The 113113-nt window shown below is 63.5% G+C and carries 106 protein-coding genes, 1 tRNA gene and 2 pseudogenes (1 of these 109 cut by a window edge); 53 read left to right on the forward strand and 56 right to left on the reverse strand.

The features are described 5' to 3' along the window. Window positions 1–118 precede the first annotated feature (118 nt). Window positions 119–1108 (reverse strand): AraC family transcriptional regulator, encoded by a 990-nt coding sequence (locus V6766_RS10245; RefSeq protein ID WP_448466086.1) that lies wholly within the window; start codon window positions 1106–1108, stop codon window positions 119–121. An 86-nt stretch (window positions 1109–1194) separates the two neighbouring features. Between V6766_RS10245 and V6766_RS10250 the strand changes: the two genes are divergently transcribed. Continuing rightward, a complete protein-coding gene (locus tag V6766_RS10250) occupies window positions 1195–2388 on the forward strand; it encodes an MFS transporter (RefSeq protein WP_448466088.1) in 1194 nt (397 codons plus the stop codon). A gap of 112 nt (window positions 2389–2500) precedes the next feature. Here the strand turns inward: V6766_RS10250 and V6766_RS10255 are convergent, their stop codons facing one another. The 5 genes from V6766_RS10255 to V6766_RS10275 all read right to left on the reverse strand — a co-directional run bounded on the left by V6766_RS10255 (window position 2501) and on the right by V6766_RS10275 (window position 8504). Beyond that, on the reverse strand, window positions 2501–4024 hold the full coding sequence (locus V6766_RS10255; protein ID WP_448466090.1) for an aldehyde dehydrogenase (NADP(+)): 1524 nt from the start codon (window positions 4022–4024) through the stop codon (window positions 2501–2503). A 22-nt stretch (window positions 4025–4046) separates the two neighbouring features. Further along, window positions 4047–5087 (reverse strand): Ldh family oxidoreductase, encoded by a 1041-nt coding sequence (locus V6766_RS10260; RefSeq protein WP_448466092.1) that lies wholly within the window; start codon window positions 5085–5087, stop codon window positions 4047–4049. A 96-nt stretch (window positions 5088–5183) separates the two neighbouring features. Continuing rightward, window positions 5184–6317: a M24 family metallopeptidase gene (locus tag V6766_RS10265; RefSeq protein ID WP_448466094.1), complete on the reverse strand. Its 1134-nt coding sequence runs from the start codon at window positions 6315–6317 to the stop codon at window positions 5184–5186. Window positions 6318–6484: 167 nt separating this feature from the next. After that, window positions 6485–7900: an NAD(P)/FAD-dependent oxidoreductase gene (locus tag V6766_RS10270; protein ID WP_448466096.1), complete on the reverse strand. Its 1416-nt coding sequence runs from the start codon at window positions 7898–7900 to the stop codon at window positions 6485–6487. After that, window positions 7788–8504 (reverse strand): GntR family transcriptional regulator, encoded by a 717-nt coding sequence (locus tag V6766_RS10275; protein WP_448466098.1) that lies wholly within the window; start codon window positions 8502–8504, stop codon window positions 7788–7790. Before V6766_RS10275 ends, V6766_RS10270 begins: the two co-directional genes overlap by 113 nt. Window positions 8505–8793: 289 nt before the next feature. Between V6766_RS10275 and V6766_RS10280 the strand changes: the two genes are divergently transcribed. Next, window positions 8794–9630 carry an MBL fold metallo-hydrolase gene (locus V6766_RS10280; protein WP_448466100.1) on the forward strand — a complete coding sequence of 279 codons (837 nt, stop codon included), beginning with the start codon at window positions 8794–8796 and terminating at the stop codon, window positions 9628–9630. Between the two features lie 83 nt (window positions 9631–9713). Here the strand turns inward: V6766_RS10280 and V6766_RS10285 are convergent, their stop codons facing one another. Next, entirely contained in the window at window positions 9714–10457 is a 744-nt protein-coding gene (locus V6766_RS10285) for an SDR family NAD(P)-dependent oxidoreductase (protein WP_448466102.1), read from the reverse strand. Between the two features lie 89 nt (window positions 10458–10546). Between V6766_RS10285 and V6766_RS10290 the strand changes: the two genes are divergently transcribed. The 4 genes from V6766_RS10290 (at window position 10547) to V6766_RS10305 (ending at window position 13598) form a co-directional block, all read left to right on the forward strand. Further along, complete coding sequence (locus V6766_RS10290; RefSeq protein ID WP_448466104.1) at window positions 10547–11101, forward strand: TetR/AcrR family transcriptional regulator; 555 nt, start codon at window positions 10547–10549, stop codon at window positions 11099–11101. Window positions 11102–11315: 214 nt separating this feature from the next. After that, window positions 11316–11753 carry a DUF2231 domain-containing protein gene (locus V6766_RS10295; RefSeq protein ID WP_448466106.1) on the forward strand — a complete coding sequence of 146 codons (438 nt, stop codon included), beginning with the start codon at window positions 11316–11318 and terminating at the stop codon, window positions 11751–11753. Further along, entirely contained in the window at window positions 11746–13377 is a 1632-nt protein-coding gene (locus tag V6766_RS10300) for a PQQ-dependent sugar dehydrogenase (RefSeq protein WP_448466108.1), read from the forward strand. Before V6766_RS10295 ends, V6766_RS10300 begins: the two co-directional genes overlap by 8 nt. An 83-nt stretch (window positions 13378–13460) precedes the next feature. After that, window positions 13461–13598, forward strand: a complete 138-nt coding sequence (locus V6766_RS10305) for a hypothetical protein (protein WP_448466110.1) — start codon at window positions 13461–13463, stop codon at window positions 13596–13598. Here the strand turns inward: V6766_RS10305 and V6766_RS10310 are convergent. The 8 genes from V6766_RS10310 to V6766_RS10345 all read right to left on the reverse strand — a co-directional run bounded on the left by V6766_RS10310 (window position 13553) and on the right by V6766_RS10345 (window position 20728). Beyond that, entirely contained in the window at window positions 13553–13771 is a 219-nt protein-coding gene (locus V6766_RS10310; protein ID WP_448466112.1) for a hypothetical protein, read from the reverse strand. The two genes, V6766_RS10305 and V6766_RS10310, sit on opposite strands and share 46 nt — an antisense overlap. 308 nt (window positions 13772–14079) lie before the next feature. Beyond that, the gene (gene ppa / locus V6766_RS10315) at window positions 14080–14616 is read right to left on the reverse strand and encodes an inorganic diphosphatase (protein ID WP_448466114.1); all 537 of its coding nucleotides are present in this window, start codon (window positions 14614–14616) and stop codon (window positions 14080–14082) included. Window positions 14617–14727: 111 nt separating this feature from the next. Continuing rightward, complete coding sequence (locus V6766_RS10320; protein ID WP_448466116.1) at window positions 14728–15234, reverse strand: N-acetyltransferase family protein; 507 nt, start codon at window positions 15232–15234, stop codon at window positions 14728–14730. Window positions 15235–15333: 99 nt separating this feature from the next. After that, window positions 15334–16374 (reverse strand): tetraacyldisaccharide 4'-kinase, encoded by a 1041-nt coding sequence (gene lpxK / locus V6766_RS10325; RefSeq protein WP_448466118.1) that lies wholly within the window; start codon window positions 16372–16374, stop codon window positions 15334–15336. 174 nt (window positions 16375–16548) lie between these two features. Continuing rightward, entirely contained in the window at window positions 16549–17940 is a 1392-nt protein-coding gene (gene waaA, locus V6766_RS10330; RefSeq protein WP_448466120.1) for a lipid IV(A) 3-deoxy-D-manno-octulosonic acid transferase, read from the reverse strand. Window positions 17941–18253: 313 nt separating this feature from the next. Next, window positions 18254–18487: a DUF4170 domain-containing protein gene (locus V6766_RS10335; protein ID WP_018065149.1), complete on the reverse strand. Its 234-nt coding sequence runs from the start codon at window positions 18485–18487 to the stop codon at window positions 18254–18256. A gap of 73 nt (window positions 18488–18560) precedes the next feature. After that, window positions 18561–19373 carry a 3'(2'),5'-bisphosphate nucleotidase CysQ gene (locus V6766_RS10340; RefSeq protein ID WP_448466122.1) on the reverse strand — a complete coding sequence of 271 codons (813 nt, stop codon included), beginning with the start codon at window positions 19371–19373 and terminating at the stop codon, window positions 18561–18563. An 8-nt stretch (window positions 19374–19381) separates the two neighbouring features. Beyond that, a complete protein-coding gene (locus V6766_RS10345) occupies window positions 19382–20728 on the reverse strand; it encodes a TldD/PmbA family protein (RefSeq protein ID WP_448466124.1) in 1347 nt (448 codons plus the stop codon). Between the two features lie 103 nt (window positions 20729–20831). Between V6766_RS10345 and V6766_RS10350 the strand changes: the two genes are divergently transcribed. Beyond that, window positions 20832–22640, forward strand: a complete 1809-nt coding sequence (locus tag V6766_RS10350) for a monovalent cation:proton antiporter-2 (CPA2) family protein (RefSeq protein ID WP_448466126.1) — start codon at window positions 20832–20834, stop codon at window positions 22638–22640. A gap of 11 nt (window positions 22641–22651) precedes the next feature. Here the strand turns inward: V6766_RS10350 and nagA are convergent, their stop codons facing one another. Genes nagA through V6766_RS10365 form a run of 3 tightly spaced genes read right to left on the reverse strand, consistent with a single transcriptional unit; the run spans window position 22652 to window position 25606 of the window. Next, window positions 22652–23806 (reverse strand): N-acetylglucosamine-6-phosphate deacetylase, encoded by a 1155-nt coding sequence (nagA, locus tag V6766_RS10355; protein WP_448466128.1) that lies wholly within the window; start codon window positions 23804–23806, stop codon window positions 22652–22654. Between the two features lie 2 nt (window positions 23807–23808). Next, a complete protein-coding gene (locus tag V6766_RS10360) occupies window positions 23809–24837 on the reverse strand; it encodes an SIS domain-containing protein (protein ID WP_448466130.1) in 1029 nt (342 codons plus the stop codon). A gap of 16 nt (window positions 24838–24853) precedes the next feature. Beyond that, window positions 24854–25606, reverse strand: coding sequence for a GntR family transcriptional regulator (locus V6766_RS10365; protein WP_448466132.1), 753 nt, complete (start codon window positions 25604–25606; stop codon window positions 24854–24856). Window positions 25607–25665: 59 nt separating this feature from the next. Between V6766_RS10365 and V6766_RS10370 the strand changes: the two genes are divergently transcribed. Beyond that, window positions 25666–26646 (forward strand): LysR family transcriptional regulator, encoded by a 981-nt coding sequence (locus V6766_RS10370; protein ID WP_448466134.1) that lies wholly within the window; start codon window positions 25666–25668, stop codon window positions 26644–26646. Between the two features lie 6 nt (window positions 26647–26652). Here the strand turns inward: V6766_RS10370 and V6766_RS10375 are convergent, their stop codons facing one another. After that, window positions 26653–27546, reverse strand: a complete 894-nt coding sequence (locus V6766_RS10375) for a LysR family transcriptional regulator (protein ID WP_448466136.1) — start codon at window positions 27544–27546, stop codon at window positions 26653–26655. A gap of 104 nt (window positions 27547–27650) precedes the next feature. Here V6766_RS10375 and V6766_RS10380 point away from each other — a divergent pair, with 104 nt between their 5' ends. Continuing rightward, window positions 27651–28379 (forward strand): SDR family oxidoreductase, encoded by a 729-nt coding sequence (locus tag V6766_RS10380; protein WP_448466138.1) that lies wholly within the window; start codon window positions 27651–27653, stop codon window positions 28377–28379. Window positions 28380–28393: 14 nt separating this feature from the next. Further along, window positions 28394–28606: a tautomerase family protein gene (locus V6766_RS10385; protein ID WP_448466140.1), complete on the forward strand. Its 213-nt coding sequence runs from the start codon at window positions 28394–28396 to the stop codon at window positions 28604–28606. On the opposite strand, the gene V6766_RS10390 is transcribed toward V6766_RS10385, so the two are convergent. After that, window positions 28597–29505, reverse strand: a complete 909-nt coding sequence (locus V6766_RS10390) for a LysR substrate-binding domain-containing protein (protein ID WP_448466142.1) — start codon at window positions 29503–29505, stop codon at window positions 28597–28599. The genes V6766_RS10385 and V6766_RS10390 overlap by 10 nt on opposite strands. Window positions 29506–29608: 103 nt before the next feature. On the opposite strand from V6766_RS10390, the gene V6766_RS10395 reads away from it, so the two are divergent. From V6766_RS10395 to cydX, 7 genes are all read left to right on the forward strand, one after another. After that, entirely contained in the window at window positions 29609–30235 is a 627-nt protein-coding gene (locus V6766_RS10395) for an NADPH-dependent F420 reductase (RefSeq protein WP_448466144.1), read from the forward strand. A gap of 310 nt (window positions 30236–30545) precedes the next feature. Continuing rightward, window positions 30546–31121 (forward strand): GbsR/MarR family transcriptional regulator, encoded by a 576-nt coding sequence (locus V6766_RS10400; protein ID WP_448466146.1) that lies wholly within the window; start codon window positions 30546–30548, stop codon window positions 31119–31121. Beyond that, window positions 31121–32896, forward strand: a complete 1776-nt coding sequence (gene cydD / locus V6766_RS10405; RefSeq protein WP_448466424.1) for a thiol reductant ABC exporter subunit CydD — start codon at window positions 31121–31123, stop codon at window positions 32894–32896. The genes V6766_RS10400 and cydD overlap by 1 nt, the downstream gene beginning before the upstream one ends. After that, entirely contained in the window at window positions 32893–34605 is a 1713-nt protein-coding gene (gene cydC, locus V6766_RS10410) for a thiol reductant ABC exporter subunit CydC (RefSeq protein ID WP_448466148.1), read from the forward strand. Before cydD ends, cydC begins: the two co-directional genes overlap by 4 nt. An 84-nt stretch (window positions 34606–34689) precedes the next feature. Next, window positions 34690–36282: a cytochrome ubiquinol oxidase subunit I gene (locus V6766_RS10415; RefSeq protein WP_448466150.1), complete on the forward strand. Its 1593-nt coding sequence runs from the start codon at window positions 34690–34692 to the stop codon at window positions 36280–36282. A gap of 6 nt (window positions 36283–36288) precedes the next feature. Beyond that, window positions 36289–37443, forward strand: a complete 1155-nt coding sequence (gene cydB, locus V6766_RS10420) for a cytochrome d ubiquinol oxidase subunit II (protein ID WP_448466152.1) — start codon at window positions 36289–36291, stop codon at window positions 37441–37443. Window positions 37444–37494: 51 nt separating this feature from the next. Further along, a complete protein-coding gene (gene cydX / locus V6766_RS10425; protein ID WP_018065131.1) occupies window positions 37495–37620 on the forward strand; it encodes a cytochrome bd-I oxidase subunit CydX in 126 nt (41 codons plus the stop codon). A 254-nt stretch (window positions 37621–37874) separates the two neighbouring features. Here the strand turns inward: cydX and hisS are convergent, their stop codons facing one another. Then, window positions 37875–39416 carry a histidine--tRNA ligase gene (hisS, locus tag V6766_RS10430; RefSeq protein ID WP_448466154.1) on the reverse strand — a complete coding sequence of 514 codons (1542 nt, stop codon included), beginning with the start codon at window positions 39414–39416 and terminating at the stop codon, window positions 37875–37877. A 128-nt stretch (window positions 39417–39544) separates the two neighbouring features. Here hisS and V6766_RS10435 point away from each other — a divergent pair, with 128 nt between their 5' ends. Further along, window positions 39545–40003 carry a hypothetical protein gene (locus V6766_RS10435; protein WP_448466156.1) on the forward strand — a complete coding sequence of 153 codons (459 nt, stop codon included), beginning with the start codon at window positions 39545–39547 and terminating at the stop codon, window positions 40001–40003. Here the strand turns inward: V6766_RS10435 and V6766_RS10440 are convergent. Continuing rightward, on the reverse strand, window positions 39949–40884 hold the full coding sequence (locus tag V6766_RS10440) for a LysR substrate-binding domain-containing protein (protein ID WP_448466426.1): 936 nt from the start codon (window positions 40882–40884) through the stop codon (window positions 39949–39951). The genes V6766_RS10435 and V6766_RS10440 overlap by 55 nt on opposite strands. A 102-nt stretch (window positions 40885–40986) precedes the next feature. Here V6766_RS10440 and V6766_RS10445 point away from each other — a divergent pair, with 102 nt between their 5' ends. Further along, window positions 40987–42030 carry a YeiH family protein gene (locus tag V6766_RS10445; protein WP_448466158.1) on the forward strand — a complete coding sequence of 348 codons (1044 nt, stop codon included), beginning with the start codon at window positions 40987–40989 and terminating at the stop codon, window positions 42028–42030. Here V6766_RS10445 and V6766_RS10450 read toward each other — a convergent pair whose 3' ends face one another. Then, window positions 42031–42672, reverse strand: coding sequence for a DNA-3-methyladenine glycosylase I (locus V6766_RS10450; protein ID WP_448466160.1), 642 nt, complete (start codon window positions 42670–42672; stop codon window positions 42031–42033). 161 nt (window positions 42673–42833) lie between these two features. Between V6766_RS10450 and V6766_RS10455 the strand changes: the two genes are divergently transcribed. Further along, a complete protein-coding gene (locus V6766_RS10455) occupies window positions 42834–43499 on the forward strand; it encodes an outer membrane protein (protein WP_448466162.1) in 666 nt (221 codons plus the stop codon). 6 nt (window positions 43500–43505) lie between these two features. Here V6766_RS10455 and V6766_RS10460 read toward each other — a convergent pair whose 3' ends face one another. Beyond that, window positions 43506–44738 (reverse strand): hypothetical protein, encoded by a 1233-nt coding sequence (locus V6766_RS10460; protein ID WP_448466164.1) that lies wholly within the window; start codon window positions 44736–44738, stop codon window positions 43506–43508. 88 nt (window positions 44739–44826) lie between these two features. Beyond that, window positions 44827–45717 (reverse strand): LysR substrate-binding domain-containing protein, encoded by an 891-nt coding sequence (locus V6766_RS10465; RefSeq protein ID WP_448466166.1) that lies wholly within the window; start codon window positions 45715–45717, stop codon window positions 44827–44829. Between the two features lie 93 nt (window positions 45718–45810). Here V6766_RS10465 and katA point away from each other — a divergent pair, with 93 nt between their 5' ends. Beyond that, a complete protein-coding gene (gene katA, locus V6766_RS10470; protein WP_448466168.1) occupies window positions 45811–47307 on the forward strand; it encodes a catalase KatA in 1497 nt (498 codons plus the stop codon). 54 nt (window positions 47308–47361) lie between these two features. Here the strand turns inward: katA and V6766_RS10475 are convergent, their stop codons facing one another. After that, window positions 47362–48276 carry an AraC family transcriptional regulator gene (locus V6766_RS10475; protein ID WP_448466170.1) on the reverse strand — a complete coding sequence of 305 codons (915 nt, stop codon included), beginning with the start codon at window positions 48274–48276 and terminating at the stop codon, window positions 47362–47364. Window positions 48277–48443: 167 nt separating this feature from the next. Between V6766_RS10475 and V6766_RS10480 the strand changes: the two genes are divergently transcribed. Further along, window positions 48444–49214, forward strand: coding sequence for an SDR family oxidoreductase (locus tag V6766_RS10480; RefSeq protein WP_448466172.1), 771 nt, complete (start codon window positions 48444–48446; stop codon window positions 49212–49214). 15 nt (window positions 49215–49229) lie between these two features. On the opposite strand, the gene V6766_RS10485 is transcribed toward V6766_RS10480, so the two are convergent. Then, window positions 49230–49589 (reverse strand): ArsR/SmtB family transcription factor, encoded by a 360-nt coding sequence (locus V6766_RS10485; protein WP_448431647.1) that lies wholly within the window; start codon window positions 49587–49589, stop codon window positions 49230–49232. Further along, on the reverse strand, window positions 49586–50593 hold the full coding sequence (locus tag V6766_RS10490; protein WP_448466174.1) for a cation diffusion facilitator family transporter: 1008 nt from the start codon (window positions 50591–50593) through the stop codon (window positions 49586–49588). Before V6766_RS10490 ends, V6766_RS10485 begins: the two co-directional genes overlap by 4 nt. Before the next feature lie 663 nt (window positions 50594–51256). Between V6766_RS10490 and V6766_RS10495 the strand changes: the two genes are divergently transcribed. After that, a complete protein-coding gene (locus V6766_RS10495; RefSeq protein ID WP_448466176.1) occupies window positions 51257–51508 on the forward strand; it encodes a hypothetical protein in 252 nt (83 codons plus the stop codon). 87 nt (window positions 51509–51595) lie between these two features. Here the strand turns inward: V6766_RS10495 and V6766_RS10500 are convergent. Continuing rightward, window positions 51596–51669: transfer RNA gene (locus V6766_RS10500), tRNA-Gln, on the reverse strand. A 405-nt stretch (window positions 51670–52074) separates the two neighbouring features. Between V6766_RS10500 and V6766_RS10505 the strand changes: the two genes are divergently transcribed. Continuing rightward, window positions 52075–53595, forward strand: coding sequence for a Ppx/GppA phosphatase family protein (locus V6766_RS10505; RefSeq protein ID WP_448466178.1), 1521 nt, complete (start codon window positions 52075–52077; stop codon window positions 53593–53595). Then, window positions 53596–54343 (forward strand): annotated as a pseudogene (locus tag V6766_RS10510) (RlmE family RNA methyltransferase); the annotation flags it as partial. Here V6766_RS10510 and V6766_RS10515 read toward each other — a convergent pair. Both V6766_RS10515 and V6766_RS10520 read right to left on the reverse strand, forming a co-directional pair. Further along, a complete protein-coding gene (locus tag V6766_RS10515; RefSeq protein WP_448466428.1) occupies window positions 54332–55627 on the reverse strand; it encodes an alpha/beta fold hydrolase in 1296 nt (431 codons plus the stop codon). The pseudogene V6766_RS10510 and the gene V6766_RS10515 sit on opposite strands and share 12 nt — an antisense overlap. A gap of 131 nt (window positions 55628–55758) precedes the next feature. Continuing rightward, window positions 55759–56148: a DoxX family protein gene (locus tag V6766_RS10520; RefSeq protein WP_448466180.1), complete on the reverse strand. Its 390-nt coding sequence runs from the start codon at window positions 56146–56148 to the stop codon at window positions 55759–55761. Window positions 56149–56386: 238 nt separating this feature from the next. Between V6766_RS10520 and V6766_RS10525 the strand changes: the two genes are divergently transcribed. Both V6766_RS10525 and V6766_RS10530 read left to right on the forward strand, forming a co-directional pair. Then, entirely contained in the window at window positions 56387–58708 is a 2322-nt protein-coding gene (locus V6766_RS10525) for an NADP-dependent malic enzyme (protein ID WP_448466182.1), read from the forward strand. 411 nt (window positions 58709–59119) lie between these two features. Then, complete coding sequence (locus V6766_RS10530) at window positions 59120–59851, forward strand: response regulator transcription factor (protein WP_448466184.1); 732 nt, start codon at window positions 59120–59122, stop codon at window positions 59849–59851. 32 nt (window positions 59852–59883) lie between these two features. On the opposite strand, the gene V6766_RS10535 is transcribed toward V6766_RS10530, so the two are convergent. Continuing rightward, window positions 59884–60465, reverse strand: a complete 582-nt coding sequence (locus V6766_RS10535) for a thymidine kinase (RefSeq protein WP_448466186.1) — start codon at window positions 60463–60465, stop codon at window positions 59884–59886. Window positions 60466–60640: 175 nt separating this feature from the next. On the opposite strand from V6766_RS10535, the gene choV reads away from it, so the two are divergent. The 6 genes and pseudogenes from choV to V6766_RS10565 all read left to right on the forward strand — a co-directional run bounded on the left by choV (window position 60641) and on the right by V6766_RS10565 (window position 66105). Further along, entirely contained in the window at window positions 60641–61705 is a 1065-nt protein-coding gene (choV, locus tag V6766_RS10540) for a choline ABC transporter ATP-binding protein (protein ID WP_448466188.1), read from the forward strand. Then, window positions 61702–62184, forward strand: a pseudogene (locus V6766_RS10545) (HugZ family pyridoxamine 5'-phosphate oxidase); the annotation flags it as partial. The gene choV and the pseudogene V6766_RS10545, both read left to right, overlap by 4 nt. Window positions 62185–62432: 248 nt before the next feature. Continuing rightward, entirely contained in the window at window positions 62433–62753 is a 321-nt protein-coding gene (locus V6766_RS10550; RefSeq protein WP_448466190.1) for an ArsR/SmtB family transcription factor, read from the forward strand. Window positions 62754–62944: 191 nt separating this feature from the next. After that, a complete protein-coding gene (locus V6766_RS10555; protein WP_448466192.1) occupies window positions 62945–64273 on the forward strand; it encodes an aminotransferase class III-fold pyridoxal phosphate-dependent enzyme in 1329 nt (442 codons plus the stop codon). 158 nt (window positions 64274–64431) lie between these two features. Beyond that, the gene (locus tag V6766_RS10560) at window positions 64432–65304 is read left to right on the forward strand and encodes an aldose 1-epimerase family protein (protein WP_448466194.1); all 873 of its coding nucleotides are present in this window, start codon (window positions 64432–64434) and stop codon (window positions 65302–65304) included. 144 nt (window positions 65305–65448) lie between these two features. After that, window positions 65449–66105, forward strand: a complete 657-nt coding sequence (locus V6766_RS10565; RefSeq protein ID WP_448466196.1) for an aquaporin — start codon at window positions 65449–65451, stop codon at window positions 66103–66105. A 62-nt stretch (window positions 66106–66167) separates the two neighbouring features. On the opposite strand, the gene bglA is transcribed toward V6766_RS10565, so the two are convergent. Continuing rightward, window positions 66168–67811: a beta-galactosidase BglA gene (gene bglA, locus V6766_RS10570; RefSeq protein ID WP_448466198.1), complete on the reverse strand. Its 1644-nt coding sequence runs from the start codon at window positions 67809–67811 to the stop codon at window positions 66168–66170. A 187-nt stretch (window positions 67812–67998) separates the two neighbouring features. Between bglA and V6766_RS10575 the strand changes: the two genes are divergently transcribed. Continuing rightward, on the forward strand, window positions 67999–69030 hold the full coding sequence (locus tag V6766_RS10575) for a glycosyltransferase family 4 protein (RefSeq protein ID WP_448466200.1): 1032 nt from the start codon (window positions 67999–68001) through the stop codon (window positions 69028–69030). Window positions 69031–69053: 23 nt separating this feature from the next. On the opposite strand, the gene V6766_RS10580 is transcribed toward V6766_RS10575, so the two are convergent. Next, window positions 69054–70400 carry a GAF domain-containing protein gene (locus tag V6766_RS10580; RefSeq protein ID WP_448466202.1) on the reverse strand — a complete coding sequence of 449 codons (1347 nt, stop codon included), beginning with the start codon at window positions 70398–70400 and terminating at the stop codon, window positions 69054–69056. After that, entirely contained in the window at window positions 70394–70867 is a 474-nt protein-coding gene (locus tag V6766_RS10585) for a hypothetical protein (protein ID WP_448466204.1), read from the reverse strand. Before V6766_RS10585 ends, V6766_RS10580 begins: the two co-directional genes overlap by 7 nt. 198 nt (window positions 70868–71065) lie before the next feature. Between V6766_RS10585 and V6766_RS10590 the strand changes: the two genes are divergently transcribed. Then, on the forward strand, window positions 71066–71773 hold the full coding sequence (locus tag V6766_RS10590) for a hemerythrin domain-containing protein (protein WP_448466206.1): 708 nt from the start codon (window positions 71066–71068) through the stop codon (window positions 71771–71773). A gap of 102 nt (window positions 71774–71875) precedes the next feature. Then, window positions 71876–72478, forward strand: coding sequence for a YceI family protein (locus tag V6766_RS10595; RefSeq protein ID WP_448466208.1), 603 nt, complete (start codon window positions 71876–71878; stop codon window positions 72476–72478). A 16-nt stretch (window positions 72479–72494) separates the two neighbouring features. On the opposite strand, the gene der is transcribed toward V6766_RS10595, so the two are convergent. The 6 genes from der to V6766_RS10625 all read right to left on the reverse strand — a co-directional run bounded on the left by der (window position 72495) and on the right by V6766_RS10625 (window position 78708). Continuing rightward, window positions 72495–73922, reverse strand: coding sequence for a ribosome biogenesis GTPase Der (gene der, locus V6766_RS10600; RefSeq protein ID WP_448466210.1), 1428 nt, complete (start codon window positions 73920–73922; stop codon window positions 72495–72497). 69 nt (window positions 73923–73991) lie between these two features. Continuing rightward, the gene (locus tag V6766_RS10605; RefSeq protein WP_448466212.1) at window positions 73992–74678 is read right to left on the reverse strand and encodes a tetratricopeptide repeat protein; all 687 of its coding nucleotides are present in this window, start codon (window positions 74676–74678) and stop codon (window positions 73992–73994) included. Window positions 74679–74770: 92 nt separating this feature from the next. Continuing rightward, a complete protein-coding gene (locus V6766_RS10610) occupies window positions 74771–75358 on the reverse strand; it encodes an NnrU family protein (protein ID WP_448466214.1) in 588 nt (195 codons plus the stop codon). Between the two features lie 135 nt (window positions 75359–75493). Further along, window positions 75494–76768, reverse strand: coding sequence for a peptide antibiotic transporter SbmA (gene sbmA / locus V6766_RS10615; protein ID WP_448466216.1), 1275 nt, complete (start codon window positions 76766–76768; stop codon window positions 75494–75496). A 118-nt stretch (window positions 76769–76886) separates the two neighbouring features. Next, window positions 76887–77648, reverse strand: coding sequence for a type I methionyl aminopeptidase (gene map / locus V6766_RS10620; RefSeq protein ID WP_448466218.1), 762 nt, complete (start codon window positions 77646–77648; stop codon window positions 76887–76889). A gap of 13 nt (window positions 77649–77661) precedes the next feature. Continuing rightward, window positions 77662–78708, reverse strand: a complete 1047-nt coding sequence (locus V6766_RS10625) for an LLM class flavin-dependent oxidoreductase (RefSeq protein WP_448466220.1) — start codon at window positions 78706–78708, stop codon at window positions 77662–77664. Window positions 78709–78960: 252 nt separating this feature from the next. Between V6766_RS10625 and V6766_RS10630 the strand changes: the two genes are divergently transcribed. The 7 genes from V6766_RS10630 to V6766_RS10660 all read left to right on the forward strand — a co-directional run bounded on the left by V6766_RS10630 (window position 78961) and on the right by V6766_RS10660 (window position 88301). Beyond that, window positions 78961–79737 carry a 3-hydroxybutyrate dehydrogenase gene (locus tag V6766_RS10630; protein WP_448466222.1) on the forward strand — a complete coding sequence of 259 codons (777 nt, stop codon included), beginning with the start codon at window positions 78961–78963 and terminating at the stop codon, window positions 79735–79737. A gap of 30 nt (window positions 79738–79767) precedes the next feature. Then, window positions 79768–81231: a xanthine dehydrogenase small subunit gene (xdhA, locus tag V6766_RS10635; protein ID WP_448466224.1), complete on the forward strand. Its 1464-nt coding sequence runs from the start codon at window positions 79768–79770 to the stop codon at window positions 81229–81231. 3 nt (window positions 81232–81234) lie between these two features. Then, entirely contained in the window at window positions 81235–83580 is a 2346-nt protein-coding gene (gene xdhB, locus V6766_RS10640) for a xanthine dehydrogenase molybdopterin binding subunit (RefSeq protein ID WP_448466226.1), read from the forward strand. Between the two features lie 3 nt (window positions 83581–83583). Beyond that, window positions 83584–84423 (forward strand): xanthine dehydrogenase accessory protein XdhC, encoded by an 840-nt coding sequence (gene xdhC / locus V6766_RS10645; protein WP_448466228.1) that lies wholly within the window; start codon window positions 83584–83586, stop codon window positions 84421–84423. Between the two features lie 97 nt (window positions 84424–84520). Further along, entirely contained in the window at window positions 84521–85759 is a 1239-nt protein-coding gene (locus V6766_RS10650) for a urate hydroxylase PuuD (RefSeq protein ID WP_448466230.1), read from the forward strand. After that, window positions 85756–87054, forward strand: coding sequence for a guanine deaminase (guaD, locus tag V6766_RS10655; RefSeq protein WP_448466232.1), 1299 nt, complete (start codon window positions 85756–85758; stop codon window positions 87052–87054). The genes V6766_RS10650 and guaD overlap by 4 nt, the downstream gene beginning before the upstream one ends. A gap of 98 nt (window positions 87055–87152) precedes the next feature. Further along, complete coding sequence (locus V6766_RS10660; RefSeq protein WP_448466234.1) at window positions 87153–88301, forward strand: alpha-hydroxy acid oxidase; 1149 nt, start codon at window positions 87153–87155, stop codon at window positions 88299–88301. A 244-nt stretch (window positions 88302–88545) separates the two neighbouring features. Here V6766_RS10660 and V6766_RS10665 read toward each other — a convergent pair whose 3' ends face one another. The 7 genes from V6766_RS10665 to V6766_RS10695 all read right to left on the reverse strand — a co-directional run bounded on the left by V6766_RS10665 (window position 88546) and on the right by V6766_RS10695 (window position 93437). After that, window positions 88546–89286: a metallophosphoesterase family protein gene (locus tag V6766_RS10665; RefSeq protein ID WP_448466236.1), complete on the reverse strand. Its 741-nt coding sequence runs from the start codon at window positions 89284–89286 to the stop codon at window positions 88546–88548. Next, entirely contained in the window at window positions 89286–89642 is a 357-nt protein-coding gene (gene uraH / locus V6766_RS10670; protein WP_448466238.1) for a hydroxyisourate hydrolase, read from the reverse strand. The genes V6766_RS10665 and uraH overlap by 1 nt, the downstream gene beginning before the upstream one ends. Beyond that, the gene (locus tag V6766_RS10675; RefSeq protein WP_448466240.1) at window positions 89639–90136 is read right to left on the reverse strand and encodes an ureidoglycolate lyase; all 498 of its coding nucleotides are present in this window, start codon (window positions 90134–90136) and stop codon (window positions 89639–89641) included. Before V6766_RS10675 ends, uraH begins: the two co-directional genes overlap by 4 nt. Next, on the reverse strand, window positions 90133–91164 hold the full coding sequence (gene alc / locus V6766_RS10680; RefSeq protein WP_448466242.1) for an allantoicase: 1032 nt from the start codon (window positions 91162–91164) through the stop codon (window positions 90133–90135). The genes V6766_RS10675 and alc overlap by 4 nt, the downstream gene beginning before the upstream one ends. 3 nt (window positions 91165–91167) lie before the next feature. After that, window positions 91168–91662, reverse strand: a complete 495-nt coding sequence (gene uraD, locus V6766_RS10685) for a 2-oxo-4-hydroxy-4-carboxy-5-ureidoimidazoline decarboxylase (protein WP_448466244.1) — start codon at window positions 91660–91662, stop codon at window positions 91168–91170. After that, window positions 91659–92594 carry an allantoinase PuuE gene (gene puuE / locus V6766_RS10690; RefSeq protein ID WP_448466430.1) on the reverse strand — a complete coding sequence of 312 codons (936 nt, stop codon included), beginning with the start codon at window positions 92592–92594 and terminating at the stop codon, window positions 91659–91661. The genes uraD and puuE overlap by 4 nt, the downstream gene beginning before the upstream one ends. A gap of 126 nt (window positions 92595–92720) precedes the next feature. Beyond that, window positions 92721–93437: a DUF1045 domain-containing protein gene (locus tag V6766_RS10695; RefSeq protein WP_448466246.1), complete on the reverse strand. Its 717-nt coding sequence runs from the start codon at window positions 93435–93437 to the stop codon at window positions 92721–92723. A gap of 448 nt (window positions 93438–93885) precedes the next feature. Between V6766_RS10695 and adhP the strand changes: the two genes are divergently transcribed. After that, on the forward strand, window positions 93886–94911 hold the full coding sequence (gene adhP, locus V6766_RS10700; RefSeq protein WP_448466248.1) for an alcohol dehydrogenase AdhP: 1026 nt from the start codon (window positions 93886–93888) through the stop codon (window positions 94909–94911). Window positions 94912–95010: 99 nt separating this feature from the next. Here adhP and V6766_RS10705 read toward each other — a convergent pair whose 3' ends face one another. After that, window positions 95011–96153 carry an NAD(P)/FAD-dependent oxidoreductase gene (locus V6766_RS10705; RefSeq protein ID WP_448466250.1) on the reverse strand — a complete coding sequence of 381 codons (1143 nt, stop codon included), beginning with the start codon at window positions 96151–96153 and terminating at the stop codon, window positions 95011–95013. Window positions 96154–96229: 76 nt separating this feature from the next. Here V6766_RS10705 and mnmD point away from each other — a divergent pair, with 76 nt between their 5' ends. The 6 genes from mnmD (at window position 96230) to V6766_RS10735 (ending at window position 102725) form a co-directional block, all read left to right on the forward strand. Further along, window positions 96230–96916 carry a tRNA (5-methylaminomethyl-2-thiouridine)(34)-methyltransferase MnmD gene (gene mnmD / locus V6766_RS10710; protein ID WP_448466252.1) on the forward strand — a complete coding sequence of 229 codons (687 nt, stop codon included), beginning with the start codon at window positions 96230–96232 and terminating at the stop codon, window positions 96914–96916. 277 nt (window positions 96917–97193) lie between these two features. Continuing rightward, complete coding sequence (locus tag V6766_RS10715) at window positions 97194–98558, forward strand: DEAD/DEAH box helicase (protein ID WP_448466254.1); 1365 nt, start codon at window positions 97194–97196, stop codon at window positions 98556–98558. A 387-nt stretch (window positions 98559–98945) separates the two neighbouring features. Beyond that, window positions 98946–100367, forward strand: coding sequence for a circularly permuted type 2 ATP-grasp protein (locus V6766_RS10720; protein ID WP_448466256.1), 1422 nt, complete (start codon window positions 98946–98948; stop codon window positions 100365–100367). Between the two features lie 2 nt (window positions 100368–100369). Further along, window positions 100370–101308, forward strand: coding sequence for an alpha-E domain-containing protein (locus tag V6766_RS10725; RefSeq protein WP_448466257.1), 939 nt, complete (start codon window positions 100370–100372; stop codon window positions 101306–101308). A 20-nt stretch (window positions 101309–101328) separates the two neighbouring features. Further along, the gene (locus V6766_RS10730; RefSeq protein ID WP_448466259.1) at window positions 101329–102147 is read left to right on the forward strand and encodes a transglutaminase family protein; all 819 of its coding nucleotides are present in this window, start codon (window positions 101329–101331) and stop codon (window positions 102145–102147) included. Window positions 102148–102320: 173 nt separating this feature from the next. Continuing rightward, complete coding sequence (locus tag V6766_RS10735) at window positions 102321–102725, forward strand: type II toxin-antitoxin system PemK/MazF family toxin (RefSeq protein WP_448466261.1); 405 nt, start codon at window positions 102321–102323, stop codon at window positions 102723–102725. Between the two features lie 238 nt (window positions 102726–102963). On the opposite strand, the gene guaB is transcribed toward V6766_RS10735, so the two are convergent. Then, a complete protein-coding gene (guaB, locus tag V6766_RS10740) occupies window positions 102964–104466 on the reverse strand; it encodes an IMP dehydrogenase (protein ID WP_448430796.1) in 1503 nt (500 codons plus the stop codon). A 182-nt stretch (window positions 104467–104648) separates the two neighbouring features. Then, a complete protein-coding gene (locus tag V6766_RS10745) occupies window positions 104649–105638 on the reverse strand; it encodes an MBL fold metallo-hydrolase (protein WP_448466263.1) in 990 nt (329 codons plus the stop codon). 188 nt (window positions 105639–105826) lie between these two features. On the opposite strand from V6766_RS10745, the gene V6766_RS10750 reads away from it, so the two are divergent. From V6766_RS10750 to glpK, 3 genes are all read left to right on the forward strand, one after another. Continuing rightward, entirely contained in the window at window positions 105827–107236 is a 1410-nt protein-coding gene (locus V6766_RS10750) for an MFS transporter (protein ID WP_448466265.1), read from the forward strand. Between the two features lie 95 nt (window positions 107237–107331). Next, window positions 107332–108834, forward strand: a complete 1503-nt coding sequence (glpD, locus tag V6766_RS10755) for a glycerol-3-phosphate dehydrogenase (RefSeq protein ID WP_448466267.1) — start codon at window positions 107332–107334, stop codon at window positions 108832–108834. A 24-nt stretch (window positions 108835–108858) separates the two neighbouring features. Further along, window positions 108859–110349 carry a glycerol kinase GlpK gene (gene glpK, locus V6766_RS10760; protein WP_448466269.1) on the forward strand — a complete coding sequence of 497 codons (1491 nt, stop codon included), beginning with the start codon at window positions 108859–108861 and terminating at the stop codon, window positions 110347–110349. Between the two features lie 355 nt (window positions 110350–110704). Here glpK and V6766_RS10765 read toward each other — a convergent pair whose 3' ends face one another. The 5 genes from V6766_RS10765 to V6766_RS10785 form a co-directional block, all read right to left on the reverse strand. Next, window positions 110705–111199, reverse strand: a complete 495-nt coding sequence (locus tag V6766_RS10765; RefSeq protein ID WP_448466271.1) for an N-acetyltransferase family protein — start codon at window positions 111197–111199, stop codon at window positions 110705–110707. Window positions 111200–111261: 62 nt separating this feature from the next. After that, window positions 111262–111774 (reverse strand): lysozyme inhibitor LprI family protein, encoded by a 513-nt coding sequence (locus V6766_RS10770; RefSeq protein ID WP_448466273.1) that lies wholly within the window; start codon window positions 111772–111774, stop codon window positions 111262–111264. Window positions 111775–111912: 138 nt separating this feature from the next. Next, window positions 111913–112233 carry a TraR/DksA family transcriptional regulator gene (locus tag V6766_RS10775; protein WP_448466275.1) on the reverse strand — a complete coding sequence of 107 codons (321 nt, stop codon included), beginning with the start codon at window positions 112231–112233 and terminating at the stop codon, window positions 111913–111915. 53 nt (window positions 112234–112286) lie between these two features. After that, window positions 112287–112697 carry a universal stress protein gene (locus V6766_RS10780; protein WP_448430775.1) on the reverse strand — a complete coding sequence of 137 codons (411 nt, stop codon included), beginning with the start codon at window positions 112695–112697 and terminating at the stop codon, window positions 112287–112289. A gap of 72 nt (window positions 112698–112769) precedes the next feature. Then, window positions 112770–113113 carry the 3' portion of a LysR substrate-binding domain-containing protein gene (locus tag V6766_RS10785; RefSeq protein WP_448466277.1) on the reverse strand. Its footprint extends 670 nt past the window's final position, so only the last 344 of its 1014 coding nucleotides appear in the window; its start codon lies off the right edge, out of view; the stop codon is at window positions 112770–112772.

The following is a 113113-nucleotide window of genomic DNA, read 5'->3' on the forward strand; positions in this document are numbered from 1 at the left end:
CTGGAACTACTTCAAATCAACAGCATGCGTTGCAGACTAATCGCCCGACGCTCTAGCGCCAGGCGAAGATCGCTGGAATAGCGCAGCGCCGCGGGCGCGCGACCTGAGGACGAGCAACCTAAATCTGCGCGGACATGCCGGCGGCAATGCGGCTTGGCGGATGGCCTGTGATGCGCTTGAAGGCGCGACTGAACGCGGCCTGCGAGCCGTAGCCGAGACGATGGGCGGCGGTTTCGATCGGCACGCCCTCGCGGCTTATCCAGTCGGCGGCAAGGCGCATGCGCATTTCGGTGAGATAACGCACCGGCGTAACGCCGGTAACATCGAGGAAGCGCTCGGCGAAGACCGATCGCGAAACACCCATCTCGCGCGCGAGTTCGGCCACGGTCCAGTTGCGGCCGGGCTCGCGGTGGAGCGCCAAGAGCACGCGGCCCAGACGCGGATCGCGCAGCGCGGCGATCCAGCCGGTGGCATCGCCGCAGCCGCATTCGACCCATGCCCGGACGATGCAGGCGGCGACCACATCGGCAAGCCGGGCGAGAATGCCGGCATAGCCGGCGCGGCCATCCCTGGCCTCCCGGGCCATCGCCTCCAGCATCGGCAGGATTTCCGGGTAGCGGTCGGTCAGCGTGCCGACGCGCATCACCTCCGGCATCATCGCCACCAGCGGGTGCATGCTGCCGAGGTCGAAATCCATGCAAGCGGAAAACAGCACGACCCGCTCTTCCGGCGGCGTCGCCTCGCAGGTTCTGATCTCCTTGACGCTCGGGCAGATCGGCGAGGACGGCAGGGCCGTCAGGTCGGCGCACGGCGCGTGATTGTCGGGCGATGACGACAGCCGGTGCAATCCGCCATGCGGCAACAAAGCCGCATCACCGGCGCCCATGACATGGACCTCGCCGCCGGGCGCGATGAGCGCGGTCCGTCCGCGCGCGACGAAGATGAATTTCGCGCGAAGGTCGTCCTGAGCGCCGAAGGAATAGGAGAACGGTTCGGCAAGCTCGATGCGGCGATAGTCGATGCCGACAAGCCGCATGCCGAGCAGAAGTTCGCTGACGAGATCGGCATCGAGCGAATTCGGTGATATTCCGGACGGATGATCATGCATATAGGATTTACTGGCATAGAAAGTCCGGGCTGTCCAGCCTAACTTCAGCCCATCCTCCTCCACCTCCCATCGCGAAGGATATCGCAATGAACCCTGTTATGAACGAGAAGGCGGACGGCGCGCCCGCATGGGGCGCCGTAGCGGCGATGACGCTGGGCGTCTTCGGCCTTGTCACCGCCGAATTCCTGCCGGCGAGCCTGCTGACGCCGATTGCCGCCGACCTCGGCATCTCCGAAGGCGCGGCCGGCCAGGCGGTGACGATGACGGCGATGTTCGGCTTTGCCGCGAGCCTGCTGATCTCGGCCGCCGCGCGCGGCACCGACCGGCGCCACATGATGATGATCTTCTCCGTCCTGCTGGTCGTCTCCAACCTGATGGTCGCCTTTGCTGAGGGCGTCTACATGCTTCTGGCGGGCCGGGTCCTGCTGGGGATCGCGCTTGGCGGCTTCTGGGCGATGTCAACCGCCGTTACCATGCGCCTCGTTCCGTCATCTCTGGTGCCGCGGGCGCTCTCCATCCTGATGAGCGGCGTATCCGCCGCGACGGTTTTCGCCGCGCCGGTCGGCAGCTATCTCGGCGAGGTCATCGGGTGGCGCGGCGTTTTCCTGCTGGCATCCCTTCTCGGCGCGATCTCGCTTGTCGCGCAGTGGCGCAGCCTGCCCAGCATGCGGCCTGCCGGCATGGCTCGATTGAGGACGCTTGGCGAAGTGCTGCTGCGCCCGGGAATCGGTATCGGCATGATGGCGGTCCTCCTGGTCTTTGGCGGCCACTTCGTGTTCTTCACCTATCTCAGGGCCTATCTGGAGACCCGCGGCGGGTTCTCGATCGAGGCGATCGCCATCATCCTGCTCGGGTTCGGCATCGCCAATTTCTTCGGCACCGTCCTTGCCGGCCGCATGGCCCAGCTGAGCCTTCGCCTGACCCTGGTGCTCGTGCCGCTTTCGATGGGGACGCTGGCGATGGTCATGGTCGCCTTCGGCGGCAATCCGATGAGCGACACCGTCTCGGTCGTGCTGTGGGGCATGATCTTCGGCGGCGTTCCGGTGGCCTGGTCAAGCTGGATCGCGCGCACCGTGTCGGACGAGGCCGAGAGCGCCGGCGGCCTGTTCGTCGCCGCTATCCAGCTTGCGATCGCGCTTGGAGCCGGCCTCGGCGGCATCGTCTTCGACGCGGCGGGCGGAACCGGGACGGTGTTTGCAAGCGGCGTCCTGCTGCTGCTCTCCGCCACCACGGTGATGTTCGGCGTGCGCATCCGCGCATCGGCAGCCGCCACGACCTGAGCGTCGATATGCCGAGAGTCGAAAAAGCCCGGTTTCGGCCGGGCTTTTTTTTGGCTGTCGATCACCGTTGGCCGTAGCGGCGCGGCCAGGTTTTCGAAGGGTCCGGCATCCGTTACCCGCGCAAGGCGTCGGGCAGCAGGTCCGCCGGCATGTCCTGATAGGAGACCGGGCGCAGGAAGCGGTCGATCGCGAGCGTGCCGACCGAGGTGGAGCGCACGTCCGATGTCGCCGGATAGGGACCGCCATGGACCATGGCAGGCGACACCTCGACGCCGGTGCCAAACCCGTTGACGAGCAGGCGGCCCGCCAGCATTTCCAGCTTCGGCAGCATCTGGGCTGCCGCCGGATGATCGCCTTCGTCGATGTGAAGCGCGACGGTCAGCTGGCCTTCCAGGGCGTCAACAACGGTCTCCAGTTCCGCCAGGTCGCGGCATTTGACGATCAGCCCCGCGCCACCGAAGACTTCGTCATGCAGGCTCTTGTCGTTCAGGAAGGACGCTGCCGTCGTTTCGAAAAGGGCGGCCTGACCGTGGTATTCGTCGCCCTCCTGGCCTTCCGCCAACTGCGTCACGTCGCCGTGGCCGACCAGTTTCGCAACACCGTCGCGATAGGCCTTGCAGATACCGGCGGTCAGCATCGTCTGCGCCGGCACTGCCTTCAGCGCCTCCACGGCGCTCGCCTTGAAGGCATCGAGGCCCTCGCCTTCGATGGCCAAAATCAGCCCCGGATTGGTGCAGAACTGACCGGCGCCGAGCGTCAGCGATGCGGCAAACGCCGCGCCGATCTTGTCGCCGCGCGCCTTCAGGGCTTCGGGAAACAGGAAGACCGGGTTGATCGCGCTCATCTCTGCATAGACCGGGATCGGCATGGCGCGCTTTGCGGCGATATCCACCAGCGCCAGACCGCCCCGGCGCGAACCGGTGAAGCCGACGGCGCGGATCAGCGGATGGGCCACCAGCGCGCCGCCGATTTCATAGCCGGTGTCATGCAGCATCGAGAACGTGCCCGCCGGCATGCCGCAATCGATCACCGCCTGCTGCACGGCGCGGGCGACCAGTTCCGATGTGCCGGGATGGGCCGGATGGGCCTTGACCACGACCGGGCAACCGGCGGCCAGCGCCGAGGCGGTATCGCCGCCGGCAACCGAAAATGCCAGCGGAAAGTTCGACGCGCCGAAAACGGCAACCGGGCCGAGGCCGACCTTGCGCAGCCGGAGATCGGGTTTCGGCGGCGTGCGGGCCGCATCGGCGGGATCGAAACGCAGATCCTGAAACGCGCCTTCGCGCACCACGCCGGCAAACAGACGCAACTGGTTGACCGTGCGCATGCGCTCGCCTTCGAGACGGCCACGCGGCAGGCCGCTTTCGGCCATGGCGCGCTCGATCAGCGGATCGCCGATGGCGAGGATATTTGCGGCCGCCTTTTCCAGAAAGGCGGCTCGGTCTTCCAGCGCCGTCTCGCGATAGGCGAAGAAAGCCTGCCAGGCGAGCCGAACCGCCTCGTCCAGATCGGCCGCGCTCGCGCCGCCGAACGCGCCGGAAAGCGCCTTGCCGGTGGCCGCTTCCACAGCCGTCAGCGTGCCGTTTTCGCCCATGCGGGTCTGGTTGCCGATCAGCAATTCGCCGGTGATCTTCATTGGTGCATCCTCAGTCTGGTTTTCAGTTGGATTTCGGTGTCGAAGCCGCCGCGCGCGCCCGCAGCTCGTCGAGCACATTCCTGCGCACTGGCATAACACCGGCCTTGGCGTTGCGGGCCCGCGCCCGGTAGCGTCGCCCGGAGGGAAGGCGCGCGCCCTGCCCTTCGATCGCGTCAAACAGCGCCTCGCCGCGCTTCAGATTGTCGAGCGCCGCCTGCCCCATGAAGGAGGCCGGATCGAGCGCGATGATCAGTTCGCCGTGAAACGGCGTGACCTTGGCGTCATCGTCGAAAGCCATGGATTCGGCGCTGGTCAGATCGCCGATCAGCGGCCCGGCGAGCAGCTCGATCATCGCCGAAAGCGCCGAGCCCTTGTGGCCGCCGAAGGTGAGCATGGCGCCTTCAGCGGCTTTGTCCGGATCGGTCGTGGGCTTGCCGTCGGCATCGATCGCGGTTCCTTCCGGCAGCAGGGTTTGCGTGCGGCGGTGCAGTTCGATATCGCCCCGGGCGATCGCCGAGGTGGCAAAATCGAACACGAAGGGGTGCTTGCCCGGACGGGGCCAGGCGAAGGCAAACGGGTTGGTGCCGAATACCGGCTTGTTGCCGCCGGCGGGCGCGACCCAGGCATGGCTGACCGTGACGGCGATGGCGACAAGACCTTGATCCGCGATGCTTTCCACCTCCGGCCAGAGTGCGGAGAAATGAAAGCAATTGTTGATCGCAAGCGCCGCCAGCCCGCTGTGCCTCGCCTTTTCGGCGAGAACGGGAAGCCCGGCCTCGAAGGCGGACAGCGAAACACCTCTGCGGGCATCGACGCGGACGATCGCCGGCGCGCGGTCCTCGACAACCGGCGTGGCAGTCGGATCGACCTTGCCGCGCTCGATCAGTTCCAGGCAACTGATCAGCCGGTAAAGCCCGTGCGAATGGCACTCGTCCATCTGCGCGCGCACGACGCAATCGGTGATCGTGCGGGCATGGTCTTCGGAATAGCCGGCCGCCAGCAGCAGGCTCTCCCCCAGCGCCTTTGCCTCACCGATCGCAATCGTTTCGAAGTCGTCACTCATGCCGTCTCCCTTCAGGCGTGGTATCGCAAGCGCGCCATGCGGAAAGCGCGCCGGAAGCAATCTGCCCCATGGATGAAGTTGATGTGAACCCCGCGCTCAAGCGAAGGGCTCGGTCGGGCTCTTGCCGGGCGTGGTGAACCAGATCGGCCCGTTCTCGCCCATATGGATGATGTCCTCCAGCCGGACGCCGAATTTCTCGGGCACGACGATCATCGGCTCGTTGGAAAAGCACATGCCGGGCAGAAGCGGCTTGGCGTTGCCGCGCACGATGAACGGCGCTTCGTGGATATCCATGCCGAGCCCGTGGCCCGCCCTGTGCGGCAGGCCGGGCAGGCGATAATCCGGGCCGAGGCCATGGGCTGCGATCACGCGCCGCGCCGCATGGTCGAGGATTTCGGCCGAAACGCCCGGTTTCGCGGCGTCAAACACGGCCTGCTGCGCCTCGCGTTCGATCATCCAGATCCGCGAAAACTCGGCCGAGGGCTCCGCCTTCACATAGGTGCGCGTCATATCCGACTGGTAGCCGCCGACAATCGTGCCGGTGTCGACCAGTATGATATCGCCCTCGGCATAGGTCTGGTCATAATCGACGCCATGCGGCAGCGATGTCGCCGCGCCGAAGGAGCAGATCGCGAAGGTGCTGCCCGAGCCGCACAGCGCGCGGTGGGTCTCGTCGATGAAGCGCACGACCTCGGAGGCGCGGATGCCCGGCTCGATCAGCGCGTGGACGCGCTTGTGCACCTCGAGCGTCGCATCCATCGCATACTGCATCAGCGCGATTTCGGCGGGCGATTTCACCGCTCGGAGCGAAGAGATCATCGGCCCGCCATCGACCAGCCGCTCCGGCGCGATCTGCCGGGCCAGCGCCGAATAGATGGCGAACGGCAGCGCATCGTCGAGCGCCAACGTTTTGCCCTGGCCGAGCAGCTTCGCCGTCAACGCAGCGGGGTCCTCATGTTCGTCCCAGGCGGCGATATCGCCGTCGAGCCGCTCCAGCGTCTCGATCTTCGAGACCTCAAAGGCGGGCGCGATATAGGTCAGACTGTCGGCGGTGACCAGCGCGCCGACCAGGCGTTCGCTCGGATGCCAGACGAGACCGGTAAAATAGGCAAGACTGGTGGTCGAACCCAGCAGCACGGCATCGGCGCCGGCGCCCTGCATGACCGTGCGCAGACGTTCAATCCGGCCCTTTCGTTCGTCTTTGCTGATCGGTTCGGGGCGGTTGGTCATCGCAGCGGTCTCTCCGTCTTTACTCGATCAAAGACCGAGATTTTTCATACATCAAGTTCGCCTATCATATTTGTCGCCAGTTTGTCGACAGTGCGATAGGCGGGCGTCTGCAATCAAGAAAACCGTACCTGCCGCCGGCAGACGCCGGCCCCGGAACGACCCGAGCCCTACCGGCTGGAAAACCGGTCGAAGCGCAGGTTCTCAAGGTTCACGGATGGCTTTTGCTGGCCGGCCAGTTCGGCAATCAGCCGGCCCGTGGCAGCCGACTGGGTCAATCCCAGATGCCCGTGGCCGAAGGCGTAGAGCACGTTCGGCGCGGCCTTCGAGCGGTCGATCACCGGCAGGCAGTCGGGCATGGAGGGGCGGAACCCCATCCACCGCTCGCCGCCCTCGGTCTCAAGGCCAGGCAGGAACCGCTTGGCAAGCGTGAGAAGCGCCTCGGCGCGTTTGAAATTGGCCGGCAGGTCGAGCCCGCCGAACTCCACCGCTCCGCCGACGCGGATACCCGCCTTCAGCGGGGTGACGACAAAGGAGTGATCGTTGAAATAGAGCTGCCGCTGCAGCGGAAAGGCCGTCGCCGGCAAGGTGGTGTTGTAGCCGCGCTCGGTATCGAGCGGCACCGCCTCGCCCAGGCTTTTCGCAAGCCGCTTCGACCAAGCGCCGCAGGCTACCACGACGGTGCGCGCCTCAAGGGCGCCGCCATCGGCAAGGCGGATCCGCGCACCCGCCTCGGTCGGTTCGATGGCGGCGGCTTCTCCGATCGTGATCGTGGCGCCATCTTCCTTCAGGCTTTCGGCGAGCGCGCGGGTGAAGCCGGCCGGATCGGAAACCTGCAGCCCATCCTCACTGTAGATCGCATGCTCGAACTGCGGCGCGAGACCAGGCTGAAGCGTATCGATCTCGGCGCGGCCGACGCGGTGGAACTCGAAGCCGGCTGCGCGCTTCCGCGCCCAGTCGGGTGCCGCGGCGGCAAAACTCTTCTCGCTGTCGTAGAGGTCGAGCGTGCCGGTATTGACAATGAAGGGGGTCAGGCGCGCGTCCTTGCGCACCGTTTCGTACTCGGCGACTGCCAGCCGCATCATCGCCGCCTGAACCTTGAGCCCGCGCTCGAAACTGGCCCTGGAGCTCGCCCGCCAGAAATGCCAGAGCCAGGGCGCGAGCCTTGCCGCATAGGCCGGGCGGATGGCGAGCGGCCCCAGCGGATCGAGCAGCCATCCGGGCGCCTTCCAGGTGATTCCGGGCGCGGGGATCGGCACGATCTCGGGGAAGGCGAGAATGCCGGCATTGCCCGCGCTGGCTCCCGCCGCGATCGCGCTGCGCTCCAGGATCGTGACCCTTCGCCCGGCCTCCATGAGATAGCGCGCGGCCATGCAGCCGATAATGCCGCCGCCGATCACGACAACGTCTGCTTCAGTCTGGTCTTTCATCTTGTCCTCGCGATGTATGGGGTTACAGCCGTAGGTCGTGGGCTCACCCCAGCGACAGCGCGCGCGCCTGTTCGGCCTCCCGCGCCAGATAGTCCTGGATCTGGCGCACGATCTGCCCGGCATGGGCGACCGCCAGCCGGTCGGCCCTGTCGGCATCGCCGGCTTCGATCGCCGCGATGATATCCTCGTGCTCGTTTACATATTGACGCGGGAGCCGGTCCTCGAAGGTGGAATAGTAGAGCCTGAGGATACGACGGCCCTCATCGAGCAGCCGGGAGAAGAAACCGGTGTAATAGGCATTGCCGGCGAGCTCTGCGATCGCGACGTGAAACTCGCGATTGGCCTCGATCATGGCGAAGGCGTCCTGCGCTTCCACGGCGGCGACGAATTCATCCTGTCGGCTGCGGATGTTCGCTATCATCGCTTTGTCATGCGGCCCACGCGCGGCCGCGCCTCGGGTGCTGATCCGGTACATCAGGGTCAGGGCCTCGAAATAATGCGGCATCTCGGCAAAGTTGATGGCCGAGACAATCGTGTTGCGGTTGGGCAGCGTGGTGACCAGCGCATCGCTTGCAAGCCTGAGCAGCGCTTCGCGCACCGGCGTGCGCGACATGCCGAAGCGTTCCGAAAGCCGGACTTCATCGAGCGGACTACCCGGCGTCAGTTCCATCGCCAGAATTTCCCGGCGCAGCGTCTCGTATACCTTCTGGGTTCCCGACCCGCGCGTTTTCGCCTTCACCGTCGCTTCCGCTGCCGCCATCCTTGCCTCTTTTGTGGTTCTCGGGCTTCCACCTCATCCCGCAGATACTGTATGCTATCCGCTCAGCCGGCTTGATCCGACCAAGCCGGCAACGTCCGGGCTTAGAACATACGTTGCCGCCTGCATCTTGTCGACAATTTGTGTTCAGAAAAATCACCTATCTTGTGGTGTGACCGCGGCATCTTTAGTGCTATTTCCGCAGCACTGGATGAGCCTCATCGTCCCACGGCAAGAAACACGATCAGGCGCAGGCCGGAGCACAGCTTCGGTCGAATTATGGAGGCGGCCAATGAGCGGTACGAGCATGTTTTTCACGGAGCCGGAACCGGTCCGGGCGGCGAGCATCGGGGTCGCCGAAAATGTGCGCCGCATCGTGGCCAACAACCCCAACAAGATGACCTATCACGGCACCAACACCTATCTTCTGGACACATCCGAGGGCGTGTTCGTCATCGATCCGGGCCCGGTCGAAGACAGCGCGCATTTTAATGCCATCCTTGAGGGTCTGGGGACCCGGGGGAAGGGAATCCTGATCACGCATCATCATTCCGACCATTTCGGATCCGCGCCCGCGCTTCGCGAACGGACCGGCCTGCCCGTCTATGTCTCGAGCGCGTTCCCGGACGATGCGTTCGATCCTGACGTGCGCCTGGACGATGGAGACGTCATTGCCGGTGCGACCGTGCTGCATACGCCAGGCCATGCCAGCGACCATCTCTGCTTCGCAACGCCGGATGGCCTCCTGTTTTCGGGGGACCATGTCATGACATGGAACAGCTCGATCGTCAGCCCGCCCGACGGCAATATGCGCGACTATTGCGGCCAGTTGCAACGCCTGCTGGAACGAGACGACAAAACCTATCTGCCGGGCCACGGACCGATGCTTCACGAGCCCAGAGCCTACGTCGAACGGCTGCTCGCAAACCGGATGCGCCGAGAAAAGCAAATCATTGCCCATATCGCGTCAAAGCCCGATACCGTCCGGAATATCGCCGCCGCCGTCTACCGCAAAACCGATCCGCACATCGCCATGGCCGCGGAAAGAAACGTCATCGCCCACCTGGAAAAGCTCCAGTCCGAAAATCGCGCGACCCGCTCCGGAGACTTCTGGAGTCTTTCCTCCTGACATCGGACTGATTGCCGGATTTCCGCCATGTCAAACCTCCGCGTGGCCGGCCAATCCGGGTCCGATGTTCCCCACGGAGGCGTTCAAACCGCCACGAAACCGCCATCCACCATCAGTTCCTCGCCTCCAATGAAGCTGCTTTCGTCCGAGGCCAGAAACAGGACAGCCTTGGCGATCTCTTCAGTCTGCCCGAGCCTGCCGAACGGGATCGCCTGGTTCATCCATTCCTCTATGCCGGCATTCTCTTGAAGGTAGGTCGCCATGGCCGGCGTCAGGACCATGCCCGGCGACACCACGTTGACGCGAATGCCCCGGCTTTTCAGGTCGACCGTCCAGGTCCGCGCAAAGGAACGGATTGCCGCCTTCGTCGCGCTGTAGATCGAGAGGCTGGCGAAGCCCTTGCTGCCTGCGCCCGAGCCGGCCAACACGATGGACGCGCCGGCTGGCATCAACGGCAGAGCCTTCTGCACCGTGAAGACCGTCCCTTTGACGTTGATATTGAAGACGCGGTCGAAATGGTCTTCCCCGATCTCCCCGATCGGCGCGGATTCGGACACGCCGGCATTGGCAAAAACCACATCCACCCGGCCTTGATCCTGCTTTATCCGGGCGTAAAGCCGGTCGACCGCGGCAGGATCGCTCACATCGCCCTGCACGCCGATGGCGCCGCTTGCGATCTCCTGCAGCGCCTCATCCAGCCGCTCCTGCCGACGATCGGTGATATACACATGTGCGCCCTCGGCCGCGAACGCCTTGGCTGTCGCCAAGCCGATGCCGTCCGTTCCGCCGGTGATGACCACGACCTTGTCCTTGAACCGTTCCGTCATGATGAAACTCGCTTTTCCGTTAAGTGGAGGATTGCTCCATTTTTTATATGGAGATATCCTCCACTTAACAAGCCCCAACGAGGTGATTATTGTCGGACCAAATTTCTTTACGCGCGGATGCGCAGCGCAATCGCGAGCGCATTCTGGCGGCGGCCGAGGATGTGTTTCTGGAAAAAGGCGCCACCGTGACGCTTGACGACGTCGCAAAGCGCGCGGGGGTGGGCATCGGAACGCTCTATCGGCGTTTTCCAACACGGGAAGAGCTTCTGGCCGCGACCTACAGCGCGCGCTTTCTGGCGTTCGCCGCCTCCAGCCGCGACGCGGACCACGGCCGCGACCCGCTCGGCGCTCTGCGCCGCTATCTGGAACAGCTTGTCGGCCACACGAATGTCTATCGCGGCCTTGCGGCCATGCTTGGAACGGTTCTGCAGATCGGGACCCCCGGCTGTGTCGCAACCAGCGCGGAAGGGCAACGGCTCCTGGCCAATGCGCAGGCAGCCGATGTCGTCCGGGCCGACGTCAGCTTCCACGACATTGTTTGCGTGGCGACGGCGATCTCGCTCGCAACAGAGCAACAAGCTTCACCGAAAGAGCATATCGCTCATCTTGTCGACGTCTTCCTGAACGGAATGGCTTCACGCTGAAGCGGCCTGACGACGGCACCGTTTCCAGCAGGGATAGCAGAACCTTTTGATCGATGGACGATGCCGGCCAATCGCCTGGCCTGGTGAAAGCCGAAGCCCGCCACGTAGCCGCGGGCTTTTCAACCGCCTGCCGGTCTCGTTCTTGCGCGCCGGCCAGGAACAAAACCGCCTCCCGCCTGTTGTGGCCGCGTTCGAACGCAAGGAGGCTACGCTCATGCATACACGACAGAACGCGGTGGGCAGGTATCCCTACCGCTCCGTATTTGTCCCGTTTCCGCTGGTGGCGTTCAGCTTCGCGCTGATCACGGACATTCTCTATTGGCGGACGTCGGTTCTGATGTGGCAGCACTTCTCCGAATGGCTGTTGCTGGGCGGGCTCGTTTTCGGCGTGCTTGCGGTGCTTGCCGGCATCGGCGACGCGCTGCGCCCCAACGCCCGCCATTACCGGCCCGGCTGGGGAGAAACGGTCGGCTACATCGTCGTTCTCGCGCTCGCGATCCTGAACAGCTTCGTCCATGCCGGCGACGGCTGGAAGGCGGTGGTGCCGGGCGGCCTGATCCTCTCCGCGATCACCTTCATCGCCATTCTCGCCACGCTGTGGCTTTCCGCCGTTCGCCCGTTTTCCTACGAATGGAGGATCCTCCATGACTAAGTTCAGCCTTACACGAAAACGCATCCTAGCCCTAACGGCGGGTTCGGCCCTCATCGCGCTGTCCGCCTGCGGCGATGGCGGCCAGGTCGATCCATCAGAGCAGATCGGCGCGGACCCCGTGCTGCCCGAGCCCGATCACGCGCTGCTGCCAAGCATGAAAGTGGCGGAGGTGATCGGCTGGGAAGATGGCGAGACGCCGGATGTACCGGACAACCTGACGATTTCCGCCTACGCGCAGGATCTCGCCAATCCGCGGACCGTCCACACGCTGCCGAACGGCGACGTTCTGGTCGTCCAGGCGCGCGGACCCGGTGGCGAACCGGTGACGCGGCCCAAGGATTTCATCCGCGGCTGGATCATGTCGATCGCCCATGGGGGCGGTGACGGCGAGACGAAGGAGAGCAACCTGATCACGCTGCTGCGCGATAGCGACCGCGACGGCGTGGTCGATGAACGGCACGATCTCCTGACCGACCTCAACTCGCCCTTCGGCGTCGCCTGGGCCGATGATACGCTTTATGTCGCCGCAACGGATGCAATCCTGACCTACCCTTACGAGCTCGGCCAGAACGAGATCACGGCAGCGCCCGAGGTGCTGACGCCGCTTCCCGGCGGCCCGATCGACCACCACTGGACCAAGGATCTGGCGCTGAGCCCGAATGGCGAGACGCTTTACGCCTCGGTCGGCTCGAACTCCAATATCGTCGAGAACGGCATTGAAGCTGAGAAGGGACGCGCGGCGATCTGGCAGGTCGACCGCGAGACCGGGGCCGCGCGGATTTTCGCCTCCGGCATGCGCAACCCGAACGGCCTGTCGTTCAATCCCGATACCGGCGCGCTCTGGACTGTCGTCAATGAACGCGACGAGCTCGGCCCCAATCTCGTCCCTGACTACATGACCTCCGTCGAGGAAGGCGATTTCTATGGCTGGCCGTGGAGCTACTATGGCGACCATGTCGACGAGCGGGTTCACCCGCGGCGCCCGGACATGGTGGAACAGGCGATCGCCCCGGACTACGCGCTCTCCAGCCACGTGGCGCCGCTGGGCATGGCCTTCTCGCAAGGCTCGGCGCTGCCTGAGGATTACGCATCCGGCGCGTTCGTCGGCGAACACGGCAGCTGGAACCGGACGGTGTTCAACGGCTACAAGGTGGTATACGTGCCGTTCGTCAACGGCAAGCCGGCTGCCGCGGCAGAGGATGTCGTCACCGGCTTCCTGGAGGACGATCAGGCCCATGGCCGGCCGGTTGGCGTCGGCATTGACGGCACCGGCGCCCTGCTGGTGGCGGATGACGCCGGCAACACGGTCTGGCGCGTCGCAGCCGCCGATGGGGCGGTTACCCCGGAACCGCTCGGGACCGACGAGATGCCGTCAGGTTCCATGGCCGCCGGCGCGGCCGAGGAGGCCGGAGAAAGCGAAGGCGCCACCAGTCCGCCGGCAACGGGCGCTGCGACAACGCAAAGCGGCGGCGCAGGTGGCGCGAGCGAAGAGACTCCGTCGCCTTCGCCCGACGAGCAGCTCACAGGCCAGGAACCGGCAGAGGCCAATCAATCGAACGCGCCCCCGCAGATGGATATCGTTCCCGCCACCGAGCCGCCCGGCAGCGTCGAGGACACGCAATAGCAACCGATAGAAGCGGCGGGCGCCAGTCGCCCGCCGCTTTTGTAAGGGCCGCCCGCGAGCGGTTAACCCAAAAGGAGAAGAGCATGAGACGTTGGACGATCGCCGGCGCAGCCATCATCATCGTGGTGATCATCGCTGCCTTCGCTCTGGGCCGGAGCAGCAGCGACAACAATGATCAGTCGGAAAAAGCCCCGCCCCACGCGATGGACCCGAGCAACTGATCGCCGAAAGAAAAGCGCCGGACGAAAGCCTGGCGTTCGAACGCAAGGCCGATCAGGGCGGCGATGCCCGCCAGATCTTTGGAAAAGCTGCAAGATTTGGCAGCCGGGTGAAGATAAACATCGAGACGCTGGCCGGAGACATCGCAACCGATCGTGATTTGTGGCGAGGTCATGATCCCATCCTTGTCCTGCGGGCTCGGCGCGCCAACGCCGGCCCCGGCAACTGTTCGGGGTGGTTGACGAAAGGCGGGCTGCGTTTCCAGCTCGGGCACGGTCGCATAACGACCAAGGATGACACGAAACGCCGTCCGCCAATCCGACTGCCGCTTTCACGGCAGACGTCAACAGACAGGGATGACGCCGATGGGGGTGAGAACCTTTGTCAACGGTCTGAGGCAAGCCCGATAACCCTCGGGCCTGCCTGTTCAATGATTGCCAGGAGACAAGGCGGCGGACGTAGGAGCATCCGCCGGAACTTCGCTCAGCCCTTCTTCGACTTCGCGCGCTCGATCGCCTCGACGATCAGCTTCTTGGCCTCGGCGGCGTCGTGCCAGCCGAAGATCTTGACCCATTTGCCGGGCTCCAGATCCTTGTAGTGCTCGAAGAAGTGCTCGATCTGCTTGAGCTGGATTTCCGGAATATCGGTGAAATTCTCGACCTTGTCGAAGCGGGCGCTGAGCTCGCGCGAGGGCACGGCGATGATCTTTTCGTCCTTGCCGGAATTGTCTTCCATCATCATCACGCCGATCGGGCGGACATTGATGACGCAGCCCGGCATCAGCGGGCGATGATTGCAGATCAGCACGTCGATCGGATCGCCGTCGTCGGAGAGCGTATGCGGCACGAAGCCGTAATTGCCGGGATACATCATCGGCGTGTAGAGGAAGCGGTCAACGACGAGAACGCCGGCGTCCTTGTCCATCTCGTATTTGATCGGCTGGCCGCCGAGCGGAACTTCGACAATAACATTGATATCATCGGGCGGGTTCTTGCCGATCGCAATCGCTTCAATACGCATCTAGGTCTCCAGAAAAGGGGAAGAATTCGCGCCTTTGGATAGCCAAATTGCCTCGACAAAGCAACCGCGCGAGCGCAGTTGCAGCAATCGGGGTAAACGCGCAAAAGCCGCTCAGTCCCAGATATAGGAAACCTTGCCAAGCACCTTGCCGCCATGCTCCTCCTCCGCAAAGGCGAAGGGCTTGCCGCCGAGCGCGGTGAAGAAGATGCCGGCCTGATCCAGCGCCTCGAAGCACCAGCAGATCGTGCCCTTGCAGCCGAGCGAGGCAAGCAGTCGGCGCGCCTCGGCAAACAGCACCCGGCCGAAGCCGAGGCCCTGATATTCCGGCAGAAGGTAGATCTCGTAGATCTCGCCTTCCTGCGGCAGCGCCTTGACGCGGTTGAGGCCGACGCTGGCATAGCCGACCGGCTGGCCCTGCACTTCCAGCACCAGCAGCGTCTCCTCGCTGGCGATCGCGTTCTTCCACCAGGCGATGTTGCGGCTCGAAATCATGTCCTGAAGCGCGCGGTGAGGAAGGATGCCGGCATAGACCTGCTGCCATGCCAGCCAGTGAACCCTTGCGATTTTCTCGGCGTCGGCCGCCTCTGCTGGCCGCACGTCGCTGGATAATATCCTCATCGTCTCCAACCGGCATGTCATTGCGGTTAAGACCCAAGGATATGACAAACTGAGCCGATTGCCCATCAAAAATAATTTACCGGTCGCTGACAGAGCGGCTCACCGCTTTTGTCGCTCCGCTTCAACGCGGCGGCGGAAGGCATCGAGCGTGGCGACGACCATGCCGGCAGGCATGGCCTTGTTCTCGAAAACGGCGGTGATCTCCACCACGCGGCTCTTCTCGCGCAAGGCGGATATCGCCGGCCCGCCGTCGCCCTGAAGCCGGGCCATGTCCTTTGCGGTCGTGACCGGCAGCAGGGCCCCGGCATCGGCGAGCAACGAACGCGCCAGAGCCTCGGAGATCGGCTGGTGATCGGCAAGGGCGACGGTCCGGCGCACCCGCGCGCCAAGCGCTTCCAGCGTTGCGAAGAACTTCTCCGGGTCACCGATGCCGGCATAGGCGAGCACCTCCTCACCGGCAAATTCTCCGCTGTCCGACGTCGGCTGCTGATGCAGCGCCTCGATCGGGCGACGGGCGCTGCGGGCAAACTGGCGCACCTCTTCCTCCGCGCCGCCGGCGCCGTTCAGCAGCACGGCATCCACCTTCGGAAACTGCGCCGCAAGCGGCGCGCGAAGCGGGCCGGCGGGCAGGCAGCGCCCATTGCCGAAGCCGCGCTTGGCATCGACCACGGCCACGGCAAAATCCGGCTTCAACCGCCCGCTCTGCAACCCGTCATCCATGATGATGAAATCGACGCCCGCCTGTTCCAGAAGCGCTGCCGCATCCACCCGGGCGGGCGAGACCGCGACCGGCGCGAGCCGCGACAGCATCAGCGCCTCGTCGCCGACATCGCGGAAGCTGTGGCGTTCCGGATCGACTAGAACCGCGCCTTCAACCTTGCCGCCATAGCCGCGCAGCAGAAAGCCGGGCCGTTTGCCAGCTTCGCGCGCCGCGCGCGCCAGCGCCTCGGCTACCGGGGTCTTGCCCGTACCGCCAACGGTGAAATTGCCGACGCACAGAACCGGCACGCCGGCGCGAGCGCCCGCCGCCAGCCTCATCCGGCGACCGGCGACAGCGGCGTAAATCCAGGAGACGGGCAGAAGAAGCAGGCTCAAAGGATGGCCGCGCTTCCACCAGAAGGCCCGTGTCGTTTTCTTCATATCGGGCACAACTCTCTGTCAGACCCCGAGGCAATGCGCTCAGTCAGGTCGTCGCATTACGGTTCAACCAACAGATAGACCAGACAGACACGCCCGTGAAGTGCCGCTCCGCGTCACGAAGAGCGAGCCGCACGCTGCAAGGCCGCGTCCGCGCCGGTGCGGCCCCGCGAAACCTTACTGCAACGCCTTGCGCAAATTCTGCTCGGGCATCCGCTCCGGAACGATCGGCAGGCGCTTCTTTTCAGGCACGGCCTTGGGACGCGCGGAAAAACGGGCCTCAAGTATGAGAGGCGCAAGATAACGCTCCAGCCCCTTCATGGTGCGGATCAGCGCGCCGCGCATATCGCGCACCCCGGCATAACCGGCGGCGATCATGTGCTCGCGCGCGGCCTCGTCCCGCAAGAGAAGGTCGACGGACTGCAGCAGCGCTTCCGTACTGTCGACGGTGCGCACCGCGCCGCGCTGGCGCAACTGACGATAGGTGTCGCGGAAATTGTCGACATGCTGGCCCGTCAGGATCGCGGTTCCGAGCATGGCGGGCTCCAGCGGGTTCTGCCCGCCGCGCGCCGTCATCGAGCGGCCGACGAAGGCGATATCCGTGAGGCGGAGATAAAGCCCCATATCCCCGATCGTGTCGCCGAGATAGATATCGGTCTCCGCGTCGGGGCTTTCGCCGAGCGAGCGACGCTTGACCGAAAGTCCGTCGGCCGAAAACTGAGCGGCGAGCGCATCGCCGCGATCGGGATGGCGGGGAACGATGACGGTCAGAAGGCCAGGATGGGCTTCCTTGAGCGCGGCATGCACGTCGGCGGCATTCTTTTCCTCGCCATCGAAGGTCGAGATCGCCGCCCAAACGGGACGCGCGCCGATTGCGCTCTTCAGCGCCTGCAGGGCCTCATCATCGGCGGGCGGCGCGCTGCGGTCGACCTTGAGATTGCCGGTGACCGACACATGAAGCGCCCCGAGATCGGCAAACCGCTCGGCATCAAGATCGGTCTGCGCCATGACCAGCGAAAACCGCGAAAACATGGTGCGGGCAAGTTCGCGGCGCTGCATCCAGCGCTCGAACGACCGATCCGAAATCCGGCCATTGACCACAACCTGCGCGATCTTGCGCTTGGCGAGCTCCGCGATCGTGACCGGCCAGACTTCGGTTTCAACATTGATGGCGAGGTCCGGACGCCAATGATCGAGAAAGCGTGTTACCGCTGGCAGCGCATCCAGCGGCACATATTGATGGATAACCGTATCCCCGAAACGCTCCGCTGCCAGGCGCGCGGATGTCACCGTGCCGGTTGTCAGCAGAACCGAGATGCCGAATTCATGGATATTCTGGACGACCGAGGTGACGGCGAGCGTCTCGCCCACGCTCGCTGCGTGTATCCAGACGAGCGGGCCTTCCGGTCTCTGTCGGTCGGAGCGGCCGAGGCGTTCCCCCAGACGCGCCTTGTCCTCCTTGCCGCGGCGGACGCGATGATAGAGGATCGGCCGTAACAGCGGATAGCCGAGAATCCCGCCAAGTCGGTACGTGTTGCGGGCCAACCAAATAGAAATGCCAGATACCATTCCCTTGTCCGTTTACCCCGTTCTCGTGCATCGGATCAGCGGCCGCACCCACCACCATTGCGCGAATCATCCTACTTCAGAAAATAACATTTAGGAACAGGAAGAACCACATCCTAAATATTCTATCAAACGTCTTCAGGCTGACCCGGAACGAAGTTCTTTTTTTCTTCTTATAAAGACTTCATATGCTTTATTTTAAAGCAATTGCTTAATTTCAAACCACAAAGCATTTGCAGGAGCGCCGTCTGGGGAAAACGCTTCGGAGGCTAAAGCAGTCGCCTATACTGCGACCGGAGCCGCGAAAACACAATACTCACGATTCCGGGTCGAGAAGCCGGTGCAGATGGACGATGAAGTAGCGCATATGGGCGTTGTCGACGGTCTGCTGCGCCTTGGACTTCCAGGCTGCATGGGCGCTGGCGTAATTGGGGTAGATACCGACGATATCAAGCGCGTCCAGATCGGTGAACTTGACGCCCTTCAGGCTTTCGAGCTCGCCGCCGAAGACCAGATGCAGGAGTTGCTTGTTTTCAACCGTATCAGCCATTTCATATCTCTCTTTGCTCATAGCCTCCCGCCATAGCGTGTCTCGGGTTTGGCCGTTTTTGTCAAGTGACGGGTCACATGACGGGCGGCGGCGCGAATTCGCGCATCAGCGTGCCGACCAGTGCCGGATTGCCCGCAAAAAGCGTCCCGTGGCGCAGCGTGCGGCGATTATAGGTCAACGGCCGCCCCGCGTCATCCACCAGCGAAGCGCCGGCTGCGGCAAGGATGATATCGGCGGCGGCCAGATCCCAGTCGTGTGAGTTAGGCCTTACAAGTGTGGCATCAAGACGGCCATCGGCCACCGAAGCCAGCCTGTAGGCGAGCGAGGGGATATGCGCGGCCTTGTTGACCCGCGCGCGAAAGGGCGGGCTGAAGCCGTCGAGCATCATCGCCGGCAGGCAGAGCTCCAGGTTTCCGCTCTCGCCCTGCTGCGTTGAGGCCGCAATCGGAAGGCCGTTCTTCAGCGCCGGACCGCCGAGGGCGGCGGTAAACACCTCGTCAAGCGCAGGCGCAACAAGGACGCCGGCCACAGGGCGGCCACCCCGCACCACCGCCACGCTGACCATCCAGTTTTTCTTGCCCTTGAGAAAACCGCGCGTGCCATCGATCGGGTCGACCACGAAGGTGGCATCGGCCTCCAGCCGGGCGAAGTCATCGCCGCTTTCCTCCGACAGCCAGCCGTAATCCGGCCGCGCTTGGCGCAACAGGTCTTCAAGACATTCATTGGCGGCGAAATCCGCGGCGCTGACCGGCGACTGGCCGGAATTCTTCCACCAGACTTCGGGGTCTTGACCAAAATGGGACAGCGCGACCGCACCCGCCTCGCGCGCCGCGTCGGTGATCAGCGCCAGATCGGCGGAAAAATCTGTATCCGGCGCTTCGGCCATCGCGGACCTCACGATCCGGCGAGGGTGACACCCTCGACAAGAATGCTGGGGGTGGCGATCGAGAACCGGCGGTCGATATCGCTTGCCGGCGTCATCGCCATGAACATGTCCTTCAGATTGCCGGCAATCGTCATCTGCGAGACCGGGTAGGCGATCTCGCCATTCTCGATCCAGAAACCGCTCGCTCCGCGCGAATATTCGCCGGTGACCATGTTGACGCCATGGCCGATCAGTTCCGTGACATAGAGCCCGGTTCCGATCTCGGCCATCAGTTCCGCGGGCGACTTCTGACCCGGTTCCAGCACAAGGTTTGTCGGCGCGGCGGACAGCGAATTGCCGGAGCGGGTGCCGCGGCCATTGGTCTCGAAACCGAGTTCCCGGCCGAGGGCGGTCGAAAGGAACCATTGCTGCAGCACGCCGTCCTCGACCATGGCGAGCCGCTCGCTCAAAACGCCTTCGCCATCGAAGGGCTGCGAGCCCGCGCCCCGGCGGATCGACGGATCGTCAACCAGATTGAGACCGGCCTTCAAAACCTGCTTGCCGAGCTTGTCCCGTAGAAAACTGGTCTTACGCGCGACCGAAGACCCCGAAATCGCGCCGGCGAGACTGCCGATCATGCTCGCGGCAAGGCGCGGCTCGAAGATCACGGCGGCGTTGCGCCGCGTCGGCACCTGGCGCGGCGAAAGACGGGCGGCGGCCCGCTCGCCGGCCTTGCGGCCGATCTCTGCCGGCGGATCGAGATCGCCGTCATGGGACCGCGCGTCATAATCGTGATCGCGCTGCATGCCGGCCCCCTCGCCCGCCACGACGGAGACCGACACGGAGGAATAGGATCGGCGATAGCCACCGGAAAAACCATCTGAGGTTACAAGAACGAAACCGACCTCGCCGCGCGACGCGCCTGCGCCGGAGCTTCTGGTGACGCCGTCCACCTCAAGCGCCGCCGCCTCGGCCGCAAGCGCGCGTTCGGCCAGCGCCTCGGGCGAGACCTCGGTCTCGTCGTAAAGATCGAGGTCCGGGGCTTCGCGGGCAAGCCGGGCGCTATCTGCAAGGCTGGCATAGGGGTCTTCGGGCGAGACGGCGGCCATGGCGAGCGCGCGCTCAACGAGGGTATCGATATCGCTGTCGTCATCGGTGGAAACGCTCGCGACCCTCGCCCCGCGGAACACGCGCAGCGAAAAGCCCCGGTTCTCGGACGCCTTGGCGTTTTCGCGCTTTGCCTCGCGCACCGAGATGCCGTGCGAGGCGCCCTGCGAGACGACGACATCGGCCGCATCCGCGCCCTTCTTCTTCGCGACGTCGAGAATCTGCGACGCGGTGTCGATCAATTGATCGGGAACCCTTGATGATGACATGGCATTTGGCCTTTCCTTGCGCCCTCATTTATTGTTCACTTCATTGCGCATCAAGTGCCGTTCCTCCGGCGCTTCCGTTTTCTTGCAGCCCAGGACCCTTTTTATGGCAGCCACCCAGAGCCTCTTTACCGAAACCGTCTGGATGCTGGGCGCCGCGACCATCGCAGCGCCGCTTTTCAAGCGGCTCGGTCTCGGCACGGTTCTCGGCTATCTGGCGGGCGGGATCGTGATCGGTCCGGTGCTGCAGCGAATCAGCAATGGCGAGGAGGTGCTGCACGTCGCCGAGCTCGGGATCGTTTTCCTGTTGTTCATGATCGGGCTGGAGCTGAAGCCGGCCCGGCTCTGGACAATGCGCAAGGATATTTTCGGCCTTGGCCTTGCGCAAGTGCTGGTTACCGGCGCGGTGCTGGTGCCGCTCGCCAAGTTCGGCGGGCTCGGGAACTGGCAGGCGGCGGTGATCGCCGGTTTCGGCCTTGCGCTGTCATCCACCGCCTTTGCCATGCAGATCCTCGACGACAATGGCGACGTCAACACCCGCTACGGCCAGCGCTCGTTCTCGATGCTGCTGTTTCAGGATATCGCGATCGTGCCGCTTCTGGCGCTCGCCAGCATTCTGGGCGGCGGCGTGGAGGAGGCGAGCACCTCCGACATGTTGACGAATGCCGGGCTCGCCGCCCTCGTCGTTGTGCTGATGATCGCCGCCGGGCGCTATGTGCTGACGCCGGTTTTCCAGGTCATCGCCGCCACCGGCGCGCGCGAGGTGATGATCGTGGCGGCACTGTTCGTCGTCATCGGCGCGGCGATGATGATGCAGATCGTCGGACTGTCGATGGCCATGGGCGCGTTCCTCGCCGGCGTGATGCTCGCCGAATCCTCCTACCGTCATGAGCTCGAGGCCGATATCGAGCCGTTTCGCGGCGTGTTTCTCGCGATCTTCTTCATCGCCGTCGGCCTGTCGCTCGAATTGTCCGTGGTCTACGAGAATATCCTTCTGATCCTCATCGCCGTTCCGGTGCTGCTCGTCGTCAAGGCCGCCGTCATCTACGGTCTGTGTCGCCTGACCGGCTCGCCGCATGAGGACGCGATCCGGATCGCGGCGCTCCTGCCGCAGGGCGGCGAGTTCGGCTTCGTGATGTTTTCGACGGCGGCTGCCGCCGGCATCTTCTCCAACGCCACGGCCTCGCTGCTGATCGCGATCGTGACGATCTCGATGGTGGCGACGCCGCTGACCGTCCGTCTCGCCGAGCGACTCTATGCCCGCCACGAGGCTCATGAGGAAATGGAGGAGGATTTCGACGGCGCGGGCGCCGACGTGCTGATGATCGGTTTCTCGCGCTTCGGCCAGATTGCCGCGCAGATCCTGCTCGCCAGCGGCCGCGACGTGACGATCATCGATTTCTCCGCCGATCGAATCCGGCAGGCCTCGGCCTTCGGCTTCCACATCTATTTCGGCGACGGCACCCGCAAGGACGTGCTGATCGCAGCGGGCATCGAAAAAGCCAAGATCGTCGCGGTCTGCACCCAGCGGCGCGAGATCACCGACCGGGTGATCGACGTGGTGCAGGAGAATTTTCCCCGCGCCCATATCTACGCCCGCTCCTATGATCGCGGTCATACCCTGGCGCTCAGACAGCGAGGCGTTGAGTACGAACTGCGCGAGACGCTGGAATCCGGCCTCGTCTTCGGCCGCGAGACGCTGGTGGCGCTTGGCACCAGCGAGGAGGAGGCGATGGCGATCACCGACGATATCCGCAAGCGCGACGCCAAGCGGCTGGAAATTCAGGCGGTCGAGGGCATCATGGCCGGCGCGGATATGCTCCACACCCATCCTGTGAGCCCCGAACCGCTGATGCGCCCCAAGCGCCGCCAGATCGACCCGACGGTGAAGGTGACCGGCAAGGACATGGCGTAGGTCGCCGGCCTTTAGTCGGCACTATAGACGCGCTCGCCGGCGATATAGCTGGCGGAAAGCGCGAGGTCTTCGGAAAGCAGGACCATGTCGGCGTCCGCGCCGGGTTTCAACCGCCCCTTCGCGCGCGCGCCGACGGCCTCGGCCGGATAGAGCGATGCCATTCTGAGCGCCTCTTCCAGTGGCAGGTCCAACATGTCGCGGACATTCTTCACGCAGGACAGCAAATCGGTATCGGCCCCGGCGAGCGTGCCGTCGGCGAGCGTCAGGCGTCCATCCTTGCGGTAGATCGTGCGGCCGTTGAGCTCGAAACTCTGAAGGTCCGTGCCGGTGACCGACATCGCGTCGGATACCAGGAATATTTTCCCAGGCCCGGCCTTTGCCCTGAGCGCGATCCGCATCGCCACCGGGTCAACGTGGTATCCATCGGCGATCAGCCCGCAGGAAAAACCGCCATCGCCGAGCACCGCGCCGACCATACCCGGCTCGCGATGGCCGAGCGGGCTCATCGCGTTGAACAGATGCGTCGCCATCGTGGCACCTGCAAACCGGTATTCCCGCGCCACCGCGCAGGCGGCATCGGTGTGGCCGAGACTGACGATATAGCCGGCCTTGCTGAGGCGGGCGACATGCTGGCGGGTGACGTTTTCGGGCGCGACGGTGAGCAGCCCGACGCCGAAACTACCGGCATTTTCCACCAGAAAGTCGCAATCCTCCGCTTCCATCGGCCGGATCAGCGCCGGATCATGCGTGCCTTTTCTGGCAAGCGAGAGATGCGGGCCTTCCAGATGCAGGCCGAGATAGCCCGGAATGCCCGCCTCCCAGGCGGCCTTTCCGGCCTCGACCGCCGCGCGCACCACGTCGGGCCGGTCGGTGATCAGCGTCGGCAACAGCGCGGTGACGCCGGAGCGAATCTGGGCGGCGCAGATGGTGCGCAGCCCATCGAGATCCGGCGCGTTGTTGAACAGCAGCCCGCCGCCGCCATTGACCTGGAGATCGATGAGGCCCGGCGCCAGGATCTGCCCGTCAGCCGGGATGATCTCGCATTCGTTCGGAATATTCCGCGCCGAGACGATCGCCTCGATGCCGGCCGAGGAAAACACCAGCGCCCGGCCTTCCAGCAGGCTTTCGCCGTCGAATATCCGCGCGCCGCTTATCGCCTTCTTCATGATTATTCGGTCTCCGTCACCTTGTTGAGCGCCGCCGGCGCATCCGGGTTGAAGCCGCGGGCGCGCGACAGTTTCTCGATGACGCTGTAATAGGGCACGATCAACGCCAGCGCATCGGTCAGCGGATGGCCGGTCGCGACATGCGGCAGCAACGCCGTGCCCTCGCCGCGTTCCGACGACAGGAACACCGATGCGCCTTTCTTGGCCATGCCGGAGGCGATCTTGACGACGCTGTCCTCCGCCTTGTCGCGGGCGGCAAACGCGATCACCGGGAAGCGCGGCTCCACCAGCGAGACCGGGCCATGCATCACCTCCGCCGAGGAATAGGCCTCGGCATGGAGTTCCGAGGTCTCCTTGCATTTCAGCGAGGCCTCGCTCGCGATCGCAAAGCTCGGGCCGCGTCCCAGCACGTAAAGCGACTGGGCATCCTTCAACGGCTCGATCAGCGCCGACCAGTCGCAGGCGAGCGCCTTTGCAAGATCGTCGGGCAGTTTGGCAAGCGCCGCCTTGAGCGCTGCATCGCCGGACCATTCGGCAAGCACGCCAAGGCCGGCGACGATCGAATTGACGTAGGACTTGGTCGCCGCTACCGCCTTTTCCGGGCCGGCCGCGATATCGATCGGCTGGTCCGCCATTTCCGCCAGCGGCGAGGCGATAGTGTTGACGAGCGCAAGCGAAAGCGCGCCGCCATCGCGCGCGGCCCTTGCGAGCGCCACGATATCCGGGCTCTTGCCGGACTGCGACACCGAAATCGCGGCAGCTTTGTTCATCCGAAGCTTCGCGCCATAGATCGAGGCGAGCGAGGGACCGAGGGAGGCGACCGGAATGCCGACCGTCAGTTCGATCGCATATTTCAGAAACAGCGATGCGTGATCGGACGAGCCGCGCGCGATGGTGACCACCACCGCGGGGTCCTTCTCGGCAAGCGCCCGACCGGCGGCCGCAAGCGCAGCGCTCTGGCCGTCGAGCAGCCGGGCGGCGGCTTCGGGGATTTCGTCGATCTCGCGGCGCATATTGGTGATGTCGGTCATAGTGTCATCTTCCGTTTCATGGGTCGCCGGCATAGGTGAGTTCGGCGACAAGGTCATAAATATCGCTTCGATAATAGGTTCGTGTCAGTTCCACCGGCCGGCCGCTGGCATCGTAGACAGTGCGGCGGATCGCGAGCGCCGGGGCGCCGGGGGTTACCGTCAGAAGTGCGGCCTGTTCGGCGGTCAGGTTGCAGGCGGTGATCCGTTCGGTGGCTTTCGCCATGGTAACGCCGCGTTCTGCAAGCGCGGCATAGAGCGAGGTCTCCACGAGGTCGGGCCGTTCGAGAATATCGGCGGGCAGCGTCGAATGCTCGATCGCCATCGGCAGGTCGTCGCCATAACGGATGCGGCTGAGGCGGGCGACGGCGGCGTTTCGGGGAAGCTTCAGCGCCTCCGTCTCCTCCGCGCTGGCCGCATGAAGCCCGCGCTCCAGCCAGTGCGAGCGCGGCGTGAGACCGCGCGCCTGCATATCCTCGGTAAACGAGGTCAGCCGCTGCAGCGGCTGCTCGATCCGTGTCGGCGGGCGCAGCACGAAAGTGCCGGCCCCGTGGCGGCGCTGCAGAAACCCCTCGCTGGTGAGTTCCGCTATCGCGCGGCGCACGGTAACCCTGCTGACGCCGACGAGCCGGGCGAGGTCGCGCTCGGGCGGCAGCGCCTCGCCATGGGCAAGCTTGCCGCTGTCGATAGCCTTGGCCAGTTCGGCTTTCAGCCGCCGGTAGATCGGCCCGTCACCCGAAATGTCGAAATCCTGGAAAACCCGCACGACCAACTCCTGCTACCAGAAAGATACCAATTTAATACCAAATAACAAGACCGTCGCAGAAAATCATGAATGGATCGTGCACGACCGGCCTTGCCTTGCAGCCCGCCGGATGGCTCAAATGTCACTTCGACAAATGCGAGACCGTCATGCAGATCGAGGCCCTCATCTATTTCAACGAACTGACGCGCTCGCGCTCGATCCGCCAGGCTGCCGAAACGCTGGGCGTGTCGCCAATGGCGGTCAGCCGCCAGCTTGAAAATCTCGAGGCCTATTTCAACGCCGTGCTGATCGAGCGCGGCGCGCGCGGGATTGCGCTCACCCCCGCCGGCGCGCTGCTGGCCGAACGCGCCGATGCCATGATCCGCGATCTCGAAGGCGCACGGCAGGTGATCGACGATCTCAGGGGGCTCAATGCCGGCCACGTCTCGCTCCACGTCAACGGCGCGGTGATCAATGCGATCCTGGCCCCGGCGCTCGCCGAATTCTACGCGCTCTATCCGAAAATCTCGATTGCGGTAACGGTCACGTCGGCCGAAATCGCGTTGAACGCGGTGACCACCGGCGAAACCGATATCGCGGTGACGATGTTCTCCCCCTCGGATGCGCGGATCGAGACTCTGTTTTCGCTGTCGGTCAGGCATGATCCGGTTATGGCTCCGGACCACCCGCTTGCCGGCGAGCGCGAAATCACGCTCGAGGCCATCCGTCGCCACGCCATCGCCATGCCCGACCGCGCCTTCAGCATCCGCCGCGATTTCGACGATCGCCAGCGCGCGGCCGGATTTGCGCCGGTGGAGGTCGCCTTCACCACCTCGTCGCTGGAGCTTCAAAAGGAGCTTGCCCGGCGCGGCACTGCGGTGCTGATCCTGCCGGCGATGACGGTTGCCCGCGAGCTTCGTGACGGCCAGCTTGTGCTGCGTCCCTTTGCAAAGGGCGCGGAAATCGCCAGCGACATGCGGCTTGTGCGCGCCGACGGCCCGACGCCCACCTTCGCCGCCTTGAAACTCGCGGAATTCCTCGAAGCCTACCTGCGCGAGCACGGGTAGTGCCGGTCAGACCTCTCCGCCCGCGAAGATCGTCTGCACCCATTCGAGAAACACCCGCAATCGCGGCGCGGTGTGGCGGTTCTGGGGATAGAGCGCGGTGAGCGGGGTCGGCGGCGGCGGGAAATCCGGCAGCACCTCGACCATCTCGCCTTCCGACAGCGCCTCGGCAAAATGATAGCGCGGGGCCTGCACCAGCCCGAACCCAGCCCGCGCCAGCGCATTGGCCGTGCCGGAATCATTGGCGGTCACCCGGGTCTTCAGCGTCACATAACGGGTGCGGCCGTTCTCGATCAGTTCGAGCGGCATCACCTCTCCGGTGCGCGACGAAATGAAACCGACGGCGATATGGCCGGCAAGATCATCCGGCGTTTCCGGCACGCCGTGTCGCGCAAGATAGGCCGGGCTCGCCACCGTGACCTCGCGGAGCGCGCCGAGCCGGCGGGCGATCAACCCGCTATCCTCCAGTTCGCCGGCCCGGATGACGCAGTCATAGCCCTCGCGCACCAGATCGACATAGCGGTCGCCCTGCCCGAAATGGATTCTGAGATCGGGATAGCGTGACAGAAATGCGGGCAGGCCGGGCAGCAGGAAGTTTCGGGTCAGATGCGGATGGGCATCGATGCGCAGCAGCCCGTCCGGATTGCCGGCCCTGAACGCGCCCTCGGCCTCCTCGACATCGGCAAGGATCGCAACGCAGCGCCGATAATAATCCTCGCCGTCGAGCGTCGCCGCGACATGGCGGGTGGTGCGGTCGAGAAGCCGGACGCCGAGATCGGCCTCCAGCCCCTTGATCGCTTCCGTCGCGGTCGAGCGCGCAAGGCCGAGATCAAGCGCTGCGGCGGAGAAGCTGCCGCGCTCGACGACGCGGGTGAACAAGCGCATGCGGTCAAATCTGTCCATTCACATTGTTCACCACAGGCGAATTATGTTGTCAATTTCCCGGTGATTGTTTCGCACATGCCAGAGCATATCTTTGGCTGAGTTCAACGAACATGGAGTGCATCATGACCAGAACAGCCATCATCACCGGCGCCTCGCGCGGCATCGGCGCGGAGATCGCAAAACGGCTCGCCGCCGACGGCATCGATATCGTGGTCAACTACGCGTCGAACGCTGCCGCCGCGGAAGAGGTGGTTGCTTCGATCAGGGAAAAAGGCGGCAAGGCCATCGCGGTCAAGGCCGATATCGGCAGCGACGACGGCATGGCGGTACTGTTCGATGCCGCCGAAGCCGAGTTCGGCAAGGCCGACATTCTCGTCAACAATGGCGGCATGCTTTCGCTCGCGCCGCTCGCGACGGTCACCGACGAGGATTTTGAACGCCAGGTCGCCGTCAATTTCGGCGGCACGTTCCGCGGCCTGCGCGAAGCGGCGAACCGGCTTGCCGATGGCGGGCGGATCGTCAACTTCTCGACCAGCGTCGTCGGCACGAAACTTCCCGCCTATGGCGTTTATGCCGCCACCAAGGCCGCCGTCGAAACCATGACCCATATCGCCGCCAAGGAACTGGCCGCGCGCGGGATCACCGTCAATGCGATCGCCCCCGGACCGGTGGCGACCGAGCTGTTTCTCGGCGGCAAGAGCAAGGAACTGGTCGCCAACATCACCCGGACAATTCCGGCCGGCCGGCTGGGCGAGCCCGACGATATCGCAGGCGTGGTCGCCTTTCTCGTCGACGACGAGGCCCGCTTCATCAACGGTCAGGTGCTGCGCGTCAATGGCGGCATGATCTGACAAGGAGAACCGACATGCCATTCGTCAACATCAAGACCCCCGAGGCGGCGCTGACCCGCGCGCAGAAGGAAGACATCATCCACCGCGTCACGGATATGCTGGCCGAGTATTTCACCGAGGCCGCGCGGCCCCACACCATGGTGCTGATCGAGGAGGTCCGCGACGGCGGCTACGGCCGCGCCGACGAGGTCTACGTCACGCCCGAGGCCTGGCGCGCTCAAGGATAGCCCTCGGGCCGGGGCGGAAACGCCTCGGCCAGCCCCTCCACGAACCGCATGATCTTGGCGCTCGGCTTGCCGCGCATCGGATAGAGCGCGTGCATGGGGCGCGGCGGGGTGCGATACTCGGCCAGAAGGCGCACCAGGCGGCCGGCCCTCAACTCCTCCCGCAGGATGATATCCGAGCCAAGCGCCACCCCATGGCCCTCGATAGCGGCCCGCAACAGCACCATCCAGTCATTGGCGTAAAGCCGCCCGCTGACCTGAATTTCACGCTCCCGACCGTCCTCTGTAAACAGCCAGCGGCACGGCGTGTGCCCTGCACGCTGGCCGAAGATCAGGCATTCGTGCCGGGTGAGATCCTGCGGGATTTGCGGCGCGCCGTGACGGGCGAGATAGGCAGGCGCGGCGCAGACCACCAGTTCATAGGATGCGAGCGGGACGGAGGCCAGCCCCGCGCCTTCCGTGCCGCCAACCCGGATGGTGACGTCGAAGCCCTCCTCCAGCGGATCGACGAACCGGTCCTCAAGCGTGACCTCGACCTGCACGTCCGGATATTTATCAAGAAACCGGGTGACGAAGGGCGCGAGCGCCAGCGCGCCGAAGGTTTTCGGCGCGTTGACCTTCAGCAGGCCCTTGGGGTGGCGGTGCATCTCGGAGGCCAGCCCCTCCGCCGCCTCGGCCTCCGAAAGGATCAACCGGCAGCGCTCGTAAAAGGCGCGCCCGATATCGGTAATGTTCTGGCGGCGGGTGGTGCGGTGAAGAAGCGTCGCGCCCACCCTGTCCTCCAGAAACACGATATGCTTGGAGACCATCTGCGGTGAGATGCCGAGCGCATCCGCGGCGGCGGCAAACGAGCCGAGATCAACCGCCTTGACATAGACGGCCATGCTGGTGAGCCGGTCCATGATTATCCCCTTCTGGTTGGGAGAGACTGCAAAACTTCGATATTTAAGTTCATATGGTGGAGGTTTATGCCGGGACATCACAGTGTGACAAGGAGAAAACGTGATGAAGATCGGAATTATCGGCGCGGGCTTTGTCGGCCGCTCGGTGGCGCAGAAGGCGGTTGAGGCCGGCCATGAGGTGATGCTCAGCAATTCACGCGGACCGCAGAGCCTTTTCAGCATGAAGAGCGCCCTCGGCTGCGCCGTCGGGACGGTGGACGAGGCGATCGCCTTCGGCGAGGTGATCGTGCTCGCGATCCCCCTGGCGGCCTATGGCGCGCTGCCACCGGAAGGTTTCCGGGGCAAGATCGTGATCGACGCCATCAACTACTATCACGAGCGCGACGGCCATATCGAAGCGCTGGACCGGGGCGAGACCACCACCAGCGAGATGATCGCCGCCCATCTGCCCGGCGCCCGCATCGTCAAGGCCTTCAACGCTATTCGGATGATCGATCTTGATGTTGCGGGCCGGCCAAAGGGTGCTGCCGATCGCCTCGCCCTGCCACTGGCCGGCGACGATGCGGAGGCGAAGGCGGTGGTCGCCGGCCTCTATCATCAGTTCGGCTTCGACGGTGTCGACGCGGGGTCGCTTTCCGAAGGCTGGCGCTTTGAACGCGACCGTCCGGCCTATTGCAATCTGAAGCCGAAACAGGCGCTCGCCGAAACGCTTTCGGGCACCGTCCGGTAATCTGAAGGATTGGCGCGGGTGGACAGAGCAAAGCCGCCGCCGCAGGCGTACGCCGCACGGCAAAGCCTCACCGGTGTCCCCTTCTCCCCGTGGGGAGAAGGTGGCCGAAGGCCGGATGAGGGTATAGAGCCTCGCATCATGGCAAGCCTTACGGCTGACATACCCGCTTCACCCACATGACATAAATCAATTTCAGACCGCTCCCATTCGGCTACACCGGTGGCAAGAGGTCGGCGGCTTGCTTTCCGTCAAGTATCGGTATACATAATTTTCAGAAATTTCTGAAAATTCAGATAGAGCAGGAATATCGATGCCGTTGTCGCCGGTCGTGCAGGATTTCGTGGCCCATTTCGGAGAGATGGGAAGCCGCTGGGGCATTAACCGCTCGGTCGGCCAGATTTACGCCCTGCTCTACGCCACGCGCGAGCCGCTCTGCGCCGACGACATGGTGGAAGCGCTGAAGATGTCGCGCTCGAACGTGGCCATGGGGCTGAAGGAATTGCAGGGCTGGGGGCTGGTTCTGCTGCGCCACAAGCCCGGAGACCGGCGGGATTATTTCACCACGCCGGAGGATGTCTGGGCAATTCTGAGGACGCTCGCCGAAGAGCGAAAGAAGCGCGAGATCGACCCGACGCTGACCATGCTGCGCGAGGTGTTGATGCGCGAGCCGGAAAACGACGAAGAGCGCTATGCGCAGGAAAGACTGGGCGAAATGCACGCGCTGATTGAAAAACTCTCCGACTGGTACGATGATGTGAAGGCGATGGAGACCGACCGGCTTCTGATGCTTCTCGGCATGGGCTCGGCCGTCACCAAACTGCTGGAGACCGCAGACAGGCTCCCCGGCTTCGGCCGGAAGGCCGCAAAAGACAGCAAGGTTTCATGATGGACGCGCTTGTCGAAAAAAACAGGGACGAAGACGCCGCCCCCGATCGGAGCGCCGCCCAGGACACTGGCCGGGCCGCGTCGCCACAAGGCGCGGCACCGGGGCCCGCCCGCCAGAAATCCCGCGCGCCGAAAACCCGGGCGCTGAAGCTTGCCGCCTGGCTTTCCACCCTTGCCGAGCTGATGTGGCTGCCGCAAGCGGCCTGCCTTGCCTATGGCATCGGCCAGGTGGCGACGGGCGATGGCGTCGCCGCGATCTGGCCGCTGGCCGCCGCCGTGCTGGCGCTCGGCCTTGCCAAGGCACTCCTGGAGCGGACCGGCAACCGCATGGCCTATCGCGAGGCCCGCAAGATCCTCTCGCAAAAGCGCGCGGTCGCGGTCGCGGCGCTCGCACGCCGGTCGCCGCTCGATACCGGCCGGGCCGCCTCGGGCGAGGCCGCCAGCATTCTCGCCGAGCAGGCCGAACATATCGTGCCCTATCTCGCCCGCTTCCAGACCGCCCGCTTCAAGGCGAGCGTGGTGCCGCTTGCCATTCTCGCCGTGGTGCTCCCCTATTCCTGGATCGCGGCGCTGGTGCTTCTGATCGCCGCCCCGCTGATCCCGATCTTCATGGCGCTGATCGGCTGGAGCGCGCAATCGGCAAGCGAAAAGCACCTCGCCGACATGGGCACGCTCAACGCCTTCCTGCTCGACCGGCTGCGCGGGTTGCAGACCATCCGCTCCTTCGATGCCGTCGAGCAGGTCTCGCGCCGGCTCAGGCTTCGGGCCGAAAACCTGCGCCGGCGCACCATGGCGGTGCTGAAGATCGCGTTCTTGACATCCGCCGTGCTGGAGCTGTTTTCCGCCCTCGGCGTCGCCATGGCTGCGGCCTATATCGGCTTTCATTTGCTCGGCCAGATCGGCTTCGGTGCCTGGGGCGGCAAGCTGACGCTGTCGGAGGGCCTGTTCATCCTGCTGCTGGCGCCGGCCTTCTTCGACCCTCTCAGAATGCTGTCTTCAGTCTGGCACGACCGCGCGGCCGGTGAGGCGGCGCTTTCCGCCCTCGACAGCCTTGCCGAGGACGGGCTTGCCATGGTCGGTGGCGCGACAGCCGATGCCGCGCCGGCCACGGCCCGTCCGGCAAGCGTGGAACTGCGCGATCTCGGCTTCGTTCATCAGGGCTCGAAAGACCCGGTCTTCGATGGCTTCGACCTGACAGTCCGACCCGGCGAACATGTCGCCCTGCTCGGCCCGTCGGGCAGCGGCAAGTCGACGCTGCTCGCCCTCATCGCCGGACTTGCCAAGGCCCGTCATGGCCGCATCGTCATCGATGACGTGACGTTTGGCGACGGCACCGCCGACAGGCTGCGCCAGAGGATCGCCTGGATCGGACAGGATCCGCACCTTTTCGCCGGTTCGATCGCCTCAAATATCCGCCTTACCCGCGAAGATGTAACCCGCGACGATATCGCCGGCGCGCTGAAGCTTGCCGCGCTCGACACCGTCGCCGAGGCCCATGGCAATGCGATGATCGGCGAAAACGGTGCCGGGCTTTCCGGTGGCGAGGGGTTGCGGCTGACGCTGGCGCGCGCCGCCGCAACCAGGGGCGCGGGCCTCATCCTTGCCGACGAGCCGACCGCCCATCTCGATCACCACACCGCCGCCGAAATCACCGAAGCGCTTCTGACGCTTGCCACCGGCCGCACACTGATCGTGGCGACCCACGATCCGGTGCTGGCCGCAAGGATGGACCGCGTCGTCCATCTTGCCGAGGATTTCAGGGAGAACCGGTCATGAAACAGACCGCGAGAAAAACGGGCTTTGCAGCCCTCGGCCCGATCATCCGCCTGTTCTGGCGCGAACGGCGCGGCGGACTTGTCGCGGGTGCAGCCCTTTCCGCCTTTACCGTGCTTGCCGGCATCGCGCTTCTGGGCGTCTCCGGCTGGTTCGTAACGGCAACCGCGATTGCAGGGCTAAGCATGGCGACGGCGCTTGCCTTCGACGTATTCGCACCCTCGGCCGCGATCCGCTTCCTGGCGCTGTCGCGCACCGCGGGCCGCTATTTCGAACGGTTGCAGACCCATGACGCGACGCTACGCGTGCTTGCCGGCCTGCGCGTCAATCTGTTCCGCGGCTTTGCGGCGCCGGGTGCTGCCCGCGCGCTGGCGCTCCGCCCGGCGCGCCTGCTGTTCCGGCTCACCGCCGATGTCGACGCGCTCGATTCGCTTTATCTGCGGGTGCTGGTGCCAGGCGCGGTTGCCGTCATCGCCGGGCTTGCCGCCATCATCGCGCTCGGCATTCTGTCATGGCCGCTGGCGCTTGCCGTCGGTGCGGCGATCGTGCTGCCGGGCCTTGCCCTTCCCGCCCTTGCCGCACGCGCGGCCGAAAAGCCCGCCCGCCGCCGGGCGCATGCGCAGGAGGCGCTGCGCGCCCGCGCCGTGGACATGGTTGCCGGCCAGAGCGAACTGGCGCTTGCCGGGCGGCTCGATGCCCAGCGCGCACGGGTGGAAAACGCCGACAGCAGGGAATATGCCGCCGATCTGGCGCTGAACCGGATCGACAGCAATACCGGTTTCGGCTTCGACATGGTGACGGCGCTGATTCTCGCCGGCGTGCTGCTTGCAGGCGCCGCCCTTGCCGAGGCCGGACAGATCACCGCGCCGCTTGCGGCCCTTGCGCTCCTCATCGCCTTTGCAGCACTTGAGCCGTTCGCAGCGCTCCGGCGCGGGGCGATGGAGCTTGGCCGCACGCTGCTTGCCGCGCGCAGGCTGGCGCCCCGGCTGGCGGATGCGCCCGCAGCCCGCACCGTTCACGCCGCGCCGGACGCCGGCATCGCGGTGGCGCTCGAAAATGTCGGTCTGCGCTATCCCGGACGCGGCGGCGCCGCGCTTTCCGGCCTGACGCTGACGATCGCCGAGGGCGAAAGGGTGGCGCTGGTCGGCGCGAGCGGGGCCGGAAAATCCTCGATCATGGCGCTGATCGCCGGCGAAGTCGCGCCGGACGCCGGCAGCATCGCGGCCCTGCCGGCCACGCTGTTGACCCAGCGCACCGAGCTGTTCCAGGATACGCTGCGCGCCAACCTGAAACTCGCCTTCCCCGCCGCCGGTGACGAAAGGCTGATGGAGGCGCTCGATGCCGCTGGCCTCGGCGACACCGTGCGGGCGCTGCCCCACGGCCTTGATACCGAGCTCGGCGAACAGGGCCTCGGGCTTTCAGGCGGACAGGCCCGGCGGCTGGCGCTCGCCCGGCTTGTGCTGCGCGATACGCCGGTATGGCTGCTCGACGAGCCGAGCGAGGGTCTCGACGGCAAGACAGCCCGCGACGTCATGACAAAGATCAAAGCGCGCGCGGGAAAACACCGTAGTTTGCTGATCGCGACCCATATCCGCCGGGAGGCAGAAATTGCCGATCGACTGATCATGATCAATTCGGGGCGGATCATTTCCGCCTACAGAAGAGGCGAGCCCGGCTTTGCCGGAGCGCTTGCCGCACTGAGACCGGACTGAAACCCGGCCTCCAACAATAATGCGGCTGCCGGTCAAACGGCGGCCGATGAAACTGAGACCCGGTTTGAACGCGGGAGAGACGCAATGGAACTGGACATCGTGGCGCTATCGCGCCTGCAATTCGCTATGACGGCGCTCTATCACTTTCTGTTTGTGCCGTTGACGCTGGGCCTTTCCATGATCGTTGCGATCATGGAAACGACCTACGTCATGACTGGCCGCAAAATATGGCGGCAAATGACAAAATTCTGGGGCGTGCTGTTCGGCATCAACTTTGCCATCGGCGTTTCCACCGGCATCGTGATGGAATTCCAGTTCGGCATGAACTGGAGCTATTACAGCCATTATGTCGGCGACATCTTCGGCGCGCCTCTGGCGATCGAAGGGCTGATGGCCTTCTTCCTGGAAGCCACATTCGTCGGCCTGTTCTTCTTCGGCTGGGATCGCATGTCGCGGGTCGCGCACCTGATCATCACCTGGTGCGTCGCCATCGGCTCGAACCTGTCGGCGCTGTGGATCCTGATCGCCAATGGCTGGATGCAGAACCCTGTCGGCTCGGCCCTCAACCCGGCCACGATGCGCATGGAGGTCACCAACTTCTTCGAGGTGCTGACCAATCCGGTCGCGCAGGCAAAGTTCGTGCACACGGTTTCGGCCGGCTACGTCACGGCCTCGGTCTTCGTGCTCGGCGTCGGCGCATGGTATGTGCTGAAGGGCCGCCATGTGGAGCTTGCCAAGCGTTCGATGACGGTTGCCTGTTCCTTCGGTCTGGCCGCTGCCCTTTCGGTGGTCGTGCTGGGCGATGAAAGCGGGTATCTGACCACAGAACACCAGAAGATGAAGCTCGCCGCGATCGAATCGATGTGGGAAACGGAACCGGCGCCTGCCTCGTTCACCCTGTTCGGCATTCCCGACACGGAAAACCGCGAGACCCATTACGCGGTAAAGATTCCGTGGGTCATGGGCCTGATCGGTACCCGCTCGCTCGATACCCCGATCGAGGGCATCAACGAGCTGGTCGAAAACGGCAAGACCAAGATCGAAAACGGCATCCAGGCCTATGGCGCGTTGCAGAACATGCGCGCGAATATGGGCACCGGCACGCCGGACCCGGCCGACCAGGCGGTGATGGAAGAATACGGCAACGACCTCGGTTACGCCTATCTCCTGAAACCGTTCGTTGATAACCCGGCAGACGCAACGCCCGCCCAGATCGAACAGGCCGCAAACAGCCTGGTTCCCCCGGTCGGTCCGCTGTTCTGGTCGTTCCGCATCATGGTCGGCGCCGGCTTCCTGTTCATCGCCGTCATGGGTGTGTTCTTCTACCTGTCGACCCGTCGCCGGCTGGACAGCCACCGCTGGCTGCTGCACCTCGCGGTCTGGATCATTCCGCTGCCGTGGATTGCCGCCGAATGCGGTTGGATCGTCGCGGAACTCGGCCGCCAGCCGTGGATCATCGAGGGCATATTGCCAACGGCGCTTGCCGTCTCGAGCCTCGGCGCCAGCACGGTGCTGCTCACGATCATCGGCTTTGTCGGAATCTATACGGTGCTGTTCATCGTCGAAATGGGCCTGATGCTCGCCGCGATCCGCAAGGGACCGCAGCCGGACAACGGACCCGACATGCCGGTTCTCGGCGCTCGCCGGGTTCAGGGCACCATGGCACCTGCGGAGTAAAACATCATGGTACTGCACGATCTTATCTCATACGAAGTCCTCCGCGTGATCTGGTGGTTGCTGCTCGGCGTTCTGCTGATCGGCTTCGCCATCATGGACGGCTTCGATCTCGGAACCGCCACCCTGCTTCCCTTCATCGCCAAGAACGACAACGAGCGCCGCGTCGTGATCAACACGGTCGGCCCGGTCTGGGAAGGCAATCAGGTCTGGCTCATTCTCGGCGGCGGCGCGATCTTCGCGGCGTGGCCGGCCATCTACGCCGTATCGTTCTCGGGCTTCTATCTGGCGATGTTCGCGATCCTGTTCGCGCTCATCCTGCGCCCGGTCGGCTTCAAGTATCGCTCCAAGCGCGAAAGCGCCACATGGCGCAATACCTGGGACTGGCTGCTGTTCATCGGCGGCTTCGTGCCGACGCTGATTTTCGGCGTGGCGCTCGGCAACGTTTTGCAGGGCGTTCCCTTCCGCCTCGATGACGACCTTCGCATCTTCTACGACGGTTCGTTCTTCGGCCTTCTGAACCCCTTCGCGCTTCTGGCCGGTCTGGTCTGCGTTGCCATGCTGGTCATGCACGGCGCGGCCTATCTTTCGACCAAGACCGAAGGTCCGGTCAACGACCGCGCCCGCAGCTTCGGGGCGATCGCGGCGGTTGCGCTGATCGTGCTGTTCGCGCTTGCCGGCGTCTGGCTCTATTACGGCATTGACGGCTACGCCTTTACCGGCGCTGTCGATGCGGCAGGCCCGTCGAACCCGCTGATGAACGATGTGGCTCGCGAGCAGGGCGCATGGTTCGCCAATTACGGCCGTTATCCATGGATGATGCTGGCGCCCGCGCTCGGCTTCCTCGGCGCGATCGGCGCGTTCATCGGGCTGAAGGGCAACCGCCCGGCGCTTGCCATGCTGTCATCGTCGGCTTCGGTCTTCGGCGTGGTCGCAACGCCCGGCGTCGCGATGTTCCCGTTCATCCTGCCGTCGTCGCAACAGCCTGGCGCCAGCCTGACGGTATGGGATTCGTCGTCGAGCCATCTGACGCTGTTCATCATGCTGGTCTGCGCGCTGATCTTCGTGCCGCTGATCCTCGCCTACACTTCGTGGGTCTACCACATCATGTGGGGCAAGGTGACCAATGCGGACGTGACCAACAAGGACAAGCACGCCTACTGACAAAAGCCGGCGGGCCTTGCGGCCCGCCCCCTTTCACGAAAGGAGAATTCTATGTGGTATTTCGCCTGGATCCTCGGTCTACCGCTCGCCGCGCTCTTCGCGGTGCTGAACGCCATGTGGTACGAACTGATGGACGACCGCGCCCGCGAGCGCGAAAACAAGGGCAGCGGCATCTGAACCGCTTCGCCTGAAGGTTACAAACGGCTCGCAGAAATGCGGGCCGTTTTTTGTTTATGGGGGAATATATGTGCGCTCCGGAGAATGGAGAACTGCAAAACGCAATCGGCGTCACCGCAAAGCCCCCAAGTCTTCTCGCCCCGGAGGGGAGAGAGTATTGGGAGCAAGCGGTACGATCCGATGCCACTCATCTGCCCGGGCTGCTGGCTGCATCGCCCCGGGAAAACTACGCCTCGTGAAACGCGGTACTCGGCTTACGCCCCGCGCTGCCGATCCTCCGCCTGCGCTTCCAGCATCGCGCGGACCTCTTCCACGAGATCGTCTTCCGGCACGGTCTTCTGGGCCACGCGGGCCTCGCGCCATTCGGCGTTGTCCTCGATCTCGCCGGAGAGCCGCTTGCCCTCGATCAGATCCTTGATCTGGACGGTGCCCGCCGCACGCTCGTCGCCGCCCTGGATGATGGCGATGGGGCAGCCGCGGCGGTCGGCATATTTGAGCTGGTTGCCGAATTTCTTCCAGTTGCCCTGATACATCTCGGCGCGGATGCCGGCCTTGCGCAGTTCCTGCGTCATCTTCTGGTAGCGCCCCATCGCCTCGGCATCGCCATCCATGACCGTGACCAGCACCGGCTCGATGATCTCGGAAGCGCCGAGCTTGCCGAGATTCTTCAGCGCCGTCATCAGCCGCGACACGCCGATGGAAAAGCCCGTCGCCGGAACCGGCTGGCCCATGAAGCGCGACACCAGCCCATCATACCGCCCGCCGCCGCCGACCGAGCCGAACACGACCTTCTCGCCCTTTTCATTGGTGACGTCGAAGGTGAGCTCGGCTTCGTAGACGGGACCGGTATAGTATTCGAGGCCGCGGACGATGGAGGGGTCGATACGAATACGATCATTTCCATAACCAGCTGCCTGAACGAGGTCAGAAATAATCTTTAGTTCTAGAAAGCCTTTTTCAAAAAGGTCGTTCACGCCAAACTTCGACAATGCCGCAGTTTTGAAAGTTAGCTCGCTTGTAAAATCAATCAAGCTATCGATTAGCGGAGCTTCTATGAGTTCAACAATGGCATCAATAGCTGTTTTTCCTAGCCCAGCGCCTTGGGTAAAATCACCGCTATCATCCTTCCTGCCCTCGCCGAGCAGCAGAACCATTCCTTCGCGACCAAACTTGTCGTACTTATCCATAGCTCTAAGTACAGTAAGCCTACGACCGGAATTCTCCTCTCCATCGAGACCGACGGCGGCGAGAAGCCCATCCAGCACCTTCCGGTTGTTCACCCGGATCACATAATCCCCGCGCGCAATCCCGAGCGCCTCCATCGTATCCGCCATCATCATGCACATTTCGGCATCGGTCTGGACGCCGGGGGCGCCGACGACGTCCGCGTCGAACTGCATGAACTGGCGGAAGCGGCCGGGGCCGGGCTTTTCGTTGCGGAACACGTAGCCGGCGCGATAGGTGCGGTAGGGAAGCTGGATCTCGTTGAAGTTTTCGGCGACATGGCGGGCGAGCGGGGCCGTCAGATCGTAGCGCAGGCTCATCCACTGGTCGTCATCGTCCTGGAGCGAGAACACGCCCTCGTTCGGGCGGTCGCTGTCCGGCAGGAACTTGCCCAGCGCATCGGTATATTCGAACATCGGCGTTTCCACCGGATCGAAGCCGTAATTCTCGTAGACCGCCTTGATCTTCGCCACCATTTCCTCGGTCGCGCGGATATCGGCGGCGGAGCGGTCGCCAAAGCCGCGCGGCAGGCGGGCCTTCAGCTTCTGCGGTTTCTTCTTCTTGTCGCTCATGGTTGACCTATCCGGAACACAGCTTCATTTTTCCGGCCCTGATTAACGGATCGCCGGAAATCCGGCAAGCGCCAAGGCCGCAACCGGCGCGGCGCGGCGGAACGCGGCGGCGAAAAGGAGGACCGATCGTGATCGCAACCACATCCCTGCCCGAACTCGTCTGTATCGGCCTGATGGTGCGCGGCGCGTGGCACGACCTGCCGAGAGCGGTTCCCGCCGGCTGGGAGCGGCTGTTCGCCGCCGCCCCGGAGGCCGAGAACTTTCTGGAGGTCTCCCGCTGGCAGGGGGACGGGACCTATGCCGAGTTTCTCGGCTTTCTGGCCGCCGGCAAGACCGATATACCGGACGGCCTAGAACGCCATGTGGTTGCGCCCGGGCGCTATCTTCGCCTTCGCCATGACGGGCCGCTTGCGGATATCGCCGGGGGGTTCGCGCGCCTGCACGCCCATGCCGAAGCTGCGGGCATCACGGCCGGCGCCCTGAAACTCGATTTCGGCTACCGGCGCGGCCTGCCCGATACGCCGCACGAGCTTTATCTGGAGATCGCGCCGGAACCGCTGGCCCTTGACGGCAGCGCATCGGGCTGAGCCTCGATGCTGAAGGCCACCAGCGCCGCCGCCGCCTTGCTCAGATGCCGCTCCTTGTGGCTGAGCAACTGGAACGCGCGCGACGGCAGGTCGAATGCGACCCGCTTCAGCCCGCCGGACGCCAGCCACGGAGCTGCGACCGCGCCGGAAACCGCCGTCGCAGCCCGGCCCGAGCGCACCGCCGAAAGCACCGCCTCGTTGGAGGGCAGCACCATCACCAGGTCGAGATCGGAGGCCGCAATGCCGAAGCCGGCCATCGCATGCTCGAACTCGAAGCGCGTGCCGGAGCCCTCCTCGCGCAGCACGAAGCCGGTGGCGGCGACCAGCTCCTCCGCCGTCACCGCCCGGCCATCGGCGAGCGGATGGCCGGGGCCGACCACCACCATCAGCGCATCGTCTGTCAGGTGCCGTTTTCTCAGTCGCGGATTGTCGAGCGTGCCCTCGATATAGCCGAGCTCCGCCTCGCCCTTCGCCACCGCATCGGCCACCGTGGTGGTGTTGCCGATGGCGAGCCTCAGCTCGATGCCGGGATAGCGCGCGTGAAACCGCATCAGCACGTCCGGCAGCCAGTAGCTGGCAATCGTCTGGCTGGCATAGACGGAAAGCTGGCCGCGCTCCAGCCCGCCGAGTTCGCCCAGCACCTGCTCGGCGGAGCGGATGCGGGCAAGCGCCGCGCGCGCCTCTTCCAGAAACACCCTTCCCTCCGCCGTCAGCACCAGCCCCCGGCCAACGCGGTCGAACAGCGCCACCTGATAGAAGGCTTCGAGCTTGCGCAGCGCGCTCGACACCGCCGAAGGCGTCAGGCGCAGCGCCTCGGCCGCCCGGGTCAGGTGTTCGCGCTCGGCCACGGCCACGAACACGACGAGTTGTTCCACTGTCATCATGGAAAAACATTCTCCAAAATCGAATGAAACGTCAATTATTATTCGATGGAACACGACATTTAAGAAGACCATGTATTGCGCAAACGAGGAAAGACCCGCATGCGCATTGCCGTTACCCACAATCCCGACCGCTCCTGGACCGCGCCGATCATGTCGCTTGCGCCGGGCATCATCCTGTCCTGTCTGGTGGCGCTTGCCGCATTCGGGCTGGAGGCGGTGGAAGTGCGGCTTTCCGGCCACCGCTTCATCGAAAATCTGGTGCTGGCGATCCTCATCGGCACGCTGATCCGCTCGCTTGTGTCGCTGTCGGAAGTGTTCAAACCCGGTATCCGCTTCTGCGAGAAATTCATCCTCGAAGTCGCGATTGTGCTGCTCGGCGCGTCGATCAGCGTGCAGGCGCTGAAGGCTGCGGGCCCAGCGCTGGTGCTCGGCATCATCGGCACGGTGGTCGTCGCGATCGCGATCTCCTATGGCATCGGCCGCGCACTCGGGCTCAACAAGAAGCTCGCCATGCTGGTGGCCTGCGGCAACTCGATCTGCGGCAATTCCGCGATCGCGGCCGCCGCCCCGGTGATCGATGCCGAACCGCGCGACATCGCCTCGGCGATCGCGTTCACCGCCGTGCTCGGCGTCATCATGGTGCTGGCGCTGCCGCTGGCGCTTGTCGGCCTTGGCATGAGCGGCGCGCAATATGGCGTGCTCTCCGGCCTCACCGTCTATGCCGTTCCCCAGGTTCTGGCCGCCGCCCAGCCCGGTGGCATGATCGCGGTGCAGACCGGCACACTGGTGAAGCTGATCCGGGTGATGATGCTCGGCCCGGTGCTGTTTGCGCTTGGCATGGCGGCCCGCAGCAGCTCAGGCGGCGCGCAGATCAAGCTCCGGCATATCGCGCCCTGGTTCATCATCGGCTTCGCGCTGATGATGGCGCTGCGCTCGGCCGGCGCCTTTCCCGAAGAATTTATCGAGCCGCTCGCCCACACGTCCAACGCGCTCACCGTGCTGGCGATGGCAGCCCTCGGCCTTTCGGTCGACATCCGCTCGCTTGGCCGCGCCGGCGGCCGGGTGGTCGCCACCGCCGTGCTTTCGATCGCGGCGCTGACGGCGATCGCGCTGACGCTGATCTTCGCATTGCAGATCGGCTGATCAGGATGCGACGGGCCGCTTCAGCGCGGCCCTCAGCCGCTCCACTTCGTCACGGCAGCAGCAGCCTTCGAGGTGGTCGTTGACCAGCCCCATCGCCTGCATGAAGGCATAGACGGTGGTGGGGCCAACGAATTTCCAGCCGCGCTTTTTCAGATCCTTCGAAATCCTCACGGAGACGGGCGTGGTCGGGTTTGCCCTCAGCGTCTGAAGATCGACCACCGCCGGCCGGTCCTCCGGTCCCGGCTCATGCCCCCAGAAATAGGCCGCCAGCGAGCCGAACTCCGCCTCCATCTCGATGGCGCGGGCGGCATTGTTGATCGCCGCCTCGATCTTGCCGCGATGGCGGATGATCCCGGCATCGGCCAGCAGCCGCTCGACATCTGTTTGATCGTAATGCGCGACCTTGTGGAAATCGAAACCGTCGAAGCCGGCGCGAAAATTTTCCCGCTTGCGCAGGATCGTCAGCCAGGAAAGCCCCGACTGAAACCCCTCAAGGCAAAGCTTCTCGAACAGCCGGAAATCATCGGTAACCGGCCGGCCCCATTCCTCATCGTGATAGCGCAGATAATCCGGCAGGTTGCCATGCCAGAAACAACGGTCCCTGCCATCGTCGCCCGTTATCAACCCCGCCGTTTCGCTCACATGTGCCTCCTGATTCTCAATGGAACAAAAAGGAAACATGATTTTGGCGTGACGGCAAGGTCCGAGATAGGACGCTGCTGTCGCGGGCGTGACCATTCATGAAGCCTTAACCAATTTATACTTTGTTATGGTTAACAACATGTCGCTTCCGGGATCCCTCCATGCTTCGCCCCACCGCCTCAGCGGGCCTGCTCCTGCTTGCCGCGTCATTTGCCGCTTCTGCCGATCGCGCGTCAGCCGAAACCGCCTTCTCCGTCTATGGCGGCTATCAGACCGCGCCGCATTCATCGATCGAGATCAATAGCGCTGACGCTTTCACCGCGGGCTGGGAGGGCCGATCGTTCAACTGGCCGGCCTATTGGGGCGCGCGCGCAACCTACTGGCTCGACCGCTACAAGCAGCCCAATCTCGGCATCGCGCTCGATTTCAGCCATGCCAAGGTCTATGCCGATGACGCGACGCTCGCCAAATCGGGCTGGAGCCATTTCGAATTTACCGACGGACTCAATCTGCTGACGCTGAACGCGCTCTACCGCTTTCCGATAAAAGACAGCAAGTGGACGCCCTATGTCGGCCTCGGGGGCGGCATCAACGTGCCCCATGTCGAGGTCACCCGGCCATCGGGCCGCACCTATGGCTATCAGTTCGGCGGCCCGACCGTGCAGGCCCAGGCCGGCGTTTCCTACAGCTTTGCCAGGAACTGGGACGCCTTCGTGGAATACAAGGCGAACTATTCCTGGGTCGACGTCAAGATCGACAGCGGCGACCGGATGAAGACCGGCATCCTCACCAACGCCATCAATGTCGGCATCGGCTTCCGGTTCTGAGATCGCCTAGGCCCGCGGCGGCTCGTCCGGCGGGTCGGTCGGGTCTGGCGTCGCGGCGGCGGGCGGATGCGGCGGCGGGGTTTCGATCACGTCGGCCTTCCGGCGCTCGCGCCGGGCCATCATGCCGTGGCCGCAAAGCGCCGCCATCGCGCCGAAGCCGAGCAGCACGACGACGATGTTCGCGATCCAGCCGAAGAACGGCAGATAGTGCAGCAATGACATCAGCACCAGCCCGCCGGCGATCGCCAGCAGCCGGTTGACGAGGCTGGGCTTCAGCGGCTTGATGCTGGTGACCACCCACCACGACAGCGCGTAGACCGCGAGCAGGTAGGCGAAGGTCCACAGGACCACCGTTGCCAGAATGATGAACGGGATCAGCGGAATGGCGATGATCGTCATCAGCGCCAGCGGCACCGCGCCGAACAGCGTGGAAAGCGCTACGAAGCCATAGCCGAGCGAGGCGAAGGGCCGGGTGATCAGCCGCGCCCTGGCCGTTTCCGTGCGCTGCGGGGCAAGCACGAGGAACACCGTCGCCAGCGCCAGCATGAAGACCAGCATGGAAATGAAGCTCGCGACCACGGTCGTGTCGGAGACGATCTCGGTCTCATCCTCTCCCTCCGCGGCCGCCTCGTGCGTCAGCTTGCGGAAGGTCACCTTGTCGGCGGCGATCACCGTATCCGGAATGGCGACTTCATCCGGCGCATAATAGGTCAACGTGCCCCCGATCGTGGCATCCGGGCCGAAGGCGATATCATCGCCCATGATCCTGACATCGCCGGAAACCGCCGCGTTCAGCATCAGGTCGCCGCTGCCGACGAGCAGGCTGCCCGCGATCGGCGCGTTGATCGCCACCGAACCGCCTGCCAGCCGCGCATTCCCGCTGACAGCAGCGTCGGGGCCGACCTCGATATCCGCGCCGGCGGCCGAAAGATCGCCGGCAACCGTGCCGTCGATCCTTACGGAGAACCCGGCAGCATAGAGGTCGCCGTTGACAGAAGCGTTGGAGCGAACCCTGGCGCCCGCCAGAAGCGCGTCGCGCCCGACCGATCCGTCAATCCGCGCCGTCGCGCCGGCCACGAAAGCATTGCGCGGGCTGTCCTGGTTCAGCACGGTCGTCGTGCCGCTGGCATAGGTATCGCCGCCGAAGACCATGATCTTGTCATCGTCCGCCATCGCGGCGGCGCTGCCAAGCGCCAGAACCGCGAATGCCGTCGCCAGAATGCGTGTTATTGCGCTCATGACCAAAGCCCCTCTCGCCCGTCAGCCGGTATTCTTCGCTGCCGGTACTATCCCGCGTGTGAGGGCTTTCGTAAAGGGCCAATACGCTTCAACCCGCGCGACACGCAAGCACCGCCGCCGACAGTGCCTCCATGCTGTCGCGCCGCCTGTCGGAACGCCGCCAGCAGAGCCCTAGCCGACGCGCGGGCTGAGGCTCGGCAAAGGACAGGATGGTCAGCGGCATGCGCGCGGTCTCCGCCGCCACCGCCATTTCCGGGATCAGCGTCATGCCCATGTCATTCGCCACCATCTGCAAAAGCGTGGTCATCGACGTCGCCCCGACATTCACGACATTGCGTTTCGGCTTCTGTTCGCAAAGCGCCAAGGCCTGGTCGCGCAGGCAATGGCCCTCCTCTAGGAGCAGCAGGCGATCCGCCTCGAGATCGGCCTGGGTCAGCGGCGAGGCGAGCACGGTCTCTTGATTGCGGGCAACCGCCATGAAGAACCGGTCGGCGAAAAGCTCCGTCGTCTGAATGCCATCGCGCTCGATCGGCAGCGCCGCCACCACCGCATCGAGCGTCCCCTCCTCCAGATGGTCGAGAAGCTGGTCGGTGACCGCCTCCTTCAGGGCAACTTCCGCTTCGGGATAGTGACGCTTCAGATAGGGCACGAGTTTCGGGATCAGGTAGGGCGCGACGGTGGGAATGAGGCCGATCGCCACCGGCCCCGACAGCGGCCCCGCGGCCGGACGGGCGGCGTGTTCCAGCGCGGCCATGGCGGACAGCACGCGTGCCGCATGGGCGAGCACCCGCTCGCCCTCGCGCGTCAGCAGCACCTGTTTGCGGGTGCGTTCCACGAGGCGCACGCCGAGCGTCGCCTCCATATCCATGATCTGGGCCGAAAGCGCCGGCTGGCTGATATGCACCGCCTCCGCCGCCCGGCCGAAATGGCGCTCGCGCGCCAGCGCCTCGAAGTAGCGCAATTGCTTGAGTGTAATCATGATAGGAAAAACCTATCGTATTTGCAGGAAATCGCAATTGGAAACTATCACTTGTTCATGAGACCATGCGTGTCAGATACAATGGAGGAAACCATGGCCGATAAACCGACCCTCACAACAACCGCCGGCGCCGCCGTCCCGGACAACCAGAACTCGATCACCGCCGGCCCGCGCGGCGGGGTGATGATCCAGGACTACCAGCTCATTGAAAAGCTGGCGCATCAGAATCGCGAACGCATTCCGGAACGCGTCGTCCATGCCAAGGGCTGGGGCGCGTTCGGCACGCTGAAGATCACCGGCGACATTTCGAAATACACCAAGGCCAAGTGTCTACAGCCGGGCGCGGAAACGCCGATGCTCGCCCGCTTCTCCACCGTCGCCGGCGAACTGGGCGCTGCCGACGCCGAGCGCGACGTGCGCGGCTTCGCGCTGAAATTCTACACCGAGGATGGCAACTGGGATCTCGTCGGCAACAACACGCCCGTGTTCTTCGTCCGCGACCCCTACAAGTTCCCGGATTTCATCCACACGCAGAAGCGCCATCCGCGCACCAATCTGCGCTCGCCGAAGGCGATGTGGGACTTCTGGTCGCTGTCGCCGGAAAGCCTGCACCAGGTGACGATCCTGATGTCCGACCGCGGCATCCCGGTCGATCCGACCTTCATGAACGGCTATGGCTCGCACACCTATTCGCTCTGGAACGATGCCGGCGAGCGCTTCTGGGTCAAGTTCCACTTCAAGACCGAGCAGGGCCACAAGCACTACACCAATGACGAGGCGGAAACGCTGATCGGCAAGAGCCGCGAGACCTATCAGGAAGCCCTGTTCGACAAGGTCGAGACCGGCCAGTATCCGCGCTGGAAGGTGCAGGTGCAGATCATGCCGGAGAGCGATACCGGCAAGACGCCCTACAACCCCTTCGACCTCACCAAGGTCTGGCCGCATGGCGACTATCCGCCGATCGATATTGGTGTGATGGAGCTGAACCGCAACGCCGACAATTACTTCGCCGAGATCGAGCAGGCGGCGTTCTCGCCCTCCAACATCGTTCCCGGCATCTCGCATTCGCCGGACAAGATGCTGCAGGCGCGCATCTTCTCCTATGCCGATGCCCACCGCTACCGCCTCGGCACGCATTATGAGGCGCTGCCGGTCAACGCGCCGAAATGTCCGGTTCATCACTATCACAAGGATGGCCAGATGAATTTCTTCGGCCAGAAAACCGGCGCGACCGACGCCTATTACGAGCCGAACAGCATGGGCGGCGCTGTCGAGGACAAGTCGGCGATGGAGCCGCCGCTCGCGATCGAAGGTGCGATGGCGCGCTACAATCACCGCGAGGGCAATGACGATTTCTCGCAGCCGCGCGCCCTGTTCGAGCTCTTCGACGACGGCCAGAAGTCCCGCCTGTTCGACAACATCGCTGCCGCCATGGGCGGCGTGCCGGGCGAGATCATCGAGCGCCAGCTCGCGCTGTTCAAGCAGGTCCACCCGGACTACGAAGCCGGCGTTCGCGCCGCGCTGAAGGAAGCGCATGGCTACGAGGCCAATGCAATCTCGACACCGGGCACGCAGTCCGCGGCGGAATAGGTCTTCTTTATCGCGACCATGTAGAAGGCCGGCGCCCGTTGCGCCGGCCTTTCGCTATTCCGCCGCCGCCTTGATCTCGGCCCGCGCGAAATGGGCTGGCGCGAGGCCGGTGTGGCGGGTGAAGGCGAGGCTGAAGGCGCTGGACGAGCCATAGCCGACCCGCTCCGCGATGGCGGCCACCGGCAATTGACTGTGCTTGAGCAGGTCCTTTGCAAGGATCATCCGCCAGCGGTAAAGATACTCCATCGGCGGCACGCCCATGGTGCGATTGAAGCGGGCGAAGAAAGACGAACGCGACAGGGCGGCGAGAGCGGCAAGCGCGTCCACCGTCCAGGCGCGGGCGGGGTCGCGATGCATCGCCCGGATCGGCTCGGAGAGCCTCTGGTCGGCGAGACCGCGTAGCAGGCCGGGTGCGGAATCGGAAGCCGCCGTCGACCTTAACGCCTCGATGAACAGCACTTCCAGCAAGCGTTCGAGCACGACATCGCGCGCCGGACGCTTCGACAGCGTTTCGTCGCGCACCAGCCTGGCGAGCGCTGCGAGCCGCTCGTCGCGGCGCACGACCACGGTTTCCGGCAGCAGCGCAACCAGCAGCGCCGCATCGAGCGAGCCGAAGACGCAATGGCCGACGAGATACTGGCAGTCGGCCGGCCCCTCCGTGCGTCCGACCCTGAGCGCGCCATTGCCGAGATGAACCGGCGTCGTCACGATCCCGGGTTCCGGCGCCGCGTCCGCGCTGGTGGTGGTGAAGCCGAAAGAGGACGGCACCAGCACGAAATCGCCCTGGGCGAGCTCCACCTCGTCCCGTCCGTCCGCCTGAAACCGGATCGCGCCCTCCAGCACGAGCGCATAGAAAACCTGGCCGGTCTGGTCCCGGCGAATGCGCCACGGGCCGGCGCCGGTGACCCATTTGGAATAGGGCGCGCGCGGCTGCAGGAATGAGACGATATCGGCGAGCGGATCTGTCAAAACCGGACTTTCAATGATGTGAACGCGATTCCCCATTATGGAGCGTCCGAATGCGGCTGTCTATATTGGCATTGTCGGCACGACGTTTCGTGCCTGTCGTTTTCACCCATTCAGTTCAGCCGGCAGCGGGCGCATCCGCGCCTTTGGTGCCGCGCGAAGGAGTTCCCATGAAAACCGTTCTCATCACCGGCTGCTCGTCCGGCTTCGGCCTTGAAACCGCGAAAACCTTTCTCGATCGCGGCTTCAGGGTGATCGCCACGATGCGTAAACCGGACGCGAGCCTGCTTCCCGCATCCGACACCCTCGAACTGCTGCCGCTCGATGTCACTGATCCCGACAGCATCGCCCGCGTCGTGGAGGCCGCCGGCCCGATCGACATTCTCGTCAACAATGCCGGCGTCGGATGGCTGAACGCGCTGGAAGGCTCGCCGGTCGATGTCATCCGCAAGGTTTTCGAGACCAATACGATCGGCGTGATGGCGCTGACCCAGGCTTTCCTGCCGCAGTTTCGCGCGCGCCGCGCCGGCATGATCGTCAATGTCACCTCCACGGTGACGATCAGCCCGCTTCATCTCTTGTCGGTCTACACGGCCAGCAAGACGGCGGTGAACGCGTTCAGCGAATGCCTGGCGCTCGAACTCGCGCCGTTTAATATCGACGTTCGCCTCGTGCTGCCCGGCCGCGCGCCCGCCACGGATTTCGGCAAGAACGCGGCGGGGCTCTCACCGGAAGGCATGCGCATTCCCGAAGCCTACAAGGAGATTGCCGATGGCGTGTTCAGGCAATGGGCGGAAGCGCCGGCGGATCTCGTAACGCATCCACAGGATGTCGCCGAAGCCGTCTACCGCGCGGCGACCGACCCCTCGACGCCGATGCGCATTCCGGCCGGCGCGGATGCTGAAGCGGACATGGCCAAAAGCCGCCCGGCACTCGCCTAAGCGCAAAGAGCGCCTCTACGGGTCGGGATCATCCATCGCATCATGCTCTCCGGCATGGGCAATCATGTCGGAGACGATGTGTTCGATGTGATGGTCGGCGGCCTCGTAGTACATCTGCCGCGCCTTTCGGGTGCGCCGCACCAGCCGGGCACCCCGCAACAGGCGCAAATGGTGGCTGACCAGCGAGGGCGAGGCCTCCACCTTGCTCGCGATATCGCCGACGGCCACCGGCTCGCTCAGGCAGGCGATCAGGATTTTCAGGCGGGTGGGGTCACCGAGCAGTTTGAAGGTCTCGGCGACGACCGCAATCTGCGCCTGCCTGTCGGCGAGCGTCTCCTCGAAATGCACCGGATCATCGTCCGGACAGACGCTCATGCCGGGGCCTCCAGCGGGCAATCCGCCGGGTGCTGGCCCCAGTTGATCTCGATCGTGGCGTGGCGGATATCGTAGCGCCTTGCCAGCACCGCCTTCACGCGATCGACGGCGGTGGCGGCACTGCCATTTTCCGCAAGGCTGATTTCCATGGTTGCCGCCGGCCGGCCCGAGGTAATCGACCAGACATGAACATGGGCGACATCGCTGACGTCGGCGACTTCATTCAGCACGTAACGGCGCAGTTCCTCGATCTCGATATTGCTCGGCGTTCCCTCCATCAGGATCTGCGCCGCGCTGCGCAACAGCGCCCAGGCAGCCCGCAGAATGAGAACGGACATCAGAACCGACAGGATCGGATCGGCCGGGGTCCAGTTTGTGTAGTAGATGATCACCGCCGCGGTGATCGCGCCGACGGACCCCAGGAGATCGCCGAGAACGTGCAGCAGCGCGCCCTTGATGGTGACATGGTCGCGGTCGCCACGCATCAGCAGCAGGAACACGCCGATATTGACGAACAGCCCCAGTATGGCGACGACCAGCATCGGCCCCGCCAGCACCGGTTCCGGCGTGATCAGGCGTTCGACCGCCTCATAGGCAATCCAGATGGTGAGCAGGAACAATGCCAGCGCGTTGACGAACCCGGCCAGCACCTCGGAGCGCATATAGCCGAAGGTGCGCTTTTCATCGCCGCCCCGGCGACCGAAGCGGAACGAGGCCCAGGCCAGCCCCAGCGCCGCCGTATCCGTCAGCATATGCCCGGCATCGGCGATCAGCGCCAGCGACCCCGACAGCCAGCCGCCGATGAACTCGGCGACCATGAAGCCCGCCGTCAGGCAAAGGCCGATCAGCACCACGCGTTCATTGTTGCGCGACACGGAAGGCGCGTGGCTGTGATGCCCGTCGCCGTGGCTATGCGCGTGATCATGACCGTCATGGTCGTGACCACCATCATGCCGGTGTTCGTGTCCCTGGCCCTTGCCGGGCCCGCCGCCGCTCTCAGACATTTCAAGTCTCCGCTTTATATATATGAACATATAAACATTCATTCATATTTATAGTCAACCCAGACAATTCGCCGGGCAAGGATGAAAGGAGAACGATAGTCGCATGACCGGAGAGCTGGAGTCTCCGCGAAATCGAGAGGAGGCGCTGCGCGATGGCGAGCATCCCGCGACCGGCGCACCCAGCGAAAATCGCAAGTTTTCAAGGGACATGGCATAAGGGCGTACCGCTGTGACCGCCCCTCCGCATTGAAGCTCGGCAAATGAGTGGTGAAGTTTAAATATAAAATAAATTGCGGATATTCGTTTAAATTTACCAGTGATATTGTATAAAACTAAAATCAAGAACAATAATATCGTATTGTACGCGTTTTATACTTACGTGTAACCCGCCAAAACCACTTCTTCGTTGACATTACAGGAAAACGAAGCGGCATCCGCGCGGGACGAATGGAAGGGGAGGCGGCGCAAGACCGATAGATTCGCCGGCGTGATGATTCTCTACGTCCGCCGGCATCGGTCGGAAGCCGCCGCAAAACGTCAGGCGACTCAACCTCGTCACGCCGCACCAGAGTCAACGACGCCAGACGCGCACAGCAGTCGGAGTAGAAACCTGCGCCCCGTCGGCAGTGACTGAACGGCAGCGCGCGTGAGAGGAGGCAGAACATGCACGACCACGACACATTCCGCAGCGCGGAAAACAATGACCTTGAGGCGATGGTGACGCCGGATGAACTTCTGGACCTGATCGAAATCGCTCTCCAGCTTGCCATGCGGCTTGGTCTGGCCACGACGGCCAGCCACCTCTTCATGGCCTGCGACACGCTCGGCCCCGCCGAGACGGAAGCGCAGCAATGGGGCGGAAATTCGCGTACCGGCAACGCCGAGGGCCCCTCCAGGAACGCATCGGACGGATGACCCAGGAGAGCAATCATCGGCGAAGCCGCGACTCCGGCGCGCAATGAAGCAATAAAACCGTCTCGGATTTCAAAAACTTGAGATTATTGGCTGGGGAACCTGGATTCGAACCAGGACTAACGGAGTCAGAGTCCGTGGGTCTACCGTTAACCTATTCCCCAACGCGGCGCCCGAGGGGCACCGTGGATGTGGTGGGCTTATAAACAGAAAGGCCGGGCTTTGCCAAGGGGGAGATGCAAAATTTTCCGTGCTTCGGGAAGGTCACTGTCGGCAGCATCTTGCGACTGATGCCAATCCCGGCGCCCGTTCCGGGTCCGCCGAAGCAGGATTGTCCGAAATCGGGCATCGCCGTTTCGTGCGTCGTGCCGGCAAAGGCCTGCAGCAGGCAGGCTGCGGCGTCGCGCAAACGCGCATGAACCGGGCGCCATCGGGCGCGGCCGGCGGCCTCTCAGAAAAGTCATTGGCCTCGCGGCCTTACGCTGCTATGATTACCTCAACTGAAAATCATATGAGCGCCTTGCAGCGAGCCATTCAATCGGTTTGCGCGGCGTGATGGAATTGGCAAAGTGGAAGACCCCCAAAACAGCGCTGAGCTGTCCGATGGCGGGGCGCGCTTGAACAATGGCGGCAAGGGCAAACGCGCTCGCCGCCGATCCCGGAAAGGTCACCGCAAGGCCGCCGCCGGAGTGCCCGCATCGCAGGATGCCGTCGTCGCCGACGGTAATGAACAGGCGCGTTCGCCGGAGAGCGGCGAAGCGAAGCCCGCCCGCAACGGCAAGGCTGCGCGCCATCCCTCTTCGGACCGGAAATCCGGCGAAAACCTCGCCAACAGCCCGGATCATGACGGCGACAAGCCGGCGCGGCGCAAACGCAGGCGTCGGCGCGGCCGGCGTGCGCATACCAAAGGTCCGCTCGGCGCCGACGGCTGCAAGCACACACCCGGCACCGGCCACAAACCTGACCAGGCCTCCGAGACGGCAAGACAACCCGCGCCGCCTCCGCCCCGTCGGGACGCGCCGCCGCGCGATGTTGCCGCGCCGCAACGCGCGCCCGGCCACGGCCTCTATGCCGCGCTCGATCTCGGCACCAACAACTGCCGGCTGCTGATCGCCCAGCCCACGCGCCACCATCAGTTTCGCGTGGTCGACGGCTTTTCGCGCATCGTGCGCCTGGGCGAGGGCCTTGCCGCCACCGGCAGCCTTTCGCCCGCCGCCATGGACCGCGCCATTGAGGCGCTTGCCATGTGCGCGGCCAAGCTCAGGGGCCGCTCTGTCCGGCGCATGCGGCTGATCGCCACCGAGGCCTGCCGCTCGGCCGATAACGGCGAGATCTTCCTCAAACGGGTGCGCGCGGAAACCGGGCTGGAACTCGAAATCGTCAACCGCGAAACCGAGGCAAAGCTCGCGGTTTCGAGTTGCGCCTCGCTGATCGGGCGGGAGACGCGCTCGGCCGTGCTTTTCGATATCGGCGGCGGCTCATCCGAAATCGCGGTGATCAAGCTCGACGAGAACCGGTCCTACCGGCTTGCCAACCACATCTCGCACTGGACATCGCTGCCCGTCGGCGTGGTGACGCTTTCGGAGCGCTATGGCGGCCATGACGTGACGCCGGAAATCTTCGAGAAGATGGTGGCCGAAGTCACCCGGATGCTCGGCGATTTCAACTGTCCGGGCATTGGCGGCGGCAAGGACGATGAGGGCTTTCACCTGATCGGCACGTCGGGCACGGTCACGACGCTCGCCGGCGTCCACCTCGATCTGCCGCGCTATGACCGCCGCAAGGTCGACGGCATCTGGCTGACCGATGACGAGGTCACGGCCATGCAATCCAAACTGCTGTCCTGGGATTTCGCCGGCCGCGCCGCCAATCCCTGCATCGGTCCGGATCGCGCCGACCTTGTGCTTGCCGGCTGCGCCATTCTGGAAGCGATCCGCCGGCGCTGGCCGTCCTCGCGCATGCGGGTGGCCGATCGCGGCCTGCGCGAAGGGCTGTTGACCGACATGATGATGCATGACGGGGTCTGGCGCAAACAACGCCGCCGCGGCGGCTTCAACCGCCGCCAGGGCGCGGCCGCAAACAATGACTGAATGGGACCGAACGTGACCAAACCACCCGCCAAGCCAGCCAGAACGGGTCGCAAGATCGGCCAGAAGGTCAAGAAGACCAAGCTGAAGGCGTCGTCGCGCCGCTGGCTGGAGCGCCATATCAACGACCCCTATGTGCAGCGCGCCAAGACCGAGGGCTTTCGCGCCCGCGCGGCCTACAAGCTGCTGGAGATCGACGAGAAGCACCAGATCCTGAAAGGCGCGCGCCGGATCATAGACCTTGGGGCAGCGCCCGGAAGCTGGTCGCAGATCGCCGCCAAGGTTACCGGCTCCACCGATACCGACATTCGCGTCGCGGCCATCGACTTTCTTGAGATGGACGGCGTTCCGGGCGTGAAATTCTTCCAGATGGATTTTCTCGACGAGGCCGCCCCCGCCCTTCTGCGCGAGGCGCTGGACGGGCCGCCCGACGTGGTCATCTCCGACATGGCCGCCCCCACCACCGGCCATCGCCGCACCGACCATCTGCGCACCATGTATCTGTGCGAGGTCGCGGCCCATTTCGCGGTGGAGACGCTGGCCGAGGGCGGGCATTTTCTCGCCAAGACCTTTCAGGGCGGCGCCGAGCACGACCTCTTGACCATGCTCAAGCAGAACTTCCGCCAGGTAATCCACGTCAAGCCCGCCGCCTCGCGCTCCGAATCCGTCGAGATGTTCGTGCTCGCCAAATCGTTCAAGGGCCGACCGGCGGAGGCGTAGCGCCGCGCCGGCCGAGGGCTCACCGGTGCGGCCCACCCTCGGCCATCACCATGTCCCGCAGCCGTTCGAACACCGCCGGGCTCTGGCGCACGCCGTCATGCTCATATTCGTTGGTGACCCAGGTCCGGCAATTGCCAAGACGGTTCGCGGTCTCCAGCGACAGGCCGGCATCCACATACATGTCGTCGTGATAAACGGCAGCGGCCACCGGAACGTCATTGGCGAACAGCCGCGTTGCGTCGTAAAGCGGCGGAGTGTCCGTTCTTGCCGCAAGCACCTCGACGGCGGCGGAAAACGGACGCAGCGACCGGATTTCCTCAAACATCCACGGATACATCATCTCACCGGTGAACAGGAGCGGCCGGCGCGCCGGATCGAAGCGCGGGAATTCGGCCCGTATCCGTTCGGCGGCGGAGGCGGTGGGCCGGGGACCCTGCGCATAAATGCTTTCCTGCAGCACAGCGAACAGCGGATTTCCGGCAAAGCCGGTCTCGGCCATCACGGAGAACAGGAAGCTCTCCGACAGCCGCGTTTCGTCGGGGTCCGCAAAAGCCTCATCGAGGAGGAAATGGAGCGCTTCGAAGCCGGGCGCCATGCCGAGCCCCAGCCCCAGGGTCTGCAGCCGACGCACGCTCAACCGGTCGCCGTCCGGCAGGTGAACCGCGTTATTTTCAATGAAGTCGGCGATGCGGCCGGCAAGCCGCTCATCTTCGGGATAGCGCTGGTAATAGCGTCGGTTCTTGGAAAGAACGCGCGGATAGGTGCGGCGATAGACCTCCTCCGCCTCGGCGGCAAGTCCGGCAAGCCCGCCCGTGACATAGCAGGCGGCGAGCCCCTCCGGCGCGCGCGACAGATAGGTGAGCGTGATGAACCCGCCAAAGCTCTGGCCAAGCGTCTCCCATTTGACATCGCCCAGCAATTGTTTGCGGATGTGCTCGCAATCGGCGACGATGCTGTCGGCGCGGAAATGCATCAGATAATCCGCAGCCGCCTCTCCGCTTTCGAAACGGGAGATGACATGGCCGTCGATCGGACTGCTGCGGCCGGTTCCGCGCTGGTCGATCAGCACCACCCTGTGGGTCTTCAGCGCGGCCTTCAGCCATGGCGGGCCGCCGGCGACCGGGCGCGGCGATTTTCCGCCCGGCCCGCCCTGCAGGAAGGCGAGCACCGGCAGGTTCTCCCGCCGCTTGACCGGATCAACGATCTCGCGAGCGAAAACCTGCAGCACCGGCCCGTCCGGGCGGCTCCAGTCGAGCGGCACCGGCACCAGCATGTCCCGGATCATCATGCCGGGAATGATATATTGCTTCGGCATCATGGCGGCCTGTCTCCTTTTGTCTCTGCCGTGGCCTAAAACGGATCGGGCAAAAGGGCAACCATGCTTCGCGGGCACAACAAAAAAGCGGGTGCCAGGGCCCGCTTTAGAGTGTCTTGAATGCTTCAGGCTTACTTGCGCTTGCCATCCAGGCTGAATGAGCCGGGACCCGCGAAGACGAGGTAGAGGAAGATGAAGCAGAACAGGATTGCCGCGTCGCCGCCGTTATTGGCAGGATAGAAGCTTTGGGGCGCATGAACCATGAAATAGGCGACCGCCATCATGCCGGACAGCACGAAGGCCGAGATGCGGGTGAAAAGTCCGAGCACGATCAGCGCGCCGCCGACGATTTCCAGAATGCCGCCAACCCAAAACAGCGAGAACATTTCCGGATACCTGTCAGTGTCCGGAAAATGCAGGATCTTCTGCGTGCCATGCTCGAAGAAAAGAATGCCTGTCACGACACGCAAAATGGCCAGGAAGATCGGCGCCATCGGCTGCAACATGCGGTTTGTGCTCATAAATCAGCTCCGTGCTAATGGTTGCCCGCGCGGGCGCGGTTTCAGAAGTCGCTAACATACGCGAAAAAACCGATCGCGGAAGACGAGGATGTGTAAACACTGCGTCGCCAACCGCACCGCCTCCCGAAATTCAAAAACGACTGAAGCGATCCGGATGGATTGCAGTTCCTTTTTTCCGACCATATAGTCGCGCGACTTTATGGGGACCGGATTTTTCGCCGTGCAAGGAGACCAGACGATGAGCGAACCGACAGGAAAGAAGCCCGCCGGGGAAGACCTCCAGCAGCAGGCTCTTTTTTATCACCGCTATCCGCGCGCCGGTAAGCTGGAAATCCAGGCGACCAAGCCGCTCGGCAACCAGCGCGACCTCGCCCTTGCCTATTCGCCCGGCGTCGGCGCGCCCTGCATCGCCATTCACGAAAATCCCAATGACGCCGCGCAATATACCTCGCGCGCCAATCTGGTCGCCGTGATCTCGAACGGCACGGCCGTTCTCGGCCTCGGCAATATCGGCCCGCTCGCCTCCAAGCCGGTGATGGAAGGCAAGGCGGTTCTGTTCAAGAAATTCGCCGGCATCGACGTCTTCGATATCGAGATCGACGCGCCGTCGATCGACGGCATGGTGTCCACCATTTCCGCGCTGGAGCCGACCTTCGGCGGGATCAACCTTGAGGACATCAAGGCGCCGGAATGTTTCGAGGTCGAGCGGATCCTGCGCGAGAAGATGCAGATCCCGGTGTTCCACGATGACCAGCACGGCACCGCCATCATCGTCGCCGCCGCGATCCTGAACGGGCTGGAGCTTGCCGGCAAATCGCTGGAGAACGTCAAGATCGTGGCCTCCGGCGCAGGTGCAGCCGCGCTCGCCTGTCTCAACCTGCTGGTCTCGCTCGGCGCCAAGCGCGAGAATATCTGGGTCTTCGACATTGACGGCCTGGTCTATCCCGGCCGCGAGACCAATATGGACCAGTGGAAGGCGATCTATGCCCAGGAGAGCGACGCCCATGCGCTGGCCGATCACATCGCCGGGGCGGACGTGTTTCTCGGCCTCTCGGTCGCAGGCGCGCTGAAGCCCTCGCTGCTCAAGCAGATGGCGCCGCGGCCGATGATCATGGCGCTCGCCAACCCCGTGCCGGAAATCATGCCCGATCTCGCCCGCGCCGAGCGCGAGGATGCGATGATCTGTACCGGGCGTTCGGACTTCCCCAACCAGGTCAACAATGTCCTGTGTTTCCCCTACATCTTCCGCGGCGCGCTGGATTGCGGCGCGCGCACGATCAACGAGGAAATGAAGATGGCCGCCGTGCGCGCCATTGCCGGGCTCGCAAAGGAGGAGGTCTGGGAGGCCTCGCGGACAGCGGCCAATGGCGAACCGCTGATCTTCGGCCCGGATTATCTGATCCCCTCGCCCTTCGACCCGCGCCTGATTCTCAGGATCGCGCCCGCTGTTGCCCGCGCGGCGGAAGAATCCGGCGTCGCCGAACGGCCGATCCCCGATTATGAGGCCTATTACGAGCACCTGACCCGCTTCGCCTTCCGCTCCGGCCTGGTGATGAAGCCGGTCTTCGCCGCCGCCAAGGCGGCCGAACGCAAGCGGGTGATCTTCTCCGACGGGGAGGACGAGCGCGTGATGCGCGCCGCCCAGGTGCTGATCGAGGAAGGCATATCCCAGCCGATCCTGATCGGACGGCCGAACGTGCTCGAAACCCGCATGAAGCGCTACGGCCTGCGCATGAAGCTGCATGAGGATTTCGAGATCATCAATCCAGAGAGCGATTCGCGGTTCCGCGAATATGTCGACGAATACCTCTCCTTCGTCGCGCGCAAGGGCGTCACCCCGGAGCGCGCGCGCACCATCGTGCGCACCAACACCACGGTGATCGGCGCGCTCGCGGTCAAGCGCGGCGATGCGGATGCGCTGCTGTGCGGCGTCGAGGGCCGGTTCGAAAAGCACCTGCGCGATATCGGCAACATCATTGGCAAGCATGAGAATGTCCGCGATTTCTCGAGCCTGGGGCTCCTGATTTCCAACCGCGGCGCGACCTTCTTCGCCGATACCCACGTGACCTATTGCCCAAGCGCGGAGGAAATCGCGGAAACGACCATCCAGTCCGCCCGCGCCGTCGCCCGCTTCGGCATCACGGCGAAGGCCGCGCTCGTCTCGCACTCCAATTTCGGCTCGCGCGATTCCGAAAGCGCTGCCAAGATGCGCGAAGCGCTGGCGCTGGTGCGCGCCCGGATGCCCGAGCTTGAGGTCGACGGCGAAATGCACGGCGATACCGCAATTTCCGAATTGCTGCGCGAACGCGCCATGCCCAACAGCACGCTGACGGGCGAAGCCAATCTCTTGATCTTCCCCTCGCTCGATGCCGCCCATATCACCATGACGGTGGTGCAGAGCATGCTGGAAGCGCTGCATGTCGGCCCGATCCTGCTCGGCAGCGCGCTCCCGGCCCACATCATGTCGCCCTCGGTGACCTCGCGCGGCATCGTCAACATGGCGAGCCTTGCGGTGGTCGAGGCCGATGTCGCGGCCTCGGAGAAGCGACGGGCCGAATAGGCAGGTCGCAGTCAGCGATTATCCGGCGTCGGGCCAGCCGCTCGCCGCCGCCAGAACCCTGACAGTTTCCCGACGACTGTTGTCGTTGCCCGGCGGCGCGCGGGCCTCCGCATTTACCGCGCTTTGCGCCAAGGCAAAGTCCGACCGGAAACCCTCCGCACCATTGTCAAATCGCGGGCAGATCGCAGCCCGAACAGGGATATTCACACCTCATTTTACAACCTTAGCTTGATTTATACTTGTCGAAGGGTTTATCAAACTAAAGACAATGTTCGCCTGCAAAGAGCTTGCGCGTCAACTCATGGGAGAATGATCCGCGAACATTCTTCTCATCACATTCCTCGGGAGGCCGCCGACCTTCATCGGTCGCCTTGAGGCGAGATTCGAAAAACGCTTTATACAAAACAAGTTATGGCAGAAACAGCGATGATGATGGACGAATCCAGAATTCTGGAATTGCTGGCGCGGGTCGCGCGTTCGGACACAACCGCAGAGCTGATCGTTGCGCTTGGTGAAATTACATCAACCTTTGGTTTCAACCACTTTACGTTGACCGACATACCCCACAGCAGAGACGCATTGCTGCAGTCCCTGATTCACTTTACCTCGCTTCCCTACCCCCTCATCGCGGCCTATGATCAGGCGGAGATCCTGCAAAATTCCGCCTTTGTCCGATCGTGGAGAGCCGCGGCCTCGCCGATCGAATGGGATATCGACCAGTTCGAACTGGAGGACACGGAGGCGGCATTCGGCCAGCGCCTCAAGACGATCCATGTCCGCATGGGCGTTGTCTTCATGGCGCCGGACTGTCAGCCGGAACCCCTTGCCTTCCTGCTGTTCGGGGATCGCGAACCGCTCGGCGAAGCGGAAAAGACGGCGCTCGACAGGCTGGCCGTTGCCGCCTGTCGCCGGTTCGAGCAGTTGCGGCCGGTTTCCGCCCACCATCTGAAGAGCCTGTCCTCGCGCGAGCTGGAGGTCATCAAATGGACCGCCGAGGGCAAGACATCGCACGAGATCGGCAGGATCCTCAATCTCTCCGACCATACCGTCAATGCCTATCTGGCGAACGCGATCCGCAAGATGGAATGCGTCAACAGGGCACAGCTTGTCGCCAAGGCGATCCGCCTCAAGCTGATCGAATGAGGGCGGGTCGGGGCGTTGCGGGAGGAAACGCTCTATCGGCGGCCTGTCTTCTCCTTCCAGTGCAAACGGCAATAGGAAACGTAGCGGTCATTGCCGCCGACCTCGATCTGCGGGCCTTCAAGCAGCGCGTTGCCGGCCTGATCCAATCGCACGACCATGGTTGCCTTGCGGCCGCAGTGGCAGATCGTCCGCACTTCCCTCGCTTCATCCGCGAGCACGAACAGTTCGGCCGAGGCTGGAAACAGCCGGCCCATGAAATCGGACCTGAGGCCATAGGCCATTACCGGAATCTTGAGTTCATCGACGACCCGCGCCAGTTGCCAGGCATGCTCGGCGGTGGCGAAATGAGCCTCGTCGACGAACAGACAATCGATCTTGCGCTCTCGGTCGAGCGCGCCTGCGCATTCGAACAGGTCGGTGTCGTGACCGAACGTGACAGCATCGGCCTTGAGCCCGATCCGCGAGGAAACCACGCCCTTGCCGCCGCGATCATCGAGTTCGGCAAGCAGGATGACGGCATGCATGCCGCGCTCTCGGTAATTATAGGCGGCCTGAAGCAGCAGGGTCGATTTGCCGGCATTCATCGTGGCATAGTAGAAGTGAAGTTTCGCCATTTTGCGGTCCTTTTTCTTCTTTCTTGCCGCGAACCGCAGCCCGCAAGAAGCCTGAATCGCAGAAAGCCACAGAAAAGCGCGGGCCGCCGCTTTCGCGCGGCGCATCTTGCCGCTTGTGCGCGAATATGAGAAACAACCGCCTGCCATCCCCTCCTGCCATGCCGATGCAAAGCCCATGGAAACAGTCGTCGAGATCAACGCAATCGATATCGTCTACGGCAGGCATGCGCGCCGCGCCCTGCCGCTGATCGATGCCGGCTTTTCGCGTGATGACATTCACGCCCGCACCGGCAGCCTCGTCGGGGTCTCCAACGCCTCGCTGACGCTTGGACGCGGCGAGATCGTCGTGCTGATGGGCCTTTCGGGCTCCGGAAAGTCGACATTGCTGCGCGCCGTCAATGGCCTGGCGCCGGTCGTGCGCGGCGACGTCGAGGTGCATACCGAAGACGGCATCGTCAATCCCTATACCGCCAGTGCAAAAGCGCTCAGGGCGCTGAGGGCGCGGTCCGTCTCCATGGTGTTCCAGCAGTTCGCGCTGCTGCCCTGGCTGAGCGTTGCCGAAAATGTCGGCCTCGGGCTAGAGCTTTCGGGCCTGCCGAAACGGGAGCGGCGCGAGCGCATCGAAGAACAGCTTGAACTGGTCAACCTCTCCGACTGGGCCGACAGCCCCATCGACGCGCTTTCAGGCGGCATGCAGCAGCGGGTCGGCCTGGCGCGCGCCTTTGCCACCGGCGCGCCGATCCTTCTGATGGACGAGCCGTTTTCCGCCCTCGATCCGCTGATCCGCGCGCATCTGCAGGATGAGTTGCTGGCCTTGCAGCAGCGCCTCAGAAAATCGATCCTGTTCGTCAGCCACGATCTCGACGAAGCCATCAAGCTCGGCGATCGCATCGCGATCATGGAAGGCGGAAGGATAATCCAGACGGACACGCCGCGCGTAATCATCAAGAACCCGGCAAACGACTATGTTGCCGATTTCGTGGCCAACACCAATCCGATGGCGGTTCTGACCGCAGCAGACATCATGAGTCCCGTATCCTCCCGCAGCCAACTCGACACGCAGATCGCAGCGACCGTCAAGGCCGCCACGCCGGCCATGACGCTGATACGCCTGCTTGCGGAACGGCCCGGAACGATCGGCGTCGTCGAGGGCGGGCGTATCGCCGGAACGATCTCGCACCGCGAGATTGCCGCCGGCCTTTCGCCGCGCCGGCCGCAACCCGCAGGACCGTCGACATGAGCGAGAAACCATCACCTCTGCGCGAAACCGACGAAGCGGCGATCCGCCTGGCTAAATCGCTTCTGCGCGAAGCCGGTTTTGCCGCCCTTGCCGTCAACGAACCGGAGACCGGATTTCCGCTCGCAAGCCGGGTGCTGATCGCGACCGATACCGACGGCGCGCCCGTGATCCTGATTTCGGGGCTGTCGAGCCATACCAGAGCGATCGAGCGCGACGGCAGGGTTTCGCTTTTGACGGGGGAACCCGGAAAGGGCGACCCGATGGCCCATCCACGCATGACGACGCGGTGCCTGGCCGAGGTCATCGAACGCGGCAGCGACGACCATGCGCGGATGCGGGCGCGGTTCCTCGAGCGCCACCCGAAAGCAAAGACTTACATAGACTTTCCCGATTTCAACTTCTACCGCCTGTCGCCGGTATCGGCGAACCTCAATGGCGGCTTTGGCAAGGCCTACGCCATCGAGGGCAAGGATCTGATCGAGCCCGGGTGAAAGCCGGACCGCATGACGCGCGCATCGAGATCGGCTCCTGCTTGTCATTTGGCAGTAATCAGTCGAGTTAAATCGATGCCGAGGGCGGACGAAAATGGACTTTTCCTTTATTTTCGGCCATCCTGTTAAAAAATACCCTAAATTTCGTATTATTTTTTTCCGGGAGACTCAGTTACATTTCATTTTAGGCATTGCAAAAATTATTGACACTTCGCATCAAGCCAAGGAGTACTGATGTGAGCGCAAACAAATTGTCAGACAAGACCTCTCCGGCCGCCAGCCTGCTTTCGGCGATGGCAAATCCGAAGCGTCTTCAGATCCTCTGCGTGCTGATCGAAAACGAAATGCCGGTTGGCGCGCTCGCGATCCGCGTCGGCCTCAGTCAATCCGCCCTGTCGCAACACCTGTCGAAGCTGCGCGCACAGAACCTCGTGGAAACGCGGCGCGAAGCTCAGACCATCTACTACAGCACGCATGCCGAACCGGTTCGCAAGCTTCTCGACACGCTCGGCGAGATTTACGACGAGGAAGTGATCGCCAGCCGCAAGGCGGGCTGATACAAAGGGTATGAGCCTCTGTCGGTCGGCGCAGCGCGGACCGGCAGGGACTGGCGAGGCGGTGCCTGACGGATTGTGCCTTTTGGCAGAGGCTTTTGCTTGACGGCGGCGGTACCGCTGATAACGTGCTCTCCAACAGTATTGAAGCAACAGGGCCCGGCAACGGGTCGCTTTCTTTTGTGGAGCAGCTCATGTCCGACAGCGCCAATGTGACGCCCAACAACCTCGACGCATTCTGGATGCCGTTTACCGCCAACCGGCAGTTCAAGAAGGCCCCGCGCATGTTCGTGGCCGCCAAGGACATGTATTACACGACCGCCGACGGCCGAAAGGTACTGGACGCGACCGCGGGGCTGTGGTGCGTGAATGCCGGTCACTGCCGGCCGAAGATTGTCGAGGCGATCCGCAAACAGGCTGGCGAACTTGATTACGCCCCCGCCTTCCAGCTCGCCCACCCCAAGGCATTCGAACTCGCCAACCGGCTGGTCGACATCGCGCCGGACGGCATGAACCATGTGCTCTACACCAATTCCGGCTCCGAATCGGTCGAGACCGCGCTCAAGGTCGCGCTTGCCTATCATCGGGCGAAGGGCGACGGCTCGCGGTTCCGGCTGATCGGCCGTGAACGTGGCTATCACGGCGTCAATTTCGGCGGCATCTCGGTCGGTGGCATCGTGGCCAACCGCAAGATGTTCGGCACGCTTCTGACCGGCGTCGACCATCTGCCCCACACCCACCTGCCGGAGAAGAACGCCTTCACCAAGGGCCAGCCGGAGCATGGCGGCGATCTGGCCAGCGAACTCGAGCGGATCGTCACGCTTCACGACCCCTCGACCGTGGCCGCCGTCATCGTCGAGCCGGTCGCCGGTTCCACGGGCGTTCTCATTCCGCCGAAGGGCTATCTCAAGAAGCTGCGCGAGATCTGCACCAAATACGGCATCCTGCTGATCTTCGACGAAGTGATCACCGGCTATGGCCGTCTCGGCACGCCCTTCGCCGCGCAGTATTATGACGTCAAACCGGACATCATCATCACCGCCAAGGGCCTGACCAACGGCGTCATTCCGATGGGCGCGGTGTTCGTGACCTCCGCAATCCACGACGCCTTCATGAGCGGCCCGGAGCACATGATCGAGTTCTTCCACGGCTATACCTATTCCGGCAATCCGATGGCGTCGGCGGCAGCCCTTGCCACACTCGACACCTACAAGGAAGAGGGCCTGCTGACGCGGGCCGCCGAACTCGCGCCCTATTGGGAAGAACAGCTCCACAGCCTGCGCGACTGCCCCTATGTCATCGACATCCGCAATACCGGGCTGATCGGCGCGATCGAGCTGGAGCCGATCGCGGGCGAGGCCACGAAACGCGCCTTCACCGCCTTCCTGAAGGCCTATGAGGATGGCCTGCTGATCCGCACCACCGGCGATATCATCGCGCTGTCGCCGCCGCTGATCATTTCCAAATCCGAGATCGACGAATTGTTCGAGAAGCTGCGCAAGGTGCTGATGAACAACATCTGAGGCGGCCTCACATGCGGCTGCGGCCGTGAAAGGCGGCGCATCGGGTTCGCCCGCCGCGCCGCTATCCGCGGCCGCCGCGAATCTGGCGAAAAACGCCGGGTTCCGCTTTTCGCCCCGCTTCTATTGCCACTGCACTGCCGCGAACGAGGGATCCAGTCATGTCAGACGACATTCTGATCGAAAACGAACGCCTTGCCGTCGCGGTCTCGCCGCTTGGCGCCGAGACCCGCTCTCTCGCCAGCAAGGACGGGCGCGAATGGCTTTGGGATGGCGACCCGGCCTATTGGACCGGCCGCGCCCCCATCCTGTTTCCGATCGTCGGCAAGGCGCCCGATAACAGGGTGACGATCGAGGGCATGGCCTTCCCGATGCAGCAGCACGGCTTTGCCCGCAGGAGCGTGTTCGCGCTCGAGGACAGCTCGCCCTCCTCCTGCCGCTTCCGGCTCGACCCGACGGACGAGACGCGGCTGGCCTATCCGTTCGAATTCTCGCTTGCGATTACCCATGCTTTGGCGGACGCGACACTGACGGTGACCGCCGAGGTGGAAAACCGCGACGAGCGGCCGATGCCGTTCGGCTTCGGCTTCCATCCCGCCTTCCGCTGGCCGATGTCGGGCCTCACCAGGGGCCATGTCCATCACATCGCGCTTACAAACCGCGCCGAGCCCGCCATGATCCGCCTGCGCGACGGCCTGTTGGACCTGACGCCGCTCGCCTCGCCATTCTCGGACGGCTTGCTCGCCCTCGACCATGATTATTTCGAGGCGGATGCGATGATCTTTCCCGAAGGCGCGGGCGATCGGCTGAGCCTCAGCGCCGAGGATGGCCCCTCGCTGCATTTCCGCTTCGAAAACCTGCCGAACCTGGCGCTCTGGACCAAGCCCGGCGCGCCCTATATCTGCGTCGAGCCCTGGCACGGCATGGCCGCGGCCCACGGCAAGGGTCCGGCGATCGAAGACCGACCTTTCACCGTAACGCTGCCCGCCGGCAAGTCGGCGCGCTTTAGCTGGTCCGTGACGATAGACGGATAGGTTGCCGCCCTCTTATTTTGCTTGCTAAACGCGAGCCAATCGCGCATATCTCGAAAAAAACACCTGGGTCGCTCCACATTGATCGTTCAATCGTCGGCGGGCCACTCGGGGAATGGGGGTCGCCGTTTTTTCGGGGTCCTCAACATGAAGAAACTCGTGGCAGAATTTATCGGCACGGCCGTGCTTGTGCTGTTTGGCTGCGGCGCTGCCGTTCTGGGCGGCGATGCCATCGGGCAGACCGGCATCGCCTTTGCCTTCGGTCTTGCCATTGTCGCCATGGCCTATGGCATCGGGCCGATTTCCGGTTGCCACATCAACCCTGCCGTCAGCCTCGGCGTGTTTGTCGCGGGCCGCATGCCGACCGGCGAAATGCTGCGCTACTGGGTCGCCCAGTTCTCCGGCGCGCTGGTGGGCGCGTTCGTTCTGGCGATCATCGCCGGCTCCACGGCCAGCCTCGGCCAGAACGGCTGGGGACCGGGCTATCTCGGCGAATATGCCCTGCCGGCGGCGCTCGTCTTCGAGGTCGTGTTCACCGCGATCTTCGTGATCGTCATTCTCGGCTCGACCGGCGCCGCGGCGCCCGCCGGCTTTGCCGGGCTTGCAATCGGGCTGACGCTCGTTGCCATCCACCTCGTCGGCATTCAGGTCACGGGCGTGTCGGTCAATCCCGCCCGCAGCTTCGGTCCCGCACTGCTTGCCGGCGGCCATGCGCTGGCCCAGCTCTGGCTGTTCATCGTCGCGCCGCTCGCCGGCGGATTGCTCGGCGCCCTGCTCTATCGCTTCAAGGCGCTGGAAGACTGAGCGCGACGCGGAGGCCCGGCAAACCGGGCGTCCGCCATCACATCGCGCACGGCGAAACTATTCTAGATCCGCGCGCAAAATCCGTCGAACGCGCCGAGTTCCACCTCGGCGCCGTTCAGCACGCCCGTCATGCCCGGCAGATCGACGGATTTGACGTGATCGACGGTCATCTGTAACGGCACTTCCTGCGGCGTGTCGGCGAAGTTGAAGATGAACAGCAGGGTTTCCTTGCCCTTGCTGCGGGTAAACATCAGCACGTCGTCATTGTCGCAGTCGTGAAATTCGATAGCGCCGTCAAACAGCGCCGCGTGCTCGGCGCGAAAAGCGAGCGTGGCGCGGTAATGGCTGTAGACCGAGTCCGGTCGGGGCGCCTGCTCGAACACCGAAAGCGCCAGATGGGCTTCCGGCACCGGCAACCACGGTTTGTCAGCGGTAGAAAAACCGGCATCGGGCGGCACATTGCTCCAAGGCATTGGCGTGCGGCATCCGTCGCGGCCCTTGTAGGACGGCCAGAAGCGGATGCCGTAGGGATCGCGCAGATCCTCGAAGGCAAGCTCCGCCTGCGGCAGGCCAAGCTCCTCGCCCTGATAGAGGCAGATCGAACCCCTGAGCGTTGCAAGCACCGAAATGGCCAGCCGCGCGATTGGCTCGCGTTCGGCCTCCGTTTTCGCAAAGCGCGAGACGTGCCGGTCGACATCGTGGTTGGAAAACGCCCAGCACACCCAGCCATCCGACACCACGGTGAAGAAATTCTCCACGCATTTGCGGATATGGGCCGGCGAGAAATCCGGTCCGAGGAAGTCGAAGGTGTAGCACATATGGAGCTTGTCGTTGCCGGCGGTATATTCAGCAACGGTCTTCAGCGAGCGCGCGCCATCGCCGACCTCGCCGACCGAGGAGCGGTCGTCATATTCATCGAGCAGCGCCCGGAAACGCTGGAGAAAGCCGATGTTCTCCGGCCTTGTCTTGTCATAGATATGCTTCTGAAAGCCGTAAGGATTGACCTCCGGCGCATCGAGGCCGGCGGCATCATCGTCGTCCAGCATTGGCGGATTGTCGCGCAGCTTGGCGTCGCAGAAATAGTAGTTGACCGTATCGAGGCGGAAGCCGTCCACCCCGAGATCGAGCCAGAACCGGACGGCGTCGAGCAGCGCATCCTGCACGGCCTCGCAATGGAAGTTTAGATCGGGCTGGCTCGTCAGGAAATTGTGCATGTAATACTGCTTGCGGGTGCCGTCCCACTCCCATCCCGGACCGCCGAAGACCGACATCCAGTTGTTGGGCGCCGTGCCGTCGGGTTTGGCATCGGCCCAGACATACCAGTCAGCCTTGGCATTGTCCTTGCTCGAACGGCTTTCCTTGAACCAGGGATGCTGGTCCGATGTATGCGACAGCACCTGATCGATGATGACCTTCAGGCCGAGCCTGTGAGCCTCGTCGACCAGCGCCCTGAAATCATCGAGCGTGCCGAACATCGGATCGACATCGCGATAATCCGAGACATCATAGCCCATGTCGGCCATTGGCGACTTGAAGAACGGCGACAGCCAGATCGCATCGACGCCGAGTTCGGCCACATAGGTCAGCCGCCGAGTGATGCCGGGCAGATCGCCGATGCCGTCGCCTGTGGTATCCTGAAAGGAGCGGGGATAGATCTGGTAGATGACGCCGCCACGCCACCAGTTGCCGGTATTGCCGTCCGTCATTGAAAATTCCTTGCTCGACATGTCTGGTCTTGAGCCTATCTCCGCGATCGTCCGAGGTAAATGCGGCGGTCACGTTTCTTTTGCAACGCACAATCGCGCCGAAAGTGCCACTGTAATATGACTGACACATGCGCGGGCTAAAGCGGCTGAAACCCGCAAATGCCTTTTGTCAAAGGACATTCCGTGAATGCCTGAACCGGTGAAGAGACTGACTGTCATCTCGGATGCCTGGCATCCGCAGGTCAACGGCGTGGTTCGGACCATAGAGAACACCAATCGCGAGCTGGCGAAGATGGGCATGGAGGTGACGATGATCACCCCTGACATGTTCCGCAATATGGGCATGCCGACCTATCCGGAAATCCGCCTGGCGCTTGCGAGCTACCGTCACGTGGCCCGCCTGATCGAGGAAAGCCGCCCGGATTACGTTCATATCGCCACCGAAGGGCCGCTCGGCTACAAGGCGCGGCGCTGGTGCCGCAAAAGAAAGTTCCGCTTCTCGACGAGCTATCACACGCGGTTTCCCGAATATGTCTCCGCCCGCCTGCCCGTCCCGGCAAGCTGGCTCTATTCGGTGATGCGCAATTTCCATAATGCCGGCAATGGCTGCATGGTCGCCACTGAAAGCCTCGCCCGCGAGTTGGAAGGCCACGGTTTCAACAATCTGATGCGCTGGAGCCGCGGCATCGACAACACGCTGTTCTATCCCCGCCCGAAGACGGATGCCCCGTTTGGCGGCCTCCCCCGGCCGGTCTTCCTGACGGTCGCGCGCGTGGCGGTGGAAAAGAACATCCAGGCGCTGCTTGCGCTCGACCTGCCGGGCAGCATCGTGATCGTCGGCGACGGCCCCGCGCGGCGCGATCTCGAGCAGAAATATCCGAAGGCCCATTTTCTCGGCATGCTGAGCGGCGAGGAACTGGCCAAGGCCTATGCCGAGGCCGATGTCTTCGTCTTCACCTCCAAGACCGACACCTTCGGCAACACCATCATCGAGGCGCTGTCATCCGGCATTCCGGTCGCAGCCTTCCCCGTCACCGGCCCGGCCGATATCCTCGGCGGCCACGAACAGGCGGGCGCACTGGACGAGGACCTCAAGGCCGCCTGCCTGAAGGCGCTGGAATGCTCGCCGGAAAAAGCCCGCGAACTGGCCGCGACCTACACCTGGGAAGCCGCCGCCGCGCAGTTCCACGACAACGTCATCCGCGCGCACGACGGCTGAGTTTCTGTCCGGTTGTCGCACCGTTATTCATCCACGATCGAAATTTCCGGCTTTCCGTCGATCACCAGCCTTATCTGGCCGCGCCCGGGACGTTCCAGCCGCACCGGCCCTCCCCGCTCTTCCAGCCGCCGGCGCAACAGGATCAGCCGGGTTTCCAGATTGTCCTTGAAATCCGGCAGGTTGAGGCTCTTGTCCCTGCGAATTTCGCGGTTGGAGAAAACCGTCCGGCCTGACTGCGCATAAAAGCGCACAAAATGATGCAGCAACCGTCCCGGTACGCCCCGAATGACGTATTCATTGTCGATGAACACGCCGCCGTCACGCGGGAAAAACTGAAACGCAAAGTGGCTTTCACCGCCGCTATCGGCCGCGGGCGCCGCGTTGTGAGGGGCTGCCTCGCCGAGCACATCGGCGATCTCGAAATTGACGAGACCCGCGGCCACCTGCGCCGCCACCACCCGGAGGGCGGCCTCCTCGTCATGGGAAAAATCGAAGCTCTTCCCGGATTCGGCAAACACCACCCCGATAAGGCGACCGCCGGCGATCATCGGCACCGCGACCTGGCTCTGCGGCTCATCGATCATCGGCACCGGGATTTCTTCCTGCGTCGCCGCCGTTGCCGCGGCGATTGCCGAGACATAGCGCCGGCTGCGCCGCAGATCGGTGATCCGCACGGTCTGCCGCCGTTCAGCGGCGATGCCGATGATGCCGTCGCCGAAACCGATCTCGGCGCCGAAGCCGAAATGCGGATAGCCACGGCTTGCGACCGTCACGAGCCTGTTCGTTTCCAGATCGGCGATCAGGATCATGGTGTGTCCGAATCCGAAGCGCTCCTCCAGGAGCGCCAGGCTGACGTCGAGCAGCGTCTCGGCATCGCCGAGCGCGGCGAGGTCACCGGCCGTCACTGCCGTCTCCCAGAGATAGTTGCCGCGTCTGGCCGGCAGCGCAGGCGGCAGTGCCAGCGGCGCGACCGGATCGATGCGTCGGCACTCCTCCACACGGTAGATATCTACCGCCCGCAGGCTCAGCATATGGGTCTTTTCCTGAAGACCCGCCATAACGTCGAACTGGGCGGCGAGGCGATCGAATATGTCGCCGGAGCGATCGGCGCGCTCGAATACGAGGTCGAGGACATGCTGCAACCCCATGCGTCCGTCCAGCACGACCAGGGTAGCCCTGCCCGTGAGCGCGACATTGGCCGCCGTCTTTGAGAAGAACTGGTTGGAAAGGCCGACATGTTCGCTGTCAACATAGTGGACCTGCGAGAGATAAGAGATATTGGGCATGCCGGCGGCATCGCTGGTCGCGATAACGGAGGGCATGATGCCCTCGAAACTGTCGCGGATCGCCTCCAGCGGAACGCTCAGCATATCTCGCTCCATATCCGCGCGCCGGCGCCAGGGCCCGGGGTCTGCACGAAGAGATCGGCCGGCCAGAACCGGACCGCCGCCAGATCGGCATCGCAGAACACCGAGGAAAGCTGAAGACGGCTGACGCCGAGGGCGGCCAGCAGGTCGAGCATCTCTTCCACATAGCGGCTCGCCCGTTCTGTCTGTTCGCGGTTCGCCGGCGCGACCGAGCCTATAGAACCCTTTACCTGCACAGCGCGATACGTGCCCGGATTGGCAAAGGTCACGGCGATCAACCCGCCCTTTCTCGCATTGGCGTGGAAGCCCGGCCACTGACTCGAAGAGGCCAGGAGGACGATATCGCCCTGATCCGCATCGAAATAGGCGCCGCATCCGCGGCCGACATGGGGCCGCAGCGCCGCGTCGGTGGTCGCTGCAACAATCATCACGTTGCCGGACAAAAATGCCGCGACGTCGCCTTCAAGCACCTTGTTCCCCAGAGCAGGCGCGATTGCCGTGACCCTATTCTACCCGCGACCGTCGGATCGGCATAGCCACAACCCGTAAATAGGAAAGATTTAGGAAAGCGGAAAAGCGCTTAGCAAGCTTTTAGGAAGCGCTGCGCGAGGCGTGTCGCTAATGCAAGTGCCGCCGCCGGATTGCCGGCATAAACCAGCGAGACCGAAATGAGCCACAACGACTTCATGACCAACACACCTATCCTTGCGCACCGCTATGACCTCTATGGCAGCGTTCACAAGGGCCTGCGCCGCATGCAATGCCTGCTTCTTGCGCGCCTCGGCGCAAATGACTTCACCGATGCCGCCGCGACCGAGAAGCTTCTTTCCGATATGAAGCGCCTGCTTTCGATGGCCGCCGCCCATGTCGAACACGAGGACAGGGAGATCCATGCGGCCCTCCACGAAAGGGGGATCGGCACCGGCCTCGTCGACGAGCAGCACGACGATCACCGCGAGGCCTTCACCATCATCGCCAACAAGATCGCCGCGGTGGAGAATGCCAGTGGCGCTGCGCGCGTTGAGGCCGGACGCGGGCTCTACCTCACCTTCGCGGCCTATATCGCCGATGACTTTGCCCATATGCATGAAGAGGAAACCGTGCTCTGCCCGATCCTGTGGCAGAACTTCTCCGATGCGGAACTGCAGGCAATCGAGATGCGCATCATCGCCTCGATCCCGCCGGAGGAGAACATGGCGTTTACCCGCATGATGCTGCCGGCGATGAACCCGGCCGAGCGCAATGCGATGGTCGGCGGCATGTATCGCGCCATGCCCGCGGAGGTCTTCAACGCGGTCGTCGAATTCGCAATCCGCCCCAGCCTGACGGAGGCGGAGTTCGCCGCTGTTCAGACCGGCATCGGACTGGCGGCATGACCACCGCCGAAAACGGCAGCGGCTGCAGCCCGGAAGACTGCGCCGCCTGCGTAAGACGCTTCTGCACGACAATCACAAAGCTCTACATTCTGGAGAACGACAATGCGTATCAACGCCCTTCTGCTCGCCCTGATGATCGCCGCCCCCGCGATGGCGGACGGCCCGCCGCCAGCGCCGAGCGGCCTTTATGAACAGGACAGCCCGCACACCAGCGTCACCTGGAAGATCGATCATTTCGGCCTGTCGCACTTCACCGCCCGCTTCATCGGCGCCAACGCCCGGCTCGACTGGAACGCCGACAAACCGGAACTGTCGATGCTGACGGTGGAAATCGATCCCGCCAATGTCAGAACCGATTTTCCCTTCCCGGAAGTCGAGGATTTCGACGGCAAGATCGGCGGCGATCCGTCATTCCTTGCTGCAAGCCCGATCACCTTCGTCTCGGACAGCATCACGATCACCGGCGAGAATACCGGCCGGATCGAGGGCAGCCTCACCATGCGCGGAGAAACCCATCCGGCCGTGATGAATGTCGTCTTCAACGGCTCGCTCGCCGAGCACCCGATCGAGAAGATTGCCAAGCTCGGCTTTTCCGGCCACATGACGGTCAAACGCTCGCTCTGGGGCCTGACATTCGCGACGCCGGCGCTCAGTGACGATGTGGATGTGGCGATCGAGATCGAATTCAAGCCGGCCGGGGCCTGACCCCGGCTGAGATTGCCTACCGCTTCTTCTTGCGCTTGTGCTCGAACGGGTTCTCGCCGGCGCGGAAGTGGATGCGGATCGGGACGCCCGGCATCTCGAAATCACTGCGCAGACCGTTGGTCAGGTAGCGAATATAGCTTTCCGGCACCGCGTCCGGCCGCGTGCAGGAAATCATGAAGCCCGGCGGGCGGGTCTTCACCTGGGTCATGTATTTCATCTTCAGCCGCCTGCCGGAGACGGCGGGCGGGGGATGGCTGATGGTCTGGTGGTCGAGCCAGCGGTTGAGCCTTGCGGTGGAGATGCGCCGGTTCCAGACCTTGTCGGTGTCGGCGATCGCCTGCATCAGCTTGTCGAGGCCGGTTCCGCGCTCGCCGGAGATTGGCACGGCGCGGATGCCGCGCGCCTGCGGCAGCAGCCGCTCGGTCTTCTCGCGCAGATCGGCAAGCACGGCCTGGCGGTCCTCGATCATGTCCCATTTGTTGAAGGCGAGCACGGCGGCGCGGCCCTCGCGCAGCACCAGATCGACGATCTGCAGGTCCTGTTTTTCAAACGGTATCGTCGCATCGAAGACAATCACCACGCATTCGGCAAACCGGATCGCGCGCAGCGCATCGGAGACCGAGAGCTTTTCGAGCTTTTCGACCACCCGCGCCTTGCGGCGCATGCCGGCGGTATCAAACAGCTTGATCGGCCGGCCGCGCCATTCCCATTCGACAGAGATCGAATCGCGGGTAATGCCCGCTTCCGGGCCGGTCAACAGCCGCTCCTCGCCGAGATAGCGGTTGATCAGCGTCGACTTGCCCGCGTTCGGCCGCCCGACGATCGCGACCCGAAGCGGTTTGCTGTCGTCATAGGGGGCCGCCTCGTCCGGGTTGTCGGCCTCTTCCTTGGTCAGCATCACATCGGTGAGCGCTTCCTCGGCGGGCTCTTCCTTCGGGAAGGCGCGCTCCTCGCCGATCGCCTCGACGATCGCGTCGCGCAGATCATGCATGCCCTGGCCGTGCTCAGCGGAAATCGGGCAGGGTTCGCCGAGCCCGAGCGTGAAGGCATCATAGAAGCCGGCGTCCGAGCCGCGCGCCTCGGCCTTGTTGGCGACCAGCACCACGGGCTTGCCGCGGCGGCGCACCATTTCGGCGAGCGTATTGTCGGCCGGCGTCAGCCCGGCCTTGGCGTCGACGACGAAGAGCGAAAGGTCAGCCTCGTCGATCGCCGCTTCGGTCTGGGCGCGCATGCGGCCCGGCAGCGTATCGGCGGCAGCCTCTTCAAGGCCCGCCGTATCGATGATCGTAAAGCGCAGGTCCGCAAGCTTCGCCTCGCCCGGGCGGCGGTCGCGGGTCACGCCCGGCGTGTCGTCGACAAGCGCCAGCTTCTGCCCGACCAGACGGTTGAACAGCGTCGACTTGCCGACATTGGGTCTTCCGACGATGGCGACCTTGAAGCTCATGAAATGTTTCTCCTGGCGGTCATGTCCCGCCGCTTTTTCCGCGCGCTTCGCCTCGCCGCGAAAGACGTGTCAGCCGGCCGCGCTTTCGCTGACATTGCCGTCGGCGGTCATCACCTCAAGCATGATCTGGGCGCGGTTCAGCACATTGCGCGGGGCTTCCGGGTCGTTGGCAATCGCCTCGAACCATTGCTGGGCGCGGGTGTAATCCTTCAGCCGGTAGGCCGACAGGCCGAGTATTTCGCGCGCGGAGAAGCGGAACGGATTACCGTCATTCGACAGTTCCTCGACCTCGGCGGAAACCTGCTCGTATGTGCCGGTATCGACCAGCAGCCAGCCGGCACGCAGCTTGGCCGCATCGCGGATTGCCTCCGGCACGGAGCGGTCCTTGCCGATCGACGAAAAGGCCGAGATCGCCGCGGCGGTGTCGCCCGCTTCGGAAAGCAGGGTGGCGGCGCGCAGCTGCGCCAGCACCGGATAGGAGCCGTGACCTTCCTGCTCGAGCTGGGCCAGCGTCTGTTCGGCGGCATCGAGGTTGCCGGCCTCGATCTGGTTCAGCGCGGTGAGGAACACGTCGCCGGATTTCGCCGCCTCGCGCGACTGCCAGTATTCATAACCGCGCCAGCCGGCGGTGCCGACCACGAGAATGACGGCAGCCGCGATCAGGATCTTGCCATAGCGCCGCCAGGCATCTTTCATCCTGTCGGAACGCAGTTCCTCATTCACCTCGCGGATAAAGCTGTCGTCCTGATTTGCCATTCCGTCACTCCGGCATGCATTTTGTTACGTGCCGGGCCTTCTAACCGTTTTTTCGCTCTGTTGTAAGGGCAAAAGGCGCTTCGCCGCACCGATTATGCGGCCAACTGGATCGGCACGCCGATCAGCCAGACATGCAGCTTCCAGATGAACAGGCCCCACAGCACGATGCCGAGGATAAAAGCATAGGCGTCATAGCGCGCCGAGACGAAGGGCTTGCGCTTCAAGAGCCCCGCCCGCTCGCGGCGCGCCAGCGAGATGCGCAGGATCACAGCCCAGATCAGGATACCGGCAAACAGGATGACCGAGGCCGCCTCGCCATTGGCCAGAAGATGGGCCAGCGCCCAGATCTTGACCGACAGCACCATCGGGTGCTTGGCGATCCGCGCGATCTTTCCCGGCGGGAAGAAGCTCGCCGAAAGACAGATCATCGCGATCAGCATCAGCAGGATCGTGATATGGGCCATCCAGAATGGCGGCGTATAGAGCACGATGCCGCTTTGGCGCGCCTGCCCGAAGGCGAACACCAGAAAAACGAACTCGGCAAGCGCCGCCAGCGAAAACAAGCCCTTCCACGGGTTCTCGCCGATACGGTCAATGATCGACTGGCGAAACCCTGGCGCGAAGGCGTGAACGAGATGGGTTCCGGTGAACAGCAGAACCGCAATGATAAGCATGGCCATGAAGCAAACCCCGAAAGAACAATCCACCCGGCGCCACCATAAGCCGGAAGCACGCAATTTAGAAGTGTTCCAGTCGTTTTCGCGGCGGGAGAAAGCAGCTGACGGGATGGGTGACAATCCCGTCCATTTCCGGTGTCAGCCCTCGGGATGCGGCTCCACAACGTCGCCGCCGGGCTCCTGATAGTCTTCTTGGTCGATCTCGGGCAATTTCTGGCCGAAGATCGCAGCCTCGAAGGCGGCGAGACGCTTGTAGATCGAGATCAGCTCGATGATCGTCGACCATGACATGACGAGATACTGGAACGAGCTTGCGACCTGCCCGAACGCCGTCACGATCTGCTGCACGAGACCATAGGTCACCGCGCCCGCGACGATCGCCGGAACGAGGATGAAATAGGCGAAGATATTGTCGGCCTGCAGGTAGAGCGAGCGGGCGAGGTTGAAATAGGTGTAGTGCAGATAGAGCCGGAAATAGTTGCGCCGCACATTGTCGAACAGTTCGACCAGGGTCTCCGGCTGGGCCCGGTCGGCATGGTCCTCGCCATAGACGAGTTCCTTACGATAGGCGGCTTCCACGCGCTGGTTGCGGAACTCGAGCCCCGGCAGCTTGACGCCGACCACCACCATCAGGATCGTGCCGAACAGCGACCAGAAGATCGCGGCGGTGAAAAGCGGCGCCGGGATTGCGCCGACGATCGGCAGTTCGGTGACATATTGCGACAGCGAGAACAGCACCGGCAGGAAGGCGATCAGCGTCATCACCGAATCGATCATCGAGACGCCGAGGCCTTCCATGATCGAGGCGAAGCGCATCGTGTCTTCCTGCACGCGCTGGGAAGCACCCTCGATATGGCGCACCCGCTCCCACATGCCGGTGTAGTAATCGTTCATTGCCGTGCGCCAGCGGAAAATATAGTGGCTGACGAAGAAGCGCGTGACGATGAACAGCGTGACGGACAGGAAGGCGATCTGCAGGAAGATCAGCATCAGCGTGTAGAAATCCTGCGCGGTAATGCCGGCCTCGCCCTGCAGCGCTGCCTGCAGCGTATCGCCGAAGGGCCGGCGCCAGTTGTTGATCGCGACCGATATCTGCACCGAAAAATAGGTGATGAAGATGATCAGCTGCGAGCCCCAGACCGACCAGAGCTGCCATTTGCGATTATCGCCGACAATCCACCAGAACACGCCGAAAATGACCGAGAATACGGCGTAGTAGAGATAGAACCAGAGGAAATCCGGCGTGAAGAAATGCGCAAGTCCGATCGGTTGGTCGCCCTCCGGAAACGGCTTGAACCCCATGCTGACGCCGAGCTCGCGGACCACGCCGTACCAGCCGGCGATGGCGACCAGGGTCCATACCAGAGCGGAGAGGAAATACCATTTCGGACGGGGAAAGAATGACTGAAACAAGAGCAGGCCTTCCGGAAATGTTTGCGCTTTCGCAAGTCTTACGGCATTTGGCTTAACAAAGAGAAATTAAAGATAATTAAGGTGCCTCACATTCCCGTGGGCAGCCGCCGCGGCTAAATCACCCTGCGGCGCCCTCGCCCAGGGTCAGCACCAGCGGCCCGTTGCGGGTGGCCACGATCGTGTGCTCGAACTGGACGGTGAGCGCGCGCGGCTGGGAATAGAGCACCCATTCGCGGTCTTCCTCCTCCGCCCATTCGCCGCCGAGCGAGAGGAACGGCTCGACCGTGAAAACCTGGCCTTCGGCGATGATCCGCCGCTCGGCCTTGTCCGGCCAGGTGGAAAGCTCGGCGGGCTCCTCGTGCAGCGACCGGCCGATGCCGTGGCTTGCGAGATTCTGGATCAGCGAATAGCGGTTCTTGCGAGCAAAATCGCCGATCGCATTGCCGATCGCGGAAAAGCCGCTTCCGGGTTTGACCTGATTGATGCCGGTCCACATCGCCCGCTTGCCGTCGCGGCATAGGCGCTTGACCTTGGAGGTGACCGGCGGCACGGCGAAGGACGCGCCGGTATCGGAAAAGAAACCGTCCTTTTCGGCCGAGACGTCGATATTGACGAGGTCGCCCGCGGCGATCACCCGGTCTCCGGGAATGCCGTGGGCCACTTCCTCGTTGACCGAAATGCAGGTCGCGCCGGGAAAGCGATAGGTCACCTCCGGCGCCGACTGCGCGCCATTTTCTTCCAGGAAAGCGCGGCCGATATTGTCGAGTTCGAGCGTGGTGATGCCCGGCTCCAGCGCCGCCGCCATTTTTTCGATCGCGGTGGCGCAGATCCGGCCGATATCCTTCAGCGCGGCCAGTTCTTCTTCAGTCTCGACAATCATGGGACGCTTTCTTTCAGACCGGCTCTCCCTGAGCCAGCATTTCCTTCACCATCGGCGCGACTTTCGTGCCGTAAAGTTCGATGGCATGCAACACTTCATCATGCGGCACAAGCCCGACGGCGAACTGAATCATGAACCGGTCGAGCCCCATGATGCGCTGATGGGCGACGATCTTCCGCGCCAGTTCCTCCGGCCCGCCGACGAAAAGCGCGCCTTCCGGCCCGCGCGTGGCATCATATTGCGCCCGGCTTTGAGGCCCCCAACCGCGCTCGCGCCCGATCCGGTCCATCACCGTCTTTTGCGGCTCGTAGAAGGTGTCTGCGGCCTTTTCGGTGGTGTCGGCGAGAAAACCGTGGACGGAGATCGCGCGCTTGAGCTTCGATACGTCATGCCCCGCCTGCTCGCCGGCCTTCTTATGAAAATCGAACAGCGGCGCGAACCGGCGCGGTTGGCCGCCGAGAATGGCGATGATCAGCGGCAGGCCGAGAAAGCCGGCGCGCGCCATCGACTGCGGCGTGCCGCCGGCCGCGATCCACACCGGCAGCGGGTCCTGCACCGGACGGGGATAGACCGGCAGGTTGTTGATCGGCGCCCGGGTCTTGCCCGACCACGTCACCGTCTCGTTGTCGCGGATCCTCAGCAGCAGTTCGAGCTTTTCCTCAAACAGCTGGTCATAGGCTTCCAACGGATAGCCGAACAGCGGGAAGCTCTCGATGAACGAGCCGCGCCCTGCCATGATCTCGGCGCGGCCTCCCGACAGAAGGTCGACGGAGGAGAATTGCTGGAACACCCGCACCGGATCATCCGAAGACAGGATCGAGACCGCACTGGTGAGGCGGATGTTTTCCGTGATCGTCGCCGCACCCGCCAGCACGGTCGCCGGCGAGGACACCAGATAGTCGACGCGGTGATGCTCGCCGACGCCGAAGACATCAAGCCCGACGCTGTCGGCGAGCTTGATCTCCTCCATCAGGTTCTTCATCCGCTTTTCGGCCTCACGGCCGCGATCGATGCCATCGGCGGGATCGACATCGGCAAAGGTGAAAACGCCCAGTTCCATGAGACTGTCCCTACGGTTGGAATTGCTTGCCCCCGATATGGAGCAGGCAGGCGGCATTGTCACGCCGGGAACAGGCTTCAACGGCGAAACGCAGTGTTCACCATCCGCCGCTGGCCGGGCGCGGCAAAAAACGACCAACCGGTCAAAATTTCTGCCCCACCCATGCCATTCTGGGGCCTCGCGGCGATTGCATGGCCCCATATTTGCGCATAACCTTTCTTGCAAACAACAAAAACGGGAATGGTTCGACACATGGCACGCACGGTCGTCATAACAGGCTCCACAAGCGGCATAGGGCTCGGCATCGCCGAAGGCTTTGCGGCCGCCGGCGACAACATCGTGTTGAACGGCTTCGGCAGCCAGGCGGAGATCGACGCGGCGGTCGAACAGATTGGTGCGCTCGGCAGCGGATCGGTGATCTACCACCCCGCCGACATGACGAAGCCGGACGAGATCGAGGCGATGATCGCATCGGCCGCTGATACCTTCGGAGGCATCGACGTGCTGGTCAACAATGCCGGCATCCAGCATGTCAGCGCGATCGAGGATTTTCCGCCAGACAAGTGGGACCGGATCATCGCGATCAACCTGACGAGTTCGTTCCATACCATCCGCCACACCGTGCCGCTGATGAAGAAGTCGGGCTCGGGCCGCATCATCAATCTGGTTTCCGCCCACGGCCTCGTCGCCTCGCCGTTCAAGGCCGCCTATGTCTCGGCCAAGCACGGCATGATGGGGCTGACCAAGACCGTGGCGCTGGAGCTTGCCGAACACAGGATCACGGTCAACGCGATCTGTCCCGGCTATGTGCTGACGCCCCTTGTGGAGGCGCAGATACCCGATACCGCCAAGGCGCGCGGCATGACCGAGGAACAGGTGAAATCGGACGTGCTGCTGGCAGCCCAGCCGACCAAGGAATTCGTGACCGTCGAGCAGATCGCCGCGACCGCGCTCTATCTGGCAAGCGATGCCGCCGCCCAGGTGACCGGCACCCATATTTCGATCGATGGCGGCTGGACGGCTAAGTGACGCTCGAACGAGCGGATTGAAGGACAATTGATGACGATACGGTTCATACTGAACGATGAGGAAATCGCGCTTGATGCGTTGTCGCCATCGGAGACGCTGCTCGACTATCTGCGCATCAAAAAGCGGCTGACCGGTTCCAAGGAAGGCTGCGCTGAGGGCGATTGCGGGGCCTGCACCGTGCTTGTCGGCCGGCTGACGCGCGGCAGGCTGGTCTACGAGACCGTCAACGCGTGCATCCGCTTCGTGGCCTCGCTCAACGCCACTCATGTGGTGACGATCGAGCATCTGGCGACAAAGGACGGCGCACTGCACCCGGTTCAGCAGGCCATGGTGGACCTCAACGGCTCGCAATGCGGCTTCTGCACGCCGGGTATCGTGATGTCGCTTTATGCGCTGTGGATGGAAAACGAGAAGCCGTCGCGCTTCGCCATCGAAAAGGCGTTGCAGGGCAATCTCTGTCGCTGCACCGGCTACGAGCCGATCGTGAAGGCCGCCGAGAAGGCCTCGGCCACCCGCCCCGACGCCGCCTTCGACGCGATCGCCCGTGAACGCGACAGCGTGATGGCAAGGCTTGCCGGCATGAAGACGGACGCCACGATCACGGTTGGCGACGACAGCAGCCGCGCCATTATTCCAGGCTCGATCGAAGCGCTTGCCGATACACTGAAGGAATATCGCGACGCCACCATCGTCGCCGGCTCCACCGATGTCGGGCTGTGGGTCACCAAGCAGATGCGCAGGCTGAACCCGATGGTGTTCATCAATCAGCTCGAAGAACTGCAGACCATCACCGAGACGGACAATAGCTTCATCATCGGCGCGGGCGTGACCTATTCCGAGGCGCTGCCAGCGCTGGCGGAAAAGATTCCGGCTTTTTCCCGGCTGATCTTCCGCATTGGCGGCGAGCAGGTGCGCAATATGGGCACGATCGGCGGCAATGTCGCCAATGGCTCCCCGATCGGCGACACCCCGCCCGCCCTGATCGCGCTCGGCGCCACGCTGACGCTGCAATCGACGGAAGGCTCCCGCACGATCGCGCTGCAGGACTATTTCCGCGACTATGGCAAGCAGGACCGCAAGCCCGGCGAATTCGTGCTGTCGCTCACCGTGCCGAAGCCCGCGTCCGGCAGCCACTTCGCCGTCTACAAGGTTGCCAAGCGGCGCGAGGAGGATATTTCCGCCGTCTGCGGCGCGTTCTATCTGAAGCTCGCCGAAGACGGCACGGTCGCGACCATCCGCATCGCCTATGGCGGCATGGCGGGGATACCCAAGCGCGCTTCCCATGTGGAGGCGGCGCTTTCCGGCAAGCCCTGGAACAGCGAAACAATCGAGACGGCGCGCGTGGCCTTCGAGGACGACTACCAGCCGATGACCGATATGCGCGCCACCGCCGCCTACCGCATGCTGACGGCGAAGAACCTTTTGACGCGGTTCCTGCTCGAGACCGGCGGCGACGCGCAGGAACTGCGCCGTTTTGCCGAAGAGGAGGCGTAAGCGATGGACAAGGCAATCCACGACACCGCCAAGCTGAAGGCCGAGATCTCCGGCGGCATCCACAAATCCCGGGTCCATGATTCCGCCCACAAGCATGTGGCCGGCACCGCCGAATATATCGACGACATGCCGGAACCCGCGGGCCTGCTGCATGCCGGCGTCGGCCTTTCCGACCGGCCGCATGCGAAGATCGTCGCCATGGACCTCTCCAAGGTCGAGGCAGCCCCCGGCGTGGTCTGCGTTCTCACCGGCAAGGACGTGCCCGGCGTCAACGACATTTCCTCGGGCGGGCACCACGACGAGCCGCTGTTTGCCGACGAAATCGTCGAATATCACGGCCAGCTCATCTTCGCCGTGATCGCCGAGACCCGCCATCAGGCGCGCGCGGCGGCGAAACTGGCCGAAATCACCTATGAGGACCTGCCGTTCTGGACCAGCGTGCGCGATGCTTTGGCTCATAACGCGCCGGACGTGATCACGCCGCTCAGGCTTCAGCGCGGCGATGCCAAGGCGGCGCTTGAGACGGCGAAAAACCGGATCACCGCCGAAATGGAAATCGGCGGACAAGAGCATTTCTATCTGGAAGGCCAGATCGCGCTGGCGATCCCCGGCGAGGATGACGAGGTGGCCGTCTGGTCCTCCACCCAGCACCCGAGCGAGATCCAGCATATCGTCGGGCATGTCCTCGACATCCCCTCCAACGCCGTCACCGTCTACCAGCGGCGCATGGGCGGCGGCTTCGGCGGCAAGGAAACGCAGGGCAACGGTTTTGCGGCGGTCGCAGCCCTGGCGGCGAAGAAGCTGAACCGGGCGATAAAATTCCGCCCCGACCGCGACGAGGACATGATCATGACCGGCAAGCGGCATGATTTCGTTGCCTTCTACGATATCGGCTATGACGATGACGGCGTGATCGAGGCGATCGACGCCACCTTCGCCGCCCGCTGCGGCTTTTCCGCCGATCTATCCGGCCCGGTGACCGACCGCACGCTGTTTCACGCCGATAGTTCCTATTACTATCCGAACGTCCATCTGGTGACGCGGCCCTTGAAGACCCACACCTGCTCCAATACCGCCTATCGCGGTTTCGGCGGGCCGCAGGGCATGCTGGCCGGCGAGCGCTTCATCGAGGAAATTGCCTATGCGCTGGGCAAGGACCCGCTCGATATCCGCAAGGCCAATTTCTACGGGCCGAACGGTTCCGGCCGCGATGTCACGCCCTATCACCAGACGGTGGAGGACAATATCATCCTGCGCGTGGTCGAGGAGCTGGAGGACAGCGCCGATTACCGCGCCCGACGACAGGCGATCATCGACTTCAATAGGACGAGCCCGATCATCAGGAAGGGCATCGCGCTGACGCCGGTGAAATTCGGCATCTCCTTCACCATGACCGCCTTCAACCAGGCAGGCGCGCTTGTCCATGTCTATCAGGACGGGTCGGTGCAGCTGAACCATGGCGGCACGGAGATGGGCCAGGGGCTCTATATCAAGGTGGCGCAGGTGGTGGCCGACGTGTTCCAGATCGACCTGGAGCGGGTCAAGATCACCGCTACCACCACCGGAAAAGTGCCCAACACATCCGCCACCGCCGCCTCGTCGGGCTCCGACCTCAACGGAATGGCGGCCTATAATGCGGCAAAGGAAATCAAGGACCGGCTGATCGCGTTCGCGGCGAGCCACTATCAGGTCGCGGCCGAGGACATCGAATTCCTTCCCAATCGTGTGCGGGTCGGGAGCAAGGAAATCCCCTTCCCCGATCTGGTGAAAGCCGCCTATTTCGGCCGTATCCAGCTTTCGGCGGCGGGCTTCTACAAGACCCCGAAAATCCACTGGGACCGGGCGGCGGGCAAGGGAAGGCCGTTCTACTATTTCGCCTATGGCGCGGCCTGCACCGAGGTTTCGATCGATACGCTGACGGGCGAATATATCTTCGAGCGCACCGACATTCTCCACGATGTCGGCCGCTCGCTGAACCCGACCATCGATATCGGCCAGATTGAGGGCGGCTTCGTTCAGGGTATGGGCTGGCTGACGACCGAGGAATTATGGTGGAACGACAAGGGGCATCTCAGAACCCACGCGCCCTCCACCTACAAGATCCCGCTCGCCTCCGACCGGCCAAAGATCTTCAACGTCAAGCTCACAGATTTTTCCGAAAACCGCGAGCCCACCATCGGCCGTTCCAAGGCCGTCGGCGAGCCGCCCTTCATGCTGGCGATCTCCGCGCTCGAGGCGATCTCGATGGCCGTCGCCAGCGTCGCCGACTATCGCGTCTGCCCGCGCCTCGATGCGCCGGCCACGCCGGAACGCGTGCTGATGGCGGTGGAGCGGATGAAGCAGGTGTGAGTGATGCGTGAGACGGAGACATATCGGCGGTTCTTCGCGACGCACGGTCCATCCGTCATCGTCACCGTCGCCGCGATCAAGGGCTCGACCCCGCGCGAGGCCGGGGCCGCGATCGTCGTCTCGACTGACGCCACCTGCGGCACGATCGGCGGCGGGCAGCTTGAATATATCGCGATCGACCACGCCCGCGCGCTGCTTGCGGGCCGCACGGCGGAATCCCGGCTCGATATCGCGCTCGGCCCGGAGATCGGCCAGTGCTGCGGCGGACGCGCGGAACTGGCATTCGAGGTCGCCGCCGCAGCGGCGATCGCGGCATTTCTTGCGCGGCTTGAGGCCGAGACCGCCCGCCAGCCCTCGGTGTTCATCTTCGGCGGCGGCCATGTCGGCTCGGCGCTGGCGGCAGCGCTGGCGCCGCTGCCCTTCAACACCGCAATCGTCGAAACCCGGCCGGAGATGGTCGAGGCGTTGCCCGATGACGTGGAGCTTCGGCTTTCCGCCCTGCCGGAGGCGGAAGTTGCCAACATTCCCGCAGGCGGCGCAGCGGTTATCCTCACCCATGACCACGCGCTCGATTTCCTGATCGCCACCGAGGCGCTGAAGCGTGACGACCTTTGCTATTGCGGCATGATCGGCTCGAAGACCAAACGCGCTACATTCCTCCGTTACGCGCGCGAGCAAGGCCTCGCCGACACCGCAATCTCCCACCTTGTCATGCCGATCGGCGGCAACGCGGTTTCCGACAAGCGCCCGGCGGTGATTGCCGCTCTGGTTGCAGCTGAACTGATTTCGGTCATTCATGCCGCAAAAGCGGGCAGGCTGCACACTGCGGATGCAGCCCGGTAGCGCCTTCCTATCTATTTGCGATCATTTGCAAAACATCTCTTTTTTTTCGCGCAGAAATTGCGCATCATCGGGACGATCTTAGTTTTGGGGACACTTTATGTTTGAACTCGCCATCATGTGGGAGTGGGCGCAATTCGCCGTGCGCTGGCTGCATGTCATCACCGCCATCGCCTGGATCGGCTCTTCCTTTTATTTCATCGCGCTCGATCTCGGCCTCGTCGCCCGTCCCGGATTGCCCGAAGGCGTTTCCGGCGAGGAATGGCAGGTCCATGGCGGCGGCTTCTACAATATCCAGAAATATACGGTTGCGCCCGCGCACATGCCGGAGCATCTGATCTGGTTCAAGTGGGAATCCTATTTCACCTGGATGTCGGGCTTCCTGATGCTGGCGCTGGTCTATTATGGCGGCGCGGACCTGTTCCTGGTCAACCGCAGCGTGCTCGACGTTTCCGCCCCGGTCGCGATCCTGATCTCGTTGGCATCGCTGTCGATCGGCTGGCTGTTCTATCACTATCTGTGCAAATCGCCGCTCGGCAAGCACACGATCGGCTTGATGCTGCTGCTCTATGTGCTGCTGGTGTTCATGGCCTGGGGCTATTCGCACCTCTTCACTGGCCGCGCCGCCTTCCTGCATATGGGCGCGTTCACGGCGACGATCATGACCGCCAACGTGTTCTTCGTGATCATCCCGAACCAGAAGATCGTGGTCGCTGATCTGAAGGCCGGAAAGACGCCCGATCCGAAGCTCGGCAAGGAAGCCAAGCAGCGTTCGCTGCACAACAACTACCTGACGCTGCCGGTCATCTTCTTCATGCTGTCGAACCACTATCCGCTGGCATTCGCGACCACCTATAGCTGGATCATCGCCTCGCTGGTGTTCCTGATGGGCGTCACCATCCGGCACTATTTCAACACCGTGCATGCCCGCAAGGGTGAGCCGAACTGGACCTGGCTGCTGACGGCGCTCATCTTCATCGTGATCATGTGGCTGTCCACCTCGCCGCAATTTTTCAAGGCGGAAGACCCCGACATGGCGGTCGCCCCCGCTTTCGAGAAATTTTCGCAGGACCCGCATTTCGCCGACGCCAAACAGGTGGTTTCGACGCGCTGTTCGATGTGCCACATGGCGGAGCCGGTCTATGAAGGCATTCACCGCCCGCCGCTCAATGTGCGCTTCGAGACCGACGCTGAAATCGCATCGCGCGCCAACCAGATTTACTTGCAGGCTGGGCGCAGCCATGCCATGCCTCCGGGTAACGTGACCGGCATGACGCCGGACGAACGGGCAAAGCTGGTGGCATGGTACAGGTCGAGCACGCAGGCAAAGAGCGAATGATCCTCAGGGGGCGGTTGCTGTCGTTTCACCGCCGCCCCGAGGACCTGTCGGATGCGGGAAGCTATCTCTACGAGGAGGATGGCGGCCTGCTGATCGAAGACGGCCGCATTGCCGCCTGCGGCGCGTTTGGCGATGTCAGGGCGCAGGCGCCGGAGGACGTCGCCGTCATCGATCACCGCCCGCATCTGATCCTGCCGGGCCTGATCGACACCCATCTCCATTTCCCGCAGATGCAGGTGATCGGATCCTATGCCGCGAACCTGCTGGAATGGCTCAACACCTACACCTTCGTCGAGGAACAGCGCTTCGTCGATCCCGCCCACGCGGCCCGCATCGCCGTCGCCTTCTTCGACGAGATGATCCGCCAGGGCACGACCACGGCCGTTGCCTATTGCTCGGTCCACAAGGCCTCCGCCGACGCCTATTTCGCGGAAGCCGCGCGCCGCAACATGCTGATGCTCGGCGGCAAGGTGATGATGGACCGCAACGCGCCGGACGCGCTGACGGATACGCCGCAATCGAGCTATGACGACACCAAGGCCGTGATCGCCGACTGGCACGGCAGGGGCCGCAACCACGTCGTCATCTCACCGCGCTTTGCCATCACCTCCACGCCGGAGCAGATGGAGATGGCCGCCGCACTTGCCCGCGAACACCCCGACCTCCACATCCAGACCCATCTTTCGGAAAACCTGGCCGAGATCGAATTCGCCTGCTCGCTCTATCCCGAGGCCAAGGACTACACCGACATCTATGCGCATTACGGCTTGCTGCGCCCCAACATGCTGCTCGGCCACGCGATCCACCTGTCGGAGCGCGAACGCGACGCCCTGTCGGAAACCGGCGCAGTCGCCGTCCATTGCCCGACATCGAACCTGTTCCTCGGTTCCGGCCTGTTTCCGCTGAAGGAATTCGAGCGCCGGGACAGGCCGGTGCGCATCGCGGTCGCCACCGATATCGGCGGCGGCACCAGCTATTCGATGCTGAAGACCATGGACGAGGCCTACAAGATCCAGCAGTTGCGCGGCGAACGCCTGACGCCCCTGGAGAGCGTCTTCCACATGACCCGCGGCAATGCCGAGGCGCTTGGCCTTGCCGACCGGATCGGCACGCTGGAGCCGGGCAGCGATGCCGATATCGTTGTACTCGATGCGCGCGCGACCCCCGCCATGGCGCTGAAGATGGAGGCCGTCACCACGCTTGCCGAGGAGCTGTTCCTGCTGCAGACGCTCGGCGACGACCGGGCGATCGCCGAGACCTATATCGCCGGCAGGCCGGCTAAATCCGGGCTCTGACACCGCTTGCCCGGCTGCGTACCGCCGTCGTGTTTGCAGGCTTGGCGCGGCACGGCGGATTTGCCATAAGCGATATGCGGCGTTTACCGGAGAGACCGATGTTTTCTGAACCATTGACGATTGCCGACCTGAAGAAGCGGGCGAAGCGGCGGGTGCCGAAGATGTTCTACGACTATGCCGACAGCGGCGCGTGGACGGAAAGCACCTACCGCGCCAATGAGGCGGATTTCGCGAAAATCCATCTGCGCCAGCGGGTTCTGGTCGATATGTCGGATCGCTCTCTCGCAACCACCATGGTGGGCGAGAAGGCCTCGATGCCGGTCGCGCTCGCGCCCACCGGGCTTTGCGGCATGCAACATGCCGATGGCGAAATCCTCGCAGCCCAGGCGGCCGAGGAGGCGGGCGTTCCCTTCACCCTGTCGACCATGAGCGTCTGCTCGATCGAGGATGTTGCCGAGCACACGACAAGGCCGTTCTGGTTTCAGCTCTATGTGATGAAGGATCGCGGCTTCGTCGAAAGCTTGATCGGCCGCGCCAAAGCCGCCGGCTGCAGCGCGCTGGTGCTGACGCTCGACCTGCAGATTCTCGGCCAGCGCCACAAGGATATCGTCAACGGGCTCTCGACCCCGCCGAAGTTCACGCCGAAACATGTCTGGCAGGTCGGCACCCGCCCGTTCTGGGCGCTGGAAATGCTGCAGACCAAGCGCCGCTCGTTCCGCAATATCGTCGGCCACGCGCCGGCCTCCTCCGACCTCTCCTCGCTTGCCGTCTGGACCGCGGAACAGTTCGACACAAGGCTTTCATGGGCCGATGTCGAATGGATCCGCGAGCGCTGGGGCGGCAAGCTGATCCTCAAGGGCGTGCTCGATACCGAGGACGCCGCAATGGCGGCCAAGACCGGCGCCGACGCCATCATCGTCTCCAACCATGGCGGCCGCCAGCTCGACGGCGCGCTGTCCTCGATCTCGATGCTGCCGAAGATCGTCGATGAAGTCGGCGGCGATATCGAAATCCACATGGATGGCGGCATCCGCTCCGGACAGGATATCCTGAAAGCCCGCGCGCTCGGCGCGAAAGGCACCTATATCGGCCGCCCCTATCTCTACGGCCTCGGCGCCATGGGCAAAAAAGGCGTCACCCGCGCCCTCGAAATCCTGCGCAAGGAACTCGACGTGACGATGGCGCTCTGCGGCAAGCGCGATATCGAGGAGATCGACCGCAGCATCATCGCGAAGGTTGATTTTTGAGGGCGCCGCAGAGGGCGCTTAATCTTTTGGGGAGATATGCCGCTTGCTCCCATTCCTCTCTCCCGCTGGCGGGAGAGATGCCCCGACAGGGGCAGTGAGGGTGGCGCGGCATCTCGTCTCGTGAGGGTGTTCGAGGGGATACTCTCCCCCCTCACTGTCGCTTTCGCGACATCTCTCCCCTCCGGGGCGAGAAGATTGGGGGGCTGTGCGGCGAGGCCAAAGACGGCTCGTTCGGGGCGATAATTTACCCCACCCAGCCGGTCGCCAGCACGCTGGCCCAATCCTCATACCCCCGCTCTCGCGCCATTGCGACCATCCGGCTCGTATCATAGCGCACCTGGCGGAAGGTCGGGGTCCAGCCGGCTTCCGTTTTATCGATAAGCGCGTAGCAGGCGAACGGGGTCGCGGTTTCGAGCTTGTGGTCGACGGGGATGTGGTAGGCAAAGCCCGGGCAGCCGACGGAGCCTGGATTGACGATCAGGCGGCCGTCGGCGAGCATCGCCGAGCGGGCGACGTGACTGTGGCCGCACAGGATCAGCGGATAGGTGATGCCCGCCGCGAAGGCCTCGATCTCATGCTGACCGCGCAGCGTGAAGCGGCCATTGTCGAGCAGTTCCTCCATCCACATCACATCATCGTCCTGCGGCGTGGCGTGGCACAGATACACCTCCTGCGCCACCACGGCGGCGCTCGGCATGTCCCGGATCCATTGCAGGTGCGCGTCGGAAAGCTCGCCGAAGATCGGCTGCTCCCAGTCGCCCATCTCCTCGAACGGCCGGTCGACAAGGGCACGATCGTGATTGCCGCGCACCGTCGTCAGGCCGAGCGGCAGCAGGCGGGCGGCGGTTTCGCCGGCGGCGAGCGGGCCGGACAGGCTGTCGCCGAGATTGACGATCAGATCCGGCTGATGCTGCTCGATATCGGCAAGCACCGCCTCGAGCGCATCGATATTGCCATGGATATCGGCGATCGCGGCGATTTTCATCAGCTGCCCCGATAGGTGGAATAGGCGTGCGCGGAGACGAGCAGCGGCACGTGGTAATGGGCGGTGACATCGGCGATGGCAAACCGCAGCGGGATATCCTCCAGGAAGGCGGGCTCGGTCAGCGTCGCGCCGGTGCGTCTGAGATAGTCGCCGGCATGGAACACGAGTTCATACTGGCCCGGCTCGACTTCCTCCGATGTCAGCATCGCGCCGCCATCGATCCGGCCGTCATCATTGGTGTAGACGGTCTTGAGAAAGATGCGCTCGCAGCCCTTGATGCGGTAGAGATCGATCTTCATCTCCGAAGCGGGCTGGCCAAGGGCGGTGTCGAGAACATGGGTGGTCAGGCCGGTCATGGGGTTGGCTCCTCGATGATGAAGGGATCGGAATAAAAATACTCCTCCAGATTGTCGCCCGGTCCGGCGCGATCGACAACCAGAAAATCGCTGCTCTCGCCGAGCGCCATCAGCGGATGGTGCCAGACATTGGCGTGGTAGTTCACGCCCTGCCCGCCCTCCGCCAGAAAGACACGCGGCGTCGAGGGCTTGCCGCCTTCATCCTCCGCGACCACCACCAGAAAGGGACGCGGCGACAGCGGCGAGAAGCTCTGGCTTCCCAGCGGATGCCGCTCCATCATGTCGATCGTATAGGGAAAGCGGCGCGGCGCGCCTCGGAAAATGCTGATGATCACCGCAGCACCCTCGCCCAGCGCTTCTGCGCGGGCAAGTTCGTGAAACCGCGTGGTCGTGCCGCCATTGATCATCCTGGCTTTCGCCGGGTCCGGCGAAATCACGGTCCCGAACGGGGCAAACGCCTCCGGCGTCAGCCGCTCGAGCGTCAGCCGCGTCACGCCTTCACCCCGTAAAGCCTGAGCCGGCTGATGCCGCCATCGGGGAAGATCGCCAGCCGCACATGGGTGACCGGGCCGATATCGGCGACGGCGCTGCCGCTGAATTCATGGATATGGTCGGCCTCAAGCTTGGTCTGCGGCAGGATCGGCTGCCAGTTTTCGGAGGCTTCGATCTCCTCCATGCTGAAAACGTCGTTCTGGTCCGGCAGGTTGGCCCCGAGCAGCATGCAGGTATCGGGATAATTGCCCTTGAAATGAGCGGTGTCCACAACCGCGCGGCGGATGATTCCGGGATGGCCGAGCTTGAAGATCACCCAGTCATGGCCCGGACCGCGCCGGCGCGCCGTCTCCCAGCCATCGCCCATATTGACGCCGCGACCGGGCGCCAGCATGCGGTCGGGATGGCCGTAATGGGCATCCGACCAATGCAGCGCATGGGTGCCGCCGAAGATATAGGCAAGATCGATCTCCTCGTTCTCGCCGACCTTCTCCCAGTTGAAATAGGCCGAGCCATAGACCCTGAGCCGCGCAATGCCGCCATCGGGGAAGATATGGATTCGGAGATGGGTGAACACCTTCTGCCGGGTGTCCTGGTCCATCTCGAAATAATGGTGCTTGTCGGGACCGAGATCGGAGCGCGGGAGCACCTCCTGCCAGTCGGCATTCTCGTCCGGCTCGCCGCTTTCCATGAAGCAGCCCTCGATCGAACACTGCGGCGGGTAGTTGCCGGTGAAATAGCTGGTGTCGACATCGAAACCGCGGATGCGGCCGGGCATGGCGAGCCGGATGATCGCCCAGTCATGGCCGGGCACGCGCTTGCGGCGGCTTTCCCAGCCATCCATCCACTTGCCGTGCTCGTCATATTCGCCGGGCAGGAACACCGCGGCGTCATCCTTCAGCATGCGGGCAAGCGGCGCGAAGAACTGGTCCGTGGCGTAGATCGCCCGCGCGCCGAGCCGGGCGGAGGCAAGGTTGATCGCGCCGACCGCGAAATCGGGCAGGGCAACGGACGTTTCTTGTTCTGACATATATTACTCCGCGAGCATTTGGCGCAGCCTGAGACCGGCGATCTTCTCGACCTCAGCACAGGCTGTTTCAAGCTCGACGGCTTCGGAACTGTCGATCCGTTGCCGGAAGGCGGAGAGAATATCGTCCTTATTGAGGCCGCTGACCGCAATAATGAAAGGGAACTTGAACTTGTCTATATAGGCGGAATTGAGCTCAGTAAACTCCGCATGCTCTTCTGGCGACAGCCGGTCGAGGCCCGCGCCGGCCTGCTCGCGACGGCTTTCCTCGGTGAGTTCGCCGGCAATCGCAAGCTTGCCCGCAAGGTCCGGGTGGGCGCGGAGCACGCCGAGCCGTTCATCCTCGGGCGCCTCCCGGAACACCGTTGCAAGCGCTTCGGCAACGCCCGTTGCTGTCAGCGGCTCGCGGATCAGGCCCCGGTCATAGGCCCGCTCGGCGATGAACGGGGAGTGCTCGTAGACCCCGCCGAAACGGCTGACGAATTCTTCGCGGGCAATCATTGCGCATTCTCCTGCGGCAGGTGGTTTTCATACCAGTGGCGCGCGATTTCGATCCGCTTCGCCAGCCAGACCTTGTCGTGGTTCTGGACGTAATCGAGAAAACGCTTCAGCCCCGCCATCCGCCCCGGCTTGCCGACGAGCCGGCAGTGCAGCCCGATCGACATCATCTTCGGCGCGCCCTCGCGGCCCTCGTCATAGAGCGTGTCGAAGGCATCCTTGAGATAGGTGAAGAACTGCTCGCCGGAATTGAACCCCTGAGGCGTAGCGAAGCGCATGTCGTTATTGTCGAGCGTATAGGGGATGCGCAGGAACGGCTTGCCGTCCTTGGTGCGCACCCAGTAGGGCAAGTCGTCGGCATAGGTATCAGAGGAATAGAGGAAGCCGCCCTCCTCCATCACGAGGTCGAGCGTATTGATCGAGGGCTTGCCCTGATAGAGGCCATAGGGTCGCTCGCCGGTGATTTCGGTGTGCAGCCGCACCGCCTCGCGAATATGGGCGCGCTCGGTGTCAATGTCGAAATCCTTGTATTCGAGCCATCTGAGACCGTGGCTGGCGATTTCCCAGTTCGCCTCCTTCATGGCGGCGACGGCTTCCGGGTTTCGCGCCATCGCCTGGGTCACGCCATAGACGGTGACCGGGATTTCCATGCGCGTGAACAGCCGCCACAGCCGCCAGAAACCGGCGCGCGAGCCATATTCGTAGAGCGATTCCATGTTCATGTTGCGCTGGCCGGGCCAGGCCTCGGCGCCGACGATTTCCGACAGCAGGCATTCCGACGCCGGGTCGCCATCGAGAATGCAGCTCTCGCCGCCCTCCTCGTAATTGATCACGAACTGCACGGCGATATTGGCGTCATCCGGCCATTTCGGGTCCGGCGGATTGCGGCCATAACCCACAAGATCACGCGGATATGCCTTCGTTTCAGCGTCCATCATGCCCTCAATTCCATTCCTTGCCGACGGTAGACGACCGTCGCCATCGCCGGAAGAGATAAGGCGAAAAGGCCGGCAGGAATCAAGGGGAAAAGCCAGATCGGGCGGAAAGCCGCCGCGCAGCCTTTATGCCGACTGCCGCGCCCTGACGGCACCCATCGGATGCAGCGAATGGACGCAGAACGGCGCGCCGGGCTCCTCCTCGATGAACAGCGCGATATGATCGACCTCGACCGGCTCCAGCAGGATCGGCCCGAAAAACGCCGCCACCGAGCGTTCCATCCGCGCCATTTCGCTTGGGGAAAGAGGACCGGTCAGCGGCATGTGAAAGGAGAAGGCGGCAAGCACATCCGGTTCGCCCCAGCGGTGCAGGTTGTCAAACTGAACCGGCGTCAGCCCGCCCGACGCCCGCCGCTCGATCTCGGCCTCGGAAAGCGGCGCGCGGAAGGCGTCGAACTCGGTGACGATACTGGCTGCCAGCGTATCGAGCGCGGGCGTTGCCGTCATCGGCGCGAGCGCCAGAATATCGCGGCGATGCACGACCGTGAACGGCGGCAGGGTGAAGGGCTGAAAACGCATGGCAAAGCGCATCATCGCCTTCAGCAGCATGGATTCGTTCATGCCTTCGGCCAGATGGAACGGCGATTTCAGCATGCCCTGAAACCCGTAGCGGCGCGGCAACGCGGTGTGATAGGCGATTTCGGCAAGCGGCAGGCCGGAAATCATCGGCGGCTCGACCACCTCGCCGGAAAACGCGCTCCGCCCGATCCAGTTCGCGCCCACGATGGCGAGCCCGTCATGCGGCGATGGCGTAAAGCAGATGGCATAGCGTTCGGCAGGCATCGCGGATCACATGAGGAAACGGTTTCTCGCCTCTGAGATAGCCGATTCCAATGACACTGATACGACGGGCTTACCGTTTGCGGCGCGGCCAGGTGCGGCAATCTACACCATGGACAATCCGGCAGCACGTTCTATTCTTTTTAAGCGCAATGCCTGTGCATGACATCAAGGTGTCGGCCATCCCGGACCGCGCGAACGATCTGCGGTGCAAGATTGCCGGCATCGGTTGAAATGACAGGCGCATGCCAACCGGGAAAGGAAGCGTCGTGCACTTCGGTTGCAAATATTCCCGATCAGAGAACAGTCGCCTCCGCAGCGCCCTGAAGCAGGCTCTAGCAGGCGTTGGCCGATGTCCCGAAAACGATCGGTCGCCCCCGAAGACCGCCTTCCCCGGCCAAATCCCTTTGCGGAAGCTCCATTCCGCATTTTCTCAAGACAGGATGTTCCGATGGATAAGACCATGAAAGCCGCCGTTGTCCGGCAACTCGGCAAACCTTTGGTAATGGAGGAGGTCGCGGTCCCCTCGGTCGGACCGGGCCAGATTCTCGTCAAGATGGCCGCAAGCGGCGTCTGCCATACAGACCTGCACGCGGCGGAAGGCGATTGGCCGATCAAGCCCGAGCCGCCCTTCATTCCGGGCCATGAGGGCGTGGGACATGTTGTGGCCGTGGGCGCCGGCGTCAGCCATGTCAAGGAAGGCGACCGCGTCGGGGTTCCGTGGCTCTACACCGCCTGCGGCTGCTGCAAGCATTGCCTCGGCGGATGGGAGACGCTGTGCGAATCGCAGCAGAACACCGGCTATTCGGTCAATGGCAGTTTCGCCGAATATGTTCTGGCCGACCCGAACTATGTCGGACACCTGCCTGACAATGTCAGCTTCACCGAAATTGCGCCGATCCTGTGCGCAGGCGTCACCGTCTACAAGGGCCTCAAGGTGACGGACACGAAGCCCGGCGACTGGGTCGTGATCTCGGGCATTGGCGGGCTCGGCCATCTGGCCGTGCAATATGCAAAGGCAATGGGCCAGAACGTGCTTGCCGTGGATATCGACGACGCGAAACTCGATCTGGCGAAGCGTCTCGGCGCAAGTCTGGCGGTCAATGCGCGCAACACCGATCCGGTGGCCTTCGTGAAAAAGGAAATCGGCGGCGCGGAAGGGGTTCTGGTCACCGCCGTTTCGCCCAAGGCTTTCGAACAGGCGCAGGGCATGGTCCAGCGCGGCGGTACCGTATCGCTCAATGGCCTGCCGCCCGGCGACTTTCCGCTGCCGATCTTCGATACCGTGCTGAACGGCATCACGGTGCGCGGATCGATCGTCGGAACCCGGCTTGACCTGCAGGAGGCGCTGGATTTCGCTGGCGCGGGGAAGGTCAAGGCGACGATCAAGACCGACAAGCTCGAAAACATCAACGAGATCTTCGCCAAGATGCACCACGGCGAAATCGAGGGCCGTATCGTCATCGACTACCAGTGATCGCCGAGCCCGACAAAGCAAACAGCCGCATTCTGTCCGGATGCGGCTGACGACAGGCAGACAGAGCCGTTTTGCGTTTCGAAGGAAAGCAGAATGGCTCTATCGCTTTTCGCCATGGGCGCGTCTGCGATAGATCGAAAGATCGTAGATATCGGGCAGCGCGTCCACCGGCTGGCCGGCGGCAAGCCGCACGGCATGCCCCGCCAGGCGATGGGCGATACCGAAGCTGGTCTTGAAACCGCCGCCAAGCGCAATGACGTGCGGAGCGGCTTCGATCGCACCGATCATCGGCTCACGATGGACACCACGCGGCCGCAGGCCCGCCCAGCGCTCGATCACCGGCGCATCGGCAAGCGCGGGGACGATCTTGCGGGCCGTCTCTATCAGACCGTCGATCTGGTGATCGGCACCGAAGGGATCATCGAAATCGTCCTCGGTGGTCGAGCCGATGGCGACATGGCCGCCCTGGTGGGCGACGACATAGAGCCCGTTGTCGAAGATCACCGGCCATGCGGGATCGCAATCGAGCGCAAGCAGCGCCGCCTGCCCCTTCACCGGCCGGCCAAGCGGCTTTCCCTCAGGCGCAAGCAGCGGCTGGAGCAGCGGGAAAGCGCCGACGCCGGCGGACACGATAACATGGCCGAAGCCGACCCGCCCGCCATCTGCAAGCGCAAGGCTTGAGGCGGCGGCATCAATCTCCGCAACGCTTGCGGTCAGCCGCTTCACATGGCGCGCGCCGTTCAGGAAGGCGCCGAGCGCTTTCACCAATCCGCGCGGAAAAACATGGGCAGCGAAATCTTCATGGACGTAACCAAGCGCCGCTGGATCGGCCGCCGGCCAGTGACCGAGCGGAGGACGATCCACCACGGACCACGTGTAGCGCCGCGCGCCATCGCGCCAGTTTTGATCCGCGGCTTCGGCGCGCAGGCGCGCGGTTTCCACCTGCTGTTCGCCGTAAAGCGGCATCACCCGGCCGGCGCGGCGATAGCCGGTCGCGATGCCGGTTTCATCCTCAAGCATGCGGACCTGTCCCTCGAGCGCCGCCAGCGCCTCAAACTGGAACCGCTTCTTGTCGTCCCACTGGTCGGGCATATAGGCCATCAGCGCGCCGAGAAGGCCATTGCTGGTGACCGGCGCGCCGCTATCGATCAGCACCGTGTCGATGCCGGCCTTTTCGGCGTGATAGGCCGCCCACAGCCCCATGATGCCGCCGCCGATGATGGCGAGGTCGGCAGATGGCATTTGACCTGAGGGGGCGGGCGCGTCATTCATGCCGGCGATGGACCACAAACGGCGAACGGATGCAACAGGCACTTATATGACCGTGACATGGGATGATGCCGACCGGCCGTTTTCGGAGGCGTTTCAGGACCACTATTTCTCGAAGGCGGACGGGCGGGCCGAATGCGGCCATGTGTTCATCGACGCCAACGGGCTCGCCGAACGCTGGCAGGCGGGCGGGCCCTTCAAAATCGGCGAACTCGGCTTCGGCACGGGGCTGAACTTTTGCGAGACCTTGCGGCGCTGGAAGACGCTCAGACGACCGGACGGACATCTTGCCTTCACCTCGTTTGAACTGTTCCCGATGGGAAAAGCCGACATCGGCCGCGCCCTGTCGCACTGGTCCGAGATCAAGGCGGAGCGCGAGTTCCTAACCGCCCATTGGCCGGAGCGCCCCGAAGGCGTCATAACGATCGACGCGGACCCGCAAACCCGCCTCACCGTGATCTGCGCCGACGCGCTGGCGTCGCTGACCGCCCTCTCCGACCGGTACGACACCTGGTATCTCGACGGCTTCGCGCCTTCCCGCAATCCGGAGATGTGGTCGCAAGAGCTGATGCGCGCCGTGTTCGACCATACCGCACCCGGCGGTACATTCGGCACCTATGCCGCCGCCGGCTTCGTGCGCCGCAACCTTCAGGCGGCCGGCTTCACCGTCGAACGCCGCCCCGGCTTTGCCGGAAAGCGCGAAATGCTAGCGGGTTTTCGCCCCGCCGCGAGGTAAAGCTTGACTTTTGCCGGTCCGGGCATCATATCGAGCCCAGCTTTCCACCTGTTCGCATGCCGCGTGAGCATGCCTGGCGCAGATGACCCAAGACGGTCGCGTCAAGTCCGGGTCAAGCGCATGAGAAAAGTCCGGCACTCCCAGCCGGCGCGCGGAAGGCATTTTCCACCGATAAGTTCCCACTTCACGCGGGGCGCTTGAAACCGAAACCACCGGCATTTGCGTTTGGTCGCAATGCGCGGAGGGCTTTCGGCATGCCTTGAAAGGCGCTTTTGAATTGACTGAATTTAATACACTTGGACTTTCCGACCAGCTCGTGGCCCGCATTGCAGCCGAAGGGTACAAGACCCCGACGCCGATCCAGGCGAAGGCCATTCCGCTGGTGCTCGAAGGCCGCGACCTGATGGGCCTTGCCCAGACCGGCACCGGCAAGACGGCCGCCTTCGGCCTGCCGATCATCGACATGCTGCTGGCAAACGGCGGCAAGCCCGCGCCGAAGACCGTCAAGACGCTGATCCTCGCGCCGACGCGCGAACTGGTGAACCAGATCGCCGAAAACCTGCGCATCTTCGCCCGCAAGACGCCGCTCAAGGTCAACATCGTGGTCGGCGGCGCGTCAATCAATCGCCAGCAGCATCAGCTTGCCGGCGGCACCGATATTCTGGTGGCCACCCCCGGCCGGCTGCTCGACCTGCTTGATCGCAGGGCGCTGAACCTTGCCGCCGTGCGCTATCTGGTGCTGGACGAGGCCGACCAGATGCTCGATCTCGGCTTCATCCACGACCTGAAGAAGATTTCAGCACTGGTGCCGGACGAGCGCCAGACCATGCTGTTTTCGGCGACCATGCCGAAATCGATCGCCGAGCTCTCCAAGCGCTTCCTGACCAATCCGGAACGCGTTGAAGTGACGCCTCCGGGCAAGACCGCCGACAAGGTCGACCAGACCGTGCATTTCGTCGCCGGCAAGAACGACAAGGTCGAAATCCTGCGTCAGGAGCTTTCCAATAACCCGGATGGCCGCTCGATCGTGTTCCTGCGCACCAAGCATGGCGCGGAGAAGCTGATGAAGCATCTCGACAGCCGCGGCTTCGCCACCGCCTCGATCCACGGCAACAAGAGCCAGGGTCAGCGCGAGCGGGCGCTGAAGGCCTTCAAGACCGGCGAGATCAACGTTCTGGTCGCAACCGACGTTGCCGCCCGCGGCATCGATGTGCCCGGCGTCACCCATGTCTACAATTACGACCTGCCGGAAGTCGCCGACGCCTATGTCCACCGCATCGGCCGCACCGCGCGCGCCGGCAAGGAAGGCAAGGCAATCGCGTTCTGCACGCCCGAGGAATCGGCGCTGCTGCGCGATATCCAGAAGCTGACCGGCATCGAGATCACGGTCGCCAGCGGCGAACCGCATGCGATGGCCGAGCGCCCCGCCCGCGGTCGCGGCAATGGCCGTGGTCGCGGCGGCGCCGGTAATGGCAAGCCTGCCCGCCGCGCGCGGCCTTCCGCCAATGGCGGCCAGCGCCAGGGCGAGGCCCGCAACGGCGCTCCGCGTGACGGCGCGCCCCGCGAGGGCGCCAACCGCAACCGCCCGGCAAAGAACCGCCGCCCCCGCAACCGCCAGGGCGACCGTCGCCAGAGCGCCTGAGAAAGACGTTGCGAAACGCGCCGCGCTGTCGGCGATAATCGCAATCTTCCCTCTCATGGGTCATGCTCGGACTTGATCCGAGCATCCAGGCCACACGGAGAAGGGTGCCTGGACCCTCGGGTCAAGCCCGAGGGTGACTCGGAGATGGAAAACAGGGGCAAGCGCTCTCCTTCTACCAACCCGCCGCATCGCCGGCGGGTTTTGTTTGCGTGGAAAGCGCCTGCGGCGGGCAGAAGTTGCACACTAAATCGGCGGAGTGTTACGGAACTGCCTGTTTTTCGGCGCGTTTTATAAAAACGGGACTTTAAAAATGGTTGTCGCGCGGCAAGGCATGGTCCTTGCATTGCTGACGATGTTGTATTGATATGGAAGAAGAACAATCGGGGGATGAACGCTTTGGCATTCGATGAAATGATGACCGCGGACAACCAGCCGCGCGCGCCCTACCAGGATTATTATGACTGGTACAGTCAGCAAAATCCCGCATCATTGATCGCAAAATCCCGAGATGCCGAGAATATCTTCCGCAAGACCGGCATCACCTTCGCCGTTTACGGCCATGCCGACAGTTCGGAGAAGCTGATCCCCTTCGATATCGTGCCGCGCATCATCGCCGGGCGCGAATGGCGCAAGCTGGCCGCCGGCATCGAGCAGCGGGTGATCGCGCTCAACGCCTTCCTGAAGGACATCTACCACAAGCAGGAGATCATCAAGGCCGGTCGCCTGCCGCGCCGGCTGATCGAGGAGAACGACGCCTTCCTGCCGCAGATGATCGGCTTCGAGCCGCCCGGCGGCGTCTATACCCACATCGTCGGCACCGACATCGTGCGCACCGGCGAGGACCAGTTCTACGTGCTGGAGGACAACGCCCGCACGCCGTCCGGCGTCTCCTACATGCTGGAGAACCGGGAAACCATGATGCAGATGTTTCCCGAATTGTTCTACAAGAACCGGGTGCGCCGGGTGGAGGACTATCCGCAGCTCCTGCGCCAGAGCCTCGCCACGCTCGCCCCGCCCGGCTTTTCCGGCACCCGCACGCGCGTGGCGGTGCTAACCCCCGGCATCTACAATTCCGCCTATTACGAGCATTCCTTCCTCGCTGATATGATGGGCGTGGAACTGGTCGAGGGCCAGGATCTCCGCGTCATCGACGGCAAGGTGCAGATGCGCACCACGCGCGGCTATCAGGCGATCGACGTGATCTATCGCCGCGTCGATGACGATTTCCTCGATCCGCTGACCTTCCGCCCGGATTCCGCGCTCGGCATTCCCGGCATCATGGATGTCTACCGCGCCGGCAACATCACCATTGCCAATGCGCCGGGCACCGGCATTGCCGATGACAAGGCGATCTATTCCTACATGCCGGAAATCGTCGAGTTCTACACCGGCCAGAAACCGCTTCTGGAAAACGTGCCGACCTGGCGCTGCTCGGAACCGGAAAGCCTCGCCTACGTGCTCGACAACATCGCCGATCTGGTGGTCAAGGAAGTCCACGGCTCCGGCGGCTACGGCATGCTGGTCGGCCCGACGGCGAGCAAGAAGGAGCTTGAGGATTTCACCGCCAAGCTGCGCGCCCGGCCGGCCAACTACATCGCCCAGCCGACGCTGTCGCTGTCGACGGTGCCAATCCTGGTGAAGAAAGGCATCGCGCCGCGCCATGTCGACCTTCGCCCCTATGTCCTGGTCTCCGATCGCGTGCGCATCATGCCCGGCGGGCTGACGCGCGTGGCGCTGAAGGAAGGCTCGCTGGTGGTCAATTCCAGCCAGGGCGGCGGAACCAAGGACACCTGGGTGCTGGAGGACTGATCATGCTTGGAAAAACCGCAAACGGCCTCTACTGGATGTTCCGCTATATCGAGCGCGCCGAAAACATTGCCCGCCTTATCGATGCCGGCCAGCGCGTGTCGCTGACCCGCTCCAAGGGCGCCGACGACTGGGACGGCATCCTGCAAAGCGCCGGCGTTCAGGAGGCCTATTTCGAGGTCTACGACAAGCTGACGGCGGACAACGCCATCGACTTTCTGCTGCGCGACCGCCGCAATCCCTCCAGCGTCGTCTCCTGCATCGATTCCGGCCGCCAGAACGCGCGCATGGTGCGCACCGCGCTGACCCGGGAAACCTGGGAGGCGACCAACGAGTGCTGGATCGACACCCGCGGGCTTCTGGGCGCGAAGGTGAAGCCCGCCGACCTGCCCAAGGCGATCGACGTGATCAAGCACCGAACCGCGCTGATCCGCGGGGCCTTCCACGGCTCCATGCTCAGGAACGAAATCTACAATTTCGCCCATATCGGCACTTTCATCGAGCGCGCCGACAACACCAGCCGCATTCTCGACGTGAAATATTACGTGCTCTTGCCCTCTGTGCACCATGTCGGCACCTCGCTCGACAATCTGCAGTGGGAATCGATCCTGCGTTCGGTTTCCGCCCACCGCGCCTATGGCTGGGTGCATAACGGCGAATACCGGCCGAGCGAGATCGCCGAGTTTCTGCTTCTGGATGTGCAGCTTCCGCGCTCGCTTGCCTATTGCTACGAGAAGATCGTGCTGAACCTCGACTACCTGGCCGCCGATTACGGCGCCCGGGTGCAGGCGCACGAAACCGCCCATGCGATCCGCAACACGCTGAGAACGCAGAAGATCAAGACGATCATGGATAACGGCCTGCACGAATTTCTGGAGGATTTCGTCAGCCGCAACAATACCGTGAGCCAGCAGATCAGCGAGGGCTATCGCTTCTACGCCTGAAGCGAAGAGAGGGATCGACGATGCTTTTGAACATCCATCATGTGACTGAATACAGCTATGACGCGCCGGTTCAGTTCTCGCTGCAGCGGCTGCGACTGACCCCGGTGGACGGCAATGGCCAGACCGTGCGCGACTGGGCGGTTTCTATCGAGGGGGCAAAAAGCGAGGTTGCCTATACCGACCAGTACGAAAACCATGTGCGTCTGGTCTCCGTGGAGGGCGACCACAAGACCGTGCGCCTGACGGCAACAGGCACGGTGGAGACCCGCGACACCGACGGCATTTTTGGCCCCGCCTCGCCGGATATTCCGCTCTGGCTGTTCCTGCGGCCCACGCCGCTGACGCTTGCCGAGGAGCCGATCAAGGCGCTGGTCGCGCGGCTGGAAGGCGATTCCGTTCTCGCCCGGCTGCACGATCTGATGGCGGTGTTGCACAAAACGATGACCTTCAAGCCCGGCGCCACCTCGACAGCGACCACCGCCGCCGAGGCGCTGGAAAACAAGGAGGGCGTGTGCCAGGACTACGCTCATATCGTGATCGCCGCAGCGCGCGCCATGAAGGTGCCGGCGCGCTATGTCTCGGGCTATCTCTACATGGAGGAAGGCCCCAACCAGACGGCGGGCCACGCCTGGGCGGAATGCTATCTGGAGGGTCTCGGCTGGGTCGGCTTCGACGCCGCCAACAAGGTCTGCCCGGACGAACGCTATGTCCGCATCGCCACCGGCCTCGACTACCGCGACGCCGCCCCCGTCTCCGGCATGACCATCGGCGGCGGCCATGAGACGCTCGCCGTAAAACTCACCGTGGCCGGCCAGAGCCAGTCGCAGAGCCAGAGCTGAGCATGTTATTCATCTTTTTGCGGCACCGCTCCTTGGCTTTCGGCCCATGCGCCTCTGGGCTGAGAGCAAGGAGCCTCAAAGCAAGCTGTAATGAATGGCCTATACTAAAAAGGTAGTCAGACTTTCAAAATCCGTGCATTCTTAGGTTGAACGACCCAAGCACGGAAATGTAAATGCCGATAAATTTCCACCCGCATGCCGGAACGATACTTGTTTGCGACTTCAAGGGATATATCGAGCCTGAGATATGCAAAATTCGTCCTGTAGTTGTAATTACTCCCCGGCTGCCCCATAGAGGAAAACTTGCAACAGTTGTGCCGATTAGCCTCACCCCACCGAAACATGATGAAAAATACGCGGTCAAGCTGTCAAGAAATTACCACCCAAAAGAAGAAGACGATCTGACCTCTTGGGCGAAATGCGATCTCGTGGCGAATGTTTGTTTTCAAAGGCTTTCCGGGTTCAAGGTGGGACGGAGAAAATGGGACACACCCAAAATGAGCGAGGAGGATTTGAAGGCCGTGAGAGCTGGTGTTCTCTTTGGCTTGGGCTTTCTGGACTTGATTAAAGCCGTTTAGGATATTATCTAATCAGTGTTCCCGTTTATCGGGCTTTAAGACCTAGATTACTAGGCAGGTTGCTCGCCGAGCGATGACAAGCTTTGAGCAACCTAGACTTTCGTTATTTGTCCAAAAGCCTCGCTCATGCGGGGCTTTTGCGTTTCTGACCTTCGGCATTGCCTGCCATTTTCATCGACACGTCGAGAAACAGCACTGTCGCTTCCCGCCCAACGAAGACGCTGAGCAGGAAAAGACGTCAAACGCTACCCGGATAGTTCGGGCTTTCGCGGGTGATCGTCACATCATGGGCGTGGCTTTCGCGAAGGCCGGCGTTGGATATCTGGACGAAGGTCGCCTTTTCCTGGAAGTCGGGGATGGTCTTGCCGCCGACATAGCCCATGGCTGCGCGTAAGCCCCCGCCGAGCTGGTGCAGCACGGCGCCGGCAGGACCCTTGTAGGGCACCTGGCCCTCGATGCCTTCCGGCACAAGCTTCAGCGTATCGCGCACTTCCGCCTGGAAATAGCGGTCGGCGGAGCCGCGCGCCATTGCGCCAACGGAGCCCATGCCGCGATAGGCCTTGAACGAGCGGCCCTGATAGAGGAACACCTCACCCGGGCTTTCATCCGTGCCGGCCAAGAGCGAGCCGACCATGACGGCAGATGCGCCGGCGGCGATCGCCTTGGCCATATCGCCCGAAAACTTGATTCCGCCATCGGCGATCACCGGAATGCCGGCATCGCGCGCGGCCTCGGCGGCGGCCATGACGGCCGCCAGTTGCGGCACGCCGACGCCGGCGACGATGCGGGTGGTGCAGATCGAGCCCGGACCGATGCCGACCTTGACGGCATCCGCGCCGACATCGATCAGCGCCTTGGTGCCGTCCGAAGTCGCGACATTGCCGGCCATGATGCGCACCGAGTTCGACAGCGTCTTCACCCGGCCGACCGCATCCAGAACCTTCTGCGAATGGCCGTGGGCGGTGTCGATGACGATCAGGTCGACGCCGGCATCGACAAGCATCTCAGCGCGCTGATAACCGTCATCGCCGACCGAGATCGCGGCGGCGGCACGCAGGCGACCCTGCGCATCCTTAGAGGCATTGGGGTTGAGCTGCGATTTCTCGATGTCCTTCACGGTGATCAGCCCAACGCAGTGGCCGCGATCGTCCACCACCAGCAGCTTTTCGATGCGGTGATGATGCAGCAGGCGCTTGGCCTCCTGCTGCTCGACCGTCTCGCGCACGGTGATCAGGTTTTCGCGCGTCATCAGTTCGTAGATGCGCTGTTCGGGGTTGGAGGCGAAACGGACATCGCGATTGGTGAGGATGCCGACGAGGCGGCCCGAGGTGTGGCCATCGCTGGTGCCCTGCTCGACTACCGGAATGCCGGAGATGTGATGGGCCTTCATCAGCGCCAGCGCTTCGGCGAGCGTTGCATCGGGACCGATCGTCACCGGATTGACGACCATGCCGCTTTCGAACTTCTTGACCTGGCGGACCTGTTCGGCCTGTTCATGGGGCGAGAGGTTGCGGTGGATGACGCCGATGCCGCCGGCCTGCGCCATGGCGATGGCAAGCCGGGCCTCGGTGACGGTATCCATGGCGGAAGAGAGGATCGGCAGGTTGAGGTGAATGTCCTGGGCGATCGTGGTCGAAACATCGACTTCGCCCGGCATGACCTCGGAATGACCCGGCTGCAGCAGCACATCGTCGAAGGTGAGCGCCTGCATGCCGGTCGCGGCCTGAATGATTTGCGCCATGGCCAATTTCCTTTTCAAAATACGAAATGGCCCGGAAGGATTTCCCCATCCGGTCCCTTGCAAGATAATCCTGGAAGTTGGCGAGTGCTCGTAACACGAAGATGACGGCTTGGAAATAGCAATCCGCAGCCGTGACTGCGGATTGCAGGGTTTTCCAGCAAAGCTGTGGCGCTATTGAGGTCTCAAAGCGCGAACTGGTAGGTTTTCGGCATGAACATATAGCCCTGATCAGTCTTCTCGACATAGCCGACCGCGGGGAACGGCATGTGATAGCCGAGGAACGGGATTTTCTCGGCCGCAACCATGTCGAAGACCTGTTTCCGGGTCGCAGCCGCCGTCTCCTTGTCCATGTCGAAGCGCACCTGCCAGTCCGGCCGCTGCAGCGACAGAACATAGTGATTGGCGGTGTCGGCCGTCAGCAGCAATTGCCTTCCGCCCGATTCGAGCATGAAGATCATGTGGCCCGGCGTATGGCCGAAAGCCTCCATGGCGGTGATGCCGGGGGCCACCTCATCGCCGCCGGTGATGAAACGCGCCTGGTCGGCGAGCGGCACGACCAGCTTCTTGACGCTCTCATGCCCGCCTTCCGCCGGCGTGCCCACCCGCGCCTCATCGCTCCAGAAGGCGTATTCCTTTTCGCCGAACACATAGCTGGCATTGGGAAAGGCCGGCCCATCCTCTTCCATAAGCCCGTTGATGTGGTCGCCATGCATGTGAGTGATCACCACGACGTCGATATCGCCCGGCTGATAGCCGTTTGCCTTCAGCCCCGCCATAAGCTGGCCCGCGCCCCAGGAGCGGCCGGCCGGGCCCATGCCGGTGTCGAACAGGATCGTCTGCTCGCCGGTATCGACCAGCACCGGCGCGAAGCCGTTCACCATCTTGTCCTCGGGCAGGAAGTTTTCTTCCAGAAGTGCTGCAACATCGGCGGGATCCTGCCCCGTGCCGAAGGTTTCACCCGGATTTTCCATCACGCGGGTGCCGTCCTCGACCACGACCAGCTTGAAATCGCCGAGATTGAAGCTGTCGGTCCGGGGCCCCTGCGCCGTTTCCATCATCTCTCCGTCGGCGGCGATCGCGCTGCCGCCTCTTGCAATAAAGGGCGCGGCAAGTGCGGTAATGCCGGCTGTCGCCATCAGGCGGCGGCGGTGAATGCCATTGTCTTCTGCCATCATCGTCCTCCTTGAAATGAAACCATTGAGTTTGGGGAGAAAACCACGGTTTCAAGACAATGCGCCGATTTCGGCCGCGCGCCGGCCTCACTTTTGCGTGAAACGCCGCGTGATTATCATTTGGCGTTTCGGGCGGCGGGGTCTAATAAGTATGCCTTTCGCATGTTTCTGACAGAGAAGTCCCGCCAATGAATCCCGTCGTTCCGCTCATCATGGCTGTTGCCCTGTTCATGGAGAACATGGATTCGACGGTGATTTCCACGGCGCTGCCGGCGATTGCCGCCGATCTCAATGTCGGGCCGATCACGCTGAAACTGGCGCTGACGACCTATATGGTGGCGCTGGCGATCTTCATTCCGGTCTCGGGCTGGATGGCGGACCGGTTCGGCGCGGCCCGCGTGTTCCGCTCCGCAATCCTCGTGTTCCTGCTCGGCTCGGTGGCCTGCGCAGTCTCCGGCAACCTGCTGGAATTCGTCGGCGCGCGTTTCCTGCAGGGCATGGGCGGGGCGATGATGACGCCGGTGGGCCGCCTCGTGATCCTGCGCACCACCGACCGCTCCGAACTGGTCCGCGCCATGGCGCTGCTGACGATCCCGGCGCTGGTGGGGCCGATGGCGGGGCCGCCGGTCGGCGGTTTCATCACCACCTATTTCTCCTGGCACTGGATCTTCCTGATCAATGTGCCGATCGGCATTATCGGCCTCATCATGTCGGCCATTTTCCTGCCGGCGATCAAGGACGAGCCAGTGTCGAACCTCGACTGGATGGGGTTTTTCCTGGTGGCGACCGCCGCATCCGGCATCGTCTTCGGCATGTCGGTGATCTCGCTTCCGGCCCTGCCGCCAGCAACCGGGATCATTACCACCTTGATCGGCATCGCGGCAGCACTTGCCTATCTCTGGCACGCACGGCGCAGGGCCAACCCGCTCCTGAACCTGAAACTGTTCCAGACGCCAACCTACCGCGCGGCTGTCGGCGCCTCGGCCTTCTTCCGGATGGCGACCGGCGCGTTTCCGTTTCTGATGCCGCTGATGCTGCAGCTCGGCTTCGGGCTCAACCCGTTCCAGTCCGGCATGATCACCTTTGTCGGCGCGGTCGGCGCGCTGGTGATGAAGTTTGCGGCGCCACGCGTCTTCTCCGCCTACGGCTTCCGCACTGTGCTGATGATCGCGGCACTGGGCGCCTCGCTGCTGACGATGAGCTTCGCCTTCTTCGAGGCGACGACGCCCTATATCATCATCGTTACGCTGCTGTTTGCCACCGGGCTCTGCCGCTCCTTCTTCTTCACCGGCGTCAATGCGCTCGGCTATGCCGATATCGAACCGGCGCAGGCGAGCCAGGCGACCGCCTCCACATCGATGTTCCAGCAGGTCAGCCTCGCGCTCGGCGTCGCCTTCGCCGCCACCATCCTCGAGGCCACGGCGTGGTTCACCGGCGAGGGGCTCACCGTCCAGCATTTCCATATCGCCTTCCTCGTCGTTTCCTTCATTTCGCTGGCCGCAATCATTCCGCTGCTGCGGCTTGACGCTGACAGCGGCTCGGCCGTTTCCGGCCACAGGCGGCTGAAGCCGGAGACCAGCAGCGAGGCAGCGGAATAAGCTCGCAAAACGTCAAAACGAATATTTACGAACATTTTCTTTGACAAAACGAACCTGCCCGCGCATGCTTGCACCGTTCAGAAGCGGGAGCATGCATGTCGGAACCTGTCGACATTTTCGTTATCGGCGGCGGCGTCAACGGTGTCGGCGTGGCGCGTGATGCGAGCGGCCGCGGCCTGACGGTCGCGCTCGCGGAGATGAACGACCTTGCCTCTGCCACTTCCTCGGCTTCGACCAAGCTCTTTCATGGCGGGCTGCGCTATCTCGAATATTACGAGTTCCGGCTGGTCCGCGAGGCGCTGATCGAGCGCGAGGTGTTGCTGAAGGCGATGCCGCACATCTCGTGGCCGATGCGCTTCGTGCTGCCGCATCACAAGGGCCTGCGCCCGTGGTGGCTGGTGCGGCTCGGCCTGTTTCTCTACGACCATCTGGGCGGCCGCAAGATCCTGCCCGCCACCAGGGCGCTCGATCTCTCGCGCGACGAGGCCGGCAAACCGCTCAAAAGCGAATATCGGCGCGCATTCGAATATTCCGACTGCTGGGTGCAGGATGGCCGCCTCGTCTCGCTGATGGCCCGCGATGCGGCCACGCGCGGCGCGAAGATCATGACTCGCACGCGGGTGACCGGGGCCGAGCAGGTGACGAGCGCAGATGGCGCGACGCTGTGGAAACTCTCGCTCGAAAACGCGGAAGGCCCGCTGCCGCCCGTCCATGCCCGCGCGCTGGTCAATGCCGGCGGGCCATGGGTCGCCGATCTGCTGAAGGGCACGCTCGGCATCGACACGAAGGAAAAGGTGCGGCTTGTGCGCGGCAGCCATATCGTCACCCGCAAGCTCTTTGACCACGACCGCTGCTACTTCTTCCAGGGCTCGGACGGCCGCATCATCTTCGCCATTCCCTACGAGCAGGAATTCACCCTGATCGGCACCACCGATCAGGACCATCACGGTCCGGCCAGCGAAGCCAAATGCACGCCCGAGGAAGCGGACTATCTCTGCCGCTTCGCCTCGGAATATTTCGAAAAGCCAGTGACCCGCGACGATATCGTCTGGACCTATTCAGGCGTGCGGCCGCTTTATGATGATGGCGCTTCTTCCGCCACAGCAGCCACCCGTGACTATGTCCTTTCGCTACGCAAGGAAGGCGCGCCGCTGTTGAGCGTCTTCGGCGGCAAGATCACCACCCATCGCAAACTTGCCGAGGCGGTTATCCACAAACTGTCCCACTATTTTCCACAGGCGGGCGGTGACTGGACAGCGGTATCGACCCTGCCCGGTGGTGACTTTCCGGTGGCCGAGACGGCGACCATGCCCGACAGGCTCGTGCGCGATTACCCCTTCCTCGACTATGCCGCAGCGCTCCGGCTGATCCGCAGCTATGGCAGCGAGTGCTGGGATATGCTGGGGCCGGCGAAAAGCCCCGCCGATCTCGGCCGGTATTTCGGCGGCGGGCTCTACGAGGCGGAGGCGCGCTGGCTGGTGGAAAAAGAATTCGCGCGGACGGCGGAGGATATCGTCTATCGCCGCACCAAATGCGGCCTTAGGATGAGCGTGGATGAAATCGCCGCGCTGGACGACTGGCTGAAGGCGGCGCACTGATAACAAGACGGGGAGGAGAAACCCATGGGCCATATTCTGGCGATCGACCAGGGAACGACATCGAGCCGCGCCATCATCTTCGACGATCAGATGAAGATCGTGGCCTCCGCCCAGGAGGAATTCCCCCAGCATTATCCGGCCTCCGGCCATGTCGAGCACGACCCCGCCGACATCTGGTCGACGGTGGCCGCAACCTGCCGCGAGGCAGTCGAGCGCGCCGAGGTTTCGACCGCCGATATCGCCGCGATCGGCATCGCCAACCAGCGCGAGACCGTGATCGTCTGGGACCGCGAGACCGGGCGGCCGATCCACAACGCCATCGTCTGGCAGGACCGGCGCACCGCCGACCGCTGCGCCAAGCTGCGCGAGGACGGCCATGAGAAATTCATCACAGCAGCCACCGGCCTGCTGCTCGACCCCTATTTCTCCGCCACCAAACTCGCCTGGCTGCTCGACAATGTGGATGGTGCACGCCAGCAGGCGGCAGACGGCAAGCTCGCCTTCGGCACGGTCGACACCTATCTGATCTGGCGGCTCACCGGCGGGCGCTCCCATGTGACGGACGCCACCAACGCGGCGCGCACCATGCTCTACAATATCGACAAGGGCGAATGGGATGCCGATATCTGCAAGCTCCTCGACATTCCGCAGGCGATCCTGCCGGAGGTGAAGGACTGCGCCGCCGATTTCGGCATGACCCGGGCCGATCTGTTCGGCCGCGAAATCCCGATCTACGGCGTTGCCGGCGACCAGCAGGCGGCAACCATCGGCCAGGCCTGCTTCGAACCCGGCATGCTGAAATCCACCTATGGCACCGGCTGTTTCGCGCTCCTCAACACCGGCGACAGAATGGTTGCCAGCAAGAACCGCATGCTGTCGACGATCGCCTACCAGTTCGACGGCAAGCCCACCTATGCGCTGGAAGGTTCGATCTTCATCGCCGGCGCGGTGGTGCAATGGCTGCGCGACGGGCTGAAGGTGATCCGCCATGCCCGCGAAACCGATGCGCTGGCGAAATCCGCCGATGCGAAACAGACGCTCTACATGGTGCCGGCCTTCACCGGCCTTGGCGCGCCCTATTGGGATGCCGAAAGCCGCGGCGCGATCTTCGGGCTGACCCGTAATTCCGGCCCCGCCGAATTCGCCCGCGCGGCGCTTCAGAGTGTGGGATACCAGACCCGTGATCTGCTGGAAGCGATGCAGGACGATTGGGGCAGCGCCGACAGCGCCAACATCCTGCGCGTCGATGGCGGCATGAGCGCCAATGACTGGACCATGCAGTTTCTCTCCGACATTCTGGGCGTTCCCGTCGACCGACCCAAAGTGGTCGAAACCACCACGCTGGGCGCTGCCTGGCTCGCCGGCAGCCGCGCCGGGCTCTATCCCGACCGCAACGAATTCGCGAAGATCTGGGCCCTTGACCGCCAGTTCACCCCGTCCATGGACGAGGCCACCCGCGAACGCCTCTACAAGGGCTGGAAAAACGCCGTCAGCAGGACGCTTGGGGCGATCTGACTGCGTGACGCACGGGACTTTTCAATAAACCACCTGCCTCTCCCGCATCATCCTCGGCTTGCCCCCTGTTGGGGCAAGCGTATCGCATATGACTTTTTCGCATAGCCCCCAAGTCTTCTCGCCCCGGAGGGGAGAGATGTCGCGAAAGCGACAGTGAGGGGGGAGTCTATCCCCGCGAAAGCCCTCGTATGTGGAAATGCTGCATCACCCTCACTGCCCCTTTCGGGGCATCTCTCCCGCAAGCGGGAGAGAGTATCGGGAGCAAGCTGCTACGCCATATGCGATGCCCCTGCATGTCGGGAGGGCTCTGAGAAACAAGGCGCTGAAGCCGCGGCTTTGTCGGCAGCTTGCTGCCCTACTTAGCAAACAGATACTGCATGGTGACGAGGTCGAGCCAGCGGTCGAACTTGGTGCCGACCTCGGGGTAGCGGCCGGTGTGGAAGAAACCGAGCTTTTCGTGCAGCGCGATGGAGCCGGTATTGCCAGCCTCGATGGCGGCGATCATCGCATGAACGCCCGCCTTTTTCGCATAGGCGAGCAAGCCCTCCATCAGCGCCCGGCCGATGCCGCCTCCGCGTACATCGCTGCGGACATAGACCGAATGTTCCACCGTATGGCGATAGCCGTCAAAGGCCCGCCAGTCGCCATAGCTCGCATAGCCGAGGACCGCGCCGTCGCGCTCGGCCACCAGCACCGGAAAGTCCCTGGCGCGGCGCGCGGCCAGCCAGGCCTTGCGGTTGTCGAGATCGACCACGATCTCGTTCCAGATCGCGGTCGAATTGATGACGGCGTCGTTGTAAATCTCGAGAATGGCCGGAAGATCGGCCTCCACGGCATCGCGTATCAGCATGGCTTCACCTGAATTGGGTTTGCCCCGGCTTTACAACGCCGCGCCTTCGCCGTCCATGCGGTTCAGTTTTCCTGCCACGCGGTCGCGAGATAGATATACTGCTCCGCCGTCATCTCCAGCTGGCAGTTCGAAGACAGCGTTGAGGCGATCGTGCCGCCCATGCCGAGCGCATACTGAAAGGTGCAGGACGCGTCGCGGAAGGGAATCCAGGCGCGCTGCATGTCGCGCAGGCTGTCGGCGATCTTGTACATGATGCGCGGATCGTCCGCGTTCATCTTGTCGAATTTTTCGGCGCGCGCCATCAGCTCCTTGTAGGTCGCGTTCAGCTTCGCGTCCCAGAAGGCGGTTTCCTTGCCAGTACATTCCGCCATGCCGACGGTGGTCGAGCCATAGTCCGATGCATCGACGCATTTTGCCGTGGCAAGCCCGATACAGGCGCGCATCGCATCCGCCGTATCGGCCGCCGCGAGGCAATCCGCCGTCGGCGCGTCGGAATACTTGACCTGTTCGTCCTGAGCGAAAACCGGCCCGGCCAGCATCAATGCCGCCGCCAGCCCCAATACGAACCCCTTCATACGCACCTCCCTGCTTTTGTGTTGACCGAAAGCATAGTGCGAAGGGCGGGGAAGTGGAAACCCGTTTTTCAGAAACCCGAAAGGGCCGGAGAAAAACGCAGCATCGCGCGGGTTGGGGCGCGATGCTGCTTTGGCCGGTCAGAGCTTGGCAGCGCATGCCTTGCAGAACGGCGTCTGCGGCACGACTTCCAGACGCTCCTCGGAGATCGGCTTGCCGCACTTCACGCATTTGCCGTAGGTGCCGGCCTCGATGCGCTTCAGGGCGGCGTCCAGCGCCTTCAACTCGTCCGAGCCGACATGGCCGAATTCCTCCAGCACTTCGTCGTTTTCGGCTTCGGTCGCCCGGTCCGCGCTGTCGGGATTGCGGGTGCGGCCGAGATCGTCATCGATCCGGTGCAGCCGTTTCAGGATTTCGGCCTGGCGCGTTTCCAGCACGGCCTTGTAATGTGCAACGTCCATGATTGTTCTCCTCGGCTGTCCAGCCTTACGGCCGGACGCCCTCATTGATACTGTTATCTGCGCACCAGCACCGAGCAGACGGCATGGCGCACGACCCTGTCGGCGGTCGATCCCAACAGATAGTTCGAGAAATCGGGCCGATGCGAGGCGATGATGATCAGGTCGGCGCCCTGCTCCTTGGCGCAGGCAAGAATTTCGCGCGCCGGCGGGCCGCTGCGCAATTCGATCTCAGCATCAATGCCGGTGTCGTCGCGCAGCTTCACGAGCTTGTCCTGCGCCTCGTCGGTGGCGTTTTCGATGAGATCGGCCGGCACGTCGATCGCGAGGTAAGAGGGCACTTCCTCCACCACGTGGAGGAGAATGATCTTCCCGCCTTCGTCCAGAAGGCTGGCGGCTTTCCTGAAGATATCGGCGCCCTTGTCGAGGGTCGAAATATCGACAGGAACGATGATCTTCGTAAACATGGCTATGTGCTCCCTTGTGCAGGATTGATGCCCTCAATCTGCCCCTCTCACAGGAGCGCGCATTGACTAAGATCAATTCTGCGGGCGCCGCGCGCCGCTTTCGGGAAACTGGTCGGGATGGAGCGCGATCTCGCGTTCGATCAAGGCCAGCACGCGCTTGACCGGCGGCGGCTGCAGCGCCGAAACGCGCTGGATGATCGAATAGGCGCTGACATCGATGCCCTCGCGCACGGGCAGTTGGCAGATCGCCGCGCCGAGCTTGCCGCCGGTATGAAAGAAGTCCGCCACCGGGCGCGCGACCGGCGTCACCGCGTCTGTCTCCGCGATCATGGCGAGCGAGAGCAGCGGCGACGTGGTGACCAGGACATGGCGGGGAAGCTGGAAGCCGTTGGCCATCAGATGCGCCTCGACCGAGC

The organism is Martelella sp. AMO21009 (assembly GCF_053484295.1).

Coding starts and splice junctions, on each gene's coding strand:
- V6766_RS10245 (WP_448466086.1), bottom strand. CDS start 1,108: ATGCATGATCATCCGTCCGGAATATCACCGAATTCGCTCGATGCCGAT.
- V6766_RS10250 (WP_448466088.1), top strand. CDS start 1,195: ATGAACCCTGTTATGAACGAGAAGGCGGACGGCGCGCCCGCATGGGGC.
- V6766_RS10255 (WP_448466090.1), bottom strand. CDS start 4,024: ATGAAGATCACCGGCGAATTGCTGATCGGCAACCAGACCCGCATGGGC.
- V6766_RS10260 (WP_448466092.1), bottom strand. CDS start 5,087: ATGAGTGACGACTTCGAAACGATTGCGATCGGTGAGGCAAAGGCGCTG.
- V6766_RS10265 (WP_448466094.1), bottom strand. CDS start 6,317: ATGACCAACCGCCCCGAACCGATCAGCAAAGACGAACGAAAGGGCCGG.
- V6766_RS10270 (WP_448466096.1), bottom strand. CDS start 7,900: ATGCCGACAGGGCCGACCGGCTGGCGGTCGCCCATGCCGGGCAGATCG.
- V6766_RS10275 (WP_448466098.1), bottom strand. CDS start 8,504: ATGGCGGCAGCGGAAGCGACGGTGAAGGCGAAAACGCGCGGGTCGGGA.
- V6766_RS10280 (WP_448466100.1), top strand. CDS start 8,794: ATGAGCGGTACGAGCATGTTTTTCACGGAGCCGGAACCGGTCCGGGCG.
- V6766_RS10285 (WP_448466102.1), bottom strand. CDS start 10,457: ATGACGGAACGGTTCAAGGACAAGGTCGTGGTCATCACCGGCGGAACG.
- V6766_RS10295 (WP_448466106.1), top strand. CDS start 11,316: ATGCATACACGACAGAACGCGGTGGGCAGGTATCCCTACCGCTCCGTA.
- V6766_RS10300 (WP_448466108.1), top strand. CDS start 11,746: ATGACTAAGTTCAGCCTTACACGAAAACGCATCCTAGCCCTAACGGCG.
- V6766_RS10305 (WP_448466110.1), top strand. CDS start 13,461: ATGAGACGTTGGACGATCGCCGGCGCAGCCATCATCATCGTGGTGATC.
- V6766_RS10310 (WP_448466112.1), bottom strand. CDS start 13,771: ATGACCTCGCCACAAATCACGATCGGTTGCGATGTCTCCGGCCAGCGT.
- ppa (WP_448466114.1), bottom strand. CDS start 14,616: ATGCGTATTGAAGCGATTGCGATCGGCAAGAACCCGCCCGATGATATC.
- V6766_RS10320 (WP_448466116.1), bottom strand. CDS start 15,234: ATGAGGATATTATCCAGCGACGTGCGGCCAGCAGAGGCGGCCGACGCC.
- lpxK (WP_448466118.1), bottom strand. CDS start 16,374: ATGAAGAAAACGACACGGGCCTTCTGGTGGAAGCGCGGCCATCCTTTG.
- waaA (WP_448466120.1), bottom strand. CDS start 17,940: ATGGTATCTGGCATTTCTATTTGGTTGGCCCGCAACACGTACCGACTT.
- V6766_RS10335 (WP_018065149.1), bottom strand. CDS start 18,487: ATGGCTGATACGGTTGAAAACAAGCAACTCCTGCATCTGGTCTTCGGC.
- V6766_RS10340 (WP_448466122.1), bottom strand. CDS start 19,373: ATGGCCGAAGCGCCGGATACAGATTTTTCCGCCGATCTGGCGCTGATC.
- V6766_RS10345 (WP_448466124.1), bottom strand. CDS start 20,728: ATGTCATCATCAAGGGTTCCCGATCAATTGATCGACACCGCGTCGCAG.
- V6766_RS10350 (WP_448466126.1), top strand. CDS start 20,832: ATGGCAGCCACCCAGAGCCTCTTTACCGAAACCGTCTGGATGCTGGGC.
- nagA (WP_448466128.1), bottom strand. CDS start 23,806: ATGAAGAAGGCGATAAGCGGCGCGCGGATATTCGACGGCGAAAGCCTG.
- V6766_RS10360 (WP_448466130.1), bottom strand. CDS start 24,837: ATGACCGACATCACCAATATGCGCCGCGAGATCGACGAAATCCCCGAA.
- V6766_RS10370 (WP_448466134.1), top strand. CDS start 25,666: ATGAATGGATCGTGCACGACCGGCCTTGCCTTGCAGCCCGCCGGATGG.
- V6766_RS10375 (WP_448466136.1), bottom strand. CDS start 27,546: ATGGACAGATTTGACCGCATGCGCTTGTTCACCCGCGTCGTCGAGCGC.
- V6766_RS10380 (WP_448466138.1), top strand. CDS start 27,651: ATGACCAGAACAGCCATCATCACCGGCGCCTCGCGCGGCATCGGCGCG.
- V6766_RS10385 (WP_448466140.1), top strand. CDS start 28,394: ATGCCATTCGTCAACATCAAGACCCCCGAGGCGGCGCTGACCCGCGCG.
- V6766_RS10390 (WP_448466142.1), bottom strand. CDS start 29,505: ATGGACCGGCTCACCAGCATGGCCGTCTATGTCAAGGCGGTTGATCTC.
- V6766_RS10395 (WP_448466144.1), top strand. CDS start 29,609: ATGAAGATCGGAATTATCGGCGCGGGCTTTGTCGGCCGCTCGGTGGCG.
- V6766_RS10400 (WP_448466146.1), top strand. CDS start 30,546: ATGCCGTTGTCGCCGGTCGTGCAGGATTTCGTGGCCCATTTCGGAGAG.
- cydD (WP_448466424.1), top strand. CDS start 31,121: ATGGACGCGCTTGTCGAAAAAAACAGGGACGAAGACGCCGCCCCCGAT.
- cydC (WP_448466148.1), top strand. CDS start 32,893: ATGAAACAGACCGCGAGAAAAACGGGCTTTGCAGCCCTCGGCCCGATC.
- V6766_RS10415 (WP_448466150.1), top strand. CDS start 34,690: ATGGAACTGGACATCGTGGCGCTATCGCGCCTGCAATTCGCTATGACG.
- cydB (WP_448466152.1), top strand. CDS start 36,289: ATGGTACTGCACGATCTTATCTCATACGAAGTCCTCCGCGTGATCTGG.
- cydX (WP_018065131.1), top strand. CDS start 37,495: ATGTGGTATTTCGCCTGGATCCTCGGTCTACCGCTCGCCGCGCTCTTC.
- hisS (WP_448466154.1), bottom strand. CDS start 39,416: ATGAGCGACAAGAAGAAGAAACCGCAGAAGCTGAAGGCCCGCCTGCCG.
- V6766_RS10440 (WP_448466426.1), bottom strand. CDS start 40,884: ATGACAGTGGAACAACTCGTCGTGTTCGTGGCCGTGGCCGAGCGCGAA.
- V6766_RS10445 (WP_448466158.1), top strand. CDS start 40,987: ATGCGCATTGCCGTTACCCACAATCCCGACCGCTCCTGGACCGCGCCG.
- V6766_RS10455 (WP_448466162.1), top strand. CDS start 42,834: ATGCTTCGCCCCACCGCCTCAGCGGGCCTGCTCCTGCTTGCCGCGTCA.
- V6766_RS10460 (WP_448466164.1), bottom strand. CDS start 44,738: ATGAGCGCAATAACACGCATTCTGGCGACGGCATTCGCGGTTCTGGCG.
- V6766_RS10465 (WP_448466166.1), bottom strand. CDS start 45,717: ATGATTACACTCAAGCAATTGCGCTACTTCGAGGCGCTGGCGCGCGAG.
- katA (WP_448466168.1), top strand. CDS start 45,811: ATGGCCGATAAACCGACCCTCACAACAACCGCCGGCGCCGCCGTCCCG.
- V6766_RS10480 (WP_448466172.1), top strand. CDS start 48,444: ATGAAAACCGTTCTCATCACCGGCTGCTCGTCCGGCTTCGGCCTTGAA.
- V6766_RS10485 (WP_448431647.1), bottom strand. CDS start 49,589: ATGAGCGTCTGTCCGGACGATGATCCGGTGCATTTCGAGGAGACGCTC.
- V6766_RS10490 (WP_448466174.1), bottom strand. CDS start 50,593: ATGTCTGAGAGCGGCGGCGGGCCCGGCAAGGGCCAGGGACACGAACAC.
- V6766_RS10495 (WP_448466176.1), top strand. CDS start 51,257: ATGCACGACCACGACACATTCCGCAGCGCGGAAAACAATGACCTTGAG.
- V6766_RS10515 (WP_448466428.1), bottom strand. CDS start 55,627: ATGCCGAAGCAATATATCATTCCCGGCATGATGATCCGGGACATGCTG.
- V6766_RS10520 (WP_448466180.1), bottom strand. CDS start 56,148: ATGAGCACAAACCGCATGTTGCAGCCGATGGCGCCGATCTTCCTGGCC.
- V6766_RS10525 (WP_448466182.1), top strand. CDS start 56,387: ATGAGCGAACCGACAGGAAAGAAGCCCGCCGGGGAAGACCTCCAGCAG.
- V6766_RS10530 (WP_448466184.1), top strand. CDS start 59,120: ATGGCAGAAACAGCGATGATGATGGACGAATCCAGAATTCTGGAATTG.
- V6766_RS10535 (WP_448466186.1), bottom strand. CDS start 60,465: ATGGCGAAACTTCACTTCTACTATGCCACGATGAATGCCGGCAAATCG.
- choV (WP_448466188.1), top strand. CDS start 60,641: ATGGAAACAGTCGTCGAGATCAACGCAATCGATATCGTCTACGGCAGG.
- V6766_RS10555 (WP_448466192.1), top strand. CDS start 62,945: ATGTCCGACAGCGCCAATGTGACGCCCAACAACCTCGACGCATTCTGG.
- V6766_RS10560 (WP_448466194.1), top strand. CDS start 64,432: ATGTCAGACGACATTCTGATCGAAAACGAACGCCTTGCCGTCGCGGTC.
- V6766_RS10565 (WP_448466196.1), top strand. CDS start 65,449: ATGAAGAAACTCGTGGCAGAATTTATCGGCACGGCCGTGCTTGTGCTG.
- bglA (WP_448466198.1), bottom strand. CDS start 67,811: ATGACGGACGGCAATACCGGCAACTGGTGGCGTGGCGGCGTCATCTAC.
- V6766_RS10575 (WP_448466200.1), top strand. CDS start 67,999: ATGCCTGAACCGGTGAAGAGACTGACTGTCATCTCGGATGCCTGGCAT.
- V6766_RS10580 (WP_448466202.1), bottom strand. CDS start 70,400: ATGCTGAGCGTTCCGCTGGAGGCGATCCGCGACAGTTTCGAGGGCATC.
- V6766_RS10590 (WP_448466206.1), top strand. CDS start 71,066: ATGAGCCACAACGACTTCATGACCAACACACCTATCCTTGCGCACCGC.
- V6766_RS10595 (WP_448466208.1), top strand. CDS start 71,876: ATGCGTATCAACGCCCTTCTGCTCGCCCTGATGATCGCCGCCCCCGCG.
- der (WP_448466210.1), bottom strand. CDS start 73,922: ATGAGCTTCAAGGTCGCCATCGTCGGAAGACCCAATGTCGGCAAGTCG.
- V6766_RS10605 (WP_448466212.1), bottom strand. CDS start 74,678: ATGGCAAATCAGGACGACAGCTTTATCCGCGAGGTGAATGAGGAACTG.
- V6766_RS10610 (WP_448466214.1), bottom strand. CDS start 75,358: ATGGCCATGCTTATCATTGCGGTTCTGCTGTTCACCGGAACCCATCTC.
- map (WP_448466218.1), bottom strand. CDS start 77,648: ATGATTGTCGAGACTGAAGAAGAACTGGCCGCGCTGAAGGATATCGGC.
- V6766_RS10625 (WP_448466220.1), bottom strand. CDS start 78,708: ATGGAACTGGGCGTTTTCACCTTTGCCGATGTCGATCCCGCCGATGGC.
- V6766_RS10630 (WP_448466222.1), top strand. CDS start 78,961: ATGGCACGCACGGTCGTCATAACAGGCTCCACAAGCGGCATAGGGCTC.
- xdhA (WP_448466224.1), top strand. CDS start 79,768: ATGACGATACGGTTCATACTGAACGATGAGGAAATCGCGCTTGATGCG.
- xdhB (WP_448466226.1), top strand. CDS start 81,235: ATGGACAAGGCAATCCACGACACCGCCAAGCTGAAGGCCGAGATCTCC.
- xdhC (WP_448466228.1), top strand. CDS start 83,584: ATGCGTGAGACGGAGACATATCGGCGGTTCTTCGCGACGCACGGTCCA.
- V6766_RS10650 (WP_448466230.1), top strand. CDS start 84,521: ATGTTTGAACTCGCCATCATGTGGGAGTGGGCGCAATTCGCCGTGCGC.
- guaD (WP_448466232.1), top strand. CDS start 85,756: ATGATCCTCAGGGGGCGGTTGCTGTCGTTTCACCGCCGCCCCGAGGAC.
- V6766_RS10660 (WP_448466234.1), top strand. CDS start 87,153: ATGTTTTCTGAACCATTGACGATTGCCGACCTGAAGAAGCGGGCGAAG.
- V6766_RS10665 (WP_448466236.1), bottom strand. CDS start 89,286: ATGAAAATCGCCGCGATCGCCGATATCCATGGCAATATCGATGCGCTC.
- uraH (WP_448466238.1), bottom strand. CDS start 89,642: ATGACCGGCCTGACCACCCATGTTCTCGACACCGCCCTTGGCCAGCCC.
- alc (WP_448466242.1), bottom strand. CDS start 91,164: ATGTCAGAACAAGAAACGTCCGTTGCCCTGCCCGATTTCGCGGTCGGC.
- uraD (WP_448466244.1), bottom strand. CDS start 91,662: ATGATTGCCCGCGAAGAATTCGTCAGCCGTTTCGGCGGGGTCTACGAG.
- puuE (WP_448466430.1), bottom strand. CDS start 92,594: ATGGACGCTGAAACGAAGGCATATCCGCGTGATCTTGTGGGTTATGGC.
- V6766_RS10695 (WP_448466246.1), bottom strand. CDS start 93,437: ATGCCTGCCGAACGCTATGCCATCTGCTTTACGCCATCGCCGCATGAC.
- adhP (WP_448466248.1), top strand. CDS start 93,886: ATGGATAAGACCATGAAAGCCGCCGTTGTCCGGCAACTCGGCAAACCT.
- V6766_RS10705 (WP_448466250.1), bottom strand. CDS start 96,153: ATGCCATCTGCCGACCTCGCCATCATCGGCGGCGGCATCATGGGGCTG.
- mnmD (WP_448466252.1), top strand. CDS start 96,230: ATGACCGTGACATGGGATGATGCCGACCGGCCGTTTTCGGAGGCGTTT.
- V6766_RS10720 (WP_448466256.1), top strand. CDS start 98,946: ATGAACGCTTTGGCATTCGATGAAATGATGACCGCGGACAACCAGCCG.
- V6766_RS10725 (WP_448466257.1), top strand. CDS start 100,370: ATGCTTGGAAAAACCGCAAACGGCCTCTACTGGATGTTCCGCTATATC.
- V6766_RS10730 (WP_448466259.1), top strand. CDS start 101,329: ATGCTTTTGAACATCCATCATGTGACTGAATACAGCTATGACGCGCCG.
- V6766_RS10735 (WP_448466261.1), top strand. CDS start 102,321: ATGCCGATAAATTTCCACCCGCATGCCGGAACGATACTTGTTTGCGAC.
- guaB (WP_448430796.1), bottom strand. CDS start 104,466: ATGGCGCAAATCATTCAGGCCGCGACCGGCATGCAGGCGCTCACCTTC.
- V6766_RS10745 (WP_448466263.1), bottom strand. CDS start 105,638: ATGGCAGAAGACAATGGCATTCACCGCCGCCGCCTGATGGCGACAGCC.
- V6766_RS10750 (WP_448466265.1), top strand. CDS start 105,827: ATGAATCCCGTCGTTCCGCTCATCATGGCTGTTGCCCTGTTCATGGAG.
- glpD (WP_448466267.1), top strand. CDS start 107,332: ATGTCGGAACCTGTCGACATTTTCGTTATCGGCGGCGGCGTCAACGGT.
- glpK (WP_448466269.1), top strand. CDS start 108,859: ATGGGCCATATTCTGGCGATCGACCAGGGAACGACATCGAGCCGCGCC.
- V6766_RS10765 (WP_448466271.1), bottom strand. CDS start 111,199: ATGCTGATACGCGATGCCGTGGAGGCCGATCTTCCGGCCATTCTCGAG.
- V6766_RS10770 (WP_448466273.1), bottom strand. CDS start 111,774: ATGAAGGGGTTCGTATTGGGGCTGGCGGCGGCATTGATGCTGGCCGGG.
- V6766_RS10775 (WP_448466275.1), bottom strand. CDS start 112,233: ATGGACGTTGCACATTACAAGGCCGTGCTGGAAACGCGCCAGGCCGAA.
- V6766_RS10780 (WP_448430775.1), bottom strand. CDS start 112,697: ATGTTTACGAAGATCATCGTTCCTGTCGATATTTCGACCCTCGACAAG.